The following is a 115,343-nucleotide window of genomic DNA, read 5'->3' as shown; positions in this document are numbered from 1 at the left end:
TGTGTTGGGCGCAGTCTAAGAGGGCTGGATTGTGGTGATGAATGTACTAGGGCAATTTACTTTGCATTCAGTGTCGGCTGAAAGATCGACAAATTCAGCATGACCCACCTATCCCTGTGGCGAGGGAGCTTGCTCCCGCTGGGCTGCGCAGCAGACCCAAATCCATTCAACCAGATGTATCTGAAGACAGTTAACTGTTTTTACGACTGCTTCGCAGCCGAGCGGGAGCAAGCTCCCTCGCCACAAAAGCACATGCAACTTCGGAGAAAGCCCACTGCTTGCCTATCAAAAATCATGAATCTGCGGATACTGGTTGAAGATCTCGCGCATGCCGATCAGCGCATGGCGCATTTCTTCATCGCTGCATTCGGCGCCGACACACACTCGCACCGCGCGCGGCCGGGGAGTGCCGCGTACGGTGAACGGGTCGGGGGAAGTGACGGCGATGTGCTTGTGGCGCAGCGCCCGCACCAGGCTGTCCACTTCCCAGTGGGGCGGGATGCCGATCCAGGCGTTCAAGGCATGAGGATGCTGGGCCAACACATGCTCGCCCATGTATTCGGTGACCATCGCCTGGCGCCCGGCCAACAGTTGGCGCTGCAACTGCACCAGCGACTCGGCGCGGCCATCGCGAATCCAGCGGGTGGCGATCTCCGAGACCATCGGCGTGGCCATCCAGCTGTTGACCCGCAGGATGCTCTCGGTACGCAACGCCAGGCGCTTGGGCACCACCAGGTAACCGATGCGCAACCCCGTGAGCACCGACTTGGTCATGCTCGTGCAGTAGAACGACAACTCCGGCAGATAATGACTGATGGGCGGCGCGCGGCGTTCGTCCAGCAGCGGACCGTATACATCATCCTCGATAATGTGCACACCGAAGCGCCGGGCGATCTCGGCGATTTCCCGGCGCCGGGCGTCGGGCATCAGGCTGGTGGTGGGGTTGTTCAGGTTCGGCGTGCACACCAGCGCGGTGATGCGCTCGTTGCTGCACATGTCTTCGAAATGTTCGGGGTCGATGCCATAGCGGTCCATCTCCAGGCCCTTGAGGGTGAAGCCCAACACCTGGGAATTGCCGATCACGCCGTGGTCGGTCAAGCCTTCGCAAAGCACCACATCGTCGGGGCCCGCCAGGGAAGCGAGCGCCAGGAAGATCCCATGGGCCGCGCCGTTGGTGATCAGCACATCGTTACGGTCGACTTTCAGCCCTTGCCGGCCAATCCACTGCACCGCCGCTTCGCGATGGGATTCGAAACCGGCGATGGGCCGAAACGCGTGAATCCACGGCTGATCCTCTTCAGTGCTCAGCGCCGCGCAGGTATCCCGCCAGGCCTGGTCATGCTCGCGAGTGTGGAGGATGCGAGTGATGGAAAAATCCACCAGCGCCCGCTCGGGGCTGTCGAGTATGTAGGTGGCGACCCGGTCGCTCATGCGCCGCGAAACAAAACTGCCGCGCCCTACTTCGCAACGGACCAGCCCTTGGCGTTCCAGCTCCTTGTAAGCATTGGTGACGGTCTGCACGCTGATGCCCATGGCGTCGGCCACCTGCCGCTGCGGCGGCAGGCGCTGGTCGTTGGCCAAGGCGCCCTGTTCGATATCGTCGGCAATGGCCTGCACCAGGATCTTGTATTTGGATTCACCGCTGCGGGCGAGGTCCAAGGCTGATTTCCACTTATCCATAACGGCTGCAACCGGCGTGAGAACGGGTGCGCACAGCATTGCGCGGCCATGGCGGCAAAGCAATTGTCCTAGTGCAATACAATCCGCGTCGGGGCTTTTGTATGCTCGGTCCAAGGTCGTCCTCCAGGCGGGTTCATTGCCCCGATAAAAAGCCGGATCGACCTGTACCGGCGCCGTTACCGCTTCCAGGCCCCGCCCGGATCCGCCGCTGTACGCTTTGCTCTTGTCACACTGCCTCCTAACACAGAACCGTCCGCTGACGGATCCACAAGAAACAGGAGATTTTATCGATGAGCAATTTTCTTCCCCGCACTTGCACACCCTTGCGCCGACTCTTGTTGACTTGTGCCGCACTGGGCCTGGCCGGCAGCGTCCAGGCGGCCACCTTGGATACCGTCAAAAGCAACAGCAGCATCCGGATCGGCTACGCCAACGAAACCCCATTCGCCTTCACCGAAACCGACGGCACCGTCACTGGTGAGTCGCCGGAGATCGCCAAGATCATTTTCGCCAGGATGGGCATCAAGCAGGTCAATGGCGTGCTCACCGAATGGGGCTCGCTAATCCCTGGCCTGCGCGCAGGTCGCTTCGATGTGATTGCCGCCGGCATGTACATCACCCCGGCGCGCTGCAAGCAAGTGTTGTTCACCGATCCGCAGTATCAATTGCCCGACGCCTTGCTCGTGGCCAAGGGCAACCCGAAAAAACTCCACAGCTATGAAGACATCGCCAAGCAACCGGACGTGAAGCTGGCCATCATGGCCGGCACGGTGAACCTGGCCTATGCCCGCGACTCCGGGGTCAAGGACGATCAGATCCTCCAGGTCCCCGACACCACCGCGCAATTGCAAGCCGTGCGCGCCGGTCGCGCCGACGCGGCCGTCGGCACCCAACTGACCATGAAGGGCCTGGCCAGCAAGGGTGGCGATAAAGTAGAGGCGATGACCGAATTCAAGGACGACCCGTCCCACATCGGCTACGGCGCCTTGGCCTTCCGCCCCGAGGACAAAGACCTGCGCGACGCGGTCAATGCCGAGCTGAAGAAGTGGCTGGGCTCCGAAGAGCATCTCAAGACGGTTGCACCGTTCGGCTTCGACAAATCCAACGTCACCAGCAAGACCGCGGCCGAGCTTTGCGCTCAGCCCTAATGGCACGCCGAAACGGGCATGACGCGCAGGCGTGATGCTCGTTCCCTGCTTCATCGGATATCGGGTTGAACCATGGGCGAATTACTTCCGTTATTGATTCAAGGGGCCTGGGTTACGCTCCAGGTAACGTTCTTCGGCTCGCTGCTGGCGATTGTCGCGGCGGTACTCGCGGCCCTCGGACGGCTGTCGCCGTGGCGCGCGTTGCGCTGGTTTTCCATCACCTACATCGAAGTGTTTCGTGGCACTTCGTTGCTGGTGCAATTGTTCTGGCTGTTCTTCGTGCTGCCGCTGCCGCCCTTCAATGTGGAGCTGAGCCCCTACGCCGTGGCCATCGTCGGCCTGGGCCTGCACATCGGCGCCTACGGGGCCGAGGTGATGCGCGGCGCCATCAGCTCGGTTGCCAAGGGCCAATACGAAGCCTGCACGGCGTTGAATTTCAGCGCCTTCACCCGCTTCAAGCGAATCATCCTGCCCCAGGCATTGTTGGCGGCGATTCCACCGGGCACCAACTTGTTGATCGAGCTGCTGAAGAACACCTCGCTGGTATCGCTGATCACCTTGTCCGACCTGAGCTTCCGGGCGCGCCAGTTGGATCAGGCGACGTTCCAGACCCTGGAGGTCTTCAGCCTGGCGCTGGTGCTGTATTTCATTCTCGCCCAAGCCATCAACTTCGGCATGCGCAACGTCGAGCGACGGCTGAGCCGGGGCCGGATGCGTGGAGGTCTGTCATGACGCTGTTCGACTGGTCCTACGCCGCACTGATCCTCCCGGACCTGCTGCGCGCCTCCCTCAACACCGTGGGCATTACCCTGATCGGTTTCCTGATCGCAATCGTGCTGGGGCTGTTCCTGGCGATTGGCCGGCGCAGTCGCAAGTTCTGGCTGTCGTGGCCGGCCACGGCGGTGATCGAGTTCATCCGCAGCACGCCGCTGCTGATCCAGGTGTATTTCCTCTACTACGTGCTGCCCAACTACGGCTTGAGCCTGACGGCCATGCAAGTCGGCATCCTCGGCATCGGCCTGCACTATGCCTGCTACATCGCCGAGGTCTATCGCAGTGGCCTCGACGCGGTGCCACGGGCGCAGTGGGAAGCGGTGACGGCGTTGAACATCGCGCCGTACGACGCCTACCGCAACATCATCCTGCCCCAGGCGCTGCGACCGATCGTGCCGCCCCTGGGCAACTACCTGGTGGCGATGCTCAAGGACACGCCGGTGCTGTCGGTGATCACCGTGGTGGAAATCATGCAGCAGGCCAAGAACATCGGTTCCGAGCATTTCCGTTACCTGGAGCCCATCACCCTGGTCGGCCTGTTCTTCCTCGCCCTGAGCCTCGCCTTGGCTTATCTGGTACGGCGCCTTGAAACGCGCATGGAGCTACGCTAATGACTTTACCCCTGTCCACGCCCACCGATTTGTCCCGGCGCAGCACGCTGGCGTCACAGCAGGAGGCCCCGGCCATGCAAATTCCGACACCGTCCCGGCCGATTGTGAGTTTCCAGGACGTGACCAAAAGCTACGGCAGCTTCACGGTACTCGACCATCTGAACCTGGATGTCGCGCCCGGTGAAAAAGTCGCGATCATCGGCCCCAGCGGCTCGGGCAAGTCCACGCTGCTGCGGGTGCTGATGACCCTGGAAGGCATCGACCAGGGCCAGATCCGCGTCGAGGACGACTCGCTGACCCACATGCCCAACCGCAACGGCGTACTGGTGCCGGCCAACGACCGGCACATCCGCCGGGTGCGTGGCAAGATCGGCATGGTGTTCCAGAGCTTCAACCTGTTCCCCCACATGACCGCGCTGCAGAACGTGATCGAGGCGCCAGTGCAGGTGCTGGGCATGAACCCGAAGGAAGCCCGGGAGCGCGCCGCCGACCTGCTGGAACTGGTGGGGCTGGGCAACAAGCTCGACCATTACCCGTCGCAGTTGTCCGGCGGCCAGCAACAGCGGGTGGCAATTGCCCGGGCGCTGGCGATGCGGCCCAAGGTGATGTTGTTTGACGAGGTGACTTCGGCGCTGGATCCGGAGTTGTGCGGCGAGGTGCTGAATGTGATCCGCAAATTGGGGGCCGAACACAACCTGACGATGCTGATGGTGACCCACCAGATGGGGTTTGCGCGGGAGTTCGCTGATCGGGTCTGTTTTTTCTACAAGGGCCAGATTCATGAGCAGGGCACACCGGCGCAGATCTTCGAAAACCCGCAGCAGGAGCGTACGTGTGCGTTCTTGAGTGCGGTGAAAGAGGCGAACTAAACCTACCCACTGGCGTGAACACTGTTGTGGCGAGGGGATTTAGCGAAACGTCGCACCGCCCCGCTGGGCTGCAAAGCAGCCCTAAAAGCCAGACACCCTGTGTGTCTGGTTGATTGAATGGGTTTGGGGAATTCCGGACATGTGCGTCTCGAGTCAGGTCTTGACGATTAGTCTCCACAATCGTGGTCTGTCCCTGAGGTATACGGCTCGCTCGTGACCAGCGGTAAGCCGTCGGTCGGGTTCTTCACCGCCTGAACGTCAGGGTACGTTCGTTTGAATTTACCGGGCCACTGCTGTGGTAGAGGGAGGCAGCGTAAAATCTACAGAAACCTTCATCCCTTATGACTGTGGGTCTAGACCATACGCCGGTTATTGGATCGGCTCTCGCCACCCCCTGGAAAACCGGAGGGGTTTTACCGCTGTCGTATAACTCGACCAGACAGCCCTTACTTGCCTGCCCCGACAATGTCATTGCTCCGTAACGGGTGGCTCCGCCATTCGGAATCTCCTGTCCATACATATCCTTGACATTGTCAAGGCGCGGAGTCATTCGTTTGACCGTATAAGTGCGTGAAGGGAAGACTGTGGCCTGGCTCTCTTGGGTGCTTTGACCGAAAGCAACCTTGAACTCCAGCGTCAGCGTGCTGCCACCCCCCAGCTCCTGCAGATAATCGTAGGAATCTGAAACCAATTTGTTGTAAAACTCGTCCTCAAGCCAGCGTTCGTTGACCTTGGCGCTCGGCGCTGCCCATATGTCGAGGTTGTGCTCCGCTCCATCAGCCTTGCTGCCTTTCAAACGCAACCATAGGTACTGGCCTACGGCAATATGCGGCCATATGCCTGTTCGTACAGTGATATCACCCGACACGCTGTCCATGTCGAGTTCGTCACCGCTGCCGCTATCCGCAGCCTGAAGAATACGCGGCCGACCCGGTTCCAAATCACTCTGCGACAAAACGTCCACGGCCAGCGCCAAGGCAGCGGACGGCGGCTTGGTACCGCTATTGCGAGTGACAGTGTAGGAAACCGTCACCGACGTGCCCAAATTGAAGGCAATCACCGACACCGGCATTTCGATCTCCCGGTTGCTGGGCAGCGCTTGCACATCAGTAGTATGGGATCCGCCCTCGGCGGTCCCGGCCGCCCCCGTCCACGTCACGCTGACCTGATCGCCAGGTTGGATACCGTAGTCCGGAATCACCACCGTCAGATTGTCCTTAGCCTCCATCGGATTCAGTTGCTGGGTGGGCACATTGCCTCTGGCCTGCTTGACGCTAGGCGCGGACGCGTTAAAGGCTGCGCGAATGGTGTAGGTGCGTAAAGGGAAGGCTATGGATTGGGTCTCTTCGATGCTCTGACCGAAAGCAACCTTGAACTCCAACGTCAGCGTGCTGCCGTCGCCCAGTTCCCTCAAGTAGTTGGAGATTGCTGTACTCAGCCTATAATAACCCTGCGTCAGCCAGATCTCGCTGACCTTTGGGCCCGGCGGTGTCCAGATATTCTGGTTGTGCTCAGTCCCATCGGCCTTATAGCCTTTCAAACGCATCCATAGATGCTGACCGACAGCGATATGTGGCCAGATGTCTATCTGTATCGAGACACTATCCGGCAGGTTGCCCACATCCAGTTCGGCACCATCCTCCTGCGCAACATGGCGAATATACGGCCTGCTCGGCGCCAGCGCGCTCTCAGCCAACGAGCCCACAACCAGCGTCAAGGGAGCGGACGGCGGTTTCACTCCAGTGTCGCGAGTAACGGTATAGGTGACCGTTACCGTTTGACCGAGGTTATAGGCGATCACCGACACCGGAACTTCAATCTTCCGGGTGGTGGGCAGCGGTTGCGGACCAACCGTTACGATTCCCCCCCCAGCCGTCCCGGTCCACGTCACACTGACCTGATCGCCGGATTGGGTACCGTAGTCCGGAATCACCACTGTCAAACTATCCTGTGCGTCCAAGGGTTCCAGTCGCTGGTTGGGCGCAGTGTCCGTGGCCTGTTCGACGCTGGGGGCACCCGCGTCAAATGCTGCGCGAATGGTGTAGGTGCGCAGCGGGAAGAGAGTGGCGTGAGCTTCATCGGTGCTTTGACCGAAAGCGACCTTGAACTCCACCGTCAGCACGCTGCCGTCGCCCAGTTCCCTCAAGTAGTTGGAGATTGCTGTACCCAGCCTATAATAACCCTGCGTCAGCCAGATCCCGCTGACGGATGGGCCCGGCGGTGTCCAGATATTGTTGTTGTGCTCAGTCCCATCGGCCTTATGGCCTTTCAAACGCATCCATAGATGCTGACCGACAGCGATATGTGGCCAGATGTCTATCTGTATCGAGACACTATCCGGCAGGTTGCCCACATCCAGTTCGACACCATCCTCCTGCGCAACATGGCGAATATACGGCCTGCTCGGCGCCAGCGCGCTCTCAGCCAACGAGCCCACAACCAGCGTCAAGGGAGCGGACGGCGGTTTCACTCCAGTGTCGCGAGTAACGGTATAGGTGACCGTTACCGTTTGACCGAGGTTATAGGCGATCACCGACACCGGAACTTCAATCTTCCGGGTGGTGGGCAGCGGTTGCGGACCAACCGTTACGGTTCCCCCCCCAGCCGTCCCGGTCCACGTCACACTGACCTGATCGCCGGATTGGGTACCGTAGTCCGGAATCACCACTGTCAAACTATCCTGTGCGTCCAAGGGTTCCAGTCGCTGGTTGGGCGCAGTGTCCGTGGCCTGTTCGACGCTGGGGGCACCCGCGTCAAATGCTGCGCGAATGGTGTAGGTGCGCAGCGGGAAGAGAGTGGCGTGAGCTTCATCGGTGCTTTGACCGAAAGCGACCTTGAACTCCACCGTCAGCACGCTGCCGTCGCCCAGTTCCCTCAAGTAGTTGGAGATTGCTGTACCCAGCCTATAATAACCCTGCGTCAGCCAGATCCCGCTGACGGATGGGCCCGGCGGTGTCCAGATATTGTTGTTGTGCTCAGTCCCATCGGCCTTATGGCCTTTCAAACGCATCCATAGATGCTGACCGACAGCGATATGCGGCCAGATGTCTACCTGCATCATGATATTGTCCGGCAGGTTGCCCACATCCAGTTCGACACCATCCTCCTGCGCAACATAGCGAAAATACGGCCTGCTCGGCTCCAGCGCGCTTTCAGGCAGAGGGATCACATTCAACGTAAGCGTATCCGGCGCCGGCAGCGACGTGCTACCACGCGTCACCGTATAGGTAACCGTCACCGGCTTGCCCAGAGCATAGGCGATCAACCCCACCGGCAGCTCGATCGACTTCGCCCCGACGGCTCCCACCTCAACCGGTGTCGTGCTGTGTGATCCCTCCTGCGGGCTGCCCGTCTCACCGGTCCAGGTAACGCTGATCTTGTCAGTGCCCCGCATGTCATCGTATTGCGGCACTACCGCCGTCAGAGTGGCTACCGCCGCAAGCGGATCGAGCTGATTGCCGTCCGCCTCGGCGATTGTCAAGGCAGGCAAACGGTTGGTGGTTCCCGTCCATGTCGGCGACTGTTTGAAGCGAATGCAGCCGAGGCTCAGGGTAAAGTCACCAATATCCACGCTTGACGTCGTAACGGTCCAAGTGAGGCCACCCTCGACCAGCGTTCGAGCCTCCGTCGGCTCAACTTGCAGCCTTGGCTCATCGACGGTGAGCGTCAGGTCCTCACCGATCATCACACTGCCGGACCGTGGCTTGAGCGTCACTTCGTAGGATTGACCGGGCAGTATCCGCCAAGGATCGCCAGGAGAAATATCCTCTGCGTCGACACTCAGTTCGAACTGTGTCCATTTACCGGTCGGGATGGTCTTGATGTCGAAGGCTTGCGCATGCGTATCAGACTCGGCCTTGTAAGGACTGTCGATGGTCGCGACCAATTGGGTATCGCCGGTTGGTGTGTAGCGATAGGCAGACCAACCATCATCCCGAGTGGGAATGGTGGTCAGTAGATCGCCATCATGACGCCATTGCACGTCGATACCAGGCTCAATCTTATCGGAAACGGTGTAACGAACTTTGACATGAAGGTCGATGGTTTCTCCTTCCTCCACGCTTGGCCAGAATTCCGGCAGGATGTGCCTGGTAATATCAAGCTTGTAGGGCCCGACAATGCAGGCCAACGTCTCATGGTTCGGGGCATGATAGACACTTTCGAAGCGCAGCGTGGCAGTCTTGCCGTCCACGCTGTCATCGCTCGCATCGGCATCGTTGCGAATGTCCCAGACCTTGGCGATATGCTGCGCCTCGTCATCCGCATCAGGTTCGGTCGGCGTCACTTGCAGCCTGGCCTGCCCGGCCTCGTCCTGATTGGTGAAGGATGCGTAGGCGCTGGTGCCTTTATAAATCCCGCCGCCGGCCCAGCCGCAGGCTTCGGTTACCGGCAAGTCAAGGTGATGCGACCCTCCTCCCCGGCAGATCGGCATATAGGTATGGCCGCCTTTTTCCACCCAATAGCGGGCGACGACGCCATCCAATTCGGGCATGGGTTGATCGGTGGCCAGTTGCAACGGTTTAAGGTGCAGGAATAACGACACACCGAATGCCACTTCGGGAGCGACATCCGATCCCTGGGCCTTGCCGGAAAAATGCAACTCACCACGACCACCCGGCCAACCAGGCTCTTGGGCGATAGGCTGGTCGTTTTCTGGCCCGCTCGTGATATCGACATCAGGGCTGGATGGATCGAACAGTCCGGATTGAAAGGCCAGGACAGCTTTTGGCTGGGTGTTCTCGTCGATCAGAGCGATCGTTTCGTCGCAGGTCAACCAGTCTCGTGGCTGCTCCACGCCCTCTCTCACGTTGCTCGTGTGCAACTCGTATTCCCAGTAGTGCGCCCTGGCGTTGAAGTACGCCCGCACTTTAGGATTTTCGCTCGACCGTTGTGTCGGTTGATAAAGAAACCTGACTTGATACCCGGCCTCTGCCGTCAGGTTAAGGTCGACTGGCAGATCGAATTCGATCGAGGCCTCCACCGCGCCATAGAGATAGACATAACGGCGTTCGATGTCGGGGCTCGTCACATAGACGAGATCGGCACCGCCGTCGTCCCCGTCTGCGCGCCTCGTCCATTGCGAAGGCCAAGTAGGCGTGAGCAAATCGCCTGCTTCTCCCAGCAAGTTGCGCTCGACTTTCTTCTGCACGCTCATGTCCACGCTCCCTGACAGGTTGTGTTACGTCAGTTCGGTGACTACAGGCCAAGCTTGAACGAGGTTTATGGACGCCTCGTCCTACTGGCGAAACACCGTCTCTTTTAAAAGCTCTGTGATGATCTCGGCAAAGTCGTTGCCGCCATCGTGGGCGGTGTATTCCACTTCGACGATGATGTCGGTCAACGACTCAAGAATTTCTGTTTGCTTGTCTGAGTCGGGCCGTGGAAAGGCGATTTGCCACGAAGCAATCGCGCCGGTTCGTTCGAAGGACGCATAACGGTCTTCGTCGAAAGCGAAGCGTGAGCCGATGCCGTCATCGTCCAGCCCGTCGGAAACGGCGATTTGCGGCTGGGCGCGCAGGTTATAACGCACATAAGTGGTATCGGCGTCGGCATGCGCCGGATCATAGAGATGCCGGGCGCCACCAGGATCGGGTTTGATCAGCAGCTTGCTGGAGAGTTGCGTGAGCGTCATGCACGCCGTCTCGTAGGGACCGAACAGCGCCGGCAGGGTGATCGACACGCGACGAATCTGGCGCAAATAATGGCCGGGATAATCGCTGTCGTAGCAGCGGCTATCGAGGGTGAAATCCAGTTTCCCGCTGGTTTTGAGCGTCTCGAATGTCTCTGGCCACGCATCCCCGAAATAGTCGCGTAGCGACACCAACTTCCTGATCGTCAAGCGCCGTTCATAGCGATGTAAAAAAGCTGACTCCATGCGCAGCAGGCCCAGCGTCAGCGTCTCGCCAGCGGTGAAGCCGTGATGGCTGTCGACCCATGCGCCGGGTAGGATGAAGTGGCTTTCATAATCGCCAATCTCGTATTGCCAACAGGCCTGCACCGACAAACACAGGGCGGTCACCGCATCGTAGGTCTGGAAATACAACGTGGCCATTTTGCTCTGCATCCAACGATAGAGCGATGCCCGGGATGTGCGGGTCTGGGTGAGAAAGGTGTACATCTCCTTGGCCTGTTCGATGGCCCGAACTTGCTGATTGACCGAGACCGTCGATGCCTGGATCTGGATCTGCTGGGCTTGTACTTGTTTTTCCAATGCCTCGAGTTCGGCATTCGCCGCCTTGTACTGGAAACTCCACTCTTCACGCAGGCGCTGTTGCGAGCCGTAGCGCTCATGGAGGTTGGACCAGAACGATTCACTTTGACTGTAAGCGCTCGTCGCTGCGGCAGCAGCGTGTGCCGGGGCACTCCACTTGATGCCGCCGGCCGCCAACCCAACAATGTTGACGGCAAAATCCAATGCGTGTCCGAAGCTGGTGGTGGACCCCGTAGCCACGGCGCCTTTTCTTGCATGCTTTAGATTTTCGGCCGCCTCGATTTCCTCCTTATTCAAATCCTTCTCGACCAATCCATGAAAATAGTTTTTGCGCTCACCCACCATCAGTTGGGAAGCCTTGAGAGCGTCAAGCGTGACTTCGGCGTGGCGCAACAATTCGGTTTGCAGCTCACGACTGAAATGGCTCATCTCGATGAGGTGTTCTTGTTGCAGGGTTTCCTGGTCGCAGCGATCCGCCTGCTCCATATATTGCCGAAGCTGGTCACCAAACCGGCACAGGGTCTGCACCGCTTGCTGCGCGCGGGGCAAGATGGCCATGAAGCGATAAGGCGGTACGATCGGTGGCGTCAGGATGTCCCGCAGGTTGAAGCCACCACCGCCAGCCTGGGCCCGCATCAGGTCCTTGGGATTGATGGGCGTGTCGTAAAGCGGCAAGTCGATGGGCTTGCCGTCGAGGGTCAGGTAATGCCGCAGGTTGTGCAATCGTGCCTTCAGGACGTCCCAGACATCCAGCAGGTCGCGATTGATTTCCGCGCGAAAATCCGGGTGATCCACCAGGGGCGCCAACAGACCATGGTCGGACGTCGGCGGCAGATTGATCAGGGTATCGACCGACAGCGATTGAATGAGCGCGTCGAAACACTCGAGGTTGCGTGCACCTTCCAGTTCACCGAGGGACTTTGGTGTCCAATTCGATGCCCCGCGCACATCAGGCGCCGGTCCCATCATGCGCGCGGCCTTCAGATAGAGCATTTTGGCTTCGGTCAAACTGTCGCGTGTCAGTTGCCTGTAGAGCCAATCGCCCCATTCGATCAGGGTCTCGACATAATCGCGAAAAATCCGTTTGCGGTAATGAATCGGATTGCTGTAGGCGATGGCATCCGGATCGGCGGGCGATGCCACTTCGAAGCTGGGATCGCCCTCCATCAGCAACGGCCGCGAGCGCCAATAGGGGGTGGTTTCTGTACGTCCCGGATTGATCTTGGCGGACGGATCGAAGAGATAGTGCAACCATCCCAGCGCATCCTCGAAGCTCATTTCGCGGCGCAACTGTACGGCTACCAGATGCGGGAGATGGAAGAATATTTCCCAGAAATAACGCCCGTTCGCGCCATGGAAATCTAAAAACTCTGGTTCATTGGAGCCCGGGCGCGGCGGCTCTTCGGTGTGCTGGCTGTCCCAGGAGAGCAAATTGCCAATGGAAAGCCCCGCCCGCTCCACCAGCTCGCGACCGAACGTGGTGTTCAAGCGGATGGATTGGACGGCGTTACCCACTCCGAATTCAGCACCAAAATCGAGAAACTGACTGGCCTGGCCCTGACCAGTCTCGGGGCCTAAGACAATTTGTGGCCCTGTGGGTGGCGGGGCCTTGAGTGTAATTTCGTACTCTTGATAGCCTTCGCTCCAAGTATCCTCTTTATATTCCCCCAACCCGACGGCAACGATTTGCTGATTGCTATTCAACGGGAGCCGTTTCAAGTGCAGCGCAGCCCCATTGAATGTAAACGACCGAAGATCCCCTGCGGGCTCTTTGCCCTCGCCTACCCAGATGGGCAGAGAGAGAGGACCTACTGATCCAGTTCCACGGTTTGAAAACTGGCCATTGATTACAAAATCCGAACCGTTGCTGGTGATTTTCAACCAGGTTCCATGACGGGCATATTCGGCATCTGGCAGGTTTGCCATGTGCCGAAAAATACTCCTATAAGTGCCATCGTTATTTAGAACCGGAATAGCCAAGGAGATTACAGCGCTACCTCCCTCAAACGTCACGGTTGCCCCCGGCACACCCTGCTCGTCTATGAACTCGACCTGTGCAGGCGCCGTGAAGTTACCCGAGGAGAAGTCCATGACTATTTTGTAATATTGGTTATACCGAGCATCGCCGAAAGACTCATTGTAGGTATAAATATGAATGTCAAAAAAAGAATGCGTTACTAAAATATTTTTATGAACGCGCGTGCGGGAATGGGATAGCCGCTTCGCAGAAGCGCTATGAAAGCTACCGACTGTTATCCCGAGAAATCCAGCGACGTTTATTGCCCGTAGGTAGAGATAATTCGTATATCCCGGCTCGTCCTCGGGGTTCTTGACTTGAATGGATTCTACTCCCCACCCTTTGTAGTCTCTTTCGCCACCCAGCTGCGGCAGGCGTCGTTGGAGATAAGACGTCCCCGCCCCCTCCGAAAAATATTGCTCGAACAGCTCATCGATGTGCGCCTGCTCGGCTTGCGCGAGGTCGATGCGGTTCAGCAATTCATCCCATGCGTAATAGCATGTGGTGCACTCACCATCGGCGGTTGACAGCACCACGCCAAGCACCATCTGCGCCGCTTCTTTGGTAATCCCGCTTTCACTCGTGATTGCCAGAAGCTTATTGTTTCCTTCTGTCGTACGTGCGCGCCGATGGCGCCGATCGGGCTGCGGGCTTTCGCGCTTGAGCATGACCGTGTCAACGACAAACGGCGGGCTCCAGCCGCCGCTCAGGTTGCGATAAGAAAAACGAATATCAAACTGGTCCCAATGGAGCCCTTCAACCTCGCCAATATCATTCAAGGATGATCTGCTCACCCAGAAGACATAAAGCCGGCTGCCAAAAGAAGTCAGGCGCGCACTCACGGCATCGCCTATCGCGGCCTCAATGGGTTCCCACTCACTCCAGGCGCTGGGCGGAATCCGTGTCTGCCCCTCACCGCGAACGATGCCAACCTTGCGCCAGTAATATTTGTTATCGACGGGCTTGCGCCCGAGGAAATAATAGTCCGCTTGATAAACAGTTGAATCGGACAGCACAAAAGGCCCATCAATGTACCCGCTGAGCACCTGGATATCGGCGATGTCTTCGAATTGCTCGAGATAATTGAGCACGGACGATTGTGCACGCTCGGTATTGAGACGTCCTTGCGCAAGGCCCCCTTCCAACTCTTCATAAAAGCGCGTTTTGACAATGCGCAATTGCGGATCGATATAGTTTTCCGGATAACTTTGCAGTTTCTCCGCGCCCGCCCAAATCGCATAACGGCTTTCCCACTGACGCCAGGTTTCCACTTCCCGCTCATCGAAGTGCTGCCCGAAACCCGGTTCGTCGCCGGAATAAATACCGTGGATATAGCGCTGCAAGCTGGCGATCATCTCGCCCACGGCGGATGTTTTCGGCGCCGTGTCGACATGGTGGTCAAACAGGTGATAGGCATCGAGGTCATCGGCCGCGGCCAGCACATGGGTATCGCCGTCCCGGGCCGCCACGGCGCCCAAGTAACATTCAAGGAGTGCCTCCTGGCGCTGCTTGTTCAAGGCTTCAAGTTTCGTCGTAAGATCCTTCATGACCGCGCCTCTGGGATTTCATACCTGATGGCTGATTCGCTGCTCCGATCCTGGGATCACCGCAGGGAGCGTCGATGTGGGTGTGAATGGGTAAGGGCCCGTTCAGGATCCCGGTCGGCGGGATGACTGGCCATCCCATTGGATTTTCGTGCGCAGGATCCGGCTATAACGGGTGCCTTGCAGCGCCGCGCCGATCGAAAAGACCGCCCTGGGATCGGGCAGTTGTCGGCAGTCGATTTGCCAGCTCAAGAGTCCGTTCCCAGGAAGCTCGCGCATCTGCAAAAAGCTCGGGTTCGCCACCAACCCCTGGCCGACCGGATTGACCCCACTCCAGGTCAGGGCGATCTTGCGATCTGTCCTATCGCTGGCGTCGGACGTATCCACCAGGGTCAGGGTGTAGCGCTGGCCGACGACGAAGGTCAGCGAATCCGACTCGGCTTCGGTCGCCTTCTGATCAACCCGCGTCAAGGTGAATTGCCAATTCGGCTCGGCAAGGACTTTTATCGTGAAGCTGACCACCTGCCCATCAAGCGCATCGAGTGTTGCCGTGAGCGCATATTCGCCGGCCAGATCGATCGGCACGGCAAAAACCGCCATGCCTTCGGAATCGGTCCGCGTCTCTTTCGGTCCATCGGCATCATCCATCATCCATTGCACGGGATACTCGCCAACCCCCTCAAACCCCGCCGGCTCGACCTCGGCTTCCACCCGCACCCGCATATGCACCACCTCACCCGCCTGGGCAATCACGAGCACATGGGCAGGGGACGCCGCGGCAAGCCTGGGCACGGGGAGAATGACCATGGTTTGTTCGAACGTGTCCTCTCTGTCGGCCTGTCTGCTTGGAGGCAAGAGGCTTGCGCGAACGGTCATGGCGCCTTCCTTGAGCTCCGACGCGGGCAGCTCGAAAACTGCGTATCCATCAGAGTCTGAAACAGCCACTGCCGACGGTGTGTACTCTGTCCCATCGGCGAATTGCACGTGCCAGTCGATTTGTGCTTCCGACTTGCCCGCTCCGCTCAGCGAGAGAACGCGGCAGGCGATTGTTACGTCCTGGCCGAGCACATTCGGCCCCCTGAAGCGCAACCTGTAGAGGTTCTTATCGATATAAGGCGCATCGATGAAGCGAAACGTGGCAAAACCTTGAAGGGTCCGCTCCGCACCGAGGGTGGCCTGGACCTTCGTTATCCCCTCCTCGTTGCTGAACAGCTGGGCGCGGGCGACACCGCTTGCATCGGCAATCGTCGTATCCTTCTTGAACTGACCGGCGCCTTCGACAACGCTCCAACGTACACGCCGATTACGTCCCCGGTTGCCAAAATCGTCGTACACCGTGGCGGACAATTCAAAGGATTCACGGCGACCGGCGAGTTTGGGCGCGCCGTCCTCTTCGGGCCTGGGCTGACGCAAGCCTAGCGTTTCCTCGTCGCAGTCGATTGTCACCGTAGGCATTGCAATACGCTGGTCGAGTCCGATGATCGCAAAAACCGTTGCAATGCCCATCTGCGAAGCTGACGTCAATGTGACATTCACTACCCCATCGAAATCGGTGTGGGATATATCCGAGTCCAAGACGCCTGGGCCTGTCAGGGCCCAACGCACCCGAATATTGACCAGCGGCTTTCCGCTCAGGTCCCGCACCAGCAGGCGATACCTCGCCTGTGCTTTTACCGGATCTAACTCCAGCGCGTTGGCCACCAGGCGCGTCCGGTCGACCGACGTCTCGCTCGTTGTCGCCTGGCCAACCTCGGGGGCGTTGCCGGAACCGCCCAATTGAAGCCGACCGGCGTAGAGACTACCGAGCGCGTATTGCACGGCGTTGCGATAATCTTCGGTATTGGCGGACACCGGCAGTCCGCCCAGTTCATGCAGGGCCAGAATGCTTAGCTCGCTCGTGCGAGCCATCTCCAGCATGCGGATCAAACCATTGAATTGACTCAGCTGTGTAAGCACTCCCGACGGTGCGATGAAACGTACCGCTTCAAGCACCTCGCGCGCGCTGAGGCCCAGCATCTCCGCGACCTTGACGGCGGCCGCATCCTGCATCAGCCGCGCGTAATCCTCACTCTCGATGAACAGATCAGGGTCAAACGCCTGTGGATCGTTGACCAAGGACAAGTAATCCATCAGTGCCGAAGGGGACGCCTGCATACGAGATGCGACATCACGGTAGGTTTGAAGGTGGTACAGCGTGGCGAGCGTGATCGCCCCGCTGTCATCCAAGCCTGGCCGAAATCCAAATAAATCGGGCGCGTCAGTCCAACCTTCCACCTGCCGCTTGTTTGCCGCATGACGACTCAGGAACTCGCCATCCAGCTCGAACTGACGGGCGATATCAGCCAAACGACGCAAGCTCCCCAGCTTCTGGAGCATAACGTCAACATTGCTCCAGTTTTCCAGGTCGTCTTCCTCGCCCATGAAGGCGGCGTCCTTGGGCAAGACGGCGGCGCGCAAACGTCGTGCAACCGGATCGGAGCGGCTCAACCGCTGCAAAGCCATCGCGAGCAAGGACGCCGCGGGGGTTACCACGCCATCCGTCTCCCACACCCAGCGCAAAATGTCGTAAACGCTCTGGTCGGCCCAATCCATAAGAGGCAGCACGAGATCGGACGATATCGCCAGGTAAGTGGCTAGATGCTCTTCGACCAGAGCGCGCTGGGAAGCCCGCATCCGCAGGATGACCGCCGTCACGGACTCCACCACCATATTTTTCAGGGTGTCCGCCTCCCCCCGGTCCTCCCGGATCAAATCCTCGTTTGAGGCGAGCCTTTCCACCACATCGGCCACAATGTTGCGAATGCTGAGCGCATAATCCGTATCCGAACCCGAGACGCCGTCAAGCACAATGCCCTGTGCATCGACAACGTCTGTAAGTGCTGAAACCCAGTCGATGCCAACCTTGGTGTCCATGTTATCCAGCGTTGTGGGAACACCGGCTTGCCTCAGGACCTCATTGGTAATACGCAGGCCTTCCAAGCTCGTATGCAAGCTGAAGACCAGTTGTCGCTCGCTATCACTGGCCACGGGGACGGTCGTATTTGAGCGCAGCGCTTGCACAAGCCAGGCCAGATCGATGCCTTTGTCCCGGCACCAACGCACACATTCGACAACAGCCATCAACGCGGCGGTAAAGTCCGTCGCGCCCAGCGAAGGCAGTGCATCGATCGATGGTACGCCAGCAATCTGCTTCAGAATCGGTCCCGTCTGGCCGAGCGTCTGCACGAGCCCGATCAAGACGGTCGGAGGAACTTGCAGGTACCGAGCGATGCTGGCAATGCGATAAAAGGAAGACAAAATTTCCAGGTTACGGGTGAGTTGTGGCGGGTCGTAGGCACTGGCGACAACCCGAGCCATATAAGTGTACTCGGACGTATCCAAGCCAAGGCTGGCACAAATCGCCTGGACGGTTTCCCGCCCGCGTTCATCCATGTTGTCTTCTACCCGCGCGCTGAACGGCGAATCGTCGAGAATCAAGGGCCTTCCCAAAAGCCCGTGGTTGACAAAGATACGGTCGTACTGGGGAAGCATTTCTCCGGCGCCAAAAATCGATACCTTGTCGAGCCAAGCGGCAAAATCCTCGGCGGTCACGCCATAACGCGTGCGCATCTCACAGAAAATCCCAAGCACCTTCAAGGTATTGCGGGTGATTTGTGGCGTTCCGGTTTTCTTCTCGGCGCGATGGGCCGCGACGATCAGTTGATCCATCTCTCGAAAAGAGGTGCCAAGCCATCGGCTGAGCCGCATCAGCCGGTGGATCCGATCCGCGTGGTCATTCGTCAGGTTCTCAAGCTGAACCGGTGGATTGACTGGGACAGTTTCCATGTCCTCTGGCAGCTCTCGCAGATGGACGCGCCGCGTTTCATCCGTTGCCCGCAGTTCAATGGCAGGGGGCGTTGCACCATTGATGTAGACCGCTCCAAAATCCTGTGGACCAGGCTCCTGCTGGGAAACGGTCGATGGCGACACATGCGGGGACAACGTCGGCGCCTGTTCCCCCACCGCGAACAATCCTGGCAGTGCTTCGCGCGTCGCCCCAGTACGCGTGCAAAATTCCGCACTGTCTTCCAAGGATGACTTGGAATAAACCCGATAGGTCGTCCAGTAAAAGTCCGCTATTTGCGCTTCGTTTGTTGGTTGGGCGCCGTTGAATCGCGCCTCCAGGAGAAGTTCCCGGCGCGCCGGGCCGATCGGCAGGCTCAGGAGAAACGTATCGTCGCCGCGGTCGGTCTGCATGCCGGGCAAGGCAAAGTAATGAAAATCCGGATCGGTGGCACGCGCCAGTTCACCAAAAGCTGAAACCGACTGGTCAAAAAGCGACAAAATTACTTCAAGCTGCTCGACCCAATGCTCGTAGGGCATGCTAAGCGGATAACGTGCGCTCGCCAGTAGCTTATCCGCCTCAACGGCATCGGGATCCGATGATCGCCCAGCACTGAGCAGCGATGCTTCCAAGATCTTCGTCGACAGCGACAGCACCGAGCATTCCCGTGTCATCGCCGCCGAATCAAGCAGCTGGGCGGCGATATCCGGTCGCCGAACCTCTAGACGGTACCGTTTATCCTCGCCTCCCGCTTGTTCCAGCGAGAGCACTTTTTTGTACAGACTGACCAGATAAGCGACTGGCGAGGTTCGTGCTTCGATGGCGTTCGGGCGGGCCATGTTTGACCAGTCCTCATCGAACTCCATGTCATAGCGCGCCCCATCCGTGAGCGAAGCAAAACCCCGATGCACATCGTAAGTCAGGCTATCGGCTCCACGAAGTTCGCGCTCGCGATATTGGCGCACAATCCATATTGCCGCGCTCATCGCACGTTCGTGAAGCTCCTGCGCCGGACCGCTGCGCAGCCCCTGGGCAAGCCACCGCTCAGGGCGCCCGCGCGCAAGTTCAAGAATAGAACCTGCCTGCGCGACAATGGCATTGATTGTTTCGCTTCCTGACGGATTCAATAGCCCAGCCATGGTTGTCGTCAGCGGCGCCCGGGACGCTGAGGGGTCAGGATTCGAAGGCAAGAGGCGGTCGGATGGCATCAATTTCTCCAAGGATTTTGGAGCGCCCCTACGGGCATCGCTTCCAATAAATCCGGGGCACGTATCATTTCGGTATGCGGGGTAATCAAACTCCAGACTTTGGGGAACGGCTACTGTCAGGACTTACAGGTCGCCGTGGGTTTTAGATAAGCGGTTGAAGTGGATCTGTTCATCGCCAGGCCTGCCAGTTCCTGACTGGGGCCGGCTTGGAATTGCTGGAGAGCCTCGTTCGTCAGCGGCAGGCTGCTCAGGTTCATTCGAACCAAAACGTCGCCACCATTATCAAGTACGTCATTGACGCTCCGTCGGTTGACGAAACCACGATCAGCGATCAAAACATGACCTTCCTGCACAGAGCACAGAGTCAACGACTCGCCGGTTTTGGACGGTGTTATTTACACCAGCCTGGTGCCTACCTACGCTTCGCCCTATGCAAAACGAAATAAACCTGCGCCGCGTTTTCTTATTCCATTAACAACTAGGCAACTGTCAATCCTGACAGTAGATAGGCGCGCCGGTTCGCGCCAAATTGGGCACCTGCACACCCGTTCGGAGCCCGGCGATGGACCAGCAGGAACGCTTGAGCGTTACACTACCTTCCCTGCCCAAGGGCGGCGGCGCCATCCAGAGCGTCGGCAAAGGCTGGGGTGGCGTCGGAGCCACCGGCAAGGCGTCCTTCGACCTGCCCTTGCCAATTTCTCCTGGGCGCGGCTACGCCCCCACCCTGCAACTCAGTTACGGCAGCAGCGTCGGTAACAGCCTGTTCGGGATCGGTTGGGCGCTGTCCCTGGGCTGCGTGGCACGACGGACCAGCAAGGGGGTTCCGGATTACACCGACGACGATGTCATATTGGGCCCCGATGGCACCGTCTGGATGCCGGAGCGCAACAGCGCCGGGGAAATCATTCGCACGACAGTGAGCACCTATCGAGACCTGGCCTTGGGCATCGATTATCAGGTCGCACGTTATTTTCCGCGTATCGAGGGCGCGTTCGAGCGTATCGAACATTGGCGCTCAGCGGATGACTACCCAGGGTTCTGGCTGATCCACGGAGCCGACGGCAGCTTGCAGCTGTACGGTTTCAACCCATCGTCACGCAGCACGGACGTGGAAGACGCCCTACGCGTTGGCGAATGGCTGCTGGAAGAAACCATGAACGCCCGCGGCGAACATATCCTCTACGAGTATGCCGGCGAAGATCATGCCGGCATGCCCACCGATACGCCACGCGACTTCCGCGCCCAGTGCTATTTGAGCCGGGTGCGCTATGGCAATGCGCAGGCAAATGCCCACCTCTTTCATTGGGTGCCAGAGCAGTTGGCACAGGCGCAATGGCACTTCGACCTGATTTTCGATTACGGCGAGCGCGACACCGGGCTGGAGCAAATCCCCACCTACGATCCAGTCGGTACGTGGCCGGTGCGCAGCGATCCTTTCGCGACCTACGGCTATGGCTTCCTGCTGGGTAACCTGCGGCTGTGTCGGCAAGTGCTGATGTTCCACAATTTTGCGGAACTGGGCAGCGATCCGCTGTTGGTGCAACGCCTGCTCTTCGAATATCAGACCACCGACCTGGGCTACAACTTGCTATCCGCCGCGCACCAACAAGGCTATGACGAACAAGGGCAAATCGAATCGCGACCGCCAGTGGCGTTCGACTATTCGCCGTTCAAGACCGACGACGCCCAGTATCAACAGTTCGAGGCCATGCCCGGCCTCAACGACGGCCAGCAATACCAGTTGGTCGACCTGTATGGCGAGGGTGTTCCAGGCGTGCTTTATCGCAGTGACAAGGCCTGGTACTACCGCGAGCCGCTCCGCGCTCAACCGACGCGAACGGCCGATGAGGTGGTCTACGACGAGTGGCAACGACTGGATGCGATTCCCGTGATGGACAGCCGCAAACCGGTTCGCCAGTCACTGATGGACCTCACCGGCGATGGCCGTCTGGATTGGGTCATGGCGCAACCCGGTGCGAGCGGCTTTTTTACCCTCAACCCGGATCGCAGCTGGTCGAATTTCGTTACCTCTGCGGCCTTCCCCCGGGAGTTCTTTCATCCTCAAAGCCAACTGGCCGACCTGGTGGGCGGCGGCCTGTCCGACCTGGCGCTGATCGGGCCACGCAGCGTGCGCTTGTATGCCAATCGCCGCGAAGGCCGTTTCGCCAAGGGCCTGGATGTGCCGCATCGCATCGAAGCCGCACCTAAGGATCGCCTGCCTTTATTGAGCCAGGCACAGACCGAACTGGTGGCGTTCAGCGATGTATTGGGCACAGGTCAGCAGCATCTGGTGCGCATTCGCCACAACGAAATCATGTGCTGGCCCAACCGGGGCCATGGCCATTTCGACCCGGGTTTTCTTCTGGGAACCCTGGACTATACCTACAAGTCCTTCGACGCCTCGCGGATTCTGCTCGCCGACCTGGACGGTTCCGGCGCCGCTGACCTGATCTACCTCACCAGCGAACATGCCGAGATCTACATGAACCGCACCGGCATGGGTTTTGAAACCAACCCGCGGATTTTGCCCTGGCCGACGGGCGTGCGTTACGACCGGTTATGCCAAGTGAGCGCCGCGGATTTGCAAGGGCTGGGTTGTTCGAGCCTCGTGCTGACCGTACCGCACATGAAGCCCCGGCACTGGCGCTGCGACTTTGTCGAGGCCAAGCCGTATCTGCTGCACCGGACAAACAACAATATGGGGGCGGTTGGGGAAGTGTTTTACCGCAGCTCGGTCCATGAGTGGCTGGATGAGAAAAAGGAACGACGGGCGGCGGACGCGGAAGTTGCCAGCTATGTACCGTTTCCGATGCCGCTGGTGTCACGGCAAACCCAACAGGATGAAATCACCGGCAACCTGTTGACCCAACATTTCGAGTATCGCCAAGGCTTTTATGACGGCCAGGAGCGCGAGTTCCGTGGCTTTGGCCTGGTGATGCAAAATGACAGCGAAACCGCCGGTGACGAACAGCGACAGGCCGGTTTTACCGCGCCGGTGCTGCGCAAGAGTTGGTTCCATACCGGTCGTACCCCCGATCTACCGGGCCTGGATTACGACCAATCAGACCGCGTGGCCAAGCCCCTCGGCCCGGCGCTGCTGTTGGCACCGCAAGACGGCGAGCCGGACGAAATTATCAGCAACGCTGACGAAGACACCTGGCATGACATGGCCTATGCGATGGCCGGCATGCCGCTGCGGGTCGAAGTGTTCGCCCCGTTGCAACCCCTTCCCTATTCGGTGCAGCAGTCACGCCTTGCCGTACGTTTGTGGCAAACACGGGGTGACGACCAACCCTATTGCAGGACGCAACCGCTGGAACTGGAGTCGATTGCCTATACCTACGAGCGCCTGCCGGACGACCCGCTGTGCCACCACCGTATCAGTCTGGCCTGGGATCGTTACGGCGGACTGATCCATGAGGTAACCGTCGCCTATGCCCGGCGCAAGGACATCGATGATGACCCTCCGTTCGATAAAGACCACGAACAAACCTGGTGGTGCGCTTCCCACGATGACGCGCAGAGTTTTTACTACCTGAGCGAAAACCGCGCTCAGTTCATTCATCTGGACAACGATCCGCAAGCCTGGCGTCTGGGCCTGCCCTATCTATCCCGAGGCAATGCGCTGGTGTTGTCAAAGGCCGTGTTGGGGCCGGAGGATATTTCCCATGAGGCGATGTTCGATCGCCTCAATGCACCGCCCGGCGAACCTTTCCAGCGGGAACTGGCCCACCTGTCCGAGCAACGGTACCAAGAGGAAGGCCAAACCCTGCCAGCGGGAGAAGCCAGCTTCGAGGCCTTGGCCGACTACCTTGAGTCTGCCGAATTGGATGAAACTGCGTTGCAGGCCTATGCGTCGGTGCTCAGTCCCGAGGAACTGGATGCCCGGCTGCCCGAACTCGGCTATCACCCCATGCCCGCCCAGCTGCCGACGGAACCGGACAAAGTGTTGTGGTCGATCCGCAAGGGCTTCATGACCTATGCCGGACTGGAAGGCTTCTATCGCGTCATCAGCAGCCGAGCCACCCAAAGCCAGGGGCCAACGGACATCGGCTTCGATCCTTATTATTGCCTGCCCCTCAGTGTCACCACCGCCGACGGCTGCAGCACCCGCGTGGTCAATACGGATTACCGGTTCCTGTTGCCCCGTCGCATCATCGACCCAAACCAGAACATCCAAGAGGCCCGCTATGACGGCTTTGGCGAACTGTCAGTCAGCAGTTTCCACGGGACCGAGCGCGGCGAAAACGTAGGTTCCGACCCACTGGACGAGCACCAACCCTTCACCCGCTCTCCCACTGAAGCCATTGCCGATCCGGAGGCCGCCTTGCAAGGCGCCGCCAGCGCCTGCTTTCGCGACCCTTTCAGTTGGATGCGCGACGGGGAACCGGTCCACGCGGTGACTCTGCAAGCCGACCGCTACCCGCAGCTCCCGGACAACCCCGAGCGCAAGATCCGCATCGCCGTTCAGTGCTGGGACGGCTTTGGCCGCGTCCTGCAAAGCAAGCAAAAGGTCGAGCCGGGAAACGCCTACCAAATCGCCGACGACGGCACCCTCGTGCTGGACGGCGACCAGCCCGTCACCGCCCCGGCCATCGAGCGCTGGCGAGTCAGTGAACGGGTCGAGTACAACAATAAGGGCCTGGCGGTGCGGGTTTATCGACCTTACTTCGCCGATGGCCATCGCTACATCAAGGACGAATCGTTCCGCCGTTTCGGGCATTGCGACCAGCAATTCTACGATCCGCTCGGGCGGCCTACGTTGACCGTGACGGCCATGGGGTATTGGCGGCGTCAGCGGTATCTGGGGTGGTATGGGATTTCGGAGGATGAGAACGATACGTTGGAAGAGTCTTCATTGGGGAATCCGCCGAGTCTATTAGCTTCCTAGTTGAAGGTTAAAAGAGGTTTGAGCATGTCGAGGTTTACCGCCAGCATTCACGTCCACACACCAACCCTAATGGTGGTGGACCCACGCGGGCTCGATGTGCGTTCAGTCGCTTATTGCCGCGCCATCGAAGCAGCAGAACCCGAAGAACGAGTCAACCGCAGCGCTCACGACGCCATCGGGCGCCTGGTCAAACAGTGGGATCCCAGGCTAGGGACTCTCAGTTCTGAAGATGCGCCCGCTAATTTATCCAACCACTATTCGTTGTCCGGCAAAGTGCTGGGTTCGCTCAGCGTCGATGCGGGTGAGCGGATCAGCCTGTTCGGCGATGGCGATCAGCTTGTTCACACCTGGGACAGCCGGTACACCGAACGGCGGCTGGAGTACGACAATCTGCTCCGTCCTTTGGCCATCCTCGAACAGGGCAAAGGCGAAGAGGCTCGCTGCACCGAACGCTACGAGTATGCCAACGCCGATGATGATTTCGCCGCCCACAACCAATGCGCCCAATTGATCCGACACGACGATCCGGCAGGCACCCAGACCTTGGAGGAATACGCACTGACGGGTGGCGTCCTCGAGCAAACCCAGCGATTCCTGCAAGCGCTGGCCGCACCGGATTGGCCGCTGCTTGTGCCCGATCGCGATGCCCTCTTGGAACCCATGGCCCAAGCGGCCACCAGCGCAACACGCTTCAACCCGCTGGGCGATGTGCTGGAGCAGACCGATGCCAAGGGCAATCGGCAACTGTTCGACTACACCGTCGATGGGCAGTTGTTCGCCAGCCATCTGCAACTGAGCAGTCGAACCACGCCTCAGACGCTGGTCAGTGATATTGCCTACAACGCCTACGGCCAGGTTGAGCAGGAAACCGCCGGTAACGGTGTGGTCAGCACACTGACTTACCGGGCCGAGGACGGACGCCTTCTTCAGTTGCGCGCCGCGCGCGGTGCCGGCGAACCGCTGCAGGATCTGCACTACGACTACGATCCTGTGGGCAATGTCCTGAGCATTAGAGACGATGCCCTGCCGATCCGCTACTTCGCCAACCAGCGGGTTGAACCGATCAACCGTTATAGCTACGACAGCCTTGATCAACTGATCAAGGCCACCGGCTGGGAGGCTGGAGCAGCCAGTCGCGGACCAGGGTTCAACCGTTTCGACGATCCGGGCGCCGTCGCCAACTATCAGCAAACCTACCACTACGACGCCGGTGGCAACTTGCTGGAACTGGTCCATGTCGGCCCGCAAGGCCACAGCCGCAAACTGAGGGCGGCGCGTTATAGCAACCGCTGCCTGCCTGAGCGCAACGGCCAGCCACCGACCGAAGCGGAAATCGCCGCCGCGTTTGATGGCAATGGAAACTTGCTGGAGTTGCAACCAGGACAAACGATGGCTTGGGACCTGCGTAATCAACTGCGCGAGGTGAGACCGGTCGAGCGTGAAAGTGCTGATGATGATCGCGAACTGTACCTCTACGGTGGTGACGGGATGAGACGGCGCAAGGTCCGCTCGACCCAAACCAACGCCCGTTCACTGATTTCGGAAGTTCGTTATTTACCGAGTCTGGAAATCCGTACCCACGCGGGCACGGGTGAAGTGTTGCAGGTGATCTGCGTGCAGGCCGGACGCAGTGCCATGCAGGTGCTGCACTGGGAAACGCCACCGCCCTCCGGTATTTCCAACGACCAATACCGCTACAACTTGACCGACCATTTGGGCTCCAGCAGTTTGGAACTCGATAGCGATGCCCAAGTGATCAGCCGCGAAACGTATCATCCGTATGGCGGTACGGCCTGGTTTGCCGGGCGCGATGACGTGGAGGCGAGTTACAAAACCGTGCGTTATTCAGGGAAAGAGCGGGATGCGACGGGGCTTTATTATTATGGGTTCAGGTATTACGCGACGTGGTTGCAACGGTGGGTTAATCCGGATCCCAGCGGAACCTTGGATGGCTTGAATTTGTATCTCATGGTCAAGAACTGCCCTATTGTATTGCGCGATATCGCAGGCTTGGCACCTGTCTTGGCGGACGGCTCAGAGCTCAAGTCGCCGATTGCGAACGAAACGCTTGCATTGCGCATCGAGAATAACAAACCGACCTCTCTCATTTCGTATGAGGTCGATGATCTGGGCAGTCGTTTAGCCAAGGTGGATAAAGAATCGCAAGGCAGGGCGGAACGTATCGCCGAACAGTTCAATCATAAAATCGTCCTAGGGTTCATTGCCAAAACGACCCCAAAAGTGACCGACCTGCAGGAACCGAGCAAATACTTCAATGTGTTCAATAAGCATGAATGGGAGTTCAAGCAAAACTTTAAATACGCCGACTCCGGCAAAATTTTCGCGAATGATGTGGCTCGACACCAATATCGGCTTGTTGCTGAAAAAAATAATTTTTTTGGCCATTTACCCAGTACGATCAGACGATCGAAAGTGATAAATGCCGAAACGCTAAACAAAACAAAGTCGCTGGAGAGCGGCTCTGCTGAGTTATTCAATGCCTTTTGGAGTACACCAAATGGCAAAACAACACAGAGAGTCATGGAAGATTTTGGTTTGAAAGCCTTGGCGGTCAGGAAAGAGACGAACGGAAAGTACACCGACTTTATCGTGGATGTCGAACCGATTGGAGCCTACCGCAAAGTTGAGTCCTGCACCGCCGTTCCAATCGCCAACGCAAATCTTGAAGCCCCCGCTGCCGCAAGACCGATATCACCAGGATTCTTGGCACGCTTTCGAGCTCGAACAATGGCGGCGTGAGGGCATTAGAAACCTTCCGCTCCCAGCCGAGCCGGAGCAAGCTCTCATGGAACAAATTACAACCTACTGATTTTTAACAAGTAGATTTTTCCGCTAAAAACAGTTTGGCCATTTGCCTCAGTTGATCGCCCCCCCATTGTGGCGAGGGGATTTATCCCATAAGCGCTAACCAAATTCCAAAATAGTAAACTGATCGTCAATGAAAGAGCTGCAAGGAAAGCAAGCGTGACACCAGGACTAGATGAAGTGTCTAGTCCTGAAATAGGTCTACACCTTTTTCACCTACAGCCCAGCGATCAAGGATACTGCTGGTAAGTCTGGTCCTGCTGCTGCGGCGCCTGGTACTGCTGCCCAGGAATAGCCTTGAGATTGACCTCGACCCGACGGTTCTGCGCACGGCCATTGACGTCGCCGTTGCTCGCCACCGGGTTGTCCGGGCCGGCGCCACGGGCCGACAGGTTGGCACCGCTCACGCCCTGGGACGTCAGGTAGGTCGCCACGCTCTGGGCGCGTCGCTGGGACAGGTCCATGTTGTGCTGGCGGCTGCCGGTGCTATCGGTGTAACCGACGATTTCTATCTGGTTCTGGTTGAACTCCTTGAGGGAGTTGGCCAGGTTGTTCAGCGGCTGGTAGAAGCTGGACGCGATGTTCGCCGAGTCGGTGGCGAAGGTGATGTTGCCCGGCATGATCAGCTTGATCTGGTCGCCCTGGCGCTGCACTTCAACACCGGTATTGGCCATGCTGGCGCGCAGTTTCTTTTCCTGCTGGTCGGCGTAGTAGCCGTAGCCGGCCGCGGAGGCCCCCACCACCGCCGCGCCGATCAAGGCGCCCTTGCCACGGTTATCGTGACCGATGGCCGCACCGGCCAACGCCCCCGCCAGTGCACCGAGGCCGCCGTACTTGGCGGTTTTGCTCATGCCCGACGATTCGGTAGAGGCCTGGCCCTGGTTGTCATAGGGGTTAGGCGACGCACAGCCGGACAACAAGGCCACGGCAGTAGCGACAACGATCAAGCGACGCGAGGTGAACATGAAGATGCTCCTGAGATTTTCAGTCTGGTTGCCAAAGTGTAGGCAATCGACTCTGGCAGGCGTTGGAACGCGACAACCGTTAAAAATTCCGTCCCGCTGCGTCGCGCTTCGCCCGGCTGCCGGACAAAAATCCGTCGTCCGGGCGAAGTACCCTCAACCCTGCGCCAGACAGCGGCTCACGCCCCTGACAATCATCTCCACTTCGCGCCCATCGATCGTCAGCGGCGGCAGCAGGCGGATGGTCTGGCCCCGGGTGACATTGATCAGCAGGCCATGGTCCTGGGCGGCGCGAAGGGTCAGGTCGCGGACCGGTTGCTTGAGTTCGATGCCGATCATCAAGCCCTGGCCGCGAATCGCCAACACATTCGGATTGTCCGCCAGCTCGGTCCGCAGCCGGCCCAGCAACTGTTCGCCCTGATGCCTGGCGTTCTCCACCAGCGCTTGTTCCTCGATGATGTCCAGCACCGTGCAACCGACCCGACAGGCCAACGGATTGCCACCGAACGTGCTGCCATGGCTGCCGGGGGTAAACAGCTCGGCAGCCTTGCCCCGCGCCAGGCAGGCCCCGATGGGCACGCCGTTGCCCAGGCCTTTGGCGAGAGTCATGACGTCCGGCACGATGCCCTCGTGCTGGAACGCGAACCACTGGCCGGTGCGACCGATGCCGGTCTGGATCTCGTCGAGCATCAGCAGCCAGGCGCGCCGGCTGCACAGCTGCCGCAAGGCCTTGAGGTAACCCGGCGGGGCGAGTTGCACGCCGCTTTCACCCTGGATCGGCTCCACCAGCACCGCGACGATGCGCTCGGCGTGAACCTGCTGGATTTGTTCCAGCGCCGCGAGATCGCCGAACGGCACCTTGATGAAGTCCCCCGGCAAGCGGTTGTAGCCCAGCCGCACGGACGGACCGTCACTGGCGGACATAGTGCCCAAGGTGCGCCCATGGAACGCGTTGTCCATGACCACCACCAACGGCTGCTCGATGCCCTTGTGCCAGCCATAGAGGCGCGCCAGTTTCAGCGCGGTTTCGTTGGCCTCGGCGCCCGAGTTGTTGAAAAACGCTCGCTCCAGGCCGGACAGCCGGGTGAGTTTTTGCGCCAGGCGCTGCTGCCAGTCGATGCTGTACAGGTTGGACGTATGCAACAGCAGGCCGGCCTGCTCGCTGATGGCAGCCACCAGCCGCGGGTGGGAGTGGCCGACATTGGTCACCGCCACGCCCGCCACCGCATCGAGGTATTCGCGGCCGTCCTGGTCCCACAGGCGCGTCCCCAAGCCATGGGTGAAATTCAACGCCAGGGGTTGGTAAGTGGTCATCAGGCAGGCAGCGGTCATGGCATCAAGCTCCATCGGGTGGTTTTTTCCAGTATGGTTAGCCACCCTCGATGGATAAATGCCACTTTACTTCAATCATCTATAAGCTGAGCTTGATAATGGACCTGTTCCAGGCAATGACCGTTTACGTGAAAGTGGTGGAGACCGGCAGCCTGACAGCGGCGGCCCATGCCTGCGAAATGTCCACCACCATGGTGGGCAATCATCTTCGCGCGCTGGAGCAACGTCTCGGCGTGCGCCTGATCAATCGTACGACGCGGCGCCAACGCCTGACGGAATTCGGCTCGGCCTACTACCAGCGCTGCCTGGAAGTGCTGGGGCTGGTGGCCGATTCCGAACGCCTGGCCGAACAGACCCAAGGCGAGCCCACCGGCACCCTGCGCATCACCGCGCCGCTGACCTTCGGCACCGAACGCCTCGCGCCGGCCCTGGCCGAATTCAGCCAGCGCTTCGCTCAGGTCAAACTCGACGTGGTACTGACCAACCAGCGCTTGGACCTGCTTGACCATGGTTTCGACGTCGCCATCCGCCTCGGCCTTCCCGACCCGAAATTGATCGTGCGTCCGCTGGTGGACTACACCCTGACCATTTGTGCCGCCCCTGCTTACCTGGCGCGCAAAGGCACGCCGCAAAAGCCCGATGATCTGCAACACCACGATTGCCTGTCGTTTGCCTATTCCGCTGGTGACGAATGGCGCTTCGCCCAGGAACACTGGCCGATCAACGGTCCGGAAGGGGAAATCAAAGTCCCAGTGACCGGGCCGATGCTGATCAATAGCTCCTCGGGCCTGCACCGTGCCGCGTTGGCCGGCATGGGTGTGGTGATGCTGCCCGACGCGCTGGTGGCAAAGGATCTACAGCAAGGGGATCTGGTGGCGCTGCTGCAGGATTATCAACTGCCCCATCGGCCGATGAGCCTGATGTACGCCCAGGATCGCTACCGTTTGCCGAAGCTGCGCAGTTTTGTCGAGTTTGCGCTGGAGAAATGGGGCAAACCCTGATGGGCGTGCTCGATAAGTGTTGGATAAATCCCGTGGCGAGGGAGCTCGCTCCCGCTGGGGCGCGAAGCAGCCCTGCTTTGGGGCTGCTACGCCCGAAGCGTCGGACCGGCCCAGCGGGAGCAAGCTCCCTCGCCACAGTTCAGGCGTTCACCCGAAGCGCTGCCCGCTAGTGACGCCGAGCCCCATCGGCTACTCTTCTCCCCTGAAGAGCATTTTGATATCAGGGCTGATTGAGGGAACAACGATGGACGACGCCTCGAAGATCGATTTGCTGCGGTTCGATTTGTCCGATCTGGACGAAAGCGTGCTGCACACCATCATGGAGCTGGTCAGCGACGGCATCTGGGACTGGAACGCCAATACCGGGTTCGTCTATCGCAACCCCGGCTGGTACACCATGCTCGGCTATACGCCCCATTCCCTGAGCAATACCGTGTTGACCTGGGAGAGCGTGATCCATCCAGAGGATTATCCCCAGGTGATGGCCCTGTTCGACGATTACCTGGAACAACGGTCGCCGAAATACCAAGCCGAATACCGCTGCCGGGCCCATGACGGCTCCTATATCTGGATCGAAGACCGCGGTTACGTGATTGCTCGCAACCCCGACGGCAGCGTCGCTCGAATGATCGGTGCCCATCGCAGCATCGACGACAAGAAGCGCCTGTTCGAGCAACTCGAACGGCGTAACAAATCCCTGGAAGCGATCATCGAAGAGCGCACTCGCGAGTTGTCTCGAGTCAACCATCAACTGCAGATCCAACTCGACGAAAACCGCAGGCTCGCCGAAACCGACGCCTTGACCCTGGTCGCCAACCGCTATCGCCTGGAGCAGGCGCTGCCACTGGCCTGTGAGCGTGCCCAGCGCTTTCGCGAACCGTTGTCGCTGATCGCCATGGACGTCGACGACTTCAAGGACATCAATGACCGCTACGGCCACGCCTTTGGAGACGCAGCGCTGGTGCAGGTGGTGCAGGCGGTCAAACGCTGCGAGCGCGACGGTGACCTGTTGGTGCGCTGGGGCGGCGATGAATTCATCATGATCTTGCCAAACACGTCGTTGGCCGATGCGGTCCTGATGGCTGAAACCATTCGCCGAGGCCTGTCCGACCTGCTCCCGGTGGGCGACTTCCCGATCACCATGAGCTTTGGTGTGGTGCAGCGGCTCGACGACGAGACGCAAGAGGTCCTGATGGATCGGGCGGACCAGGCGTTGTATCGCTCCAAGATGGCCGGCAAAAACGTGATCTGCCACTGAAGCCGCAATTGCCAGGAATGAACCCATGAGGCGTTTGTCGCGGTCATAGCTTTATCCCCCCCGCGATAGGTCTCCCACGTTGCCGACTCGACTCCCCCGCTCTCCTAACCTTTTCCTGGGCTGTGCCGGCTGGTCGTTGCCCAGGGCACATTGGCCGGCGTTTCCCGATGAAGGCAGCCATTTGCAGCGCTACAGCGCACGCTTCCCGGCGGTGGAGATCAATAGTTCGTTCTATCGCCCACATCGTCCCGCCACTTACGCCAAGTGGGCGGACAGCGTGGGGCCGGACTTTCGCTTCTCGGTCAAGGTGCCAAAGCAGATCACTCACGATCGACGACTGCACGATTGCGAGGGGCTTGTGGATGAGTTCCTTGGGCAGTGTTCACAGTTGGGCGAAAAACTGGGTTGCCTGTTGATCCAATTGCCGCCATCACTGGCCTTCGACAACAGCCAAGCCGAGCGCTTCTTCGAGGCTTTGCGGGATCGGTATCAGGGCCCCGCGGTTCTCGAACCCCGACACCCGAGCTGGCTCGCGCCGCAGGCCATGGCGATGCTGGAGAACGAGCGGATCGGTCGTGTTGCTGCCGATCCGTCCCCCTTATCGGGGGGCGATCTACCGGCAGGCTGGCCTGGCATTCGTTATTACCGTTTGCATGGCTCGCCGCGAATCTACTATTCCCCTTATGACGAGACCTGGCTGAAGCAGCTCGCGCAACAGTTGAAGAGCGCTGCGGATACGCCGACCTGGTGCATCTTCGACAACACCGCCAGCGGCGCCGCAACGCCGGACGCATTGCGGCTGATGGAACTGATGCGCGAATGAAATACGTACCGGCCACCGCTCCGACCGTGACAACACCGCCCGCGTCCAATAGATTAGGCGGCCGGAAAAAAGCTCAATGCCTTTCTCGCCTCATCCCGCTAACAGAAGTAGTGAAATTTCAATGTCCGATTCCAACACCGCTGAATCCGTAGTCACCCTGTCGTCCAAAGCGGAATACGAAAACTCCATCAATCTTTCACAGCATCTGCCCCAGGCCAAGACCATCAGCGAAATGGTCCTCGATGCGTTCCAGTCGAACCGCGAAAGCGACCAGATCCGCGAACTGCGCAACGCCATTCGCCAGGCCCACGATGCGTTCGATGACGACAAGGCCTACGAGTTGATGGGTCAGCTCAAGCAGCTCAAGGACGCTGAGGCTGCGGATTTTGCAGCCTTGGAAGACCTGGGCAGCCGCTTCCCGATCAGCCGCATTCTTTCCAGCTACAAAGACGACCCGTCGTTCCAGGAGCTGGTCTACGGCCTGGCCCTGAAAGTGCTGAACCAGACTCACCAGGCCATCAGCAACCCGAGCGGCAGCAAGGGCAAGGCCTCGCGGCCCAAGAAGGAAGCCGAAGTGTTTGTTATCAGCAAGGACGGCATCAGCGTCACCCTGCCCCTGCGCACGCCGCGCTCCAAGCCGAACGTCGACCGTGAAGCCTTCGAGTTCCTCGGCTTCAACTTCGTCGGCGAAGGCGAAGAAGCCGAGCTGGAAAGCGAAACCTTCCTGGACAACGACGGCACTGAACAACCGGTCACCCGCAAGAGCATCGTCACCGCGCTGCAACAGCAGAAAGCGTTCGACGGCTACAGCATCGCCCAGCAATAAGCCCAGGTTGAGTTTCCCCTGTGGGAGCGGGCTTGCTCGCGAATGCGTCCGGTCAGCCAACTTCAACTTAACTGACCCACCGCTTTCGCGAGCAAGCCCGCTCCCACAGGAACATCGTCAGCGGAAATAACACCCAAGAAAAAGCCCCGCACTTCTCTCGAAGGCGGGGCTTTTCCATGGCTATGAGCGGATCAAACAGCACCAAGCCGCTCGACCATATCCAGAAACTTCTCGACCAATTTGATCAACAAAGCCGCCTGGGCATTAGGCTTGGACTTTTCCTGCTACCAGTTTCCAAGGGTGCCCGGGCTGGTCCTGATGCTCTTGGCGAAAACGGCTTAAGCGTGATCTTGCCCTCGCGGTGAGCGGCCATCTCCTCGACGCCTTGCATCATCTCGGCAAACAGATCGCGCTTTTTCATAAGGTACCTCGTACTTTCAACTCAGCTGCTATGGCGCGCCGGACATCTTCCCTTGATCGCAGATCGGGTTCCCCAACTCTCCCTTAGCGAACATCCAGAGCAGACCAGCATTCATAAAGCAATAATGGATACGCAGCAATCCTTGTGGGAGCGGGCTTGCTCGCGAAGGCGCCGTGTCAGTCAACATCAGCTCCACTGACCCACCGCATTCGCGAGCAGGCTCGCTCCCACAAAAGTCAGAAGTAACACCCAAGAAAAAGCCCCGCGCTTCTCTCGAAGGCGGGGCTTTTTTTGCAGCTCTGGCGCTTAAGGCGCGTAAGTCAGCAACAACTCACTCGGCACCTTGAAATCCAGGGACATCATGACGCTCAGGGCGGTGATGGTGAAGATCGAGAACACGAACAGCTTGCGTGCCCAGACCGTATCGTCCACCGCCTTGTAGCCGGTCCAGGCCATGTACAGCCAGTACATGCCCATGGCAGCGGCGACGGCGAGGTAGCTCATGCCGGCGTAGCCGCTGAAGGTCAGCATCAAGGTCGCCACCAGGAAGGCCAGGATGTAGAGCAGGATGTGCTTCTTGGCCACGCGGATGCCGCGCTTGACCGGCAACACCGGAATCGAGGCCGCCAGGTAGTCGTTGAAGCGGAAGATCGCGATGGCGTAGGAATGCGGCATCTGCCACAAGCTGAACATCACCAGCAACGTCAGCGCCGCCATGTCGAAGCTGTTGCTCACGGCCACGTAGCCGATCACTGGCGGCATCGCCCCCGACAGGCTGCCCACCAGCGTGCCGTGGACCGACTTGCGCTTGAGGTACAGGCTGTAGAGGCCGACGTAGATGACAAAACCGATCACCGCGAACAACGCCGCCAGCGGATTGGCCACCCAGTACAGCAGCGCCACGCCGGCCACGCCCAGCACCGTGGCGAAGGCCAGGGCCAGTTGCACCGGAATCAGGCCTTGGACCAGCGCCCGGTTCTTGGTGCGTTCCATCTTGATGTCGATGTCGCGGTCGATGCAGTTGTTGAACACGCAACCGGACGCCACCACCAGGGAAGTGCCGATCATCGCCGCCAGGAAGATGGCCAGATCGACATGCCCTTTCGAGGCCAGGAAAAACCCGCCCGCCACAGAAAGCACGTTACCGAAAATGATCCCCGGCTTGGTGATTTGGATAAAGTGCTTCAGTGACATCCGGACTTTCCTCAGTGCGCCATCATGTTGGTGTGGATGCTGAACATGATCCACAACGACAGGCCGACCAGCAGGACAATCACGATCGCGGCAAACACAAACGCGACCACGTTGTTACGTTGGGCAGCGGAGCGGTCCAGGTGCAGGAAGTACACCAGGTGCACCAGTACCTGGACCACGGCGAAGATCAGGATGATCCACAGGGTCAGGGTCTTGGGCAGCGACGGGTACATCACCAGGCCGAACGGAATGACGGTCAGGATCACCGACAGGATGAAACCGATGGCGTAGGACTTGACGCTGCCGTGGCCGGCGTCATGGCCATCATGGGAATGTGCGTTAGCCATTTACAGGGTCCCCATCAGATAAACAACGGTGAATACGCAGATCCACACCACGTCCAGGAAGTGCCAGAACAGGCTCAGGCAGCTCAGGCGCGTCTTGTTGGTGGCGGTCAGGCCGTTTTTCTGGACCTGGTACATCATGATCGCCATCCAGATCAGGCCGCTGGTCACGTGCAGGCCGTGGGTGCCGACCAGGGTGAAGAACCCGGACAGGAAGCCGCTGCGGCTAGGGCCGTAGCCTTCGGCGATCAGGATATGGAACTCGTTGATCTCCATGGCGATAAAGCCGGCGCCCAGCAGGAACGTCATGGCCAACCAGCCCAGGACCTGGGTTTTCTTGCCCTTGAACAACGCCAGCATGGCGAAGCCGTAGGTGATCGAACTGAACAGCAGCAGCGCGGTTTCGCCCAGTACATAAGGCAGTTCGAAGATTTCGTGGCCCGACGGGCCACCGGCGACGTTGTTAACCAGCACCGCGTACACCGCGAAGATCGACGCAAACAGAATGCAGTCGGTCATCAGGTAGAGCCAGAAACCGAATACGGTCATCTCGCCCGAGTCGTGGTGATGGTCATCGTGCCCATGGTCATGACCATGGGCGTGTCCAACATTGGTCACTAAGTTCGACATGGTTTAAGCCTGTTCCAACGAGGTTTCAACACGGGTGGCGGTGGCGGGGACTTTCCCGGCCGCGACCAGGCGCTTGTGCTGCTCGGCTTCGATGCGTTCGATGACATCCACCGGCACCATGTAGCCCTGATCGTCACGGGCGGCATGGATCACGAAATACGCCACGGTGCCGACCAGGCTGACGATGGCCAGCCACCAGATGTGCCAGATCATCGCGAAACCGAACACGGTCAACAGTGCGCCCATGACCACACCGGTGGCGGTGTTGTTGGGCATGTGGATCGGCTCGTACTTGGCCGGAACCTGGTACGCGGTACCGGCTTCCTTGGCTTCGGTGAACGGGTCGATGGTTTCCGCTTTCGGCAGCACGGCAAAGTTGTAGAACGGTGGTGGCGACGAAGTCGACCATTCCAGGGTATGGGCATTCCACGGGTCACCGTGTTCGCACATGTTTTCCGGTTTCTTGCGATCACGCACGCTGACGTACAGCTGGATCAACTGGCAGGCGATACCGACCGCGATCATCACCGCGCCGAACATGGCGACGTACAGGTACGGCACCCACTCAGGGTTGGTGGTGGCGTTCAGGCGACGGGTCATGCCCATGAAGCCCAGTGCATAGAGCGGCATGAACGCGACGAAGAAGCCCGAGATCCAGAACCAGAACGCTGCCTTGCCCCAACCTTCGTGCAGCTTGAAGCCGAACGCTTTCGGGAAGTAGAACGCAAAGCCTGCGATGTAGCCGAACACGGCGCCGCCGATGATCACGTTATGGAAGTGCGCGATCACGAACAGGCTGTTGTGCAACACGAAGTCGGCACCCGGGATGGCCAGCAGGACGCCGGTCATGCCGCCGATGGCGAAGGTCACCATGAAGCCCAGGGTCCACAGCACGTGGCTGGTGAAACGCAGGCGGCCCTGGTAGATGGTGAACAGCCAGTTGAACAGCTTCACACCCGTCGGGATCGAGATCAGCATCGTCGCCAGGCCGAAGAAGGCGTTGACGCTGGCCCCCGAGCCCATGGTGAAGAAGTGGTGCAGCCAGACCATGAAGCCCAGTACCGAGATCGCGCCGGAAGCGTAGATCATCGAGTGGTGGCCAAACAGCTTCTTGCCGGAGAAGGTCGAGATGACTTCGGAGAAAATACCGAACGCCGGCAGGATCAGGATGTACACCTCGGGGTGACCCCAGGCCCAGAACAGGTTGACGTACATCATCGGATTTCCACCCAGTTCATTGGTGAAAATGTGGAAATCCATGTAGCGGTCAAGCGTCAGCAGCGCCAGGGTAGCGGTGAGGATCGGGAACGAAGCGACGATCAGCACGTTGGCCCAGGTGCAGGTCCAGGTGAAGATCGGCATGTCCATCAACTTCATGCCAGGGGTACGCATCTTCAGCACGGTGGCCAGGAAGTTGACCCCCGTCAGCGTTGTCCCCAACCCGGATAGCTGTAGCGCCCAGATGTAGTAATCCACCCCCACGCCCGGACTGTATTGCAGCCCCGACAACGGCGGATAGGCAACCCAGCCGGTCTTGGCGAATTCGCCGACACCCAGGGACACGTTGATCAGCACCACGCCGGACACCAACAGCCAGAAGCTGAGGGAGTTCAGGAACGGATAGGCAACGTCGCGCGCGCCGATCTGCAGCGGCACTGCAAGGTTCATCAGGCCGGTGAAGAATGGCATCGCCATGAAGATGATCATGATCACACCGTGGGCGGTGAAGATCTGGTCATAGTGTTCAGGCGGCAGGTAGCCAGGCGAACCCTCGGTGGCCATGGCCAACTGGGTACGCATCATGATGGCGTCGGCAAAACCGCGCAGCAGCATGACCATGGCGACGATGATGTACATCACGCCGATTTTCTTGTGATCGACCGAGGTCAGCCACTCTGTCCACAGGTAGGTCCACTTCTTGAAATAAGTGATACCGGCGAACAATGCCAGACCACCGAGCGCGATGATGGCGAGGGTCACCATGACAATCGGCTCGTGGAACGGGATCGCTTCCCAACTTAATTTACCTAACATCGTTTACTCCTCTGCCCCGGCAGCTGAATGCGAGCTCATGTCCATCCCTTCCATGTTGTGAGCCACTTCCTTGTCTTTCTTCTCGTGGTGCATCGGCTTGCCCGGATTCATCCCTTCATACTTGTCGATGATGGTCTGGAACAGGTTCGGCGTAACCGACGAGTAGAGTTCGACTGGGTTGTTCTGGCTCGGCTTGGAAAGGGCTTCGTATTCAGCTTTTTCAAGCTGTTTAGGTGCCTTCTTCACTTCGTTGACCCAGGCGTCGAATTCTTCCTGGGTGGTGGCGGTCGCTTTGAACTTCATGCCGGTGAAACCCGCGCCGCTGTAGTTGGCGGAGATACCTTCAAGTTCGGTGTTCTGGTTGGCGATCAGGTGCAGCTTGGTCTGCATGCCGGCCATCGCATAGATCTGGCCGCCCAGGCCCGGGATGAAGAACGAGTTCATCACGGTGTCGGAGGTGACCTTGAAGTTGATCGGCGTGTGGGCCGGGAACACGATCTTGTTGACCGTGGCGATGCCTTGTTCCGGATAGATGAACAGCCACTTCCAGTCCATCGAGACCACTTCGATGGTGATCGGCTTGACGTCGGATTCAAGCGGACGATAAGGGTCCAGGGCGTGGGTCGACTTGTAGGTGACATAACCCAGGGCAATGATGATCAGCACCGGAATGGTCCACACCGCCACTTCGATCTTGGTCGAATGCGACCACTTCGGCGTGTAGGTGGCCTGGGTGTTGGTTGCGCGGTACTTCCAGGCGAACAGGAAGGTCATGACGATAACCGGCACAACGACCAGCAACATCAGCAGCGTGGCGGTGATGATCAGGTTTCGTTCATCCAGGCCGACCTGGCCCTTGGGATCGAGCAAGGTCATGTTGCAGCCTCCCAGCAGCAACGTGCCGAGCAGCGGCAACAAGCCTAGTAATCGGGGGTACCTGTTTTTACTCATCTCACGACCTCTAAAGCAGCTTGCGCAATGCAGTTGGGTTTTGATCGCCAACACTTCACCCTGCCAAGGGTTGGCATTTTCTTGGATTGAATAAGGGCTGCCCGTCGAACGTCAGCGGCTGTTCGACACATCCTGGGCCAGCAGTGAGTTCTTATTCGTTGGTCAAAAGGCCTAGTTCAAGCCCAATTCCATTTGGTGCGGATAGTTGGAGGCACCGACACCTGGGGTCGCATGGGGCGCTGGCGCCCTTCGACCACTCTCGTGCTCAAGCTTGAGCCGGGTCGGAAAATCGGTGCGGGCGATTGTAGTGAGGTGACGCGCTGTAGACCATGTCTCATCCCGAAATAATTTTTATCCGATCCGGCAACAATCTCTTGCTGATATTGCAACGGGCCAGCATCTTATCGAAATTCATTCTCAACAAGAACCCCAAAAAACGTAGGTCTACTACGCCCGATTTAGACAGCTCGAGCCGATTCTCAAGAGCTTTTTTGTCCGGCAAGCGCCCATTTTCAGGGGCCTGCGCCGCCTGACGCCGCGCTGTTAAAAATGCCTGCTGCAAGCGAGACGCTGGCTGCGAAACCAGACGTTTTTTTGTTACAGGAATGAGCGTTTAACCGCCGTCGGAAAGGCTGAGCGTCGCAAGATATGTGACAACGTGTCGCACGTTGTCGCAGGTCATTCTTGCCTCGGATCAAGGACGCTCCGGCTCAGGGGTGAAACAGAAAACGCCCCGGCTCTCCAAGGGAGAAACCGGGGCGTTTCATTGAGGCGTTTCAGCGAAGCGTTTTGCGGTTACGCGACACCAGCAATGGCACCAGCACCACCGTCAACACGAAGGCCACCAGTGCCCATTGCGCCAGGGACAGGCCCAGGATCGGTGGGTAGGGCGTGGAGCAAAAACCGTCGACCTGGAACCCCAGCGGAAAGATCTTCGCCAGCGGCAGGTCATCGACAATCGGTTGCAAGACATCGATACCGCAACTGACCGCGGGGAAGAACTGGGTGTACACGTGATGCCCGGCTACACCGGCCCCGGCCAGGGCGCAGAGCACCACCAGGCCTTCGAAGATCGTCAGGCTGCGGCGGGTGCGCATGGCGGCGCCGATGAAGGCGAAAATCGCGATCAGCAACAACGCATAGCGTTGCAGGATACACAGCGGGCACGGCGCCTCGCCGAGGGCCACCTGCATGTACAGCGCACCACCGATCAGTGCCAGGCAGATCAGCCCCAGCAGCACCAGATAGCGCCGCTCGCGGCCCAGCCGCATCATTTCCTCACTCATTGCGTTTCCCTTTGTCTGTATGGATCGACGCGCAGCCTCGCAACACCCGGCGCGCGATCGGACGTACCGAAGTCTACACGCTGACCATGACAGTGAACGAGCAGCGGGCGTCGACAATTGAAGGGAATAGAGCGCAAGAAGGTTAAGCGGGGATTAATGCGGGTCAGTTGGACAGGGGTGGAGCTGCGGCCGCCATCGCGAGCAAGCTCGGCTCCCACATGGGTTTGCGGGTTGCTCACAGATATCGTACTCATCACAAATCCCTGTGGGAGCTGAGCTTGCTCGCGATGGCGGTGGGTCAGTCAGTGAATAAGCTGGCTGTACTACCGCCTTCGCGAGCAGGCTCGCTCCCACAGTTTTTTGTGGTGCTCACAGGAATTGTGTCCACCGCAATTCCCCTGTGGGAGCGGGCTTGCTCGCGAAAGCGGTAGATCCGCCTGCATTGATGTCGGATGTGCCGACGTCTTCGCGAGCAGGCTCGCTCCCACCCTGGATCTGTGCTGGCCGTCAGACCTGTGCAAATCCCTTGTGGGAGCGAGCCTGCTCGCGATGAAGGCAACCCGGTCTCCCGGCTTGCCGCGACCTTATTCCAGCGCCGCCGCCGGGCCGAAGAACTCGTAGCGGCTCTGCCGGTCGGGCACGCCCAGGGCCTTGAGGTGGCGCTTGACGGCGCCCATGAAGCCCTTCGGCCCTAGGAAATAGGCGTCCAGGTCACGCTGCTCCGGTAGCCACTGCGCCAGTTGCTCCTGGCTCAACAGCCCCACCTTGTCCGCCGCCGGGCTTACCCCGTCGTCTTCGTCGTAGCAGTAGAAGCGCTTGAGTTGCGGATGCCGCTTGGCCAGATCGTCGATCCAGTCACGGAAGGCATGGACGCGGCCGTTACGTGCGCAGTGAATGAAATGCACCGGCCGCTCGGTTTGCAGTGCTGCCTGCAACATGGACAGGGTCGGGGTAATACCAACGCCGCCGCTGATCAGCACCAACGGTTTTTCGCTGGCAGTCAGGTAGAAGTCCCCGGACGGCGGGAACAACTGGATGCGACTGCCGACCTCAAAATGATGATGCAGGAAGTTCGACACCCGCCCGCCCGGCTCGCGCTTGACGCTGATCCGGTACTGGCCATTGTCCGCCAGGGCCGACAGCGAATAGTTGCGGCGCACTTCCTCGCCATCGAGCACGAGCTTCATGCCGATGTACTGGCCCGGCTCGGCCATCAGGATCGGGCCCTTGTCCGCCGGCTCGAAGTAGAACGAGGTGATTTCCGCGCTTTCCTGGACCTTGGCCGCCAGGATGAACTCGCGCTCGCCACGCCAGCCGCCCAGCGCCTCGGCCTTCTTGTCGTACATGTCGGCTTCGGCGCCGATCAGGATATCCGCTAGCTGGTTGTAGGCAGCGCCCCATGCCGCGATCACTTCGGGGGTGGCGATTTCTTCGCCCAGCACCTCAGCAATCGCCCGCAGCAGGCACGCACCGACAATCGGGTAATGTTGCGGCAGGATCTGCAGGGCAACGTGCTTGTTGACGATTTTCGCCACCAGGTCGCCCAATTGGTCAAGCTGGTCGATGTGCCGCGCATACATCAATACACCGTTGGCCAAGGCACGTGGTTGGTCGCCGCTGGCCTGGTGAGCCTGGTTGAACAGCGGGCGGACCTGAGGGTACTCGGACAGCATCATGCGATAGAAGTGAGTGATCAGCGCCTCCCCACCGCTTTCCAGCAAGGGCACGGTGGAGCGAATGATGGCGCGTTCTTCTCGACTGAGCATAGGGTGACTCCTGGCGTATGATCGATAACAGTTGCTTATGTCATATCAGTTTCCGTGCCATATTTTTTTATCTTTAATATCAACAAGTTAAAAACAATGTAGTCATATCGACACGGCTCACCTTATAGTCGTTTCGACTACACGGAGTCATTATGACCGCAACCGCCCTGCTGACCTCCCTGCTGCCGCTGGTGGCCGACCTGTCCCGTGAACTGCCTGAAGGTGAACGTTATCGGCGCCTGCTCGGCACCCTGCGCGCCCTGCTGCCCTGCGATGCGGCGGCGTTGTTGCGCCTGGACGGAGATTGCCTGGTGCCGCTCGCCGTGGATGGCTTGAGTACCGATACACTGGGCCGGCGATTCCGGGTCAGCGAACACCCGCGCTTCGAAGCGCTGCTGGCCAACCCGCACCCCACCCGCTTCGCCGCTGACAGTGACCTGCCCGATCCCTACGACGGGCTGGTCGAGGGGCTGGCCAAGCATCTGGAAGTTCATGACTGCATGGGTTGCCCACTGTTCATCGACGAGCGCCCCTGGGGCCTGCTGACCTTGGATTCGCTGGACCCGGAGCGCTTCGAACCCATCGACCTCAGTGCCCTGCAAGCCTTCGCCAGCCTCGCCGCCGCCACGGTCAGCGCCGCCGAGCGCATCGAGCGCCTGGCCTTGAAAGCCGAGGACGAACATCGCCGCGCCGAGGTCTATCGCCAGGCCAGCGGCCAGCAACACCGCGACATGGTCGGCCAGAGCAAGGCCCACAAGCGCCTGGTGGAAGAGATCACGCTGGTGGGCGGCAGCGACCTGACGGTATTGATCACCGGCGAAACCGGTGTGGGCAAGGAACTGGTCGCCCAGGCCATCCACGCCGCGTCGAAACGCGCCGGCCAGCCACTGGTCAGCCTCAACTGCGCCGCCCTGCCGGATACGCTGGTGGAAAGCGAACTCTTCGGCCATGTCCGGGGCGCCTTCACTGGGGCCACGAACGACCGCCGCGGCAAGTTTGAACTGGCCGACGGCGGCACCTTGTTCCTCGACGAGGTGGGTGAGCTGTCCCTGACTGTCCAGGCCAAGTTGCTGCGGGTGTTGCAAAGCGGCCAACTGCAGCGCCTGGGTTCGGACAAGGAGCACCGGGTCGATGTTCGCCTGATCGCCGCCACCAATCGCGACCTCGCCGAAGAAGTGCGCAACGGCCGTTACCGGGCCGACTTCTATCATCGCTTGAGCGTGTATCCCTTGCAGGTGCCGGCGCTGCGTGAGCGTGGGCGGGACGTGCTGCTGCTCAGCGGCTTCTTCCTCGAACAGAATCGTTCGCGCATGGGCCTGGGCAGCCTGCGCCTGACCAGCGACGCCCAGGCCGCATTGCTGGCCTACGACTGGCCGGGCAACGTGCGCGAACTGGAACACCTGATCGGCCGTAGCGCCCTGAAGGCCTTGGGTCGCTACCCGGCGCGCCCGAAAATCCTCAGCCTCAGCGCCCAGGACCTGGATTTGCCCCACGCCCCTGTGGATAACGCCGAACCGTCATCCCCCAACCCGGCACCGGTCGCACCAGGCGTGACGGGGGATTTGCGCGAAGCGGTGGACGCGTTCCAACGCAATCTGATCGCCGCCTGCCTGGAGCGTCACCAGCACAACTGGGCCAGCGCCGCCCGGGAGCTGGGGCTGGACCGAGCGAACCTGGGGCGGATGGCCAAACGGCTTGGCCTGAAATAGTGGTTGGAGGTGCTTTTGTGGCGAGGGAGCTTGCTCCCGCTGGGCTGCGAAGCAGGCCCATCAACCGCAGCGCGGTTTCGAATCTTACGACCGCTGCGCGGCCGAGCGGGAGCAAGCTCCCTCGCCACAAAAGCTATCCCGCACAAGGATCTTGTTACAACGATCCATGCGATCGACAGGCTTTCACCCTAAAGCCTGCCCCCGACAAGTCGATAACCCAATATCACAAGCTGTTCTGGCGACCTTCATGCTCGCCCCACCTTTTTCCACAGAAGGTTTTTATGTCTTCCAACAAAGCCCGCGCAGATTCACTTTCGCTTCTGCTGTTTACCTTGCGCAGCGGCAAGCTGATGGCTATCAACCTGCTCAAGGTCAGTGAAATCATTCCCTGCCCACCGTTGACCAAGCTGCCGGAGTCCCATCCCCACGTCAAAGGCATCGCCACCCTGCGCGGGACCTCGCTGTCGGTGATCGACCTGAGCCGCGCCATTGGCGAGCGGCCGCTGGAAGACCCGGACGGCGGCTGCCTGATCGTCACCGACGTCAGCCGTTCCAAGCAGGGCCTGCATGTGCAGGCGGTCAGCAAGATCGTGCATTGCCTGACCACCGACATCAAACCGCCGCCCTACGGCTCCGGCGGCGTGCGCGCATTCATCACTGGCGTGACCTCGGTGGACGGCACGCTGGTACAAGTATTGGATATCGAAAAGGTCATCCACGGCATCGCGCCGGCGCAGATCGAAACCGCGCCGACCGAATTGAGCATGGAAGACGCCGAAGTCCTGGGCAACGCCCGGATCCTGGTGGTCGATGACAGTCAGGTCGCCTTGCAGCAATCGGTGCACACCCTGCGCAACCTGGGCCTGCAATGCCATACCGCCCGCAGCGCCAAGGAAGCCATCGATTGTCTGCTGGAGTTGCAGGGCACGGCGCAGGAGATCAACCTGATCGTCTCCGATATTGAAATGTCGGAAATGGACGGCTACGCCCTCACCCGGACCCTGCGCGAGACGCCGGATTTCGCCCACCTCTACGTGTTGCTGCACACCTCGCTGGACAGCGCCATGAACAGTGAGAAAGCGCGATTGGCCGGCGCAAACGGGGTGCTTACCAAATTTTCGTCGCCCGAATTGACCAAGTGCCTGATCACCGCGGCCAAGGCCGTCGCCGAACAAGGTCGCTGAGCCCCCCGCGTCGATGCGGGCCAAGTTCAAGGAGGCTGCGATCGTCGCGGCCTCTGACCCCTGCCCCGACCTCATGCATACTCCTGTCCTCGTTCCCCCGAACAAGGACATTGTCGATGAAACCCCCTGCACTGATGCTCCTCGGCCTCACTGCCGCCATCGCCTTTCAGGCTCAGGCTTCCAGCCCCGACGCGTGGGTCGCCTACGACAAAAAAGTGCTCGCCAGTTGCCTCAAGGCCAGCGGTCTGAAAGATCCCGAACCTGTCGGTACCGCCGCGCAATTTGATGACCGGGTAGGCTATACGGCGCTGTTACTGCAAGGCCAATACCCACAGAAGCACATGAACGGCGCGACGGGCACCGAGCTGTGCCTCTATCGCAAAAAAACCAAGACCGCCTTCGTCACCGAGTGGGACTCGATCCGCCCGGCCGAAGCCCCTCAATGAATGGCGCATAACTTGCTTCGCACGGCTTATCGCGGCGTTTTTCTGTCGCCGCTTTCAGCCTATTGCCTTCGGTCGATCAATGAACACAACGTTTTCCTGCGTAGGGTGCGGTAAATGCTGCACCGGTCATCACGTTCCCCTGACGCTCGACGAAGCCAGGATGTGGGCGAATGACGGCGGCCAGGTGATTGTACTGGTCGAGGCCTTCCTGCCCAATGGCCTCGGCCTTCCGGTGGCGCAGCGCGAACATGCCGAACGCCGTTCGGCAGTGGTCCGCAGCGGCACGAGCGAGGTGCTCGTGGCAATTACCTTCGCCGCTTATAACCCAGGCCCTTGCCATAATCTGGACGCCGACAACCTGTGCCGCATCTATGAGCGCAGGCCTTTGGTTTGCCGCATCTACCCCATGGAAATCAACCCGCACATCCCGCTCAATACCGCCGCCAAGGACTGCCCGCCAGAATCGTGGGAAACGGGGCCGCAGTTGATCATCGGCGGTGAGTTGGTGGACCAGGAGCTGGCTCGGTTGATCGAACGTTCACGCCAGGCCGATCGTGAAGAGATCGCGATCAAGGCGCGCATCTGCGTGTCCCTGGGCATCCACACAACGGCGTTGAAGGGCGACGGATTCACGGCCTACCTGCCGAACATGGCCGCGTTCGCCATCGCGATTGATCAGGCCCGCTCGCAGCCGTTGGACCCCGAAGCGGGTGAATGGCAGTTCCACCTGTCCGGCGAGGACGTTGCCAGCCAAGTGACGGCCAGTGGCGCAAGCGTGGTCACCGAGGCACCGGTCAACTACGCCTTCATTTCCCTGCGGGCTGCCTAGGATTATCAGAAGTTACAAAATCACAGCCCACCACAGATCAAATGTGGGAGCGGGCTTGCTCGCGAAAGCGGTCTGGCATTCAACATCAATGCAAACTGACCCGACGCCTTCGCGAGCAAGCCCGCTCCCACAGGTGGAGTTTGCGATATCCCAATCAAACTCCCCTCTCGCCTAACCCGCGCCAGGAATGTTAGCGTGCTTGGTATTCCCTGCAGATGAGCCTTGCACGATGAAAAAAACCGTACTTGCCTTCAGCCGTATCACACCTCCCATGATCGAGCGCCTGCGCCAGGACTTCGAGGTGATCGTCCCCAATCCGTCGAACGGCGACATCAACGCGCAGTTCAACGACGCCTTGCCCCACGTCCATGGGCTGATTGGTGTCGGTCGCAAGCTCGGCCGCGAGCAATTGCAGAACGCCACGAACCTGCAAGTGGTCTCCAGCGTGTCGGTGGGCTACGACAACTACGACCTGGCCTACTTCAATGAGCGCGGGATCATGCTCACCAACACCCCCGACGTGCTCACCGAAAGCACCGCCGACCTGGCCTTCGCCCTGCTGATGAGCAGCGCCCGGCGCGTGGCCGAACTGGACGCCTGGACCAAGGCCGGGCAATGGCAAGCGACCGTCGGTCCGCAACTGTTCGGCAGCGACGTGCATGGCAAGACCTTGGGCATCGTCGGCATGGGCAACATCGGCGCAGCCATTGCCCGGCGTGGCCGGTTGGGGTTCAACATGCCGATCCTGTACAGCGGCAACAGCCGCAAGACCGAGCTGGAAAACCAATTGGGCGCACAATTTCGCGAACTGGACCAGTTGCTGGCCGAAGCCGATTTCGTCTGCCTCGTGGTGCCATTGAGCGAGAAGACCCGCCATTTGATCGGCCAGCGTGAACTGGGGCTGATGAAGCCAAGCGCCATCCTGGTCAACATTTCCCGTGGCCCGGTGGTGGATGAGCCAGCGCTGATCGAAGCCTTGCAGAACGGTCGCATCCGCGGTGCCGGGCTGGATGTCTACGAGAAAGAACCGCTGGCTGAATCGCCGCTGTTCCAGCTGAAGAACGCCGTGACCCTGCCCCATATCGGCTCCGCCACCCACGAGACCCGTGAGGCCATGGCCAACCTTGCTGTGGATAACTTGCGCAGTGCCTTGCTGGGCGAGCGACCGAAGAACCTGGTCAACCCACAAGTCTGGAAATAAAACACACTGTGGCGAGGGAGCTTGCTCCCGCTGGGCTGCGCAGCAGCCCCTTGCGGTTTATCTGATGCACCGTGGCGGCAGATACACCTTGGGGTCGCTTCGCAACCCAGCGGGAGCAAGCTCCCTCGCCACAGATCTATCGCCAGACGCAATCGCTCAGCGGGCACCCAGCGCGACTTTCACGGCTACTGGCCGGGGCTTGCGAAACACCAGCACGTTCCCCAGCATCACCAGCACCAACCCCACCAATGCCGGCGCCGTCCACTGGTAGCCCTCGACAAACGCCGAGACGTTCAACGCCACCACCGGGAACAGCACGGTGCAATACGCCGCCCGCTCCGGCCCCATGCGCCCCACTAGCGTCAAGTAGGCGGTAAAGCCGATGACCGAACCCGGGATCACCAGATACAGCAGCGAGCCGACGTAACGTGCATTCCATTCCATATCGAACGGAATGCCTTGGAACAGACACCACACCGACAACATCGCCGCCCCGTAAGCCATGCCCCAGGCGTTGGTCGTCAACGGCTTGAGGCCGGCCTTCTGTTGCAGGCTCGAAAGCATGTTGCCCGCTGAAAAACACAACGTCCCCAGCAGCGCCAGCGCCAAGCCGAGCACCGTTTGCGGGCTCGCGCTGTGACCGGCCAGCTCCGGCCAGAACAACAACGCCAGCCCGAACAGCCCCAAGGCGCCGCCCAGCAATACGTTACGGGCAATCCGTTGACCGAAGAAAACCCGGGCATTGAGGGCGTTCCAGAGCGTGGCGGTGGAAAACACCACGGCGACCAAACCACTGGGGATCCACTGGCTGGCGGTCAGGAAGCACATGAAATTGATGCAGAACAGGCACAGGCCCTGGGCAACGCAAATCAAGTGGCCGCGCCGGTTCATCACCTGCAAGCGCCGGCTGAGCAAGAGCATGGCAAACAGGATCAATGCCGCGAGGCCAAAGCGATAAACGATCGACACCGGGATGGCGACGACACCCAACTGCAGTTTCAGGGCGATCCAGGTGGTGCCCCAGATGAGCACGGTGAGCAGGTACAACGAGAGGTTCATGACGGTGACTCCTGGCAATGACCCCCAGTGTCACGCCGATGCTTGCCCGTCGCTTGCGTAATCTTGCGGTTTTTATGAGCGATGGGCTGGCAGGGAACGGTCTACGGAGTAGGATGCAAACGTTGGAGAACCGATCATGTCCACACTGCAGACCCTACAAGTCTTCCAAGCCCTCAACAGCTCGCCCAACGCTCGCCTGGAGCACAGTGCCGAGCTCGGAGACGGCATGGCGGCCGCTTTGTGGACCAATCACCACGACGCCCGGGACTACGAGGCGCCGACGCACCATACGCTGTCGTGCTACATCGCGGGGGGCACCGGCACGTTTCGTCGTGAACGGCCCGATACCACAGGCGCACCGGACAAACTTTGCATCTTGCCGGCCGGGCATGAGTCCGCCTGGGTCATCAATGGCGACATCCGCCTCGCCCACCTATATTTCAGCGCGGAGCAATTCGCCCTTGGCTGCATCACCCTGCTGGACCGCGAACCCCGGCAAGTGCAACTGCACGAGGAAACGTTCCTCGACGACCCGCAACAGGCCCAGCGCTTTCGCCAGTTGATCGCACTGAACTGGGACGAACCCGGCGAACGCCTGCTGACGACCAGCCTGGCCCATGACCTGCTCAACCACCTGTTGCTCAGCCAGGTCGGCCAGCGCCAGGGGCTTCGCCTCAAGGGCGGCCTGGCGGCTCACCAGCGACGGTTGCTGGTGGATTACGTCGACAGCCATCTGGCCGAGGCCATCAGCCTCGGGCAATTGGCGGCGCTGTGTGCGTTGTCCGAATATCACTTTGCGCGGATGTTCCGCGAAAGTTTCGGGCTGCCACCCCATCAATATGTACTGGCCCGGCGGCTGGCCCGCGCGCGGCAATTGTTGCGCAGCACGTCCCAGCCGTTGGGCGACGTGGCGCTGGCCTGCGGGTTTGCCAGCGCCAGTCATTTCACCCACCGTTTTCGCCAGGCCTTGGGCGCAAGCCCCGGAGAGTATCGACAGGCATTCTTGCGCTAAGCACCCGCGTGCCCCGGCCAAATGAAACAACCAGGCACTCGTCCCGATTGCCGTAGCCACCATTGCGCCCCTACAATGCGAACAATTCTTGTTCTCTAGCACAGCTAAGCGCTGTCGGGATGTTCCTCGTTGCCGCCTGCACACACCGTCGAAGTGCTCTACAACGCCCATCACCGTTGGCTCAACGGCTGGTTGCGAAGAAAACTCGGCTGCCCCGACAGTGCCGCCGACCTGGCCCAGGACACGTTCATGCGCGTCCTGACTGCGCGCGATCCGCAGCCGGTCCTGGAACCCCGTGCGTTTCTCACCACCATTGCCAAGCGCGTCTTGTTCAACCATTACCGCCGCCAAGACCTTGAGTGCGCCTACCTCGATGCCCTCGCCCAACTGCCGGAGCACGTGGCACCCTCGGAGGAAGACCGGGCAATCATCCTGCAAACCCTGATGGAACTGGACCAACTGCTCGATGGGTTGCCGCGCGCGGTCAAGCAGGCGTTCCTGCTGGCCCAGGTCGATGGCCTGACCTACAACGAAATCGCCCGTGAATTGGGGATTTCCCTGGCGACGGTCAAGCGTCACCTGAACAAGGCAGCGATGCGCTGCTACTTTGCCTTATGACCCCACCGATCAACGGCGCACCGGGCGTCAGCGCGCAAGTCGCCGAGCAGGCCGTGCACTGGCTGCTGGAAATGCAGCAAGGCCCACTCGATACCCGCCAGCAGCAAGCCTGGGAACACTGGCTCGATGCCCACGGCGAACATCGCCGTGCCTGGGAGCATATCCAGCGGGTCAATCAGCGACTGCGCAGCGTGTCACCTCCGCTGGCCCATGCGGCCCTCAATGCACCGAAGTCCGCGGCGCGACGTCGGGCACTGAAGATGCTGCTGGTGCTTGGCGCCGGCTCGGCGTTGACCTGGGGCCTGCGTGAGCGCCAACTGCTGCCGCCATTGATGGCCGATTTTCGCAGCCCGGTGGGCGAGCGGCGACGCCTGACGCTGGATGACGGCAGTCAGTTGCAGCTCAACACTGGCAGCGCGGTAGACGTTCGCTTCGACGCTCAACGCCGCTTGATCCGCCTGCTGGAAGGGGAACTGTTGCTGACCGTCGCCCGGGACCCGAGGCCCCTGCAAGTCGTGACGGCCTACGGCCTGCTGGAAAGCCGCGACGCCCGGTTCAACGTCCGCGAATATCCGGAACACACCCAGGTGACGGCGTTTGAAGGCCAGGTGGACATTCATAGCCGACACGGTCCGGCCTTGTCACTGGCGACAGCACGACAACTGAGCCTTGGCGTCAACGGTGCCGGGCCCTCCACGGCGCTGGACGCCAACAGCGGCGCTTGGACGGAAGGCATGCTGATAGCCGCGCATATGCGCCTCGTGGACTTCCTCGACGAACTCGGCCGTTACCGACGCGGCCAACTGCACTGCGACGAGGCAGTCGCCAACCTTCTGATCTCCGGAACCTATCCGCTGGACAACAGCGATCGAATCCTCGACCTGCTGGAGGTCAGCCTGCCGGTAAAAGTGCGTCGTTTCACCCGCTATTGGGTCACGGTCGAGGCTCGCGCGTGAACCAATGGCCGCCCTCCCTGAAAAAAAAGTGATGCACCAGTGAGCCGTTTTTCCCGTCTCGGGTGACAGAGAAGGAAAGCACTTCGATACAACCTTCTCGGGATCCTCATCCATGCCGCAGCAATCCACCCGTCTCACCCCGCTCGCCCGTACCCTGCGCCACCTGCTCCTGGGGGCCAGCTTGAGTTTCGTTACTCTGCCTTGCGTGCAGGCTGCCGAGGCCAAGGCCTATCACATCGCGCCGTCATCATTGGAAAATGCCCTCAATCAGTTCGGGCGCGAGGCCGGGGTGTTGATTTCCTTTGGCTCGCAGACAACCGCAGGCCTGCAGAGTCGTGGCCTGGAAGGCAGCTACAGCCCGGAACAAGGGCTGAACGCGCTGCTCGAAGGCACCGGCCTGCAAGCCCGGCCCGAGGGAAACAACGCCTTCAGCCTGCAACCGGCCACCAGCACTGCGCTGGACATCGGCACCACCACCGTGGTCGGTGACTGGCTCGGCGATGCCGCGCAAGCCAACGTTTTCGAACACCCTGGTGCCCGGGATGTCATCCGTCGTGAGGAATTCGAACGCCAGGGCGCGACCCAGGCCAGGGACGTCCTCAATCGCATCCCCGGCGTCAACGCACCGGAAAACAACGGCACCGGCAGCCATGACATGGCGCTGAACTTTGGTATTCGCGGGCTCAATCCGCGCCTGGCCTCACGTTCTACGGTGTTGATGGACGGCATCCCGGTGCCGTTCGCACCTTACGGCCAACCGCAGCTCTCGTTCGCGCCGGTCAGCATGGGCAACATGGACGCGGTGGACGTCGTGCGTGGCGGCGGCGCAGTGCGCTACGGCCCGCAGAACGTCGGCGGCGTGGTCAACTTCGTGACGCGAGCGATTCCCGATGCCCCCACGGTGAAGGGCGGCTTCCAGACCGAGACGAGCCCGTCCTCCAGTCACGACGGCTTCAAGACCTCCTCCAATCTGCTGGCTGGCGGCACCGCCGACAACGGCCTGGGCGGCGCCCTGCTGTATTCCGGCACCCGTGGCGGCGACTGGCGCGAGCACAGCGACACACAAATCGACGATCTGATCCTCAAGGGCAACTACCAGCTGGACGACGCCAACAGCTTCAATGCCATGGCCCAGTATTACGAAGGCGAAGCCGACATGCCCGGCGGCCTGAATGTGGCCGACTACGACGCCGACCCGTACCAGTCCACCCGGCCGAACGACCGTTTCTGGGGTCGTCGCACCCTGGTCAACGTCGGCTACCGCTACCAACAGGACCGCCGGGAATTCACCGCCAGCACGTTCTTCACCAAGACCTTGCGCAGCGGCTACCTGGACCAGGGCAGCTTCCTGTCCCTGTCGCCTCGCGAATATTGGGTGCGCGGCCTGGAAACCCGTTTCGCCCAAGGTTTCGACCTCGGCCCGACCAGCCATGAGGTCGGCGTCGGCTACCGCTACATCAACGAGGCCGGCCATGAACTGCGTTATCGCACGCCCATCGCCAGCAACGAATTGCCAACCACCGCCAGCCGCAACGACCGGGATACGCGTGGCGGCACCGAGGCCAACGCGTTTTTCATCGATGACCGGATCGACATCGGCAAATGGACCATCACCCCTGGCGTTCGCTACGAAATGATCGAATCTCAGCAGACCAACAACCTGACGAATGTGAAATACAAGGGTGACTACAACACGGCCTTGCCGGCACTGAACGTGCTCTATCATCTGACCGATGAGTGGAATCTGTATGCCAATACCGAAGGTTCGTTCGGCAGCGTGCAGTACAGCCAGATGCCCAACCGTGTCAGCAGCGGCGAAGTAAAACCGGAAAAAGCCCGCACCTGGGAACTGGGCACCCGCTATGACAATGGCAACCTGCGGGCAGAGATCGGCGCGTTCCTGATCAACTTCGACAACCAGTATGAAAGCAACCAGACCAACGACTCGGTGATCGCCCGAGGCGAGACCCGCCACCAGGGCATCGAAACCAGCATCAACTACGCCCTCGACGACCTGAGCCCGGCGCTGGCCGGTTTTGATGTATATGCCACGTATGCCTTTGTCGATGCCACCATTCGTGAGGACGGACCAAACAAAGGCAACCGCGTGCCCTTCTCTTCGAAGCACAAAGGTACGCTAGGCGTGGGTTATACGGACGGGCCTTGGAAGTTGAACCTGGACAGCACCTACCAGAGCGCGCAGTTTGCCGATAACGCCAATACCCGTAATGAAAGCGCCGACGGCAGTACCGGCAATATCCCCGGCTACATGCTGTTCAGCAGCCGCGCCGCCTATGATTTCGGCCCGCAACTGTCGGACCTGAACGTGGCGGTAGGCGTGAAGAACATCTTCAATACCCAGTACTTCACCCGTTCGTTCGATGACAACAACCGGGGCAAGTACGTGGGAGAGCCGCGCACGCTGTATGTGCAGACGTCCGTGGCGTTCTGACTCGGGGTCGCGGTGGATAGCTGAAACGAAACGGGCCTGCGATTGCAGGCCCGTTTGTTCGGTGAGTATTTTTAAGTGATCGTGCTTAGCCGTTGAGTGCGGCCCGCTCGTTCTCCAGGAATTCTTCTTCCAGCATGGCATCAGCCAGGGCAATCGAGTCGGTCGGACCTTTGGTGGCGGCGCGCTTGCCGCGCAGTTTGCCGAACAAATGCTCCAGTGCACTTTCAAGTTTGGTGGCTGCACCTTCGATCGCCAGTTCCAGCGAATCGGCCTTGTGGGTCACGGAAATCGGCTGATGGCCCTTTGGCCGTGCTTCAAGCTGGCAACGCAGGTCATGAGGGCCGGGCTTGTCGCCGTTCTCATCGCGCAAATGAACCTCGACCCGTGTCAGGTCTTCTTCGTAACGTTCGAGCGTGCTTTCGATGGTAGTACGTACCCACTCCTCCAGTCGGATGCTGCTTTGAATATGGTTATCGCTGTTGACTTGGATTTGCATAGTTCATCCCTTATTTCAGCTAGCTCGCCGGGGGCCGTCGACGTTAGCGCAGCGGCCCCTTGAATACAGAGTCGGGCTGGCGGAAGAACAATTCAAGCCCTAAAAAAAGATAAATATTCATATGCAAATAAAGCCGGACAACGGGCAAAAGCGCTGTTAATGTCGGGAGTTGCCCCGCCCTGCCTACCCGCTGCAAATCACCTCCACGCCTGCACCGTCAACGAACATCCGCACGTTATTGCCCCGAAACGGGCAGCCGCATTCCAGAGCGTTTGGCGCTTGGGCACCGGGATCATTGTCCGACGTTTTTTCCGGCATGCACCTTGCTAACTCCCTGTAGGAGCTGCCGCAGGCTGCGATCTTTGATTTTGAAGCCTGCCTGGCCCCAGGAACCTTCAGATGAACACGATCATGGAATGGCCGATGGTCCGGTATTGCGAACTAATCCCGATCACGGCCGGTCAACAACTGCACGTTCAATCAGGCGGTGACGCATCATGGACAACCCTTTTCAGCTCATTACCGACGCTTTTGCGCCGCATTATCAAATCAACCTGAGTATCCAGGGACTGGATGGCAGCATCATGCTGACCCTGTCCAAGAGCGGGCGCATCGTCGCCAAACGCATGATCAGCGCCCAGCAGCGCAACGACCCGGAGCGGCTCAAACGCCTGGTGCAAAGCATTCAGTTCGGCATCGCCATCGAGCAGGGCCACAGCGCCGTGGCCATCCTCGAAGCCATGACCGGCGGTGACAACATCAAGCTGCCACCGCCGCATGCACAGGGGCCGGCGCCCTCGGCCGCCGGGATCTAGATTTCGCCTTTCTCCACTTCGGCATGCTCGCTGGAACCCGCGCCAACCTTGCGGTGCGGGTGCTCGATTTTCACCGAGGGGAACTGCGACGAAGCGTAGCGCACCACCAGGATCGAAAACGCCAGCAGCAAGATGCCACCGCACAAATAGATGATCCCCAGGTCGGGCGGGCTGTGGTGGGAAACGTTGGAAATCAGCAGCCGCGTCAGCGCGGTAATCGCCACGTAGATCAGGAATCGCACCGGCATGTGGTTGGTCTTGAAGTAGATCCCGACCATCGCCCCCAATTCCAGGTAGATGAACAGCAGCAGGATGTCATCGATCTTGATGTGCCCCGCCTCGAGCATCTGCAAGAACTCCATCACCGCCGCCCACGCGGTCACCGCACCGATGGCGAACAGCGCCAGGTAGTGGAAGGTCTCGACGAAGAGGTTTCCCAGGGACTCGGCCAGCTGATGGACGTTCTGGCGCAGGTTCTCGGCCCAGTTGATTTTCACGATGTAGTTTCCTTAGGTCGGTTCGACCGGATGATGCGGGTTGGACGTGACGGTTGTTCTGCATGCAGAAAAAAGGCCAGCGAGTGAGGGTGAGATGGCGATAGGCTGGTATGCGGCACTTTGGAAGCTTCATGCGGCCTGATCGCGAGCAAGCTTTGCTCCCACAAGGCTTGCTCCTACCCAAGCTTTGTCCACATCATCTTGGCGCTCACATGCCGAAATCGGTCTACATTAAAAAGCCACTATCCAAAGCAAGAGGATTCGCTTATTCTTTTGCCTGTATATAAATACAGTAGTCGCAAAGACAAACCAATGTGAAGGCATGTGAGGTGGTGAATGGCCGTCGAAGTGGTATACCGCAGCAGCCGAGATCTGGAGCGCTTGTTCATGGATAAAGCCGAAGCTGACCGTCATGACAAAATGCTGGAACTCGCCGAATTGCTGGCCGAAGTGTTGCAAAAAGCCGTTCCATCGCTAAGCGAGCAGCAGGTCGAGGAAGCCGGGATCTACATGGCGAAAAATCGCGATGTGTTCGCCAAGGCATTCAAGAGCCAGCCGGACGCCTTGTCCGAACTGCTCAACCCGTCGGACGAATAACCAAAAAGATCGCAGCCTTCGGCAGCCCTACGTGGAACACCGTGTAGGAGCTGCCGAAGGCTGCGATCTTTTTAGTAATAACGACGCGGATCTGAATCGATCAGGCTGGCCAATTTGGTCAGGGCGAAGCGCAGTTCGTCCTGGCTGGTGGGCGACATCAGCACCAGCCGCACGCACCGGGTGGTGCCTGAACGCTCAGCCTGGAACTGGGTGCCACTGAGCACCAATACGCCGTTGGCCCGGGCGAGCATGGTGAACTCGTCGCTCGTCCACGGCTCGGGCAGCGTCAACCAGACGTGATAGGAATACGGCTGGGTCTTGAGCTCGAAATTGGCGAAGATTTCCCGAGCGATCGCTTGCCGCCCCGCCGCCTCGTTGCGCTGGATGCGGATCAATTTCTTGTCCAGGCCTTCGGTAATCACGTTGCTGGCCAGTTGCGCAGTCAACGGCGACGGCATCCACACACTGCTGCGCACCATCGACGTCAGGCGCGAGAGCAATTTCGGCGGACTGTAGATGTAACCAATGCGCAGCGCCGGCATGACCGATTTCGACAGGCTGGTCAGGTAAACCGAGCGATCCGGCGCAAAGGCCGACAGGGGTTTGATCGACGGATCGGTGGCCAGGAAGCCGTAGATGTCATCGTCCAGGATGATGAAGTCGAATTCCTCGGCCAGCGCGGCAATCTGGGCCCGACGTTTCTGCGACATGATCGCCGCCGTCGGGTTCTGGCAGGTCGCCACGCAGACCAGCATCGCCGGCTTCTCCCGCAGGCACAGCTCGCGCAAGGCTTCGGGAATGATGCCTTCGTCATCCATCGGCACGCCACGCAGGCGACGCTCAAGACCGTGGGCCAGGGAAATGATGCCCGGGTAGCACAGCGCCTCGCAGAGCACCAGGTCGCCAGCGTTGGTCAGGGCGCTCATCGCGACCATCAAGCCATGCTGGGCCCCGGCGGTAATCACCACTTGCTGCCATTGCGCGTCGGGCAATGAATGACGCAACCATTGCGCCCCCGCCTCGCGATGGGCCGGGTGGCCGCCGTCCGGCGCGTAATCGAGCGCGCGGGCGAAATCGGTGCTTTTGGCCATGCCCACCAGCGCGCCGCGCAACCAGTACTCCAGCGTCTCGCTATAGGGCTTGATGATCGAAAGGTCGAGCAGTTCGGACTGCCCCAGGTTCAGCGGCGCGGACGCGCTGTTACTGGCCGGCAGCTCCAGCTGCTTCTGGTTGAGCACATAAGTGCCACGTCCCACTTCCCCCTGCACCAGCCGACGCCGATGGGCTTCGCTGTACGCCCGACTGATGGTACCTGGCGTGACATTCAAGGTGGTGGCCAGCTCTCGCAAGGTCGGCAGGCGATCACCCTCGTTCAGTACGCCGTTGTTGATATCGCGCGCCAACGCATCGGCAATCGACAGATACATCGGCTGGCTGAACTCGCTTAGCTGGGGAACCCACATGAATGATCACTGCCCATCGTAGAAATGATGAATATCCGAGCATATCACATGGAGGTTAGGCAACTAATAATTCGACGCACTCGATCCATTGAGTCGATTGATGCGATTATTGAATTGTTTATCAGCGTGAATTAAAGAAATTTTACAACAAATAATATCTATATAAATCAATCAATTATCTGCAATAAATTGCAAAATAGCCCCGTGATATCAGAAAAATATCTCGTAACAATCCCGCCCCCTATTGAATCAACTCAATCCATTCAAATACACTGATTGCGAATCGAAGCAATCGACTCAATCCCCCACTGCGCGCTCCTGCCGCGCCAAGTCGAGACATCATGGACACATTCAGAAAGGATCTATCCCTGTCAGCGGTCATCGCGGGCTTCATCGCCGTGATCATTTCCTACGCCGGCCCGCTCATCATCGTGTTCCAGGCAGCCAAGGAAGCGCACCTGCCCAACGACGTGGTGTCTTCGTGGATCTGGGCCATTTCCATCGGCAGCGGGATTACCGGCCTCCTCTTGAGCTGGCGCCTGCGTGTCCCGGTCATCACCGCATGGTCCACACCGGGGGCGGCGCTGCTGGTGTCAATGCTGCCCACCGTGACCCTGCCCCAGGCCATCGGTGCCTATGTGGTGGCGTCGGTGATCATCGCCGTGGTCGGTTTGTCCGGGGCGTTCGACAAGTTGATGAGTCGCCTGCCCAAGGCCATTGCCGCCGCCATGCTCGCCGGCATTCTGTTCCGCTTCGGCGCCGAGCTGTTCACGTCGATCAAGCTGCAGCCGGCGATGGTGCTGGCAATGATCGCGGCGTACCTGGTCTTCAAGCGATTCTCGCCACGCTACACCATCCTGTCGGTGCTGATCATCGGCTGCGCGGTGGCCGCCTCGTTCGGTGAACTCAACAGCACCTCGATCACCATCGCCGTGGCTCACCCGGTCTTCATCGCGCCTGAATGGAGCTGGCACGCGATCATCAACATCGGCCTGCCATTGGCGCTGGTGACCTTGACCGGCCAGTACGTGCCCGGCATGGCCGTATTGCGCACCTCGGGCTATAACACGCCGGCGCGCTCGATCATTTCGGTCACCGCGATTGGCTCGGCCCTGATGGCCCCGTTCGGGTCCCACGGTCTTAACCTGGCGGCCATTACCGCCGCGATCTGCACCGGCCGCGAAGCCCACGAGGACCGCGACAAACGCTACATCGCCGGGATTGCCTGCGGGGTGTTCTACATCCTGATGGGCACTTTCGGCGCGACCCTGGCCTCGGTGTTTTCCGCCCTGCCGAAAGAATTGATCGCCTCCCTCGCCGGCCTCGCCCTGTTTGGCGCGATCAGTGCCGGGCTGACCGGCGCCATGGCGGATGAGAAGCAACGGGAAGCCGCGCTGATCACCTTTCTGGTCACCGCTTCGGGCATGAGTTTCCTCGGCTTGGCCGCCGCGTTCTGGGGGCTGATCTTTGGTCTCGTGGCGCATTTCGTGCTGACCTACACCCGGGAAAGCAAAGCCGCCGTTATCGCCGAGGGCAGCCGACCATGACTGCTCGTTACGACTTCATCGCGGTCGGTGGCGGCATCGCCGGCGTCTCAGTCGCTTATGAACTGGCGGCCCATGGCAGCGTCTGCCTGCTCGAACAGGAACAACAACTGGCCTACCACACCACGGGGCGTTCGGCCGCGATCTCGATGGAAAGCTACGGCAACCAGCAGATCCGTTCGCTGACCTGCGCGTCCCGGCGCTTTTTCGAGAATCCGCCCGAAGGTCTGGCCGAGCATCCACTCTGGGCGCCACGGGGCGCATTGATCGTGGCCCAGGCGGCACGGGTGGACAAACTCAAAGCGCGTTTCAGCGCCGTATCGGGCCAAGTGCCTACGGCCGAGTTGCTCGACGACAAGCAAGTACAGGAACTGGTCCCCTACCTCGCCGAAGGCACCTGGAGTGCCGGGATCTACGAGCCCAGCGCCTTCGACCTGGATGTGCACGGCATTCACGGTGCCTACCTCAGCGGGTTGCGTGCCCGCGGTGGCGTGGTCAAGCGCGAGACCGAAGTGCTGCGTGGCGAATATCGCGACGGGCATTGGCGCTTGCACATCCGGGACGGCCAGCAGCTGCAAAGCGCCATCGTGGTCAACGCCGCCGGCGCCAGTGCGCTGGCCCGCAATACCCTGGTCGCCATCGACGCCATCATGGTGATCTGAAACACCTGCTGCCAGCGGAGTGCCCGTCGGTCCGGTGCGCCGGACCGACGTTGGCAAGGAAAGCACCAGCACAGCGTACTTTCAGAGGGTGACCATGAAAAATTCGTACAGAGCGTATGTATTGCAGTGCCTGGCTTGCGATCGAAGCTACCAGCTCCATGAGGTCAGCTACTACTGTCCTCATTGCCAAATCGATGGTGCCCTGGATGCGCTTTACGACTACCCCACACTCAAGCGCGAATGGTCCCGGGACAGCCTGGCCCATGACCACGCCCGTGGCATGTGGCGCTATGACCGCTTGATGCCGTTGAGCTCGACGCAGTTCATTCCACCGTTACTGGTGGGCAATACGCCGCTGTACTCGCGCCCGGAATTGCTCGGCAAGGGTGCCCGGATCAAAGTCTACGTAAAAGACGAATCGCGGCAACCGACCGGGTCATTGAAGGATCGCGCCAGCGCGCTGGCGGTGGCCCACGCCATGCAATCCGGTGCGCGCACCGTGGCGGTGGCCAGCACCGGCAATGCGGCTTCGGCATTGGCCGGGATGAGCGCCAGCCTGGGCTTGCACAACGTCATTTACCTGCCCAAGAGCGCGCCCCGGGAAAAGCTCGCGCAGATGCAGGGCTATGGCGCCGAGATCGTGCTGGTCGACGGGCAATACGACGAAGCCTTCGAACAATGCCTCGACGCCTGCGAAAAACACGGCTGGTACAACCGCACCACCGGGATCAACTCGTACATGAGCGAAGGCAAGAAAACCGTCGCCTTCGAGATGTGCGAACAGCTCAACTGGCAGGTGCCGGACCTGGTGTTCGTGCCCGTCGGCAATGGCTGCATCCTGGGCTCGGTCTACAAAGGCTTTTTCGACCTGCTGCAACTGGGTTGGATCGAACGCATTCCGCGCCTGATCGGCGTTCAGGCCGAGCACAGCAACTTCATGTATCGCGCCTGGCGCTACGACCGCTCGATGCGACAAACCGAACGCCTGCCGCCCACCAGCCTGGCCAGCAGCATCAACGTGGCGCTGCCGCGTGATCGCCTCAAGGCCATGCGCGCGGTAACGGCCAGTGGCGGCGAGTTCATCTGCGTCAGCGACCCAAGCATTGTCGCCGCCGCCTCTCGATTGGCCGCCAGCACCGGCGTGTTTCCGGAAGCCGGCGCCGCCAGTGCCTTCGCCGGCCTGCTCAAGTACGCAGAAACACACCCCGACACCCCGCAAACCGCCGTGATCCTGATCACCGGCAGCGGTTTGAAAGACACCTCCATTTTTCTGTCCGATTCGTCCAAAAGTCAGCCGCGGCTGTTGCCGCACCCCATGACTGCGCCGCTGGCCGAAGCGTTTATCTAAGGAATCACACCATGAGTCTGCAAAATTTCGATCCCGCCGTTGCCCGCCTGATCGACCGCGAGCGCAACCGCCAGGAAACCCACCTGGAACTGATCGCTTCGGAGAACTACGTCAGCGAAGAAGTGCTCCAGGCCCAGGGCTCCGTGCTCACCAACAAGTACGCCGAAGGCTATCCGGGCAAGCGTTACTACGGCGGCTGCAAGGTCGTCGATGAAATCGAGAACCTGGCCATCGAGCGTGCGCGCAAATTGTTCAACTGCGAATACGTCAACGTGCAGCCGCATTCCGGCTCCCAGGCCAACCAGGCGGTTTTCCTGGCGGTGCTGGAACCCGGCGACACGATCCTGGGCATGTCACTGGCCCACGGCGGCCACCTGACCCACGGCGCCTCGGTGAATTTTTCCGGCAAAATCTACCGGGCCTTTTCCTATGGCCTGGACGCGGAAACCGAAACCCTCGACTACGAAGAAATGGAAGCCCTGGCCCGGGAACACCGGCCAAAGATGATCATTGCCGGAGCCTCGGCCTATTCGCGGACCATTGATTTCCAGCGCTTTCGCAAGGTCTGCGATGAAATCGGCGCCTACCTGATGGTGGACATGGCGCACTACGCCGGGTTGATCGCCGCCGGCGTGTACCCCTCGCCGGTGGGCATCGCCGACTTCATCACTTCGACTACCCACAAGACGTTGCGCGGCCCCCGCGGCGGCCTGATCCTGGCCAAGGCGCAATACGCCGCCCTGCTCGACAAGACGATTTTCCCGGTGTACCAGGGCGGCCCGCTGATGCACGTCATCGCCGCCAAGGCCGTGGCTTTCAACGAAGCCCTGGGCGACGGGTTCAAGCATTACCAGCAGCGGGTGGTCGACAACGCCCGGGTCATGGCCGACGTCCTGACCCGGCGTGGCTTGCGGGTGGTGTCCGGCGGTACCGACTGCCACATGTTCCTGCTCGACCTGCGCTCGATGAACATCACCGGCAAAGACGCCGAGGCGCTGCTGGAAAGCGCCCATATCACCCTGAACAAAAACGCGATCCCCAATGACCCGCAGAAACCGGCGATCACCAGCGGCATTCGCATCGGCACCCCTGCCCTGACCACACGCGGTTTTGGTGAAGCGGAATGTGCCGAAGTGGCGAACCTGATAGCCGACCTGCTGGAACAGCCGAACAACGCCGCACGCCTGGATAACACCCGGCGCCGAGTGATGCATTTGTGTGAATGCTTTCCGGTTTACCTGTTGAGGTAATTGCGGAAAAACTGTGGTAAGGAAATTTATCTGTGGGAGCAAAGCTTGCTCGCGATGAAGATGACTCGGTTAGCCTGAACAGTCGCGGCGCCTGCATCGCGAGCAAGCTTTGCTCCCACAGATAGGTTGCTTCACTGCTTCACTGCTACCAATGATTTCCTTTTTGATTTTCAGCGGTACAACAGGCGCTCCGCCAGTTCATCGGCCACCCGGGCCGGTGAGCGCTTTTCCGCCTGGGCATGCGCAAAGACTTCCGTAAGCCTTGCACCGATTTTCGACAGGTGCGCGGTGATCGTCGGCAGCTCTTCACCACGATGCTTGAGGGCGACGTAGATCAGCCCGCCGGAGTTGATCACATAGTCCGGCGCATAGAGAATCCCGCGTCTTTCCAACTGATCGGCCACCTGCAGGTTGCTCAACTGATTGTGGGCTGAGCCGGCAACGGCCGAGCAGCGCAGTTGCGCCACGCTTTGGCTGTTGAGGACCCCGCCCAGGCCGCAAGGGGCGAGGATGTCGCAGGGTGTGCTGAGCAGCGCGTCGTTGGCGATCGGATGGGCGCCCAGTTGCTCCATGGCCAGTTGCACCTTGCCAGGGTCGATGTCGCTGACCAGCAATTCGGCCCCCGCCGCATGCAGCTGTTCGGCCAGGGCATAACCGACATTGCCCAGGCCCTGGATCGCCACCCGCAGGCTTTCGAGGTTATCGCTGCCCAGGCGAGCCATGGCGGTGGCACGGATGCCGGCAAAGACACCCATCGCCGCGTGGGGCGCAGGGTCTCCCGCGGCGGTGGTACTGGTGACATGGCGGGTCTGCTGGGCGATGCAATCCATGTCGGCCACCGACGTGCCGCTGTCGATGGCGGTGATATAGCGCCCGTCCAATTGCTCGATGCAACGACCAAAGGCTTCGAACAGCGCCGCCCGACTCTCCACATGGGCCGGACGCATGATCACCGCCACCCCGCCGCCCACGGGCAAACCAGCCAGAGCCGCCTTGTAGCTCATGCCTTGGGCCAGGCGCACGGCGTCTGCCACGGCACTTTCGTCGTCGGGGTAGGCAAGATAACGACAGCCTCCCAGGGCAGGCCCGGGGCGGCTGCAATGAATGGCAATCACCGCCTTCAACCCGGTCGTCGGGTCTACGCTTAGGTGCAGCGATTCAAGGCGGGAGCTTTGCATGAGAGCAAACATCGTAAGGCTCCCGAATCACTTTTGTTTGTTTCGCCAGTATAGGCGTGCAGTCGAAAATTGCTGGAGCACGCCGGAATAAGTCGCCTGGGTGGTCAGTCTTTTTCGGCATAACCTGTCACAGCATCTTTTGGAGACTGGACGAAAATCCATGGCAGGGCTAAAACGGGAGCATAGCCCGGAGAGTTCGATGAAACCGCGCCAAGCCTTTTTTGATTGCCTGCACCGCTCGCCGCCGGCGTTGTTCGAAGCAGCGTTGTGGATCGCTGCCGAACATGATCGCGACGTCAACGTTCCGGTCTTGCTGAAGGAATTCAAGGAACTGCAACAGCGGGTCAGCCATGACCTGCCGATGCTGCCTGTCAGCGAGCTGGGCCAGCCTCTGCTACGACGGCTCAACGACCTGGGTTTCGCCCAGGACGACTTCACACCGCTGCGGCCGCGAGCGGCGCTGTTGGATAAAGTCCTGGCGCGCAAACGCGGGCAGCCCCTGGCCCTCGGGCTGATTGCCCTGGAGTTGGCCCGCGGCCTGGAAATTCCGATGGTCGGTGTCAATTTCCCCGGGCATTTCCTGTTAAAGGTACCTGGGGCCGACCACCTGCTCGACCCATGCGGTGGCCGCCGGTTGTACCCCAACGACTGCCGGGAACTGCTGCAACGCCAATACGGCGCGAATATGTCGCTCAAGGCCGAGCACTTGGTCAACGCCGAGCCGATGCAGATGCTGCAGCGCCTGTCGCGCAACCTGCGCCAACTGCATCTGGCGAACGACGACTACATCGCGGCCCTGATCGACGCCGAACGGGTGCTGGAACTGGGCAACGCCAGCGCCGCCGACTACCTGGCCCGCGCCAGCCTGTACCAGCGGCTCGATTGCCCCAACGCCGAACGCTTCGACCTGGAGCATGCGCTGATGCTCAGTGACGATCCGATCCAGCGAATCCGGCTGACGGAGCGGCTGGGGCATCTGCCGCCGAATTCGGTGGTGCATTGAGTTGTCGTGAGACTGCACCTCTTTGTCGACCGTTGAATCGTCTTCGCGAGCAAGCCCGCTCCCACATTTGATCGGCGTACACCCGGATCAATGTGGGAGCGAGCTTGCTCGCGATAGCGGCAGACCAGCCAACATCAATATCAAGTGGGTGTATCCGGCTGATTCGCCGGGTGCGCCTGCTGGAACGCCGGATGCCCAGCCGCCAACGCCGCCACGCGCCGGATCCGCGGATACCCTTGCAAGGAAACATTGAACCGCTCGGCGGCGTACAGCTGCGGGATCAGGAACACATCCGCCAACCCCGGCAGCGCGCCGAAGCAATAGCCGTCGTCGCCAATCAACTGCTCCACCGCCGCCAATCCCCGGCTGATCCAATGCCCGATCCACTCCGTCACCTGCGTTTCATCGTGGCCCCGCTGCCGCAGCTGGTTGAGCACGCTGACGTTGTGCAAGGGATGAATGTCGCAACCGATCAGCGCGGCGACGCCACGCTCGTGGGCACGCACAATCAGGTCGGCGCTGAGCAGCGGCACCTGGGGATAACGCTCCTCCAGGTATTCGATGATGGCGGGTGATTGCACCAGCAACGCGCCCTCATCGGTACGCAGCGTCGGCACCCGCCCCTGGGGGTTGATCGCCAGATAGGCCGGCTGGCGATGCTCGCCCCCCGGCGCAGCGATCAGGTTGACGGGCAAGGCCTGGTAATCCAGGCCTTTGAGGGCCAACGCAATGCGCACCCTGTAGGACGAGGTGGAGCGGTAGTAGGTATAGAGTTCCATGGCTACCCTCAACGCGCCGGCAGGATCTTGCCCCGGCATTCGCCGAAGCCGATGGAGGCGAAACCTTCGCGGCGGCAACGGGCGCGCAAGATGATTTCGTCACCGTCCTCGAGGAATCGGCGCACTTCGCCAGACGCCAGTTCGATTGGTTTTTTCCCGCCTTCGGTGATTTCCAGCAGGCTGCCGAATTGATGGTTTTCAGGCCCAGACAAGGTGCCCGAGCCAAACAGGTCGCCGGCCTGCAACTGGCAGCCGTTGACGCTGTGATGCGCGATCATCTGCGCCACGGTCCAGTACATGTATTGGGTGTTGCTCAACGTCAGGCGCTGAGCCGGCAGGTTCTGCTCGACCATAGCCTCGGTCAGCAACAGAACTTCCAATTCGATGTCGAGGGCGCCGCCGGCCTGGTCACGGGTGTCCAGCAGATAAGGCAGCGGTTGCGGATCGCCTTCCGGGCGCGCCGGCTGTGGGCGGCGGAACGGCTCCAAGGCTTCAGCCGTCACCACCCACGGCGAAATGCTGGTCAGGAAACTCTTCGACAGGAACGGCCCCAGGGGCTGGTATTCCCACGCCTGGATGTCCCGGGCCGACCAGTCGTTGAGCAGGCAGAACCCGCCAATGTGCTCGGCGGCATCGCCAATGGGGATCGGTTCGCCCAGGGCATTGCCCTTGCCGATCCAGATGCCCAGCTCCAGCTCATAGTCCAGCCGCGCACACGGGCCGAAGGTCGGTTCGGCCTGGCCGGCCGGCAAGGTCTGGCCCTTGGGGCGACGCACGTCGGTGCCGGACGGGCGAATGGTCGAGGCACGACCGTGGTAGCCGATAGGCACGTATTTGTAGTTGGGCAATAGCGGGTTATCGGGGCGGAACAGTTTGCCGACATTCTGGGCGTGTTCGATACCGACGTAGAAGTCGGTGTAGTCGTTGATCCTGGCGGGCAGGTGCATCTGGCAGTCGGCGGCGACGAGCAGCAGCTTCGCCGTTTCAACTTTGCCACGCAACGGACTGTCTTCGCGCAACAGTTCCAGCAGTCGTTCACGCAGGGCCACCCGGGCGCTGCGGCCCAGGTCGAAAAATTCATTCAATTGGCCGTCGGCCATGGCTTCGACGGCTTGCCGCGCCGCGCCGTCAAACAGGCCCGCGTGCAGCGCCGCCTGCAGATCGAAAATCCGCTCGCCAATCGCCACGCCGCTGCGCAAGGCACCGCCATCGACGCTGAAAATACCCAATGGCAGGTTCTGCAACGGGAAATCGGCGTGGCCGTTGGCGCTGGCGACCCAGCTACGGGCAGGGGAAAGTTGAGTCATGGTTATCTCCGGGTCGGGTCGAACGTGACAGGCAGCGAGGCCCAACAAGCATCGTAGTCGGTTTGCAGTTGCGGGCAGTCCAGGGCGAAACGACTTGGGCGCAGCACTTGGCTGGTCTCGAACATGAACGCCATGGTGTTGTCGATTTTCGCTGGCCGAAGATCAGCGTTGATCGCCTTGGTACAGGTTTCGCCGTCCGGGCCATGGGCGCTCATGCAACTGTGCAGGGACGCACCGCCCGGCAGGAAACCTTCGGCCTTGGCGTCGTAGGCGCCCTGGATCAGGCCCATGAATTCGTTCATCAGGTTGCGGTGGAACCACGGTGGACGGAAGGTGTTTTCCGCCACCATCCAGCGTGGCGGGAAGATCACGAAATCGAGGTTGGCCAGGCCGTGGACACTCGTGGGCGAGGTCAGCACGGTGAAAATCGACGGGTCAGGGTGATCGAAACTGACCGTGCCAATGGTGTTGAATCGGCGCAGGTCATATTTGTACGGCACGTTGTTGCCGTGCCAGGCCACCACATCGAGGGGCGAGTGATCCAGCTCGCACACCCACAACTCACCGAGGAATTTCTGCACCAAGGTTGTCGGTTGCGCGAGGTTCTCGTAATGGGCGACCGGCGTCAGGAAGTCCCGCGGGTTCGCCAGGCCATTGCTGCCGATGGGCCCAAGGTCCGGCAGACGCAACGGCGCACCATGATTTTCGGCGAGGTAGCCACGGGCCTGGGGGTCGAGCAGTTCAACGCGAAACTTCAGGCCCCGGGGCAGCACGGCGATTTCCAGCGGTGCCAGTTCCAGCACGCCCAGCTCCGTAGCGATCCGCAGCCGCCCCAGTTGCGGCACGATCAGCCACTCACCGTCGGCATTGAAAAACACCCGTTCCATGGAGCGGTTGGCCCGGTAGTGATAAAGGCTGACGCCCGCCGGTTTATCCGCGCCGGCATTGGCCGCCATGCGCACCAGCCCGTCGATGAAGTCGGTGGGCTCGTCGGGAATATCCAGCGGGTTCCAGCGCAGGCGATTGGGGGTGACGTCGCCCAATGGGCCTCCCGCCACTTGCCGTTCGAGCTTGGTGAAGGCCGGATGGTTGGCCGACGGTCGGATGCGATACATCCAGGTGCGCCGCGCCTCGCTGCGGGCCATGGTGAACGCCGTGCCAGAAAACAACTCGGCATAGAGACCGTACGGGGCTTTCTGCGGGGAGTTCTGGCCGACGGGCAAGGCGCCGGGCAAGGCTTCGCTGGCAAATTCGTTGCCCAAGCCTGACTGATAAACCAGGTCCGACGCGGTGGAATCGAGGTTCATGGAGCCTCCTGGGGATGCGGCCCGTCACTCAACGGAGGGGTTGAGGCGCACCGGGTTATTTTTATCGTAATTCAATTACGCATAACGTAATTTGCTCAGTAACCACCGTCAAGCTATAAAGACGCCCATTCGCCCCAATGCCGATCAGTTAAGCGAAATAAAACCCGACAGTAACCCTGTGGCGAGGGAGCTTGCTCCCGCTGGGTCGCGAAGCGGCCCTGTTTTTGGGGCTGCTACCCCCGAGGCGTCGGACCGGCCCAGCGGGAGCAAGCGCCCTCGCCACGGTTTATGTGTTTGCCCGTGCTATCCACTTAACTGACAGGCATTAGCCCATTCGCCTCTGGACCCTGCGCCTCCATGGAAATCCCGCTCAGCAACGGTAAACAGAAAGTTCGCTCGGCCGAAGTCGGCACCGACATTCTCAAGGCCCTGGCCGAACTCTCCCCCTCCACGTCGCTGTCGCGCCTGGCCGAACATGTGCAAATGCCGGCGAGCAAGGTCCATCGCTACTTGCAGGCGTTAATCGCCAGCGGGTTTGCCGAGCAGAACGCCGCCACCAACCACTACGGCCTGGGCCGTGAAGCCCTGCGTGTGGGCCTGGCAGCGCTGAATGGCATGGACGTGCTGCAAGTGGCCGCCCTGCCCCTGGCCGAGTTGCGCGACGACTTGAACGAAACCTGCTTCCTCGCCGTGTGGGGCAACCATGGCGCGACCGTGGTGCGCATCGAACCCGCCGTGCGAGCCGTGACCGTGGTGACGCAACTGGGCTCGGTCTTGCCGTTGCTCAGTTCGTCCACCGGGCTGGTGTTCAGTGCTTATCTGCCGGCGCGCGAGACCATCGGCCTGCGCGAGCAGGAAGTGCAAGGCACCGAGCAGCACGCCCTGGCCGACGACCGCGCCTATGCCACCTTGTGCGAGCAGATCCGCAGCCGCGGCCTGCACCATGTGCATGGCTTGCTGATGCCGGGCGTGGACGCCTTGTCCGCCCCGGTCTTCAATGCCGTCGGCGAGGTGAAGGCGGTGATGACCATCGTTGGCCCGACCTCGTTGTTCCACGCCGACGAAAACGGCCCGGCGGCGCAACGATTGTTGGCGGCGACCCGGGCCGTGAGTTGGCGGATGGGGTATGAGGCGGCGCCAGGATCAGTCGAGGAAATCCGGGACAATCCTGATCACTAGATCATTGAGGTGCGTAGTGATCAATTGCGGATGGACATGGCTGTCTTCCCCGCTGAAGCGAACGGTATAGATACCCTGGTGGTTGCCCTCCGAGTGATAAGGAATCACATCATTCTGGAAATGGCCCAGCAGGTACTCGACCAACCCCTCGGAAGACGACACCAGGCGCTGGCCGGTGTCATCCTCAATGAAGTTAGTCACGTATACGCCACCAGCGTTGATACCCGGCGCGTGGACTTTCAATGCGCCATGCACGTCCTCGGCGATCAAGGGCCTGAGGGGACGCAGGGACAGCTCGATTGCCGGCTGTTGAGTCAAACTTGCAACAATGTCTATGACGATTTTTTCAAATGCTATCAAGTCCAATGTCTTGAGCTGGTCTTCAGCGGCAAAGGAATAACGTTTGCTGAATAGATTGCTGGCGCCTTGCGTATAAGTGGGCAGGTGTTGCTTTTCAACGCAGGCCAGGGTTTCGTCGAACAATGTTCGGGAGCTTCCCACTTCAGGACTTGGGAAGTCCTTCAATGTATTCACGTAGGCAGTGAATGGGTTGATGCCCAGTGGCTCCAGGTAATGACCCAACAGCACCTGCACGGCAAAATCCACGCGGGTGTTCTTCAGGGCGATCAGTCTTTCGGAGTGGGAAGAGAACAACGGGGTATTCATATTAGACGTCCTTGTCATTTCATGGCCTCGAACTTCCTGTTCGAGCCGTTATTGATGGTGCGGTTGAATGCAACAGCACGGCATCTCGGTTCAACTGAAGTCGCAACTTATCGCTGAACTTCAGTCACGCCGTTATACACAGGCTAATAGCCGACTGTAAAAAAGTAAGTGTAAGCGTGCGTGAAGTTTCAAGCATTCATCGCCCTAACCCATCACCCCCATGACCTTGGCTTTCGCCACCGCTTGCGTACGCCGTTGTACGCCCAACTTGCTGTGGATTCGTCGCGCATGGGTTTTCACCGTATGCAGTGATATGAACAACTGTTCGGCTATCTGTTGGTTTGAATGACCTTGGGCAATCAGCTCCAGGACCTCCAGTTCGCGATGACTGAGCAAGGTGTCCTCGACGGTGGCAGGCGACTCGACCTGTTCTGCCGATTGGCCCCAGCGCAACAGCTCGGGCTGGCGCAAGCGCAGCTCGCATAAGGCTTGCTGGGCCCGCCAGCAAGTAACTCCCTTGAGACCTTCCTGCAAAAGTGAACGGGCCTGGGCACGATCGCCGGACAACCAGACGACCTCTGTCAGCACCAGGTGCAGTTCGGTTTCCAGGCTGTGCATTTCACCGTGCTGTGCCTGGGCGATCATGGCCTGCAGGCGCACCTGTGGTTCCTGCGCCCGTTGCAAGTAGACCTCGGCGAGCACCAGCAGGTATTCAAGTCGCGCGATCAACTCCAGGGTCGCGGGTGGCGCGTGCTTGGCCTGCGGTCCACGAAAATGCCGCAAGACGCGGGTCAGCGCTTCATGGGCCAGTTCCGCCCGTCCCTGCTGCAACCAGAACTGGCAGCTGGTTTGCAGCAACACGCCGCGGTAAACGGTGTCGGGGATGTGCCGCTGCTGCATGGTCCGCTCGGCATCACGCAAATGCATGAAGGCCTCGCCATAGTCGCCTTGGTTGGCCGCCAGGCAGGCCTTGCCGAGAAAGCCATAGAGCACCTGTTTGTCCTGGCTGAGCAGGCCCGTTTCCAGGCCGGTTTGAAAGTGCTCGGCGGCCAGTTCCTCAAAGCCCATGCGCAGCGCCAGGCGCCCGCGCCGCAAGGCAATACGCCCCAACAACGGAGAAAAATCCTGGCCCGGTTTATCCAGCAGCGCCTGGACGGCGGCCAGCAAATGATCGGCCCGATGCGGTGCGCCGCGTTGCTCCAGAACCTGGGCGTGATCCAGCTCCAGCAAGCCCTCGAAGACCAGCGAACCCTGTGCACGCGCCAGGCACAACGCCTGGCGGTTGATCCATTGCGCCGAGGCCAGATCGCCAGCCAGCAACGCCTGCTGCGTCAGCCCACCCAGGCACAGCACCCGTTGGGACCAGGCCTCCGTGTCCAGGCTGGCCTGGGCCTGGAGAAAATGCTCGCGCGCCGGTTCGCCATCGCCCGAGAGGTGCAGCAACCAGCCCTGCAAGACCTGCCACCTGGCCAGCACCTGTCGCTGCCGACAGGCCGAAGGCTGCGGCATAAATCTGGCCAGTTGTTCGATGCACATTGACGCCTGGTCGAAGCGCCCGGCGAACAACAGCGCAGCGGTGACCAGCCCCACCGATTGCGGCGTACCGAGGGTCAGCGCGTCGCCTTGTTGATCGTGCAAGCTCAGCAACAGCACCACGTTGCGGCGCTGCAAGACGTGCTCGAAGCTCAAATGCTGCAAGAAACTGACGGCGGTCTCGAACTCCTCGGCCAACATCGCTTGCTCGAATGCCATTTGCCAGTCCTGCTCGGCCGCAAACCATTGGCAGGCCCGTCGATGCCAGGAGCGGCCCTGGGACCAGGGTTCTTCACGCACCAACCGGGCCAGGGCCGGGAAGATCTGCAACCAATCCGAGGTCTGCTCCCACGGTTCGATGAAACAACCCAGCTCCAGCAACAACGGCAGGCATTGCGCGCCCACCGTGTCGCCGAACAGGTGCTCGCACAGCCGGGCATTGAAGCGCGGCAGATGCGCCAGCACCCGCCAGGCCTCTGCCAGTTCCGGGGTCAGCGTGCTGAACAGCTCGTACTCCAAGTAGTCGACCAAGGTTCGCGGCCGTCCCGGCGCCACATGACTGCGTGCCCATTCGCAGCGCTCAAGCAAGCTGATGCGCACCCCGGCACACCAGCCGCCACTGCGCTGGATCACCTCGCGGGCCGTGCGGGCAGCCTGGGGACCGGGCAGATGACGAAGCAGGGGCTCGACATCGTCAGGGGTGAAAAACAGCGCCTGCGGGTCAAGCTCATGCAGCTCGTCGTCGAGCAGCAGCCGCGGCCAGTTGCAATGGGGACGACGGCGACCGTTGAGCCAAAGGTGCAACGCCGGACTGCTGGTATTCAACAGACGGTCGAGCAACTGGTCCAGTTCGGGATTCGGTACCCGGCAATAGTCGTCCAGGAACAACCAGGTGGGCGTTTGCAAACGGGCCAGATGAGCCAACAGCCCCGCTTCGTCCAGCATCGGCAACCCGAGGGTCTGTGCCAGGCACTCGCACATTTGCACCGTGCTCAACGCCGCGCCCCCCAGGGGCAACCAATGCAGCCGGCAGTCACTGGGAGCCTGCAAAAAACACTCGGCAAATAACGCACTCTTGCCACTGCCCGCCGGCGCGCAGAGCAGCTTTACCCGCGCTTCGGAAATCAGCAGCGGCTCGCTCAGGGACCGCCGCGGCACATGCGTCGAGGACAGGCGAGGCAGCAATCCTGGACGGTCCGGACACGGGGTCATGGCGGTCATGTGGGCGATCCTGTTTATTGTTATCTCACCACCCTAGACCTGTGTCGCCGACCTTTGGAGAAGTATTCAGCGCGCTGATTGGCGCCCATAAAAAAACGACCGGCAGGGGCGCTGCCGGTCGTCATGTCTGGATCAAATCAGACTCGGTTCCGTGGCGAGGGAGCTTGCTCCCGCTAGGCTGCGCAGCAGCCTCAAAAAGGACCACTCGATGCACCTGATACATCGAGCCGCCTGGTTTCCAGGGCCGCTGCGCGCCCCAGCGGGAGCAAGCTCCCTCGCCACGAGCCCTCATCACTCAGGAAAGGACTTACCGAACCCCGGTCGAACGCAACGCCGCCGGCGTGTAGTCGGCCGCCCTGGCCTCGAAGCCGTACTCGTAACTGTGCTTCTCTTCGTTCTTCATCCCCAGCGCGATGTAGCGGCCGGCGATGATGTCGTAGAGCGCTTCAAGGGTGTAGCCCGGGTTCTGATGGTCGTAATAGAACTGGGCATGACCTTCGGCCACCCGCCACAGTTGGCCGCGACCGTCATAGTGATCCACCAGCGCCGCCTGCCAGCTGTCCTCGTCGATGTACATGTGGCGCTTGGCATAAATGTGCCGCTCGCTGGGCTTGACCGTCCCCACCACTTCCCAGACCCGGTGCAGCTCGTAGCGGGTCAGGTCTTGGTTGATGTGACCGGCCTTGACCACATCGTCGTACTTGAGGCTCGGCGAATCGAGTTTGTAGCTGTTGTATGGAATGTACATTTCCTTCTTGCCGATCAGCTTCCAGTCGTAGCGGTCCGGCGCCCCGGAAAACAGGTCGAAGTTGTCGGAGGTACGCAACCCGTCGGCGGCGGTACCCGGGCCGTCGTAGGCCACTTGCGGGGCGCGACGCACACGGCGCTGGCCGGCGTTGTAGATCCATGCCAGGCGCGGCTCCTTCACTTGGTCGAGGGTCTCATGCACCAGCAACACGTTACCGGCCAGGCGCGCCGGAGCGGTGACCGATTGCTTGAAATAGGTCAGCACGTTGCTGGCCTTTTCCGGGTCGGCGTCCTTGATCAGGAACGGCACGGCGATTTCTTCTTCGAAGCGGATCGGCGTGAAGCTGCCATTGGTCTGCGGCGTGACCTGGGTGATGACCCGGCGCAGGTTGCCACCGTGATAACGGGTAACGTGGTTCCACAGCACTTCCACGCCGTTCTTGGGAATCGGGAAGGCGTAGTAGCGGTTGCCGGTAAAATTCGACAAGCCGTTACCGTCGTTGATGGACGTTACATTGAGGGCGCTGCGCTTGGCCGACTCGTAGATTTCCGGCGGCAGGCCGACACTGCGATGGGTCGGGTAGACCGGGATCTTGTAAGTCTCCGGGTAGCGCTTGAACATCGCGACCTGCCCTTCGGAGAGTTTGTCCTTGTACTTGTCCACGGTCGCGGCGGTGATGGTGAACAGTGGTTTTTCATTGGCGAACGGGTCGGCCAGAAAGCCCTTGCTGTCCACCGCCCCGGCGTTTTTCGGGATGCCGCCAGTCCAGGCCGGAATCGAGCCATCGGCATTGCCGGCTTTTTCCGCGCCCAACGGCGTAAGGCTGGTGCCCAGTTTGTTCGCTTCCTCCGGCGACACCGCCGCCATCACGTTCACGGCCAGCAGGCTCAAGGCCAGGGCACCGCATTGCAGGATCATCTTGCGCATTGGGTTTTCCTTGTCAGCCAGATCAGAAGTTCACGCCGAAGCTCAGCGCGAGGAAATCGCGGTCTTCGAGAACGTTGTAATCGCCGCCAAAAAAGTCGGTGTAGCTCAAGCTGGCGGTGTAGGTGTTGCGGTAATCGGCATCGACACCAACACTGATGGCCTTGGCGCCTTCGTTGAACAAACCATTGGGGCCATAGCCCGCCACGTCGTGGGACCAGGACAGGTTGGGCTTGAAGTTCACCCCGCCGATCACGTTGGAGTAATCGAGAATCGCCCGGGCGCGATAACCCCAGGACGTCGAAGTGACGAAACCGTCGGTGTCGCCCTGGAAGCCGTATTGGCCATAGACCGAATCCCGGCCATAACGCAGCGTGTCCTTGGACTCCAGGCCACCGACATGCACCACCGCCGCTTCGCCGACCAAGGTCAGGCGGTCAGCGCCCAATACCTGATCGAAGAAATGCGTCAGGGTGCTCTGGACCTGGGTGATTTCCTTGCGGCGGTAACCGGTGTTGTCGGCGCCAGGCGAGGTGGCGATGGGCGATGCGGCGCCACCGGCAATCGGGTTGACCAGGGCCAGGGTCAGGTCGTTGGTATTGACCTGCACCGGCGCGTTGGGACGGTAGCTGACTTCCCCGGTCCAAGCGGTGCCGGTGGGCAGCGTCGTGGAGAAACTGGCGCCGTAGAGGCGGATGTCTTCCGGGTATTCAAGATAGTACCCACCGCGCCCCAGCATCACGCTCTGCGCCAGGCCCGCGCCGCTGCCGGGGGCCAGCCCGTTGGCAATCGCGACCATGCCCGGCAACGCCGCCAGCGTCGAGAGCCCCGCCGTGGTGGTCCCGACAGTAGGCGTACGGCTGTGGTAATTCATGAAGTACAGGCCGTACTCGGTGTCATCGCCAAGCCAGCGCAACGCCGTGCCCCACTGGCCGGAGTCGCGGGCGTCACGATCGCCGCCACGGGGAATGATCACCCCTTCGCTGGACACCTGGATCTCCTCGCCGAATGCCTGGGTCAAGGGCACGAACGGCGCAATCGCCGGGCTGCCTACGGTGTAGCCACTGGTGCAACCGTCAGCCACCACGTCGTTGCCGAAGAACGTACCGCAGTTATCCACCACGGTCTGGTCCCACTCCAACTGGTAGAACCCTTCGATGGTGAGCTTGTCGGTCAGGCCTTGGGAGGCGAACAGCATGTTCACCGGAATCAGGCCTTCCTTGATCTCCGCACCGGGGCGACGGAACGCGGACACGTCCACCGGGTTGATGCTGTTGATGGAGTTGCCGATGAAAGTACTTTCCCCCCAACTGACCACCTGCTTGCCGGCGCGAACAGTGCCTGGCAAATCGGCGATGGAATAGTTGTGGTAGACGAAGGCATCAAGAATCTGCGCCCCCGAGGACTTGGCGCCCTCCTTGCGATTGCTGTCGCTGATGTCCTTGAACTCGCGGCCTTCATCCTTGAGCTCGAAGTCGTACCAGTACTTGCCGCGCACGAACACACCGGTATCGCCGTACTTGAGCTCGAGGTCGTGCAGGCCCTTGAAGATTTTGGAGAAGGTCTCGCCCTTCTTGAAATTCAGCCGTCCATCATCGCCGGTGGAGGATTGGCCCGTACCACCATTGACCGTACCGACCAGGTCCTTGTCGGCATCGCGCATGCCCCAGCTCGCGCCCACGGACAGCGACGAATCGAACTGACCCTCGATCTCGCCAATGTTGAATGAAACGGCCTGCGCCTGGGCACAGCAACCCAAGGCCACCGCGACGGCCAGCGCCTGCGGCTTGAAGATGGCGCGCATTGTTATTGTTGTCATGCGTCTTCCCCGGTGAGTGACAGAGCCTTCACCCTACTGCCGGATGCCCTGGGCGATAAGCGCACCAAGGAGGTATTCACGCTGTACCTCCAAAGGATGACAGCCCTTGCACATCGGGCCTTTGAGGCGTGCATGGATGGATTGGATGATGGGTTATCAGCGCCGCGGATACCCCTGCCTCGCCGACGACTGTTACGCGCCCTGCAACGGTGCATGTCCGGATCCGGGCTGTTTCCCACCGGGCTCGATCCCTATGCTGGCCGGGCTTGCAGGGCAACGGGCCTGCAAACGCAAGTCGCCACGGCACCCCTCACGCCTGGCGCACCGTCATTCGGATGGATTGGCGCATCGGTCCATCATCCCGTGCTTATCGACGTTGGTTTGTAGCTCCTTTGCAACGTCACGCTTAGGCCGCTGTTTTTACAGCGGCCTTTTTTATGTGCGGCTATTTCCGAGTTAAAACTTCTTTTTTCCTACAGTGTTGTCGGAAAGGCTCACCTGCCTGCATGTGGAGTTCGAATTTATAGTTTCCTTGGTCGCGCAGGATGGGCGACCAAGGAAATAGCCATGAACGACTGCACGTATTGAGTCACGGCATGGCTATTCAGATTCGATTCGAAAGGAACTCGATATGCAGCAAGAAAAAAATATCCTTGTGAATAGAGGCATACCCCGCACGCCTTCGTCATCTAATGGTTATGGATTTAGCGCAAGAGGCGTATCAGGCCCAGACCACTCCGATCGTGCATACGATGCCGTTGATTATGCCATTGATTGGCTGGATGAAAGTAACACATCCACCGAAGAGCTCTTCAAAGAAAATATCAAAAATATCACCCATATAACCAACGCCGAACTCGCAAAAACAAGAGCAGCCGTTGCTGCGGTGGTCCCGCGTGGAACCGATGCGGCCGAAATTGAATTACGAACACTCAAGCTACAACTGTTCAAAGCGAGAAAAGATCATCAAGAACATATAGCGATAGCCAATCTTTATTATGGTCATGATCCACTGACTCACAAGTTTAAAGACGCTCGTCGTAAGGGGTTCGAGCTCGTTGGCCGTCGCGGAGGACAAAGGGCTTACTACAAAGCAATTTCCAAGTGGAATGTCTCTTATGCTGCGGCGTACGAGGCAAAATTCCTGGCTGAGCAGATCAAGCTATTGGATGCTCGCTTAACCGCACACAACAAAGCCATTGCCCAGGCAAACGCAAAAAAAGCCGCTGAGGCTCGGGCAAAGGCTCAAGTTGAAGCCAAACGCGTGGCTCAGGAACAGGCGCGCAAGGCCGCCGAAGCCGAGGCTAAACGCGCTGCTGAAGAACGAGCACGGATTGCGCGGATTGCCGCAACAGTAGCTGCTAAACAAGCCCACGATGCCGCCATGGCCTTATGGGAGGCCGAAAGGTGGGCCGCTGCTGAGGAACTTGAGGCGGAGGAAGCGAGGCGTCAGGCAGAAGTTCAAAAGGCACGTCAACCAGCCCGGGCTACCCGTACATTTCCTGTATCGGGCGCCGCGGCAGCCGCCGGCCCAGTATTTACAATCGCAGGCGGGACCTTCGCTCCCAACCGGGTGACCGCCTCGGGCATCACGGATGAGTTGCGCACCGCGGTTTCGGCGACCCTAAAAACAGTTACCGCAATGGCATCACCCACTGTTGCATGGTTCGCGTCACTGATTGACCCGTCGGAGCTGGGCAACGAAGAACGCTACGCCCTGAGTGTTCCGCTGTCAGAACTAGCTCCAGCCAACACCGATGATTTGCTGGCAGTCGCAACATCGAAAGGAGAGGTCAATCTCCCGGTGGTGCTGGGTTCCATGACCGCCGACGACGAAATGATGTTCGTCGTCGCGAGTGCCGACGGAACATCGGTGCCCTCCAGCGTGCCGGTCAGGCTTGCAACACTCGACCCTCACAGCAACGTCTACAAATCCTACAGCCCAGATGGCTCATCCACCTTGATGACCTGGACGCCTATCGTAAAAGAGACGGATGCATCCACGACACTGCCATCGATCGTGCCGAAGATCGACCTTTATGAGGGCGGGACCCCCTGGGCCATAACCGGAGGGGTCGAGAAGAATCCGGATCTGGAGGATTACGATTTTGGTAGTGGGTTCGTCACGGTGTTCCCGGTTGAGTCGGGTATTCCGCCCATCTATACCGTCTTTAACAATTCTTCTGAATGGGCTTCCGCGGAAGAGGCACGCCAGGCAGCCGAAGCCGAGATCCTACGCGTAGCCCAGGCACAAGTACTGGAACAAGTCCTGGCGGGACGCGCCTATCCGATACCTGGCGCGGCAGCCGCAGCCGGTCCGGTGTTCACGCTTGTCGGCAGTAGCCTGGCCATAAGTTCGGAAGCGACCTTGGCAATCCAGGCCGCGCTACGAGCCGCAGTCGCCATGGCTATCGAGTCGCTCACCGCAGTGGCTGTGCCGACCTTGGCGGGTTTTGCGGCGCTGCTCTATTCACCCAAGCTGGCGAACGGTGAATTACCCGAGCGATATGCGTTCAGCACGCCACTCTCAGAACTCGCACCGATCCAACACCACGACTTTCATGCAATCGCAGCGGCCGACGGATTCGTTGACTTACCGGTACGCCTCACTTCTCAAGCGACCGTGGATGGTCAATCCGAAATCCTCGTGATCAACACTGACGGCATAACCCATTCGTCGAAAGTCAAAGTGGTTCCGGTTACCTATAGCGCTCAACAAAATCTCTACACCGCTACAACTGAAGAAACCCCACCCAGAACCTTGACGTGGACGCCGGTCGTTCAACCCGGCAACAGTTCCACGACCCTTCCCGCCGAGCCGCCCGCCCCGCCTGTTTATACAGGCGCATCGGTAACGCCCATAGAGGGAAGGATCGATCCATTCCCCGAAATAACCGCAGACAGCTTCGATGATTATGTTTTCGTTTTCCCAATCGACTCAGGCCTGCCGCCTCTGTACGTCATGTTCAGGGATCGACGGGAAGACCCTGGGGTTGCGCTGGGGACGGGAGCTCCGGTTTCAGGTGGGTGGATGGACGCAGCATCGCAAGGTGAAGGATCACCCATTCCGTCGCAGATTGCGGATCAGTTGAGGGGGAAGGAATTTAGGAATTTCAGGAAGTTTCGGGAGGCTTTTTGGAAGGCCGTCGCTGGCGATCCTATACTCTCGCAACAATTTAATTCACGTAATTTAGTAGAAATGAAAAAAGGTCGTTCTGCCTATACCAAGGAGACTGAACAGATTGGCGCACGAACCAAATATGAGCTTCACCACAAACAATACATCTCTTTAAATGGTGGAGTTTACGACATTGACAATATCACTCTCGCCACCCCTAAAAGACATATTGAAATTCATAGAGAGCACAAGCAATGAAGAAATCGATAATCGAAATAACTGAAGAAGAATTTCTCGCCTTCGTACTAAAAATTTCAGAAGGTGACTTTCCTTCTGAAAAAGCACATAACAACGCCGTCTTGGATTTCAAGCGTATCTCAGAGCACCCCGCAGGATCAGATCTACTATTTTATCCAGAGCCTGGCAAGGAAAGCTCTGAGGCGATAGTCGACGAGATAAAAAACTGGCGTGCAGCCAACGGTAAACCAGGCTTCAAGCAACCCTGACCCTGTATAAATTAACGCCCTTTTGCTGCCGCTAGTCCGCAGCAAAAGGGCTTTTTGTCGCCATTAAAAAATCCTTAGCCTCTAAGCGCCCGTTCCTACAACAAAGCCAGAATCCAACTACGCGCACATAAAAAAACCACTGTTACGCTGAAAGTAATCGCAGCATTTCGCTCCGATTTATTTCCCAGTGAGTAATCGACAATGCAAATAAACAACACCAGCTATCGTTCAACAAAAGGCTATAACAGCCGCGTTCGTTTTTTAGTTTTCCATTACACCGCCGGCAACTTCGCATCGTCCGTCAATGCATTGACCGGCCCTTCCGTCAGCGCCCATTATCTGATTCCCGACTTCACCGACCCCACCTATTTGAAAGCAGGTTTCAAGGAACCGCAGATTTTCAACCTGGTGGAGGAGAACCAGCGGGCCTGGCATGCAGGTGTGAGCAGCTGGGGAAATCGCAGCAACCTGAACGACAGCTCGATCGGCGTGGAAATTGTCAACCTGGCCACCGATAACCAAGGCCAATTAACTTTTCCGCCCTACAAGGCCCAGCAGATCGAGGCCATCAAATACCTGGCACTGGACATTCTCAAGCGCTACCCGGACATCAGCCCGGTCAATGTGGTGGCGCATTCGGATATCGCCGCCGGGCGAAAGAGTGATCCGGGGCCGATGTTCCCCTGGCATGCGTTGTATCTCAAGGGCATCGGTGCCTGGTTCGATGACACCACCCAAAAGACTTTCTTGCAGGCTTACCAAGCCAACGGAGTCCCCCCTCGCGAACAGTTGCTCGGCCTATTCAAGAAATATGGCTATGACACTTCGGCGGCCACGACGGGTGCAGGTTTCCAGCGCCTGGTAAGAGCATTTCAGTTGCACTTTCGCCCGGCCAAGTATGACGGTGTGATGGACGTCGAGACCGCCGCGAACCTGGCGGCCCTGGTGAAGAAGTATTTTCCCTGAACCGGTTACTGTGCTGACAGCAACCGGCGCGGGCTATAACTGTTAAATGGCGTGCCGTTGCAGATTCGCCATCATTTCCTTCAAGGCTTCCAGGTTGTCATTCGGGTGTACCGCATCCTGGAAATCGCAGATCTGCTGCCAATGGGCGGCGACGTCTTCAGGGGAAAAGCCTTTGCGTGGATCGAAGCCAGCGCCCAGGCTGCGTTCCCAGCGCACCTTGCCCATCCAGCCGCCGCCCACTTCGAACAGGCCGGAGGTTTCCTGGCAAGTCTCGCTGGCCAGGTAAACCACCAGCGGGCTGACGAGTTCAGGCTTGAGTTGCTCGAACACCTGCGGCGGGATCAGGCCTTCGGTCATGCGGGTGCCGCCGGTGGGGGCGATGGCATTGACCAGGATGTTGTTCTTGCGGCCTTCGATGGCCAGGGTTCGGGTCAAGCCATAGAGGCCAAGCTTGGCCATGCCGTAGTTGGATTGGCCGAAGTTGCCGTAGATGCCGGAGGTGGATGCGGTGAAGATCACCCGCCCGTAGTTTTGCTCACGCAGGTGCGGCCAAGCGGCCCGGGTCACCTTGTAGGCGCCCTCGACGTGGACGCGGTAGACCAGGTCCCAGTCGGCGTCGTCCATTTTGTGAAACGTCTTGTCCCGCAGGATCCCGGCATTGTTGACCACTACATCGACACGACCGAACGCGTCGAGCGCATTTTGGACCAGCTTGTCGCCGTCGGTTACCGAGTCATGGTTGGCCTCGGCGATGCCGCCCGCGTCACGAATTTCGGCAACCACCCGGTCCGCTGCCGAGGCATTGGCCCCTTCCCCTTGAGCCGAGCCGCCCAGGTCGTTGACCAGCACTTTCGCGCCTTGTCTGGCGAATAGCAGCGCGTGGGCGCGTCCCAGGCCACCGCCGGCTCCCGTGACGATCACGACTTTATCTTCGAAGCGCACAGACTCACTCATGGCAGAACTCCAGCAGGCGAATAGGACAATGGGCACGAGTGTCGGGCACCTGTCGACCGGTCACAATCAACACGGTTGCCAGTGAATGGTGGCCGATAAGGCGGGGGGATGATGCGGGCCCAAGCCCTGTGGGAGCGAGCCTGCTCGCGAAAGCGGTGTTTCAGTCAGGACAGATGTTGGATGTGCTGACGCCTTCGCGAGCAGGCTCGCTCCCACAGGGGACTTTTGTCGCTCACAAATTCTGTATGCAACCTCGATCGACTGTGGGAGCGGGCTTGCTCGCGATAGCGGTCTTTCAGTCGGGAAGATGTTGGATGTGCTGACGCCTTCGCGAGCAGGCTCGCTCCCACACGGGACTTTTGTCGCCCACAAATTCTGTATGCAACCTCGATCGACTGTGGGAGCGGGCTTGCTCGCGAAAGCGGTTTTCCAGTCAGAATGGATGTTGAATGTGCTGACGCCTTCGCGAGCAAGCCCGCTCCCACACGGGACTTTTGTCGCCCACAAATTCTGTATTCAACCTCGATCTACTGTGGGAGCGGGCTTGCTCCTACAATGTCAAGTCGTCAGGAACAGGCCATTTGCCTGTGCGGCACGGCGATGGCTTCGCGAAACGCCAGGTAATGCTTGAGCACCTGCACCGGGGCCTCGGTGTGCGGATAGTGGCCGATGTCGGGCAGCAACACCGTGTCCGGGTTGGGGATCAGGGCCTCGTAGCGCGCCACCATGTGCTCACCGGAAATCGGATCAACCGCGCCATCGATCACCCGCAACGGCACTTCGCCGCGTTGCATCGCCTGCACCCAGCGATCACGCTGCACACGGCGCTCGGGAATATAGGCGATGAGTTTGTGCATGATCCGCGGACCGCGATGGGCCTCCACCAGGCTCCAGAAGTCATCCAGTTCGCTTTCGGTAGGGCCGGTCGAGGGCCCGAAAATCTGCCGAAAGCTGCTGGCCAGGCTTTCCCGGCAGAACATTCGCCCCAAGAGCCAGCCCAGGGGACTTAGCAGAACTTTCTGGGCCCATACCGGACGGTGGGTTTCAGGGAACAGACCGCCATTGAGAAAGACACAACTGGCGAGGTGGATGCGCGCGTCGTAGTGCCGCGCGAGCAACTCCTGGGCCACGCTGTCGCCGTAATCGTGGGCCAGCAGATGCACCGCGCCCTTCACACTCAGGTGCGCCAGCAAGGCCTGTTGCAGATCGGCCTGCTCCAGCAGGCTATAGACGTGATCCGTCGGCTTGGCCGAGTCGCCGAAACCGAGCATGTCACATGCGATCACCCGGTAGCGTTGCGCCAAGGGTTGCCACAGGTAATGCCAATCCCAACTGGCGGTGGGAAAACCGTGGATCAACAGCAGCGGCTCGCCCTGCCCCGCCACCCAATAACGGATGGCATGGCCACGGAACAGGAAGATCTGGCTGCGCTGGCGCCAGATACGCAGGGGGATCTGGGCCAGGGGCATCAGCTTCTATACCCGGTATCGTGTTGATCGAGCTTGCGCAGCAACGCCGGCCAGGCCAACGCACCGCCCATGCCCTGGGCGCTTTTGGTCACGCCGGCGATCATCGCTCGGGCGCCGGCCAGAATCTGCGGCTCGATGGCGATCAATTCGGCCCCGCCGTTCTGGGCCAGGACCTGGATGTCACAGGCCCGTTGAAAGGTGAACATCATCAGGAAGGTATCGGCGATGGTGCCGCCGCATGTCAGCAAGCCATGGTTGTGCAGCATCAGGAAATTGCTTTCGCCCAGGTCGGCCTGCAGGCGCGCCTTTTCTTCGTGATTCAAGGCCACCCCTTCGTAGGCGTGATAGGCCAGGCTCGACAGCACGAACAGCGCTTGCTGGCTGATCGGCAACACTCCTTGCTTCTGGGCCGATACCGCAACGCCGGCGGCGGTGTGGGTGTGCAACACACAGGCGACATCATGGCGCACCTCATGCACCGCGCTGTGGATGGTGTAGCCGGCCGGGTTGATGTCGTAGGGGCTGTCCATCAACTTGTTGCCAGCCTGGTCGACCTTGACCAGGCTCGAAGCGGTGACTTCATGGAACATCAACCCGAAGGGGTTGATCAGGAAATCCTCGGTGCCGGGGACCTTCGCGGAGATATGGGTGAAGATCAGGTCATCCCAGCCATGCAGCGCGACAAGCCGATAACAGGCGGCAAGGTCCACCCGGGTCTGCCATTCGGCGGCACTGACCTGTTCCTTGATACTGAGTGTCGTTTGGACGGGCGCTACGCTCACGGCTCTGACCTCTGGTTTCTAGTTATAGGCGTCTCGTCATCAAAACGTCTTACGCAAGAAAATCAGTCTAGTCAGGTCTTTCAGAGGCGGTAGTTGCATTGGCAGCCAGCTTACTGGCCAAACGAGTCACCGGATTCGCTTCAGGGGCGCAACTTTTCGATCAATTCGGCAAGCCACGGCTCGGCATCAGTTTCCGGGGTGACGCTTTCGCTGGCATCCAGGCGCAGCATCGGCAACACCTCGCGCACGCCCAGTTCGGCGAACAACTCGCCCATCTGCTCGCCGCCGGCGCAGAAGGTGTCCCCATAGCTGGCGTCACCCAGGCCGATCACCGCGCCAGGCAAGCCGCGAAAGGACCCTGGCAATTGGTCGCGGATGATCGAATACAACGGCATCAAACTGTCTGGCAACTCACCCATGCCGGTCGTGGACGTCACCGCCAGCAAGGCCTCTGGCGCGAACGCCTGCACATCCGTCAACGTCGCGCGAGGGTCGTGCCAGGCGTCGAAGCCCGCGTCGCGAAGCAGTTTGGCGGCGTGCCGGGCGACTTCTTCGGCGGTGCCATACACTGAGCCGGAAAGAATGGCGACTTTCATCGATCTGATCCTGAACCTGAAAAAAGAGCCGGGATAGTAACAGCTGCACCTGCCGGGCTGCGAATGGCTCTCAACGGCATTGATGGCCAGTGGACAGCCTGTCGATTTCTTTTAAAATGTTGCATCAAGGAATGTTCAAAGGGCGCTTTCCAATGATCAACGCTCAACTGATGCAACTGGTCATCGATGCTTCGAACGACGGGATTGTCATCGCTGAAAAAGAAGGCGAAGACAACATCCTGATCTACGTGAACCCAGCCTTCGAACGATTGACCGGCTATCACCGCGACGAAATCCTCTATCAGGATTGCCGCTTCCTGCAGTCGGGTGATCGGGACCAACCTTCCCTGGAGCCCATTCGCAAGGCCTTGAGAGAGGGAGGTACCTGTCGCGAGGTGTTGCGCAACTACCGCAAGGACGGCACGCCGTTCTGGAATGAATTGTCACTGTCCACGGTGAAAAATTCGGCTGACGGGCACACCTATTTCATTGGTGTGCAAAAAAACGTCACGACTGAGGTCAAGGCTCAACAACGCGTCATCCAGCTGGAAAAGGAGCTGGCCGAAGCCCGGGAAACGATTGCACGGCTAGAAGCGACGAACGGTGCAAACAAAACCCCGAATTAATGGTCAGTCACTACAATCACCAGTGAATATGTAAATTATCATTTCGAGCCGACCATGCAGCGCGATGCCCTTCTCACGCAGGATGAACTGGATTTCATCCGGACCATGCAACACAACCCGCAGTTGAATGAGCGGGATGTCACGTCGAGCTTGCTGGTCAACGGTGGGTCGCAGATCCGTGACTTGCTGACGCGCCTGGCAGCGAATGAGCAGGTGACGCTGCAAGCCAATTTCGAAAACCAGCAAATGACCTTTCCGCTGCACCTGGTGGAAGATGAATTCCATGCGATGCACCTGCGCCTGGGTGTGCCAAGCATCTACGAGGACGGACCGAAGATCCGCCCGTGGCGCCTGGTGCTCGACGAGCCGGTGGCGCTGGAGAATATCAAGGGCCAGTCGGGACCGCTCTGGGTCCATGAAGTGTCCTGCAAGGGCGTATTGCTGGAAAACCGCAGCCGCACCAAGCCACCCAAGCAATTTGCCTTGTGGTTCAGCCCGTCAGGCTACGAGAGGATTTCATTGCGTGGTTCCTTCGAACGGGAAACCGATCGAGGTTTGTTGGCCTATCACTTGAACCAGAACGACCAGGACGAGACCGAACGCCTGCGCCAGTACATCCTGCAGCAACATCGCCTCACCCATCCCACCATGCATCTCTAGTCACTCAGGTGTCGAGGTTGCCTGCCAGAAATTGACGCAGGCGCTGGCGCATCACCGTTCCTTCGTTACCCAGGCAAGCGACTGACGAGCCCGCCAGGCTTTCCTGCGCCAGGTCGGATGCATCACCGGCCAACATCAACGGACAATCCAGGCTCATCGCCAATTTTTCCAGGCGCTTGGGCAATTCCGGGACCGGCGCATGATTGGAAACCAGCACCAATGCCAGCGGCTTGACCTTCTGGCACACCAAGGTCAGCTCGTTGAATGGCAAGCCGATCGACAGCACCCTGACGCCCACGTCCGCCTTGGACAGGAATAGCGCCGTGACCAGCAACTCCAGTTCACGGCATTGGCCGGCGATGGCACAGACCAAGACACGTGGCACTCCACTTTCGCGCTTGAGCAAAAGCCGCTGGATGATGCGCGAACGCAGGAACCCATCGAAAAATACCCACTCACTGATTTGCCCGAACTCCGGCTGGCGACACAGCATTTGTCGCCAAAGCGGCATCAGGATGTCCTGGAAGATGACCGGCACGCTGTAGGTGGAAAAAATTTGCCCATAAACGTGGTCGAGTTCCACATCGTCAAAGTTGGCGACCGCAGCCATCACCTGTTGCTGCCACTGGGCGTAATCGGCCTTGACCAGATCCGATGAAATAAGCGTGGAGACCGGTTGCACCGACTCGGTCTTCGCCAGAATCTTTCCCACTTTGCTTACGGCTACCCCGCGGTCTATCCACGCCAGGATGCCGCGCACCTTTTCGATATCACTCAAAGAGTACAGGCGATGCCCGCTTTCGGTGCGAGTGGGTTGGATTAAACCGTAGCGCCGCTCCCATGCGCGCAGGGTAACGGGATTCACGCCGGTCATGCGCGCAACTTCGCGAATGGGAAACAGCTCTTCCCGCCTCAAGGCACCCGATGCCTGGAAGACAAAGCTATCTTCGGTGATCACGCTCATGTTGGCAGGCAATCCGACTGGCAATTTGGATCCCAGTTTACTCCTCCCGAGACGGTCGATGACAAGAACAAAACGCACTTTATGTGCGATTTTGTTGTTTTGTGCGCAATTTGGAATAATCCTTGCGTGTTTTATGGCGACCAGACGCTACCCACCATCCCGGGGCGTCTCCCGCGAATCTCCTACCCGGAGTACTGCGCCTGTCTTACGGAGATACATAATGTCTACCTCACCCGTCACCCTGATGGTGGCCCGCCGCGTCGCCAACGGGCGCTATGAAGATTTGATTGCCTGGTTGCGCGAAGGCGAACAACTGGCCACCGACTTTCCCGGCTACCTGGGTTCCGGCGTGCTCGCGCCACCGCCCCAGGACGATGAATTCCAGATCATCTTCCGGTTTGCCGACGAACAGACCCTGCATGCCTGGGAACACTCCGCCTCACGCACGACCTGGCTGGGACGGGGCAGTGATCTGTTCGCCCATCCATCCGAACACCGTGTGCGTGGCATCGATGGCTGGTTCGGCGCGGTCGGCCAGCGTCCGCCTCGCTGGAAACAGGCCGTGGCCATCTGGCTCGCGTTCTTTCCCGTATCGCTGTTGTTCAACTTCCTGTTGGGGCCGCTGCTGGGCGAACTGGGATTGCTGAACCGCGTGCTGATCAGCACACTCATCCTGACACCGCTGATGGTTTACCTGTTTATCCCGATGTCGACCCATTTGCTGGCGAACTGGCTCAACGGCGCGCCGCAGCGGGCATTGCCGACCAAGCCTTTCACACAGAATCAGTGACTTCAGTGGTTTAACCGGATACCGCCTTCGCGAGCAAGCCCGCTCCCACAGTAGATTGTGTCATACACAGCATTTGTGCTCGACGGTGGTCCTCTGTGGGAGCGGGCTTGCTCGCGAAGGCGGTGTATCTGTTAACGCTGATGTCCGCTGACACCCCCTCTTCGCAAACTCATCGGCTCGCCACTGCCACAGATTCGCCTGCCGCAATCTTGCGTCGCTGTTATAGTTTTGCTCCTACCGTGAACCGAGCCGTCCCATGTCCAGCGCCACCGCTCCTATCCTGATCACTGGTGCAGCCCAGCGCGTCGGCCTGCACTGCGCCCGACGCTTGCTGGAGGACGGGCACCCGGTGATCGCGACCTATCGCACCGAACGCCCCGGCGTGCAGGCGTTGCGCGACTTGGGTGCGATCGTGCTGTTCGCCGACTTCGCCAGCGAAACGGGGATTCTTGCCTTTATCGAACAACTCAAGCAGCACACCGACCAACTGCGGGCCATCGTGCACAACGCCTCGGCCTGGATGACCGAGGCGCCTGGCAACGAAGCGACGGCCTTCAGCGCCATGTTCGGCGTGCACATGCTCGCGCCTTACCTGATCAACCTGCATGGCGCCGAACTGCTGCGGCGTTCAACGCCCGCGGATATCGTGCACATCAGCGATGACGTGACTCGCAAGGGCAGCGCCCGGCATATCGCCTATTGCGCCACCAAGGCCGGCCTGGAAAGCCTGACCCTGTCGTTCGCGGCGAAGTTCGCCCCCGCGGTCAAGGTCAACGGCATCGCCCCAGCCCTGCTACTGTTCAACCCCGAAGACGACGCGGCTTACCGCGCCAAGGCCCTGGCCAAGTCCGCGCTGGGTATCGAACCTGGCAGCGAAGTGATCTACCAGAGCCTGCGTTATCTGCTGGACAACCCCTATGTCACCGGCACGACCCTGACCGTCAACGGCGGGCGGCACGTCAAATAGCCTTGTTTCGAGGATGCACCATGACGCTATCCCTGCCCCAGCACTACCGCGAGATCCTCATCGGCCTGGGGGAGAACCCCGAGCGCGAGGGTTTGCTCGATACCCCGGTGCGTGCCGCCAAGGCCATGCAGTACCTTTGCCATGGCTATGAACAAAGCGTCGAGCAAATCGTCAACGGCGCGCTGTTCGCCTCTGACAGCGATGAAATGGTGATCGTCGCCGACATCGAACTCTATTCACTCTGCGAACATCACCTGTTGCCCTTCATCGGCAAGGCCCATGTGGCTTATATTCCTACCGGCAAGGTCTTGGGGCTGTCAAAGATCGCCCGGTTGGTGGACATGTTCGCCCGCCGCCTGCAAATCCAGGAGAACCTGACCCGGCAAATCGCCGACGCGGTGCAGCAGGTCACCCAGGCCGCCGGCGTGGCGGTGGTGATCGAGGCCCAGCACATGTGCATGATGATGCGCGGTGTCGAAAAACAGAACTCGACCATGAACACCTCGGTGATGCTCGGCGCCTTTCGCGATTCCAGCACCACGCGCCAGGAGTTCCTGCAATTGATTCGACGGAGCAAGTAAATGCCACAACTTCAGCCAGCCATGGCACGTATCAAGGTCAAGGACCTGCGCCTGCGCACCTTCATCGGCATCAACGAGGATGAAATCCTCAACAAGCAGGATGTGTTGATCAACCTGACCATCCTCTACGCAGCCCAAGAGGCGGTGCGCGACAACGACATCGACCACGCGCTGAACTACCGCACCATCACCAAGGCGATCATCGCCCACGTGGAAGGCAACCGCTTCGCCCTGCTCGAACGCCTCACCCAGGAACTGCTCGATCTGGTCATGGCCAATGAGTCGGTGCTGTACGCCGAAGTCGAAGTGGACAAGCCGCACGCCTTGCGCTTCGCCGAGTCCGTATCGATTACGCTCGCGGCAAGTCGGGCTACTTCGTAGCAGCTGCAAGCCTCAAGCTGTAAGCTTCAAGCCTGACCACCGCAAATCCACTCTTGCAGCTTGAAGCTTGCCCCTTGAAGCTGCCTCGCAGAGACCCCCATGAACGACCAACAACGCCTCGAACTCGAAGCCGCCGCTTTCCGTCGGCTGGTTGCCCATCTGGACAGCCGCAAGGATGTGCAGAACATCGACCTGATGAACCTCGCCGGCTTCTGCCGCAACTGCCTGTCCAAGTGGTACAAGGCCGCCGCCGATGAGCGCCAGGTCGAGGTCAGCCTCGACGACGCCCGCGAAGTGGTCTACGGCATGCCGTACGCCGAGTGGAAAGCCCTCTACCAGAAAGAAGCCAGCGCCGAACAACAGGCGGCGTTCGCCAAAGGAAAACCCGATGCTTGATCTTGCGACCCTGCGTGCCCACCTCAAGAGCGGCGAACATGCCTTCGCCGACACCCTGGCCTTTATCGCCGCCGGCTACGACTACCAGCCCCAGGCTTTCAACAACGGCGGCGTGCAAAACGCCGCCGGGCAGAACGAAGGTTCGTGCAAGACCCTGGGCCTGGCGCTGCTCGAAGGCTTGAGCGATGAAGAAGCGCTGCTGGCGTTTGGCGAACATTACCGTTCGGTGCTGTCCACGCCCGAAGGCAGCGATCACGGCAATATCCGCGCGTTGATAGCCCATGGCCTGGCGGGTGTGCAATTCGAGGCACCACCGCTGCAGCGGCGCTGATCCACAATCGACCTCTATGTCGAAACCCGCTTTTGTGGCGAGGGAGCTTGCTCCCGCTTGACCGGGCTGGCGCTCCAGTGCGCAGCACTCACAAAAGTAGCTGCGCCGCGATCCAAGGCCAGCGCTTCGCACTGGAGCGGGAGCAAGCTCCCTCGCCACAAAAGCTTCGTCGCCACGCAAACAGTGCTCGCAAGATCGCATCTGCTCACATCCCAACTTTTAAGATTGATCCGGCAACTTTATTTCGTTTGCCGGGCCCCTCTGCTCGCGGCTTAGATAACGGAAATTTCTCCTTCGTCCGGGCCGTCCTCCATGAGCAGCGAAACCATCAGCCAATCGATCTCTATCGTGCATCCCGTCAGCCTCAGCCACGGCAAGAATGCCGAGGTCTGGGACACCGACGGCAGACGCTACATCGATTTCGTCGGCGGCATCGGTGTATTGAACCTGGGCCATTGCCATCCGCGCATCGTCGAGGCGATCCGCGAACAGGCCACCCGACTGACTCACTACGCCTTCAACGCCGCGCCTCACGCGCCCTACATTGAGTTGATGGAACGTCTGGCGGCGTTCATCCCGCTGGGCTATCCCGTCAGCGGCATGCTCACCAACAGCGGCGCCGAAGCGGCGGAGAATGCCTTGAAGATCGTGCGCGGTGCCACGGGCCGCACCGCCGTAATCGCGTTCGACGGCGCCTTTCACGGCCGCACCCTGGCGACCCTCAACCTCAACGGCAAGGTCGCGCCCTACAAACAGAAAGTTGGCGTACTGCCCGGGCCGGTGTATCACCTGCCGTACCCCAGCCAGGACAACGGCATTACCTGCGATGAGGCTTTGAAGGCCATGGAGCGGCTGTTCAGCGTCGAGATCGACGTGAACGACGTGGCCTGTTTCATTGTCGAGCCGGTGCAGGGCGAGGCCGGCTTCCTCGCGATGGACGTGCCCTTCGCCCAGGCGCTGCGGCGGTTCTGCGACGACAAGGGCATTGTGCTGATCGTCGATGAGATCCAGTCTGGCTTCGGCCGCACCGGCCAGCGCTTTGCCTTCCCCCGGTTGGGCATCGAGCCAGACCTGGTGCTGCTGGGCAAAAGCATTGCCGGTGGCGTGCCCCTGGGAGCAGTGGTGGGACGCAAGGCGCTGCTGGACAACCTGCCCAAGGGTGGCTTGGGCGGCACCTACTCGGGCAACCCCATTGCCTGCGCCGCCGCACTGGCGACCCTGGACGAAATGACCGACGCCAACCTGAACGCCTGGGGTGCACAACAGGAAGAGGCGATCGTCAGCCGCTACGAATCCTGGCGCCGTCGCGGGCTGACGCCCTATCTCGGCCGCCTGACCGGCGTCGGCGCAATGCGCGGCATCGAACTGGCCCACGCCGACGGCACTCCGGCCTCGGCGCAACTGACGCAACTGCTGGCCCTGGCGCGGGAAGCGGGCCTGCTGCTGATGCCCAGCGGCAAATCGCGGCACATCATCCGGCTGCTGGCGCCGTTGACGACCGAACCGGCGGTGCTGGAAGAGGGTTTGGATATTTTGGAGGCGTGCCTGGCGCAGTTGGCCTGAAAATCAAAACGTTGAGATTTGAAGCGATGGCTAATTAAGAAATTTCGCCGCGAGTAGGCGAATTTATAATTTTTCAGTAATTGCCGTAACCTTCGAAACTTATTTCATAGATCGCAAATGGTCGCATGTATGCAGGCTCTTGTGTCTCTTATGAAGGCCCACCGAGGCATTTAAAATTTGAGCCCTGTAGGAAAAATCTGATACCTTAATAGCCTTTCGTACAGCTGATTCGGAGGTCCTGTTGACTGGCTCACTTGATAGCTTTGTTGTTCCAGACAAGCATCGCTACAAGACCGCAATGTCTTACGTGGTAGACGTGCTGCGACAGGGCATCTTAACGGGTGCTATCGCCGAAGGTACCCCGTTACGGCAGGACGATCTGGCAGCTAAATTTGGCCTCAGCCGGATGCCGATACGAGATGCAATTCGGCAGTTGGAAGCTGAAGGACTAGTCGTCTATGAGCCCCACAAGGGGGCTACCGTTGCAACGATGACCATTGATGACATCATCGAAATTTACGACATGCGCATTATGGCCGAATGCACCGCGCTGAAGCTCGCATTTGGGAGTATTAAAGAAGAGCGAATTGCCGAGCTTAACAGTATTATCCAAGACATGGAGTCGGCTGATCTTGATCAGCTCAGGGCTTTGAACCAACAATTTTTTGCTGTGCTATTTCAGCCAGTTCAACGTCCACGGCTCCAATCCTTAATAAAATCCCTCCAGGATTCGGTTGAGCGTTATTTACAATTTATCTTAATAGACCTTGATCATCAGACACAGTCTGTACGGGAATATAAAATGCTCACTGAAGCCTGCGCGGTAGGTGATCAGATCGGGGCTGTAAAAAGTCTAAAGAGCCATATTTCCAACTCCCAAAAGACAGTCGTATCTTTTTTAAAGTCGCGTCAAAAACCCTGACCATAATGAAAAACAGAGCGGGCGGGCCCTACTGCGCCGTCCAAGATCTTCTCTATTAAACCAGTTAGGGAATAGCCGGAGTGGCCAAACATCTGCGGATACATACTTACATCCGTAAATCCAGGAAGACTATTAGCTTCATTGAGAATGATCTCCTCATCTTCGGTTAAAAAAAAGTCGATTCTTGCGAAAGAGCTGAGACCGAGACACTTGAAAGCACGTTTCGAGAGCGCCTGGATACTCATCTTAGTTTTCTCACTTAACACAGCGGGTATACACAATCGCGCCCCATTTTTATCTGCATATTTGGCGACGTAATCATAATAGATGTGTGGACCGAGGGGAATTATTTCGCCTGGTTCCGAAGCAATCAACTTGCCATCAACTTGAAGAATACCGCATTCGATCTCTCGACCGCGTATCTCAGTTTCCAAAAGAACTTTATCATCAAGACTTGCCGCTTCTGCGAAGGCAAGTTCATATTTATCTGCATTGATAATACGTTGGACTCCGATGGACGACCCCTGCGATGCAGGCTTGACATATATGCTACCGCCTAATTTGGCAACAACCTCATCCCATGGCGGCATCCGCTGCACACATGCAATGTAAGGAGTAATGGCGATACCCTCGGCTCTCAATAACCGCTTGGTAATATCTTTGTCCATCGCGATAGCAGATCCCAACGTAGACGATCCAACACACCGCAAATTCGACATAGCAGCCAAGCCCTGTATCGTTCCATCCTCACCCCACGGGCCGTGCAAGGCGGGAAATAACAAATCGAGCTTGACCTCGCACACCTCACCCGAGCGCGTGTCCTCGTAAAATATTATGGGATACCCAAGCCTAATTGAAACGACAGGTGCCGAACCGTCCACAGCCCTCGGAAAAGAATCAGAGACGTTGTGATAACGCCAGATTCCCGACCTGTCTATGCCGATGCAATGCACCTCGCAACCAAGCTCCAATAACGCCCCATAGATCCTCTTCGCGGATAACAACGATACGTCATGCTCAGGGCTTCTGCCCCCAAACACCAGTCCTAGAGCCATTGCAGCCATAACAGATCCTCCTTGGTTTATTGGCCATTGTATCCAATATCCATTTCATGACAACATCCCCTGATTGGTTCCGAGGCTATGAGGGCCTTGGAAGGCTTTGGGGAACGCAATGGAACAGCGACCTGTAAAAGAAGACCTACAATTCAGCCGACGGCCTCCGCCGTCTTCCACAGTCCTTGATCCACAGCCCCGGATTCGAGCGCTTGCAGTTTCCGCTCCTGATTGGATCAGCGGGACCAAATCCGAACATGCGCTCAATAGCACCGATCCCGCCAGCCTATTCAATGCTTGCCGCTACGCCGCAAATTTGGCACAGAAAAAAACTGGATCTTGGGCGGACAGTAACTGGGCGGTTTCTCGGAAAGAAATTAGAAAGTATTTCCTTCTCATGTACTCTCTCGATGACATGGACCGATTCGAGACGCTTATCTTATCAACACGGCCCAATCTTCTGTTGCTCGGAACTATGACCCTCTGTATGCCAGGAGCGATCGAGTGCGCCAAATTAGCCAAGAGACTATTAGGAGACGATATATTAATTATACTTGGCGGCCGACATATCACAGAAACAATATACTTAGAGAACGAACGCACACGTGTTCCTTCGGCGGTTCGTCATCACAGCGCCTCCCCTGGAAGACTAATGAGAGAGGGTCGGATCCCTCCCATCTTCGACATAATTATCGTTTAGCGCCGGTAAGCACGTTAGCGCCTATTAGTTATATAGAAATAGTTTCGGCAAATGGATTCGGCATCATATTTTTTGCACACATTCCAGATCCTCTGCAAATTCTTGGAATGGTCATTATAGCCGCCTCAGGACTTATACTTTTATGGACCGACTGACCGGCGTCGGCGCAATGCGCGGCATCGAACTGGCCCACGCCGACGGCACTCCGGCCTCGGCGCAACTGACGCAACTGCTGGCCCTGGCGCGGGAAGCGGGCCTGCTGCTGATGCCCAGCGGCAAATCGCGGCACATCATCCGGCTGCTGGCGCCGTTGACGACCGAACCGGCGGTGCTGAAAGAGGGTTTGGATATTTTGGAGGCGTGCCTGGCGCAGTTGGCCTGACAATCGATCTTCTGACCAAACAGAGGACTTGTGGGAGCGGGCTTGCTCGCGAAGGCGGTGTGTCAGTTAGCATCGATGTCGACTGGAACACCGCCTTCGCGAGCAAGCCCGCTCCCACAGGGTCCACCGGCAGATATCCAGGCACAAAAAAACCGGCCGAAGCCGGTTTTTTTGTACCCGATGAATCAGAACGAAGCGTTCTGCAGGCCATCCAGATAACGCTCGGTGTCCAGGGCTGCCATGCAACCGGCACCGGCCGAGGTGATCGCCTGGCGGTAGACGTGGTCGGCCACGTCGCCGGCCGCGAAGATGCCTTCGACACTGGTGGCGGTGGCGTTGCCGTCGCGGCCGCCCTTGACTACCAGGTAGCCGTCCTTGAGTTCCAGTTGGCCTTCGAACAACGAGGTGTTCGGGGTGTGGCCGATGGCGATGAAAACGCCGTCCACTGTGATCTCGTCAAAGCTGCCGTCATTGTTCTTCAGGCGGGCACCGGTCACGCCCATGTTGTCGCCCAGCACTTCGTCCAGGGTCGCGTTGAGCTTGAGGATGATCTTGCCTTCGGCGACGCGGGCGTTGAGCTTGTCGATCAGGATCTTCTCGGCGCGGAAGGTTTCGCGACGGTGGATCAAGGTGACCGTGCTGGCGATGTTGGCCAGGTACAGGGCTTCCTCGACGGCGGTATTGCCACCACCGACCACAGCCACTGGCTTGTTGCGGTAGAAGAAGCCGTCGCAGGTGGCGCAGGCCGAAACACCTTTGCCCATGAACGTTTCTTCCGACGGCAGGCCCAGGTAACGAGCGCTGGCGCCGGTGGCGATGATCAGGGCATCACATGTGTAGGTCGCGCTGTCGCCGGTCAAGGTGTACGGCTTGGCGGCGAAATCCACGGCATTGATGTGATCGAAGACGATCTCGGTCTCGAAGCGCTCGGCGTGTTCCTTCATGCGCTCCATCAGGGCCGGGCCGGTCAGGCCGTGGACGTCGCCCGGCCAGTTGTCGACTTCGGTGGTGGTGGTCAATTGACCGCCGGCCTGCATGCCGGTGATCAGCAGCGGCTTGAGGTTGGCACGGGCGGCATAGACCGCAGCGCTGTAACCGGCAGGGCCGGAACCAAGGATAATCACTCGCGAATGACGCACTTCAGACATGACCTGCTCCTGTTGACCGGACCTTGCGGGCCGGAACGCCGGGTGAGCGGCGCGAATAAAAAAGGACCGTTGACGCACTTGGGGAAGGCTTCGGTTCGACAGTCCTGGAAAAGAATGGGTGCAGCGTATCGAGGGAGCGAAGATTAAGGAAATACGGTTTAACAATCCAGCTCATAGGTGAGCTCTATCCCCGGCGGTCCTTTTAATAGGCGCCTTCGCCTCAAGAAACGTTGTTACACGCCATGTCGCCGCTTTCCCGGGCGGGGCAAAGCCGGTAAGGTCGGCGCGTTCATCTTCGCTCGGAGCCACCTATGCCCGCCCCCGTCCTGTCCGGCCCGCAATATCTGCGAGAAGGCCTCAAGCTGGTCTTGAGCCCGGGCCTGCGCCTGTTCGTCCTCTTGCCCCTGGCGATCAACCTGGTGCTGTTCGTCGGATTGATCTACCTGGCCGGCCATCAGTTCAGCCTGTGGGTCGATACGCTGATGCCGTCGCTGCCGGAATGGTTGAGTTTCCTCAGCTATGTTCTCTGGCCATTGTTCGTGGTGCTCGTCGTGCTGATGGTGTTCTTCACCTTCACCATGCTCGCCAACATCATCGCGGCGCCGTTCAACGGTTTTCTCGCGGAAAAGGTCGAGGTGGTCATCCGTGGCACCGACGATTTCCCGGCCTTCAGCTGGGCCGAGTTGATCGCCATGATCCCTCGGACGCTCGGCCGGGAAGCCCGCAAGCTGGGCTATTTTTTGCCCCGCGCCCTGGGGTTGTTCGTGCTGTCGTTCATCCCCGTGGTCAATCTGGTGGCGGCGCCACTGTGGCTGCTGTTCGGCGTGTGGATGATGGCGATCCAGTACATCGACTACCCGGCAGACAACCACAAGCTGGGCTGGAACGAAATGCTCGCCTGGCTGCGGGAAAAACGCTGGCAGAGCCTGGGCTTTGGCGGCAGCGTCTATCTGGTGCTGCTGATCCCGGTGGTGAACATCCTGATGATGCCGGCGGCGGTGGCCGGGGCGACGTTGTTCTGGGTGCGCGAGCAAGGCGCCGAGACCGCGTTGGCCCGGCAAGGCTGAGCCGGTCACAAATCCATCATCCAGGCGTCACAATGGCGAAATGGCTCCGGTCGACACTGGGGTCATGACCACACCCCTGCACATTACCCTGATCACCGAAACCTTCCCGCCGGAAATCAACGGCGTGGCCAATACCTTGGGCCGCCTGTACGACGGCTTGCGCGCCCGCGGGCATCAGGTCGAGCTGATACGACCTCGCCAGGCCGACGACCCGCGCCAAGCCAGTGACGACCAACTGCTGCTGTGCCGGGGCTGGCCGCTGCCGGGTTATCCAGGTTTGCAATGGGGCCAGGTGTCGATGCACAAACTGCTCCGGCGCTGGAAACGCCATCGTCCGGACGTGCTGTACATCGCCACGGAAGGGCCGCTGGGTTTGTCGGCGCTGCGGGCGGCGCGTCGCCTGGGCATCTCGGTGGTCAGTGGTTTCCACACCAATTTCCAGCAATACACCCAACAGTACGGCCTCGGGCTGTTGAGTCGCGGGCTCACCCATTACCTGCGCTGGTTTCACAACCGCTCCAGCCTGACCCTGGTGCCCAGTCTCAGCCAACGCCTGGAATTGGAGCGACGCCATTTCGAGCGGGTGGCGTTGTTGTCCCGCGGCGTCGACAGCCAACTGTTCCATCCAATCAAGCGCTCGGCGAGCCTGCGCGAAGCGTGGGGCCTGGGCGATGACGACATCGCCGTGATCCATGTCGGACGCCTGGCGCCGGAGAAAAACCTCGGGCTGCTCAAGCGCAGTTTCGACACACTGTGCAGCGCTTTCCCGGGGCGCCGGATGAAACTGGTGGTGGTCGGCGACGGCCCGCAGCGGTCCGCGTTGGAGCAGGCATTGCCCGAGGCGATCTTTTGCGGCTCGCAACGCGGCGAGGCGCTGGCCAGCCACTATGCGTCCGGGGATGTGTTTGTCTTTCCGAGCCTGACCGAAACCTTCGGCAATGTGGTGCTGGAGGCGCTGGCGTCCGGGCTGGGGGTGGTGGCCTACGACCAGGCCGCCGCGGCGCAACATATTCGCCACGGCTACAACGGCGTGCTGGCGATGCCGGGGGATGAAGAGGCGTTCTGCGATGCCGCCCGTTGGCTGCTGGAAGAGCGCGAGACCTTGCGTTGCGTGCGACTCAATGCGCGCCAGCATGCCAGTCGCCAGGGATGGGCGTCGGTGATCGAGCAATTCGAGGCGCAGTTGCGCGGGGTTTGTGTCGGGGAGCAGGTGATGCCTGCTGCGCCGACGGTGCGCTGATTGTTCGGTGATACTGAAATCGTCATCGCGAGCAGGCTCGCTCCCACATTTTGATCTTCAGCGCGCACAAAGTTTGCGTTCAGCCGAGATCCATTGTGGGAGCGAGCCTGCTCGCGATGGCGCCGGATCAGACACGCTTAAACCAAGGTCATCAACGCCTCGCGACTGAACGGCAAGATCTCCTGCTCCCGCCCTTCACGGACTTTTTGCGCCCAGTCCGGATCCACCAACAGCGCACGTCCCACCGCCACCAGGTCGAACTCATCGTTGTTCAAGCGCTCCAGCAGCTTTTCCAGGCTGGCCGGTTGCGCGACTTTGTCGGTGTTGACCATGAACTGCAGGAACTCGCCATCCAGGCCGACGCTGCCGACGGTGATGGTGGGCTTGCCGGTGAGCTTGCGGGTCCAGCCGGCCAGGTTCAGCTCGGAGCCTTCGAATTCCGGCTCCCAGAAACGTCGCGTCGAACAGTGGAAAATATCCACGCCCGCTTCGGACAAGGGCTTGAGGAATTCGCCCAAGGCTTCAGGCGTCTGCACCAGGCGCGCGGTGTAATCCTGCTGTTTCCATTGGGAGAAGCGGAAAATGATCGGGAAGCCCTCGCCCACCGCCGCGCGCACGGCACGGATCAGTTCGATCGCAAAGCGCGAACGGTTGGCCAGGCTGCCGCCGTAGCCGTCGGTGCGCTGGTTGCTGCCTTCCCAGAAGAACTGGTCCACCAGGTAACCGTGGGCACCGTGGATTTCCACCCCGTCCATGCCGATGCCCTGGGCGTCCTTTGCCGCTTGGGCGAAGGCTGCGATGACATCGTCGATGTCCGCCTGGGTCATGCCGTGGACCACCACCTGGCCGTCCTTGAGCTTTTCGGTCGGACCGTAACCCGGCACGCTGGCGTCCGGCTCGGTGCCGATGCGGCGCACGCTGCCCACGTGCCACAACTGTGGAACGATCTTGCCGCCTTCGGCATGCACCGCATCGACCACCTGCTTCCAGCCGGCCAACGCTGCATCGCCGTAGAAATGCGGCACGTTCGGGTAGCCGTTGGAGGCCTTGTGCCCGACCGTCGTGCCCTCGGTGATGATCAGGCCGACCCCGGCCGCCGCGCGACGTCGGTAGTACTCGATCACCTTGGTGTTTGGTACGCCGCCCGGCGAAAAGGAACGGGTCATCGGCGCCATCACCACCCGGGTCGGCAACTCGAACGCGCCGAGGTGGAAGGGTTTGAACAGGGCTTTTACAGGCATGGGGCACTCCACGGGACGAAGTCACAGGTCGGATATGACGACGATAATATGGAGCATGGGGAGTGCTGGACAGCACTATTGATTTGAATGATCAAGGATCAAAAGGGAGCGCTGAGTACCACAGCCTCAAGCACATCCCCTGTGGCGAGGGAGCTTGCTCCCGCTCGGTTGCGCAGCGACCGCAAAAAAGCCAGGGCCGCTTCGCAGCCCAGCGGGAGCAAGCTCCCTCGCCACAAAGGGACCGCCATACATTATTGGGATCAAGCCAGCGCTTTTTCGATCGCCTGGATCACGGAAGGATCATCCGGCGCCGTGCGCGGTGAGAAACGCGCCAGTACCCTGCCGTCCTTGCCGAGCAGGAATTTTTCGAAGTTCCAGGTGATGTCCCCGGGAAACTCGGCCCCTTCGCCCGCCAGCAGGCGGTACAACTGATGACGATCATGACCATTCACGTCCAGCTTGCTGGACAGCGGGAACGTCACGCCATAGTTGAGGCTGCAGAACTCCTGGATTTCCTGCTCGGTCCCCGGCTCTTGCCCGGCGAACTGATTGCAGGGCAGGCCCAGCACGCTGAAGCCCTTGTCCTTGTATTGCTGATAGAGATTTTCCAGCGCCGCGTACTGAGGCGTAAGGCCACATTTGGAGGCGACGTTGACCACCAGCACGACTTGCCCCTTGAAAGGCGCCAGAGGAAGCTCCTGACCATCCAGGGCTTTCAATTTAAGGTCGTGGAAAGCACTCATGACGAACTCCAGGTTTGCGGATCTTTGCGAAACAGCCATGGGTGATGCTAACAGCAGCGACTAAAAAGGCGCCATAGGGCGCCTCTCCAGTCAACTTGAGCGTAGCGCAGAAATCAATGGTGATGGCCGCCTTCACCATGGACGTGACCATGGGCGATTTCTTCCTGGCTGGCGTCACGGATGTCAACGATCTTGACTTGGAAGTTCAAGCGCTGACCGGCCAACGGGTGGTTGCCGTCAACGGTGACGTCGTCGCCTTCCAGATCGCGGATGGTGACGATCTGCATCTGGCCATCGGGCGCCGAAGCATGGAACTGCATGCCCACTTCCAGCTCATCCACGCCTTCGAACATGCTACGGCTCAAGGTGCTGACCAGTTCAGCGGAATATTCGCCATAGGCGTCTTCCGGCTCAACGGCCACTTTCAGTTCGTCACCGACGGCTTTGCCTTCCAGGGCCTTTTCCAGGCCTGGAATGATATTACCCGCGCCTTGCAGGTAGACCAGCGGAGCGCCGCCGGCAGAGCTGTCGATGACCTCACCAGCGTCGTTGGTCAGGGTATAGTCGATGGAGACAGCCTTATTGGCGGCGATCAGCATGGGGCGAGACCTTTTGCATAAGAATGAAGAACGGACAAGTCTAAACAAGGATTTGCCCGAAAGCGAACGGAACCCGGACAAACGGGCTAGCTCGAACAGACCGACGGTCACCGGTTTCCATCAGGACGATGATGGACACTGGGTGGCCGAGCTGTCCTGTGGCCACACCCAGCACCTGCGTCACCAACCGCCGTGGCAGTCTCGGGCCTGGGTGCTGGACCCTGCGCAACGTATTGGAAAAATAGGCCAGCCCTTTGATTGCGGCTGGTGCGCTCAAGGCCCGGTTAGCGATAACCTTGGCGACTGAATCGTGGGTAGACGACCAGTCATAGGTCGCGCCATTCCCCCTTAGAGAATTCGCATGCAAACTTTTTTTATCGCGCCCACCGATTTTGGTGTGGGTCTGACCTCCATCAGCCTCGGGCTGGTGCGTACCCTTGAACGGGCCGGGCTGAAAGTCGGCTTTTTCAAACCTATTGCCCAGCCGCATCCCGGCGACACCGGGCCGGAGCGCTCCACCGAGCTGGTGGCCCGCACCCATGGTCTCAAGCCTCCGCAACCCCTGGGCCTGGCTCATGTGGAGCGCATGCTCGGCGATGGCCAGCTCGATGAGCTGCTGGAAGAAATCATCACCCTTTACCAGCAAGCAGCCATTGGCAAGGACGTGCTGGTCGTCGAGGGCATGGTCCCGACCCGCAACGCCAGCTACGCCGCCCGGGTCAACCTGCACCTGGCCAAGAGCCTCGACGCCGAGGTCATCCTGGTGTCGGCACCGGAAAACGAAGTGCTGACCGAGCTTTCCGGGCGGGTGGAGTTGCAAGCGCAGTTGTTCGGCGGGCCGAAGGACCCGAAAGTCCTCGGGGTGATCCTGAACAAGGTCCGCACCGACGAAAGCATGGAAGCGTTTTCCGCACGGCTCAAGGAGCACTCGCCCCTGTTGCGCAGCGGCGATTTCCGCCTGCTCGGGTGCCTGCCGTTTCGCCCCGAACTCAATGCCCCGCGCACCCGCGACGTGGCCGACCTGATGGGCGCGCAGGTGCTCAATGCCGGCGACTACGAAACCCGGCGCATGAGCAACATCATCATTTGCGCCCGCACCATGCGCAACACCGTGGAACTGCTCAAGCCCGGCGTGCTGGTGGTGACGCCTGGCGATCGCGACGACATCATCCTTGCCGTGAGCCTGGCGGCGATCAACGGCGTGCCGCTGGCCGGCCTGCTGCTGACCAGCGACACCCTGCCCGACCCGCGCATCATGGACTTGTGTCGCGGTGCCTTGCAGGCGGGGTTGCCGGTGTTGTCGGTGAGCACCGGCTCCTACGACACCGCCAACCTGCTCAACGGCCTGAACAAGGAAATTCCCATCGATGACCGCGAACGTGCGGAGATCATCACCGACTTTGTCGCCAGCCACCTGGACGCCAAATGGTTGCACCAGCGCTGCGGCACGCCGCGGGAAATGCGCCTGTCGCCGGCGGTGTTCCGCTATCAGTTGATCCAGCGCGCCCAGGCCGCCAACAAACGCATCGTATTGCCCGAAGGCAGCGAACCGCTGACCGTCCAGGCCGCCGCCATCTGCCAGGCCCGGGGCATCGCCCGGTGCGTGTTGCTGGCCAAGCCGGCCGACGTCGAGGCGGTGGCCCGCGCCCAAGGCATCGAACTGCCGCCAGGGCTGGAGATTCTCGATCCGGACTCGATCCGCGAGCGCTACGTCGAGCCGATGGTGCGGTTGCGCAAGAGCAAGAGCCTGAACGCACCGATGGCCGAGCAGCAACTGGAAGACACCGTGGTCATCGGCACCATGATGCTGGCCTTGGATGAAGTCGACGGACTGGTCTCCGGGGTCATCCACTCCACCGCCAACACCATCCGCCCAGCCTTGCAGCTGATCAAGACCGCGCCAGGCTGCTCGCTGGTGTCCTCGGTGTTTTTCATGCTGTTCCCCGAAGAAGTGCTGGTCTACGGCGACTGCGTGATGAACCCGCACCCCAGCGCTTCGGAGCTGGCGGAAATCGCCCTGCAAAGCGCCGACTCGGCCGCCGCGTTCGGCATCACCCCACGGGTGGCGATGCTCAGCTATTCCAGCGGCGAGTCGGCCAGTGGCGAAGAAGTGGAAAAAGTCCGCGAAGCCACCCTGCTGGCCCACGAAGCCCAGCACGGCCTGCTGATCGACGGTCCGCTGCAATACGACGCCGCCGCCAACGAAACCGTGGCCCGGCAACTGGCGCCCAACAGCCAAGTGGCCGGCCGGGCGACGGTGTTCATCTTCCCGGACCTCAACACCGGCAACACCACCCACAAAGCCGTGCAGCGCAGCGCCGATTGCGTCAGCCTCGGGCCGATGCTGCAAGGCTTGCGCAAACCGGTGAATGACTTGCCCCGTGGCGCCCAGGTCGACGACATCGTGTACACCATCGCCCTGACTGCGATCCAAGCCGCCAACCGACCTTTGGATATTTAAATGCTGGACTTCCTGCCTGCCCCTTTGCGCGGTGTCATTGCTTCGCTGCTGTTGGCCCTGAACACCATCGCCTGCTGCACACCGCTGTTCATCGTGGCGATCTTCAAGCTGGTGCAGCCCTTCCCAGCCGCCCAGCGCTTCACCGACTGGCTGATGAGCCACATCCATGAAGCCTGGATCAGCAACAACAAGGCCTGGATGAACCTGGTGCGGCGTACCCGCTGGCACTTCAGCGGCTTGGAGGGCCTGGATTACCAGCACTCGTACCTGATCACCAGCAACCACCAGAGCTGGGTCGACATCATGGTGTTGCAGTACGTGCTGAACCGGCGCATCCGGCCGTTGAAGTTTTTCCTCAAGCAAGAGCTGATCTGGGTGCCGGTGATCGGCCTGGCCTGGTGGGCCCTGGGTTTCCCCTTCATGAAGCGCTACTCCAAGGCTTACCTGGAAAAGCATCCGGAAAAGAAAGGCAAGGACCTGGAAACCACCCGCAAGACCTGCGCGAAGTTTCGCGACAACCCCGTGGGCATCTTCAACTTCGTCGAAGGCACGCGCTTTACCGAAGGCAAGCACGCCCAGCAGCAGTCACCGTTTCGCTACCTGCTCAAGCCCAAGGCCGGTGGCATCGCGTTTGTGCTCGATGCCATGGGCGAACAATTGGAGTCGATCATCAACGTGACCATCCATTACCCGGGCGGACGTCCTGGGTATTGGGATTTGCTCTGCGGCAACGTTGGCGAGGTCGTGGTGCATTGCCAGGAGCTGGCGATCCCGCCGCAGTTCATTGGTAAAAGCTACGACCAGGACGGTGCCTATCGCCTGGAGTTCCAGGGCTGGATCAACCAGTTGTGGCAGGACAAGGATGCGTTGCTTGCGCAGATGCATCGCGAATACCCCAACCAGCACTGATCTTCCCTTGTGGGAGCGGGCTTGCTCGCGAAAGCGGTATATCAGCTCATGAAGATGTTGGATGTTCCGCCGCCTTCGCGAGCAAGCCCGCTCCCACAGTTGACCGAGTTGTCTCTGGAAATAAAAAAGCCCGCAGATGATCACTCACCTGCGGGCTTTTCATTTACAGCGCCGATCGTCAGATCGCCCCACGCTTGCGCAGCAGATCCAGCACCTGCTTGACGCTTTCTTCCAGGGTCAGCGCCTGGGTGTCGATCACCAGGTCGGCATCCAGCGGCACGTCATACGGGAAGGACTCGCCCGGGATGTTGTCACCGGCCGCGGCATAGAGCCCTTGCGGATCGCGCTGGGCACACACCGTTGGCGAGGCCTGGACGTAGACGGTCAGCAGACGCTCACGGCCGATCAGGTCCTTGGCCTGCTCGCGCCCTTCGGCACTCGGGGCAACGAACGCGGCCAAGGTCAGCAGGCCCGCTTCGTTGAACTGACGAGCGACATGCGCCGCACGGCGCCAGTTCTCGGTCCGCCCGGCACGATCCTGCGGCAAGCCCTTGTTCAGGTCATGACGCAGGTTCTGGCCATCGAGGACAAAGACCGCACGGCCCGAGTCGAACAACTTGCGCTCGACCGCATAGGCCAGCGTGCTCTTGCCAGCGCCCGACAGGCCACTGAACAAGACCGTCGCCGGCTGCTGGCCGAAGCGCTGGGTGCGTTCTTCCACCGACACATGGGCCAGTTTGCCATGGTGCGTGCTGCTGCCATGGGTCAGCGGCTGGGCGACGATCATGCCGGCGCCGACCGTGCCGTTGGTCAGGCGATCGATGACGATGAACGCGCCAGTGGTGCGGTTGCTCTCGTAACCGTCCAGGGCAATCGGCGCATCCAGGGCGATCCTCACCTTGCCGATTTCATTGAGCTGCAACGCGCTGGCCGGACCTTCTTCCAAGGTGTTCACATCGACCTTGTTGACGATGCTGGCTATCGAGCCCGGCACGTAGCTGGTGGCACGCTTGATGTCATATTTCTTGCCCGGCAGCATCGGCTCTTCGGCCATCCACACCAGCATCGCTTCGAAGCTGTCGGTGACCGGCGGCACGTTGTCGGCATGCACCAGCAGGTCGCCACGGGAGATGTCGATCTCGTCTTCCATGGTCAGCGTCACCGCCTGGCCTGGACCGGCGTGTTCCAGCTCGCCTTCGAAGGTGACGATGGATTTCACGCGGCTGCTCTTGCCCGACGGCAGCACCACCACTTCGTCGCCCTTGTGCACGATGCCGCTGGCGAGGGTGCCGGCGAAACCGCGGAAGTTCAGGTTCGGACGGTTGACGTACTGCACCGGGAAACGCAGGTCGGTGAAGTTGCGGTCGCCCGCCACTTCCACGGTCTCGAGGATTTCCATCAGCGATTGGCCGGTGTACCACGGCGAACGCTCGGATTTGTTCACCACGTTGTCGCCCTTGAGGGCGGACATCGGCACGAAGTGCATGCTGGTGGGCTTCATCTTCAAGCCTTCGGCGAACTTCAGGTAGTCGGCCTTGATCGACTCGAACACGCCCTGGTCGAAGTCCTTGAGGTCCATCTTGTTGATGGCCACGACGATGTGCTTGATGCCCAGCAACGAGGCGATGAAGCTGTGGCGACGGGTCTGGGTCTGCACGCCGTAGCGGGCGTCGACCAGGATGATCGCCAGGTCACAGGTGGAAGCACCGGTGGCCATGTTGCGGGTGTACTGCTCATGGCCGGGGGTATCGGCGATGATGAATTTGCGCTTGGCGGTGGAAAAATAGCGGTACGCGACATCGATGGTGATGCCTTGTTCGCGCTCGGCCTGCAGGCCGTCGACCAGCAACGCCAGGTCGATATCGTCACCGGTAGTGCCAACTTTCTTCGAATCGCGGGTGATGGCTTCCAGGTGATCTTCGTAGATCATCTTGGAGTCGTGCAGCAGGCGCCCGATCAGGGTGCTCTTGCCGTCGTCGACGTTACCGCAGGTCAAAAAGCGCAGCAGCTCTTTACGCTCGTGCTGGCCCAGGTAGGCGAGGATGTCCTCGCTGATCAAATCAGATTGATGCGACATGACAGCCCCTTAGAAATAACCTTGACGTTTTTTATCTTCCATCGAGCCTGCGCCATCGTGGTCGATGACCCGGCCCTGGCGCTCGGAAGTTCGCGTCAGGAGCATTTCCTGGATGATGTCCGTCAGGCTTTCGGCCTCGGACTCCACCGCGCCCGTCAACGGGTAGCAGCCAAGGGTACGGAAACGCACTTTCTTCTTGACGATACGGGCTTTGTCTTCGTCGGACAGGTGCTCGAGGATGCGCTCGTCGTCGATCATGATCAGCGTGCCGTTCTTCTCGATCACTTCACGCTCGGCGGCGAAGTACAGCGGCACGATCGGGATGCCTTCGAGGTAGATGTACTGCCAGATGTCCAGTTCGGTCCAGTTCGACAGCGGGAAGACGCGGATCGACTCGCCCTTGTTGACCTTGCCGTTGTAGACGTTCCACAGCTCCGGGCGCTGGTTCTTCGGGTCCCAGCGGTGCTTGCTGTCACGGAACGAGTACACGCGCTCCTTGGCGCGGGATTTCTCTTCATCGCGACGGGCACCGCCGAACGCAGCATCGAAACCATACTTGTCCAAGGCCTGCTTGAGGCCTTCGGTCTTCATGATGTCGGTGTGCTTGGCACTGCCGTGGGTGAACGGGTTGATGCCCTGCGCCACGCCGTCCGGGTTCACATGAGTGATCAGGTCCAGGCCCAATTCCTCGACCATGCGGTCGCGGAACTTGTACATTTCCTGGAATTTCCAGCGGGTGTCGACGTGCATCACCGGAAACGGCAGCTTGCCGGGGAAGAACGCCTTGCGTGCCAGGTGCAGCATCACGGCGGAGTCTTTACCGATGGAGTACAGCATCACCGGGTTATCGAACTCGGCGGCCACCTCGCGGATGATGTGGATGCTTTCCGCCTCCAGCTGTTTCAGATGCGTCAGTTTGTCGACCATGGCTACTCACGAAAACTTTCTTATGAACGGCCAGCGGGCCGTGTTCGAGCGGGGAATCCTAGCACAGCGACCTCTTCTAATCAGGGCGCCAACTAGATCGAAACAGCATATGGATATGCCTGCCGGTTCGGGAGCTGTGGGCTTTTTGTGGGAGCGGGCTTGCTCGCGAAGGCGCTGTGCCAGTCAACACTTTAGGCAACTGACCCACCGCCTTCGCGAGCAAGCCCGCTCCCACACAAGCTCGCTCCCACAGGGGTTATAAACAGTCAGATCGGATTCGGGCAATCGATGAAGATGTGTTCCAGGGCAAAGCGTCGCGCCAGGTAGTCACCCAGCGCCTGGACGCCGTATCGCTCAGTGGCATGATGCCCGGCGGCAATGAAGCTGATGCCGTTCTCCCGGGCGCTGTGGAACGTCTGCTCCGAGGCCTCGCCGCTGAGGTAAAGGTCGACACCTGCCAGCACCGCCTGATCGATATACCCCTGGCCGCCACCGGTGCACCAGCCGACCCGACGGATCATCTGCTCGCCTTCGATCAGCAAGGGCTCGCGGCCCAAGGCTTCCTGGACCTTGCGCGCGAAATCCCGCGCCGTCATCGGTTCGGACAGAGAGCCGACCAGGCCGACAATCTTGGGATTATCCGGATCCAGCGGTCCCTCGACGGTGATGTCCAACTGGCGGGCCAGTTGCACGTTATTGCCCACTTCGGGGTGCAGGTCCAGGGGCAAGTGGTAAGCCAGCAGGCTGATGTCATGCTTGAGCAACGTCTTGAGACGACGCTGTTTCATGCCGGTGATACAAGGGTTCTCGCCCTTCCAGAAATAACCGTGATGCACCAGCACCAGGTCGGCCCCGGCCTCGACAGCCGCATCGAGCAAGGCCTGGCTGGCGGTGACGCCGCTGACGATGCGCATCACCTGGGGCGCGCCTTCGACCTGCAGGCCGTTGGGGCAATAATCGGCAATCCGGCTGCTGGCCAGGTAACGGTCCGCTTCTTCTACCAGGGTGTTCAGGGCGACGGCCATGAAAAGACTCCTAAATATCCCGTTCAGAGGCGCGCGCGGCCTCGTATAATGCGCGACATTATGGGCGGTCTCATACCGCCTGCAACCTTTGTAGGACGTGCTTAATGCTCAAGGCGCTGCGTTTTTCCGGCTGGCCGCTATTGGCCGGTGTGCTTGTCGCTCTACTGATTATCCAGCGCTACCCGGAATGGGTTGGCCTGCCGAGCCTCGACGTCAACCTGCAGCAGGCGCCGCAAACCAAGGCGGTGCTGCAGGGGCCGGTGTCCTATGCCGACGCCGTGACCACCGCCGCGCCGGCCGTGGTGAACCTGTACACCACCAAGGTCATCAACAAACCCAGCCATCCGCTGTTTGAAGACCCGCAATTCCGGCGCTTTTTCGGCGACAACTCGCCCAAGCAGAAGCGCATGGAGTCGAGCCTGGGGTCGGGCGTGATCATGAGCCCGGAAGGCTACATCCTGACCAACAACCACGTCACCAGCGGTGCCGACCAGATCGTGGTGGCCCTCAAGGATGGCCGTGAAACCCTGGCCCGGGTGATCGGCAGCGATCCGGAAACCGACCTGGCGGTACTGAAGATCGATCTCAAGAACCTGCCGGCCATCACCATCGGCCGCTCCGACAGCATCCGCATCGGCGACGTGACCCTGGCCATCGGCAACCCGTTCGGCGTTGGTCAGACCGTGACCATGGGCATCATCAGTGCCACCGGGCGTAATCAGTTGGGCCTGAACAACTACGAGGATTTCATCCAGACCGACGCCGCGATCAATCCCGGCAATTCCGGTGGCGCGCTGGTGGATGCCAACGGCAACCTCACCGGGATCAACACGGCGATCTTCTCCAAGTCCGGCGGCAGCCAGGGCATCGGTTTCGCCATTCCGGTGAAACTGGCGATGGAGGTGATGAAATCCATCATCGAACACGGCCAGGTCATCCGCGGTTGGCTGGGGATCGAAGTCCAGCCGCTGACCCAGGAACTGGCGGAATCCTTCGGCTTGTCCGGGCGGCCCGGCATCGTGGTGGCGGGGATCTTCCGCGACGGTCCGGCGCAGAAGGCCGGCCTGCAACTGGGCGATGTAATCCTGAGCATCGATGGCGAACCGGCCGGCGATGGCCGCCGCTCGATGAACCAGGTCGCGCGGATCAAGCCCACCGACAAGGTGACGATCCAGGTCATGCGCAACGGCAAGGAGCTCAAGCTCAGCGCCGAAATCGGCCTGCGCCCACCGCCGGCGCCGGTGGTGCCTAAAGAAGAACAGTAAGCCGCACCATAACCATAAAAGGGGCCTTGCAACCGAGCAAGCCCTCCTCAAATCCTGTGGCGAGGGAGCTTGCTCCCGCTGGGCTGCGAAGCAGACCCAACAGGATTGAATGCAATCGGTCTGGTGTTTTGAGGTGGCAGGTTTAGGGCTGCTTCGCAGCCCAGCGGGAGCAAGCTCCCTCGCCACAAAAACACCGCCCGTATTTAGCAAATCAGGAATAGCATAAATTCTCATTAGTAGTGTTATATTGTTTCAATACTAAAAATTGGAACAACATAACATGTCATCCCTGAAACGGATTTCCGCTGCCAGCCTCGCCCTGGGCCTGCTCGGCGATCCCGCCTACGCCGAAGAAGTCCAGCCGCTGGAGCTGGACGCCATCACCGTAACGTCCGACTACGAATCCGCCACCGGGCCTGTCACGGGCTATCGCGCCACCCGCTCCGCCAGTGCAACCAAGACCGACACGGCCCTGCGCGACATCCCGCAATCGATCAGCGTGATTCCCGCCAGCGTGCTCAAGGACCTGGGCAGCACCAGTGTTGAACGGGCATTAGAGTATGCTGGCGGCGTGTCGAAGCAGAACAATTTCGGTGGCCTGACGCTTTACGAATACAGCGTGCGCGGTTTCACCACCTCGGAGTTCTACAAGGACGGTTTCAGCGCCAACCGCGGCTATCCGAGCACCCCGGACGCCGCGAACATCGAACGCATCGAAGTGCTCAAGGGCCCGGCGGCCAGCCTGTATGGCCGAGGCGACCCTGGCGGCACGGTGAACATTGTCACCAAGAAACCGCAACCGGAAGCCTTCACCACGCTGCAAACCAGCGCCGGAAGCTGGGATCGTTACCGAACCGCGCTGGACGTCAACACGCCACTGGATGCCGAAGGCAACGTGCTGTCGCGGGTCAATCTGGCGGTCGAGGACAACAATAGCTTCCGCGACCATGTCGGCAGCAAGCGTGTTTTCGTTGCGCCTTCCATCAGTTGGCAACTGAACCCTGATACGCGGTTGCTGGTGGAAAGCGAAATCGTGCGCCACAGCTCGACGTTCGACCGTGGCATCGTCGCTCCGAACAATCGCTGGAGCGGCGTTTCCCGCTCGACTTTCCTGGGCGAGCCCAACGACGGCGACATCGACAACCACAACAACATGCTCCAGGCCGCCCTCGAACATCAGCTCAACGACGCCTGGCAACTGCGCCTGGCCAGCCACTACAAGCAGGGTGAACTCTGGGGTTTCGCTTCCGAAGCGCGTCCGCTGAACGCCGACGGCCACACGGTGGACCGCCGCTATCGCGAGCGCGACAACAATTGGCACGACAGCATCACCCAACTTGAATTGCGTGGAATCTTCGACCTCGGCCCCTGGCAGCACGAACTGTTGATCGGCACGGAATACGAGGACTACCGCAAGAACGAGCGCGTGACCACCATCAACGGCAGCGCTTATCCCATCGACATTTATCAACCGATTTACGGCCAGCCAAAACCTGATGGCAAACGCATCGGCCCCGATTTTTTCGAACATGTACAAAGCCGCGCGCTGAACCTGCAAGACCAGATCGTCTTCACCGACAAGCTGCGGGGCATGCTTGGCGTGCGCTACGAGCATTTCGAGCAGAGCATCGAAGACCACAACACCCATCTCACCAGCCGCCAACGCCACGACGCCCTGACCCAGCGGGCCGGCCTGCTATATCAATTGACGCCCGAGGTCGGCCTGTTCGCCAACGCCTCCACCTCGTTCAAGCCCAACAACGGCCTGGATGCCGGCGGCAAGACTTTCGATCCCGAGGAAGGGGTCGGCTATGAAGTGGGGATCAAGAGCGAGTTGTTCGACGATCGCCTGAGCACCACCCTGGCGGCGTTCCATATCGAGAAGGAAAACGTCCTGAGCCCGGTCGCCGGCACCGACTTCAGCCGCGCCATCGGCAAGGCCCGCAGCCAGGGCATCGACTTGCAACTGACCGGGCAGGTGACCGACGCCGTGCGGGTGATCGGCGCCTATGCCTACATCGATGCCGAAGTGACCAAGGGTGACCCGGGAAATCCCACCGGCAGCCGGATCCTCGGCGTCGCCAAACACAGCGGCAGCCTGCTGGGGGTCTACGAATTCCAGAATGGGCACCTGCGCGGCTCGGATGTTGGCGCGGCGTTCACTTACGTCGGCGATCGCTCGGGCGAAGCCGGCAAGGATTTCGAACTGCCGGCCTACCACACCGTGGACCTGCTGGCCCATTACAAGGCCAGCGATGACGTCACCGTGGGCCTGAACCTGAATAACGTCTTCGACGAAAAATACTACGAACGCTCCTACAGCAATTACTGGGTCACGCCCGGCGATCCGCGCAACTTCACTGTCAGCCTCACCCTCGATCTATAAGGAAGTCAGCATGAAATACCCCAAGACCTTCGCCCTGCTTGGCCTGTTCCTGGCCGCGCAGGCCTCGGCCCATGGCCTGTGGACCGAACAGCGTCGCGGCAACATCGAAGTGATCTACGGCCACGGTGCCGAAGACAATGCCTTCAAGGCGCAGAAAATCAGCGGTGCCTGGGCCTATGACCTGGGCGGCAAGATGATTCCGGTCACCGTAGAACGCCTGCCGGACCACGCCCGCCTGCAACCGCTCAAACCGCCAGCCGTACTGGCGGTGGCGCTGGACAACGGCATGTGGTCCCAGACGGCGGACAAGAAGTGGATCAACGAAGGCCGCAGCAAAGTGCCCGGGGCGGTCGAAGCGACCCAGACGTTCAAGTACAGCCTGGCGATTTATGAGCCTGGGGCGAAACTGCCGACGCTTGCACCGATCAAGTTCGTGATCCTGCCGGAAGTCGACCCGCTGACCGTAGGCCCGGGCCAGTCATTACCGGTCCGGGTGCTGCTGGACGGCAAACCGGCGGCCGGGGTGAAACTGGTGGGCGACTACCGCAGCGCGCCGAACACCGTCTCGACGGAAACCGACGCAGAGGGCCGGGCCAAGGTACTGGTGCGCAACGAAGGCCTGAATGTGATCGCGGCGCACATGGAAATCAAGCTCAAGGACAACAAGGACGTGGACACCCGTGGCGTGTTCACTTCGCTGACGTTCCTGGGTGAGCCGCATCACGAGTAACCCACAAATCTTATTGTGGGAGCGAGCCTGCTCGCGATGACAGTATGTCAGCCACATTAATGTCGACTGATCCGCCGCTATCGCGAGCAGGCTCGCTCCCACAGGGGACAGGCGGTGCACACATTTTTTGTGAACACCCACAAGCTATTGTGGGCTTGCTCGCGAAAGCGGTGGGTCAGCTTGCATGAATGTTGGGTGTCATGCCCCTTTCGCGAGCAAGCCCGCTCCCACATTAGGGGATGGTCGGTGTACGGGAAATTTGAATACACCTGTAATTCACTGTGGGAGCGAGCCTGCTCCGGGCGGCGATCCGACGATGGGGCCAATACAAGCGCCGCGACACTCAAGCCGGCGTCAAGCACTCCGGCCCATTTAGCTTCGGATCATTGACCATATTGGCCAACACCCGCTCGCGCAGTGGCGCCGGCTCGCTGGCCAACAGCCCTTGCAAGGCATGCAGCGGGGTCTCGGGGTCGAGCCACAGGCGCTGGCCTGCTTCGTCCAGGATCAACGGCCGGCGTTGACCCGCCGCCGGTTGGGTGATCACCGCCGTGCTCAACCACACCTGTTCCTGCACCGGATACGCTTCCCAGATCGCGGCAAAAAACAACGACGAGCCCTCCCCCGGCGTCAGCCAGTACGGACGCTTGCGCGTGCCGCCGCGCCACTCGTAGAAGCCGTTGGCCGGCAGCAGGCAGCGGCGCAGGCGCAAGGCCTCGCGGAACATCGGTTGCTCGGCCACGGTTTCGGCCCGGGCATGGGCCGGGGTGCGGGACAGGTCGGTCAGCCACGGCGGCGTCAGGCCCCAGCGAGCCCGGGCCAGCTCGCGCTGCCCCTCGGCGCCGGCCCGCAGTATCAGCACCGAATCGTTGGGCGAAATATTCCATTGGGCCTTCTGATCGGCGGGAAAACCGGGCAGGGCCGCGAAGGTGGGGTTCCAGCGAAACAGGGCATAACGTCCACACATGGGGCAACACGACTCTTGATCGAACGAACGACCGCCAGCCTAACAGACCAGCGTGCCGGGGTAGCTGTCCGGTTCATCGCCGGGCAGCGGCAGCGCCGCATTGTACGCGGCGATCAACTCCCGGGCGTATTGCGCCTGGTCGTCTTCCACCGCCAGCCCGAGCAATCCATGCATCGGCAACTCCCCCACACCGCCGACCAGGTCGCGCCCCACCAGATGCGCCGTGACACCCTCACTGGCGAGCATGCCTTGCAGCAACTCGCCTTCCATCAAGTTGTCCAGCTCGTAGATTCGCTGCATGGGCGCCCCCTTCACTCGTTTTCGCTGAAGACTTCGAGATGCCACTCTTCTTCATGGACCTGCAGTACAAAGGTGACCGGCCGACAGCACACCTGACAGTCCTCGATGTAGGTCTGATCACCGCCGGACAAGTCCACGGTTGTCTCTACTTCCTCCCCACAATAGGGACAATCATAACTAGCCTGTTCCAGCATCGCGGTCTCCCAAGTGACTTGTGCGTATAATCGCCGGTCTATTTGCAGGGCTATTTTCGTCTGGCTTATCTTCCAGGCCGTGCCCCGTCGTTTTTTCGATCGAACCTTTACTTACCCTAGCCGTTTCCAACAAGAGAGCATGATGGGCGAATTCGATGCCATCCGACCTTACGACGACAGCGAAGTCCCAGCGGTGCTGGCACGGCTGCTCGGCGACAAGGCGTTTCTAGATATCCTCACCCACTTCCGCTTCCCACGCCTGGCCGGCGCCTTCGGCTGGATGCTCAAACCTCTTATAGCGCAAAGATTGCGCCGTGAGTTCGCCGGTGTGACGTCGGTCGCTACGTTGCAGGACAAGGTGGAGTTCTACGTCGACCACACCATTGAGCGCGCCACCGATGGCGTGACCTACACCGGGGTGGAGCAATTCAAGTCCGGCAGTGCCTATCTGTTCATCGCCAACCACCGCGATATCGTGATGGACCCGGCCTTCGTCAACTATGCCGTGTACCACGCCGGCCTGCCGACGCCGCGCATCGCCATTGGCGACAACCTGCTGCAAAAGCCCTTTGTCAGCGACCTGATGCGCCTGAACAAGAGCTTTATCGTGCACCGTTCCATCACCGGGCGGCGGGAAAAAATGGCGGCGTACCAGTTGCTGTCGGCGTATATCAACCATTCGATCCGCAACGACTGCGCCTCGATCTGGATCGCCCAGGCCGAAGGGCGGGCCAAGGACGGTGACGACCGGACCGAATCGGCGATCCTCAAGATGTTCCACATGAGCCGCAAGGACGAGCCGTTCGGTGAGGTGATCCAATCACTGAACCTCACGCCGGTGTCGATCAGCTACGAATACGACCCGTGCGACCAGGCCAAGGCCCGCGAGTTGTGCATCCGCGCCACCACCGGCACCTACACCAAGGCCCCGGGCGAAGACGACGTGAGCATTGCCAAGGGCATCACCGGCTACAAGGGCCGGGTCCATGTGAACTTCGCCGCGCCCATCACCGAGCTGTTCGAGGACACCAAGCAATTGGCCCTGGAAATGGACCGGCAGATTCTCGGCGGCTACCGGCTGTTCCCGGTGCATTACCTGGCCTACGCCCAATGGGCCGACGCC

Annotated in this window: 91 protein-coding genes and 3 pseudogenes (1 of these 94 cut by a window edge); 50 read left to right on the top strand and 44 right to left on the bottom strand. The window is 60.0% G+C overall.

Annotated features, from left to right (window positions below):
- Positions 1-285: 285 nt before the first annotated feature.
- Positions 286-1,680: a MocR-like ectoine utilization transcription factor EhuR gene (gene ehuR / locus HU715_RS17825; protein WP_186705107.1), complete on the bottom strand. Its 1,395-nt coding sequence runs from the start codon at positions 1,678-1,680 to the stop codon at positions 286-288.
- A 290-nt stretch (positions 1,681-1,970) separates the two neighbouring features.
- Between ehuR and ehuB the strand changes: the two genes are divergently transcribed.
- From ehuB to ehuA, 4 genes are all read left to right on the top strand, one after another.
- Positions 1,971-2,828 (top strand): ectoine/hydroxyectoine ABC transporter substrate-binding protein EhuB, encoded by an 858-nt coding sequence (gene ehuB, locus HU715_RS17820; protein WP_186705106.1) that lies wholly within the window; start codon positions 1,971-1,973, stop codon positions 2,826-2,828.
- Positions 2,829-2,900: 72 nt separating this feature from the next.
- Positions 2,901-3,560: an ectoine/hydroxyectoine ABC transporter permease subunit EhuC gene (gene ehuC, locus HU715_RS17815; protein ID WP_186705105.1), complete on the top strand. Its 660-nt coding sequence runs from the start codon at positions 2,901-2,903 to the stop codon at positions 3,558-3,560.
- Positions 3,557-4,213 (top strand): ectoine/hydroxyectoine ABC transporter permease subunit EhuD, encoded by a 657-nt coding sequence (gene ehuD / locus HU715_RS17810; protein ID WP_186705104.1) that lies wholly within the window; start codon positions 3,557-3,559, stop codon positions 4,211-4,213. The genes ehuC and ehuD overlap by 4 nt, the downstream gene beginning before the upstream one ends.
- Entirely contained in the window at positions 4,213-5,082 is an 870-nt protein-coding gene (gene ehuA, locus HU715_RS17805) for an ectoine/hydroxyectoine ABC transporter ATP-binding protein EhuA (protein ID WP_408003292.1), read from the top strand. The genes ehuD and ehuA overlap by 1 nt, the downstream gene beginning before the upstream one ends.
- Before the next feature lie 244 nt (positions 5,083-5,326).
- On the opposite strand, the gene HU715_RS17800 is transcribed toward ehuA, so the two are convergent.
- From HU715_RS17800 to HU715_RS17785, 4 genes are all read right to left on the bottom strand, one after another.
- Positions 5,327-10,237: a hypothetical protein gene (locus tag HU715_RS17800; protein ID WP_217884332.1), complete on the bottom strand. Its 4,911-nt coding sequence runs from the start codon at positions 10,235-10,237 to the stop codon at positions 5,327-5,329.
- 81 nt (positions 10,238-10,318) lie between these two features.
- Entirely contained in the window at positions 10,319-14,857 is a 4,539-nt protein-coding gene (locus HU715_RS17795) for a Tc toxin subunit A-related protein (RefSeq protein ID WP_186705102.1), read from the bottom strand.
- Positions 14,858-14,959: 102 nt separating this feature from the next.
- Entirely contained in the window at positions 14,960-19,885 is a 4,926-nt protein-coding gene (locus HU715_RS17790; protein WP_186705101.1) for a Tc toxin subunit A, read from the bottom strand.
- A gap of 116 nt (positions 19,886-20,001) precedes the next feature.
- Positions 20,002-20,220, bottom strand: coding sequence for a hypothetical protein (locus tag HU715_RS17785; RefSeq protein WP_186705100.1), 219 nt, complete (start codon positions 20,218-20,220; stop codon positions 20,002-20,004).
- Between the two features lie 227 nt (positions 20,221-20,447).
- Here HU715_RS17785 and HU715_RS17780 point away from each other — a divergent pair, with 227 nt between their 5' ends.
- Entirely contained in the window at positions 20,448-24,776 is a 4,329-nt protein-coding gene (locus HU715_RS17780; protein ID WP_186705099.1) for a SpvB/TcaC N-terminal domain-containing protein, read from the top strand.
- A gap of 24 nt (positions 24,777-24,800) precedes the next feature.
- Positions 24,801-27,536 (top strand): RHS repeat domain-containing protein, encoded by a 2,736-nt coding sequence (locus HU715_RS17775; protein ID WP_225917653.1) that lies wholly within the window; start codon positions 24,801-24,803, stop codon positions 27,534-27,536.
- A 296-nt stretch (positions 27,537-27,832) separates the two neighbouring features.
- Here HU715_RS17775 and HU715_RS17770 read toward each other — a convergent pair whose 3' ends face one another.
- Positions 27,833-28,567, bottom strand: coding sequence for a YiaD family glycine zipper/OmpA-like lipoprotein (locus tag HU715_RS17770; protein ID WP_186705098.1), 735 nt, complete (start codon positions 28,565-28,567; stop codon positions 27,833-27,835).
- A gap of 153 nt (positions 28,568-28,720) precedes the next feature.
- Positions 28,721-29,896 (bottom strand): aspartate aminotransferase family protein, encoded by a 1,176-nt coding sequence (locus HU715_RS17765; protein ID WP_186705097.1) that lies wholly within the window; start codon positions 29,894-29,896, stop codon positions 28,721-28,723.
- 98 nt (positions 29,897-29,994) lie between these two features.
- Here HU715_RS17765 and HU715_RS17760 point away from each other — a divergent pair, with 98 nt between their 5' ends.
- The 4 genes from HU715_RS17760 (at position 29,995) to HU715_RS17745 (ending at position 33,804) form a co-directional block, all read left to right on the top strand.
- The gene (locus HU715_RS17760; RefSeq protein WP_186705096.1) at positions 29,995-30,897 is read left to right on the top strand and encodes a LysR family transcriptional regulator; all 903 of its coding nucleotides are present in this window, start codon (positions 29,995-29,997) and stop codon (positions 30,895-30,897) included.
- Between the two features lie 244 nt (positions 30,898-31,141).
- The gene (locus HU715_RS17755; protein ID WP_186705095.1) at positions 31,142-32,155 is read left to right on the top strand and encodes a sensor domain-containing diguanylate cyclase; all 1,014 of its coding nucleotides are present in this window, start codon (positions 31,142-31,144) and stop codon (positions 32,153-32,155) included.
- 79 nt (positions 32,156-32,234) lie between these two features.
- Positions 32,235-32,978 (top strand): DUF72 domain-containing protein, encoded by a 744-nt coding sequence (locus tag HU715_RS17750; protein ID WP_186705094.1) that lies wholly within the window; start codon positions 32,235-32,237, stop codon positions 32,976-32,978.
- 121 nt (positions 32,979-33,099) lie between these two features.
- Positions 33,100-33,804 carry a hypothetical protein gene (locus HU715_RS17745; RefSeq protein WP_186705093.1) on the top strand — a complete coding sequence of 235 codons (705 nt, stop codon included), beginning with the start codon at positions 33,100-33,102 and terminating at the stop codon, positions 33,802-33,804.
- 191 nt (positions 33,805-33,995) lie between these two features.
- On the opposite strand, the pseudogene HU715_RS27350 reads toward HU715_RS17745, so the two are convergent.
- The 9 genes and pseudogenes from HU715_RS27350 to hmpA form a co-directional block, all read right to left on the bottom strand.
- Positions 33,996-34,225, bottom strand: a pseudogene (locus HU715_RS27350) (helix-turn-helix domain-containing protein).
- A 306-nt stretch (positions 34,226-34,531) separates the two neighbouring features.
- Entirely contained in the window at positions 34,532-35,419 is an 888-nt protein-coding gene (gene cyoE, locus HU715_RS17740; RefSeq protein ID WP_003178131.1) for a heme o synthase, read from the bottom strand.
- 11 nt (positions 35,420-35,430) lie between these two features.
- Positions 35,431-35,766: a cytochrome o ubiquinol oxidase subunit IV gene (gene cyoD / locus HU715_RS17735; RefSeq protein WP_186705092.1), complete on the bottom strand. Its 336-nt coding sequence runs from the start codon at positions 35,764-35,766 to the stop codon at positions 35,431-35,433.
- The gene (locus tag HU715_RS17730) at positions 35,767-36,393 is read right to left on the bottom strand and encodes a cytochrome o ubiquinol oxidase subunit III (protein ID WP_186705091.1); all 627 of its coding nucleotides are present in this window, start codon (positions 36,391-36,393) and stop codon (positions 35,767-35,769) included.
- Positions 36,394-36,396: 3 nt separating this feature from the next.
- Positions 36,397-38,427: a cytochrome o ubiquinol oxidase subunit I gene (gene cyoB / locus HU715_RS17725; protein ID WP_186705090.1), complete on the bottom strand. Its 2,031-nt coding sequence runs from the start codon at positions 38,425-38,427 to the stop codon at positions 36,397-36,399.
- 3 nt (positions 38,428-38,430) lie between these two features.
- Complete coding sequence (gene cyoA, locus HU715_RS17720) at positions 38,431-39,378, bottom strand: ubiquinol oxidase subunit II (RefSeq protein ID WP_186705089.1); 948 nt, start codon at positions 39,376-39,378, stop codon at positions 38,431-38,433.
- Between the two features lie 334 nt (positions 39,379-39,712).
- The gene (locus HU715_RS17715; protein ID WP_186705088.1) at positions 39,713-39,940 is read right to left on the bottom strand and encodes a hypothetical protein; all 228 of its coding nucleotides are present in this window, start codon (positions 39,938-39,940) and stop codon (positions 39,713-39,715) included.
- Between the two features lie 214 nt (positions 39,941-40,154).
- On the bottom strand, positions 40,155-40,664 hold the full coding sequence (locus HU715_RS17710; RefSeq protein WP_186705087.1) for a disulfide bond formation protein B: 510 nt from the start codon (positions 40,662-40,664) through the stop codon (positions 40,155-40,157).
- A gap of 584 nt (positions 40,665-41,248) precedes the next feature.
- Positions 41,249-42,430, bottom strand: a complete 1,182-nt coding sequence (gene hmpA, locus HU715_RS17705) for an NO-inducible flavohemoprotein (RefSeq protein WP_186705086.1) — start codon at positions 42,428-42,430, stop codon at positions 41,249-41,251.
- A 152-nt stretch (positions 42,431-42,582) separates the two neighbouring features.
- On the opposite strand from hmpA, the gene norR reads away from it, so the two are divergent.
- The 5 genes from norR to HU715_RS17680 all read left to right on the top strand — a co-directional run bounded on the left by norR (position 42,583) and on the right by HU715_RS17680 (position 47,799).
- Positions 42,583-44,139 (top strand): nitric oxide reductase transcriptional regulator NorR, encoded by a 1,557-nt coding sequence (norR, locus tag HU715_RS17700; RefSeq protein WP_186705085.1) that lies wholly within the window; start codon positions 42,583-42,585, stop codon positions 44,137-44,139.
- 281 nt (positions 44,140-44,420) lie between these two features.
- Positions 44,421-45,323 carry a chemotaxis protein CheV gene (locus HU715_RS17695; RefSeq protein WP_030139917.1) on the top strand — a complete coding sequence of 301 codons (903 nt, stop codon included), beginning with the start codon at positions 44,421-44,423 and terminating at the stop codon, positions 45,321-45,323.
- A gap of 116 nt (positions 45,324-45,439) precedes the next feature.
- Complete coding sequence (locus HU715_RS17690; protein ID WP_186705084.1) at positions 45,440-45,769, top strand: hypothetical protein; 330 nt, start codon at positions 45,440-45,442, stop codon at positions 45,767-45,769.
- A 79-nt stretch (positions 45,770-45,848) separates the two neighbouring features.
- A complete protein-coding gene (locus HU715_RS17685; RefSeq protein ID WP_186705083.1) occupies positions 45,849-46,598 on the top strand; it encodes a YkgJ family cysteine cluster protein in 750 nt (249 codons plus the stop codon).
- 229 nt (positions 46,599-46,827) lie between these two features.
- Positions 46,828-47,799: a 2-hydroxyacid dehydrogenase gene (locus HU715_RS17680; protein WP_186705082.1), complete on the top strand. Its 972-nt coding sequence runs from the start codon at positions 46,828-46,830 to the stop codon at positions 47,797-47,799.
- A 156-nt stretch (positions 47,800-47,955) separates the two neighbouring features.
- Here the strand turns inward: HU715_RS17680 and HU715_RS17675 are convergent, their stop codons facing one another.
- Positions 47,956-48,858 (bottom strand): DMT family transporter, encoded by a 903-nt coding sequence (locus HU715_RS17675; RefSeq protein ID WP_186705081.1) that lies wholly within the window; start codon positions 48,856-48,858, stop codon positions 47,956-47,958.
- A gap of 136 nt (positions 48,859-48,994) precedes the next feature.
- On the opposite strand from HU715_RS17675, the gene HU715_RS17670 reads away from it, so the two are divergent.
- The 4 genes from HU715_RS17670 (at position 48,995) to fecA (ending at position 53,896) form a co-directional block, all read left to right on the top strand.
- A complete protein-coding gene (locus tag HU715_RS17670) occupies positions 48,995-49,870 on the top strand; it encodes a helix-turn-helix domain-containing protein (protein ID WP_186705080.1) in 876 nt (291 codons plus the stop codon).
- Positions 49,871-49,999: 129 nt separating this feature from the next.
- On the top strand, positions 50,000-50,488 hold the full coding sequence (locus tag HU715_RS17665; protein ID WP_186705079.1) for a sigma-70 family RNA polymerase sigma factor: 489 nt from the start codon (positions 50,000-50,002) through the stop codon (positions 50,486-50,488).
- The gene (locus tag HU715_RS17660) at positions 50,485-51,444 is read left to right on the top strand and encodes a FecR domain-containing protein (protein WP_186705078.1); all 960 of its coding nucleotides are present in this window, start codon (positions 50,485-50,487) and stop codon (positions 51,442-51,444) included. The genes HU715_RS17665 and HU715_RS17660 overlap by 4 nt, the downstream gene beginning before the upstream one ends.
- 112 nt (positions 51,445-51,556) lie before the next feature.
- Positions 51,557-53,896, top strand: coding sequence for a TonB-dependent Fe(3+) dicitrate receptor FecA (gene fecA / locus HU715_RS17655; RefSeq protein WP_186705077.1), 2,340 nt, complete (start codon positions 51,557-51,559; stop codon positions 53,894-53,896).
- A gap of 85 nt (positions 53,897-53,981) precedes the next feature.
- On the opposite strand, the gene HU715_RS17650 is transcribed toward fecA, so the two are convergent.
- Positions 53,982-54,392: an HPF/RaiA family ribosome-associated protein gene (locus tag HU715_RS17650; RefSeq protein ID WP_053125063.1), complete on the bottom strand. Its 411-nt coding sequence runs from the start codon at positions 54,390-54,392 to the stop codon at positions 53,982-53,984.
- Positions 54,393-54,889: 497 nt separating this feature from the next.
- Here HU715_RS17650 and HU715_RS17645 point away from each other — a divergent pair, with 497 nt between their 5' ends.
- Positions 54,890-55,207, top strand: coding sequence for a DUF3509 domain-containing protein (locus HU715_RS17645; protein ID WP_186705076.1), 318 nt, complete (start codon positions 54,890-54,892; stop codon positions 55,205-55,207).
- Here the strand turns inward: HU715_RS17645 and HU715_RS17640 are convergent.
- Positions 55,204-55,704, bottom strand: coding sequence for a phosphate-starvation-inducible protein PsiE (locus HU715_RS17640; RefSeq protein WP_053125067.1), 501 nt, complete (start codon positions 55,702-55,704; stop codon positions 55,204-55,206). The two genes, HU715_RS17645 and HU715_RS17640, sit on opposite strands and share 4 nt — an antisense overlap.
- 336 nt (positions 55,705-56,040) lie before the next feature.
- Here HU715_RS17640 and HU715_RS17635 point away from each other — a divergent pair, with 336 nt between their 5' ends.
- Positions 56,041-56,301: a YebG family protein gene (locus HU715_RS17635; protein ID WP_003205410.1), complete on the top strand. Its 261-nt coding sequence runs from the start codon at positions 56,041-56,043 to the stop codon at positions 56,299-56,301.
- Between the two features lie 71 nt (positions 56,302-56,372).
- Here the strand turns inward: HU715_RS17635 and HU715_RS17630 are convergent, their stop codons facing one another.
- Entirely contained in the window at positions 56,373-57,764 is a 1,392-nt protein-coding gene (locus HU715_RS17630; protein WP_186705075.1) for an aminotransferase-like domain-containing protein, read from the bottom strand.
- A gap of 341 nt (positions 57,765-58,105) precedes the next feature.
- On the opposite strand from HU715_RS17630, the gene HU715_RS17625 reads away from it, so the two are divergent.
- The 4 genes and pseudogenes from HU715_RS17625 to glyA all read left to right on the top strand — a co-directional run bounded on the left by HU715_RS17625 (position 58,106) and on the right by glyA (position 62,568).
- Positions 58,106-59,311: a benzoate/H(+) symporter BenE family transporter gene (locus HU715_RS17625; RefSeq protein ID WP_186705074.1), complete on the top strand. Its 1,206-nt coding sequence runs from the start codon at positions 58,106-58,108 to the stop codon at positions 59,309-59,311.
- A pseudogene (locus HU715_RS17620) lies at positions 59,308-59,922 on the top strand (NAD(P)/FAD-dependent oxidoreductase); the annotation flags it as partial. The gene HU715_RS17625 and the pseudogene HU715_RS17620, both read left to right, overlap by 4 nt.
- 142 nt (positions 59,923-60,064) lie before the next feature.
- Positions 60,065-61,318, top strand: coding sequence for a threonine synthase (thrC, locus tag HU715_RS17615; protein ID WP_186705072.1), 1,254 nt, complete (start codon positions 60,065-60,067; stop codon positions 61,316-61,318).
- Positions 61,319-61,329: 11 nt separating this feature from the next.
- Positions 61,330-62,568 carry a serine hydroxymethyltransferase gene (glyA, locus tag HU715_RS17610; RefSeq protein ID WP_186705071.1) on the top strand — a complete coding sequence of 413 codons (1,239 nt, stop codon included), beginning with the start codon at positions 61,330-61,332 and terminating at the stop codon, positions 62,566-62,568.
- Between the two features lie 170 nt (positions 62,569-62,738).
- Here the strand turns inward: glyA and HU715_RS17605 are convergent, their stop codons facing one another.
- Positions 62,739-63,758, bottom strand: coding sequence for a Glu/Leu/Phe/Val dehydrogenase family protein (locus tag HU715_RS17605; protein ID WP_186705070.1), 1,020 nt, complete (start codon positions 63,756-63,758; stop codon positions 62,739-62,741).
- A 187-nt stretch (positions 63,759-63,945) separates the two neighbouring features.
- Between HU715_RS17605 and HU715_RS17600 the strand changes: the two genes are divergently transcribed.
- Entirely contained in the window at positions 63,946-64,749 is an 804-nt protein-coding gene (locus HU715_RS17600; protein ID WP_186705069.1) for a SirB1 family protein, read from the top strand.
- Between the two features lie 140 nt (positions 64,750-64,889).
- Here the strand turns inward: HU715_RS17600 and maiA are convergent, their stop codons facing one another.
- From maiA to hmgA, 3 genes are read right to left on the bottom strand one after another with little or no spacing between them, the layout of a single operon-like run.
- Positions 64,890-65,528 carry a maleylacetoacetate isomerase gene (gene maiA / locus HU715_RS17595; RefSeq protein WP_186705068.1) on the bottom strand — a complete coding sequence of 213 codons (639 nt, stop codon included), beginning with the start codon at positions 65,526-65,528 and terminating at the stop codon, positions 64,890-64,892.
- 8 nt (positions 65,529-65,536) lie between these two features.
- Positions 65,537-66,835, bottom strand: coding sequence for a fumarylacetoacetase (gene fahA, locus HU715_RS17590; RefSeq protein WP_186705067.1), 1,299 nt, complete (start codon positions 66,833-66,835; stop codon positions 65,537-65,539).
- Positions 66,836-66,837: 2 nt separating this feature from the next.
- The gene (gene hmgA / locus HU715_RS17585) at positions 66,838-68,142 is read right to left on the bottom strand and encodes a homogentisate 1,2-dioxygenase (protein WP_186705066.1); all 1,305 of its coding nucleotides are present in this window, start codon (positions 68,140-68,142) and stop codon (positions 66,838-66,840) included.
- 357 nt (positions 68,143-68,499) lie between these two features.
- Between hmgA and HU715_RS17580 the strand changes: the two genes are divergently transcribed.
- Positions 68,500-69,321, top strand: coding sequence for an IclR family transcriptional regulator (locus HU715_RS17580; protein WP_186705065.1), 822 nt, complete (start codon positions 68,500-68,502; stop codon positions 69,319-69,321).
- On the opposite strand, the gene HU715_RS17575 is transcribed toward HU715_RS17580, so the two are convergent.
- The 4 genes from HU715_RS17575 to HU715_RS17560 form a co-directional block, all read right to left on the bottom strand.
- A complete protein-coding gene (locus tag HU715_RS17575; protein ID WP_186705064.1) occupies positions 69,286-69,987 on the bottom strand; it encodes a hypothetical protein in 702 nt (233 codons plus the stop codon). The two genes, HU715_RS17580 and HU715_RS17575, sit on opposite strands and share 36 nt — an antisense overlap.
- Before the next feature lie 204 nt (positions 69,988-70,191).
- Positions 70,192-72,741 (bottom strand): helix-turn-helix transcriptional regulator, encoded by a 2,550-nt coding sequence (locus tag HU715_RS17570; RefSeq protein WP_186705063.1) that lies wholly within the window; start codon positions 72,739-72,741, stop codon positions 70,192-70,194.
- Between the two features lie 307 nt (positions 72,742-73,048).
- Entirely contained in the window at positions 73,049-74,416 is a 1,368-nt protein-coding gene (locus HU715_RS17565; protein ID WP_186705062.1) for a DUF1329 domain-containing protein, read from the bottom strand.
- A gap of 22 nt (positions 74,417-74,438) precedes the next feature.
- Positions 74,439-76,232, bottom strand: a complete 1,794-nt coding sequence (locus HU715_RS17560; protein WP_186705061.1) for a DUF1302 domain-containing protein — start codon at positions 76,230-76,232, stop codon at positions 74,439-74,441.
- 631 nt (positions 76,233-76,863) lie between these two features.
- Here HU715_RS17560 and HU715_RS17555 point away from each other — a divergent pair.
- The 3 genes from HU715_RS17555 (at position 76,864) to HU715_RS17545 (ending at position 80,822) form a co-directional block, all read left to right on the top strand.
- On the top strand, positions 76,864-79,608 hold the full coding sequence (locus HU715_RS17555; RefSeq protein WP_186705060.1) for an S-type pyocin domain-containing protein: 2,745 nt from the start codon (positions 76,864-76,866) through the stop codon (positions 79,606-79,608).
- Positions 79,605-79,856, top strand: coding sequence for a bacteriocin immunity protein (locus tag HU715_RS17550; protein ID WP_186705059.1), 252 nt, complete (start codon positions 79,605-79,607; stop codon positions 79,854-79,856). Before HU715_RS17555 ends, HU715_RS17550 begins: the two co-directional genes overlap by 4 nt.
- Before the next feature lie 201 nt (positions 79,857-80,057).
- Complete coding sequence (locus HU715_RS17545) at positions 80,058-80,822, top strand: N-acetylmuramoyl-L-alanine amidase (RefSeq protein ID WP_186705058.1); 765 nt, start codon at positions 80,058-80,060, stop codon at positions 80,820-80,822.
- Positions 80,823-80,864: 42 nt separating this feature from the next.
- Here the strand turns inward: HU715_RS17545 and HU715_RS17540 are convergent, their stop codons facing one another.
- The 4 genes from HU715_RS17540 to HU715_RS17525 all read right to left on the bottom strand — a co-directional run bounded on the left by HU715_RS17540 (position 80,865) and on the right by HU715_RS17525 (position 84,623).
- On the bottom strand, positions 80,865-81,776 hold the full coding sequence (locus HU715_RS17540) for an SDR family oxidoreductase (RefSeq protein WP_186705057.1): 912 nt from the start codon (positions 81,774-81,776) through the stop codon (positions 80,865-80,867).
- A gap of 566 nt (positions 81,777-82,342) precedes the next feature.
- On the bottom strand, positions 82,343-83,245 hold the full coding sequence (locus HU715_RS17535; RefSeq protein ID WP_186705056.1) for an alpha/beta fold hydrolase: 903 nt from the start codon (positions 83,243-83,245) through the stop codon (positions 82,343-82,345).
- Positions 83,245-84,027, bottom strand: coding sequence for a class II aldolase/adducin family protein (locus HU715_RS17530; protein ID WP_186705055.1), 783 nt, complete (start codon positions 84,025-84,027; stop codon positions 83,245-83,247). Before HU715_RS17530 ends, HU715_RS17535 begins: the two co-directional genes overlap by 1 nt.
- A gap of 140 nt (positions 84,028-84,167) precedes the next feature.
- Positions 84,168-84,623, bottom strand: coding sequence for a flavodoxin (locus tag HU715_RS17525; protein WP_186705054.1), 456 nt, complete (start codon positions 84,621-84,623; stop codon positions 84,168-84,170).
- Positions 84,624-84,775: 152 nt separating this feature from the next.
- On the opposite strand from HU715_RS17525, the gene HU715_RS17520 reads away from it, so the two are divergent.
- Together HU715_RS17520 and HU715_RS17515 are read left to right on the top strand one after the other, a co-directional pair.
- The gene (locus HU715_RS17520) at positions 84,776-85,249 is read left to right on the top strand and encodes a PAS domain-containing protein (protein ID WP_186705194.1); all 474 of its coding nucleotides are present in this window, start codon (positions 84,776-84,778) and stop codon (positions 85,247-85,249) included.
- A gap of 54 nt (positions 85,250-85,303) precedes the next feature.
- Positions 85,304-85,909: a hypothetical protein gene (locus tag HU715_RS17515; protein WP_186705053.1), complete on the top strand. Its 606-nt coding sequence runs from the start codon at positions 85,304-85,306 to the stop codon at positions 85,907-85,909.
- A gap of 4 nt (positions 85,910-85,913) precedes the next feature.
- On the opposite strand, the gene HU715_RS17510 is transcribed toward HU715_RS17515, so the two are convergent.
- Positions 85,914-86,873, bottom strand: coding sequence for a MerR family transcriptional regulator (locus HU715_RS17510; protein WP_186705052.1), 960 nt, complete (start codon positions 86,871-86,873; stop codon positions 85,914-85,916).
- Positions 86,874-87,093: 220 nt separating this feature from the next.
- Between HU715_RS17510 and HU715_RS17505 the strand changes: the two genes are divergently transcribed.
- The 8 genes from HU715_RS17505 to HU715_RS17470 all read left to right on the top strand — a co-directional run bounded on the left by HU715_RS17505 (position 87,094) and on the right by HU715_RS17470 (position 92,804).
- A complete protein-coding gene (locus tag HU715_RS17505) occupies positions 87,094-87,663 on the top strand; it encodes an antibiotic biosynthesis monooxygenase (protein WP_186705051.1) in 570 nt (189 codons plus the stop codon).
- A 256-nt stretch (positions 87,664-87,919) separates the two neighbouring features.
- Positions 87,920-88,630, top strand: coding sequence for a dihydromonapterin reductase (gene folM, locus HU715_RS17500; RefSeq protein WP_186705050.1), 711 nt, complete (start codon positions 87,920-87,922; stop codon positions 88,628-88,630).
- A 20-nt stretch (positions 88,631-88,650) separates the two neighbouring features.
- Complete coding sequence (gene folE / locus HU715_RS17495; RefSeq protein WP_186705049.1) at positions 88,651-89,211, top strand: GTP cyclohydrolase I FolE; 561 nt, start codon at positions 88,651-88,653, stop codon at positions 89,209-89,211.
- Positions 89,212-89,592 carry a dihydroneopterin triphosphate 2'-epimerase gene (gene folX / locus HU715_RS17490; RefSeq protein ID WP_025211888.1) on the top strand — a complete coding sequence of 127 codons (381 nt, stop codon included), beginning with the start codon at positions 89,212-89,214 and terminating at the stop codon, positions 89,590-89,592.
- A 99-nt stretch (positions 89,593-89,691) separates the two neighbouring features.
- Positions 89,692-89,988, top strand: a complete 297-nt coding sequence (locus HU715_RS17485; protein WP_186705048.1) for a DUF1244 domain-containing protein — start codon at positions 89,692-89,694, stop codon at positions 89,986-89,988.
- Positions 89,981-90,319, top strand: a complete 339-nt coding sequence (locus HU715_RS17480; protein WP_186705047.1) for a HopJ type III effector protein — start codon at positions 89,981-89,983, stop codon at positions 90,317-90,319. The genes HU715_RS17485 and HU715_RS17480 overlap by 8 nt, the downstream gene beginning before the upstream one ends.
- Positions 90,320-90,631: 312 nt before the next feature.
- Entirely contained in the window at positions 90,632-91,882 is a 1,251-nt protein-coding gene (locus tag HU715_RS17475; RefSeq protein ID WP_186705046.1) for a 2-aminoadipate transaminase, read from the top strand.
- Between the two features lie 241 nt (positions 91,883-92,123).
- Entirely contained in the window at positions 92,124-92,804 is a 681-nt protein-coding gene (locus HU715_RS17470) for a GntR family transcriptional regulator (protein ID WP_225917652.1), read from the top strand.
- Here the strand turns inward: HU715_RS17470 and HU715_RS17465 are convergent.
- Positions 92,792-93,868: a D-alanine--D-alanine ligase family protein gene (locus HU715_RS17465; RefSeq protein WP_186705045.1), complete on the bottom strand. Its 1,077-nt coding sequence runs from the start codon at positions 93,866-93,868 to the stop codon at positions 92,792-92,794. The genes HU715_RS17470 and HU715_RS17465 overlap by 13 nt on opposite strands.
- Positions 93,869-94,698: 830 nt before the next feature.
- On the opposite strand from HU715_RS17465, the pseudogene HU715_RS17460 reads away from it, so the two are divergent.
- Positions 94,699-94,941, top strand: a pseudogene (locus HU715_RS17460) (aspartate aminotransferase family protein); the annotation flags it as partial.
- Positions 94,942-95,126: 185 nt separating this feature from the next.
- Here the strand turns inward: HU715_RS17460 and trxB are convergent.
- The gene (gene trxB / locus HU715_RS17455) at positions 95,127-96,089 is read right to left on the bottom strand and encodes a thioredoxin-disulfide reductase (protein ID WP_186705044.1); all 963 of its coding nucleotides are present in this window, start codon (positions 96,087-96,089) and stop codon (positions 95,127-95,129) included.
- Positions 96,090-96,400: 311 nt separating this feature from the next.
- Here trxB and cysZ point away from each other — a divergent pair, with 311 nt between their 5' ends.
- Together cysZ and HU715_RS17445 are read left to right on the top strand one after the other, a co-directional pair.
- A complete protein-coding gene (cysZ, locus tag HU715_RS17450; protein ID WP_053125122.1) occupies positions 96,401-97,156 on the top strand; it encodes a sulfate transporter CysZ in 756 nt (251 codons plus the stop codon).
- 40 nt (positions 97,157-97,196) lie between these two features.
- The gene (locus HU715_RS17445; RefSeq protein ID WP_186705043.1) at positions 97,197-98,396 is read left to right on the top strand and encodes a glycosyltransferase family 4 protein; all 1,200 of its coding nucleotides are present in this window, start codon (positions 97,197-97,199) and stop codon (positions 98,394-98,396) included.
- Between the two features lie 137 nt (positions 98,397-98,533).
- Here the strand turns inward: HU715_RS17445 and HU715_RS17440 are convergent, their stop codons facing one another.
- The 3 genes from HU715_RS17440 to HU715_RS17430 all read right to left on the bottom strand — a co-directional run bounded on the left by HU715_RS17440 (position 98,534) and on the right by HU715_RS17430 (position 100,979).
- Entirely contained in the window at positions 98,534-99,637 is a 1,104-nt protein-coding gene (locus HU715_RS17440) for an NADH:flavin oxidoreductase (protein ID WP_186705042.1), read from the bottom strand.
- A gap of 260 nt (positions 99,638-99,897) precedes the next feature.
- A complete protein-coding gene (locus HU715_RS17435) occupies positions 99,898-100,380 on the bottom strand; it encodes a glutathione peroxidase (protein ID WP_186705041.1) in 483 nt (160 codons plus the stop codon).
- 113 nt (positions 100,381-100,493) lie between these two features.
- Positions 100,494-100,979 (bottom strand): FKBP-type peptidyl-prolyl cis-trans isomerase, encoded by a 486-nt coding sequence (locus HU715_RS17430; protein WP_018612607.1) that lies wholly within the window; start codon positions 100,977-100,979, stop codon positions 100,494-100,496.
- On the opposite strand from HU715_RS17430, the gene HU715_RS17425 reads away from it, so the two are divergent.
- From HU715_RS17425 to yihG, 3 genes are read left to right on the top strand one after another with little or no spacing between them, the layout of a single operon-like run.
- Positions 100,948-101,286, top strand: a complete 339-nt coding sequence (locus HU715_RS17425; protein WP_186705040.1) for a DUF3565 domain-containing protein — start codon at positions 100,948-100,950, stop codon at positions 101,284-101,286. The two genes, HU715_RS17430 and HU715_RS17425, sit on opposite strands and share 32 nt — an antisense overlap.
- Before the next feature lie 54 nt (positions 101,287-101,340).
- The gene (gene pta, locus HU715_RS17420; RefSeq protein WP_186705039.1) at positions 101,341-103,440 is read left to right on the top strand and encodes a phosphate acetyltransferase; all 2,100 of its coding nucleotides are present in this window, start codon (positions 101,341-101,343) and stop codon (positions 103,438-103,440) included.
- A complete protein-coding gene (yihG, locus tag HU715_RS17415; protein ID WP_186705038.1) occupies positions 103,441-104,349 on the top strand; it encodes a 1-acylglycerol-3-phosphate O-acyltransferase, YihG family in 909 nt (302 codons plus the stop codon). It begins immediately after the preceding gene.
- 178 nt (positions 104,350-104,527) lie between these two features.
- Here the strand turns inward: yihG and cysN are convergent, their stop codons facing one another.
- The 3 genes from cysN to HU715_RS17400 all read right to left on the bottom strand — a co-directional run bounded on the left by cysN (position 104,528) and on the right by HU715_RS17400 (position 108,378).
- Entirely contained in the window at positions 104,528-106,426 is a 1,899-nt protein-coding gene (cysN, locus tag HU715_RS17410; RefSeq protein WP_186705037.1) for a sulfate adenylyltransferase subunit CysN, read from the bottom strand.
- 9 nt (positions 106,427-106,435) lie between these two features.
- Positions 106,436-107,353 carry a sulfate adenylyltransferase subunit CysD gene (gene cysD, locus HU715_RS17405; protein WP_003178041.1) on the bottom strand — a complete coding sequence of 306 codons (918 nt, stop codon included), beginning with the start codon at positions 107,351-107,353 and terminating at the stop codon, positions 106,436-106,438.
- A gap of 266 nt (positions 107,354-107,619) precedes the next feature.
- A complete protein-coding gene (locus tag HU715_RS17400) occupies positions 107,620-108,378 on the bottom strand; it encodes a Nif3-like dinuclear metal center hexameric protein (RefSeq protein ID WP_186705036.1) in 759 nt (252 codons plus the stop codon).
- 104 nt (positions 108,379-108,482) lie between these two features.
- Between HU715_RS17400 and algW the strand changes: the two genes are divergently transcribed.
- From algW to HU715_RS17385, 3 genes are all read left to right on the top strand, one after another.
- Positions 108,483-109,643: a Do family serine endopeptidase AlgW gene (gene algW, locus HU715_RS17395; RefSeq protein ID WP_186705035.1), complete on the top strand. Its 1,161-nt coding sequence runs from the start codon at positions 108,483-108,485 to the stop codon at positions 109,641-109,643.
- Between the two features lie 280 nt (positions 109,644-109,923).
- On the top strand, positions 109,924-112,029 hold the full coding sequence (locus HU715_RS17390; RefSeq protein WP_186705034.1) for a TonB-dependent siderophore receptor: 2,106 nt from the start codon (positions 109,924-109,926) through the stop codon (positions 112,027-112,029).
- A 10-nt stretch (positions 112,030-112,039) separates the two neighbouring features.
- Positions 112,040-112,759: a DUF4198 domain-containing protein gene (locus HU715_RS17385; RefSeq protein ID WP_186705033.1), complete on the top strand. Its 720-nt coding sequence runs from the start codon at positions 112,040-112,042 to the stop codon at positions 112,757-112,759.
- Positions 112,760-113,102: 343 nt separating this feature from the next.
- Here the strand turns inward: HU715_RS17385 and HU715_RS17380 are convergent, their stop codons facing one another.
- From HU715_RS17380 to HU715_RS17370, 3 genes are read right to left on the bottom strand one after another with little or no spacing between them, the layout of a single operon-like run.
- The gene (locus HU715_RS17380; RefSeq protein WP_186705032.1) at positions 113,103-113,726 is read right to left on the bottom strand and encodes an SOS response-associated peptidase; all 624 of its coding nucleotides are present in this window, start codon (positions 113,724-113,726) and stop codon (positions 113,103-113,105) included.
- Positions 113,727-113,765: 39 nt separating this feature from the next.
- Positions 113,766-114,026, bottom strand: coding sequence for a putative signal transducing protein (locus tag HU715_RS17375; RefSeq protein ID WP_186705031.1), 261 nt, complete (start codon positions 114,024-114,026; stop codon positions 113,766-113,768).
- An 11-nt stretch (positions 114,027-114,037) separates the two neighbouring features.
- Complete coding sequence (locus HU715_RS17370; protein ID WP_186705030.1) at positions 114,038-114,220, bottom strand: CPXCG motif-containing cysteine-rich protein; 183 nt, start codon at positions 114,218-114,220, stop codon at positions 114,038-114,040.
- Between the two features lie 139 nt (positions 114,221-114,359).
- Here HU715_RS17370 and HU715_RS17365 point away from each other — a divergent pair, with 139 nt between their 5' ends.
- Positions 114,360-115,343, top strand: partial view of a 1-acyl-sn-glycerol-3-phosphate acyltransferase gene (locus tag HU715_RS17365; RefSeq protein WP_186705029.1) — the 5' portion only. It continues 183 nt past the right edge of the window; the window shows 984 of its 1,167 coding nt (coding positions 1-984); it begins with the start codon at positions 114,360-114,362; the stop codon falls past the right edge of the window.

Source organism: Pseudomonas zanjanensis, assembly GCF_014268745.2.
Lineage (GTDB): Bacteria > Pseudomonadota > Gammaproteobacteria > Pseudomonadales > Pseudomonadaceae > Aquipseudomonas > Aquipseudomonas zanjanensis.
The sequence above is the reverse complement of the archived record's forward strand: the minus strand, read 5'-3'. Positions and strand labels throughout refer to the sequence as shown.

Bases quoted from the DNA above. Each gene is read 5' to 3' on its own strand.
- ehuR (WP_186705107.1), bottom strand. From the start codon at position 1,680: ATGGATAAGTGGAAATCAGCCTTGGACCTCGCCCGCAGCGGTGAATCC.
- ehuB (WP_186705106.1), top strand. From the start codon at position 1,971: ATGAGCAATTTTCTTCCCCGCACTTGCACACCCTTGCGCCGACTCTTG.
- ehuC (WP_186705105.1), top strand. From the start codon at position 2,901: ATGGGCGAATTACTTCCGTTATTGATTCAAGGGGCCTGGGTTACGCTC.
- ehuD (WP_186705104.1), top strand. From the start codon at position 3,557: ATGACGCTGTTCGACTGGTCCTACGCCGCACTGATCCTCCCGGACCTG.
- ehuA (WP_408003292.1), top strand. From the start codon at position 4,213: ATGACTTTACCCCTGTCCACGCCCACCGATTTGTCCCGGCGCAGCACG.
- HU715_RS17800 (WP_217884332.1), bottom strand. From the start codon at position 10,237: ATGAGCGTGCAGAAGAAAGTCGAGCGCAACTTGCTGGGAGAAGCAGGC.
- HU715_RS17795 (WP_186705102.1), bottom strand. From the start codon at position 14,857: ATGAAGGATCTTACGACGAAACTTGAAGCCTTGAACAAGCAGCGCCAG.
- HU715_RS17790 (WP_186705101.1), bottom strand. From the start codon at position 19,885: ATGCCATCCGACCGCCTCTTGCCTTCGAATCCTGACCCCTCAGCGTCC.
- HU715_RS17780 (WP_186705099.1), top strand. From the start codon at position 20,448: ATGGACCAGCAGGAACGCTTGAGCGTTACACTACCTTCCCTGCCCAAG.
- HU715_RS17775 (WP_225917653.1), top strand. From the start codon at position 24,801: ATGTCGAGGTTTACCGCCAGCATTCACGTCCACACACCAACCCTAATG.
- HU715_RS17770 (WP_186705098.1), bottom strand. From the start codon at position 28,567: ATGTTCACCTCGCGTCGCTTGATCGTTGTCGCTACTGCCGTGGCCTTG.
- HU715_RS17765 (WP_186705097.1), bottom strand. From the start codon at position 29,896: ATGACCGCTGCCTGCCTGATGACCACTTACCAACCCCTGGCGTTGAAT.
- HU715_RS17760 (WP_186705096.1), top strand. From the start codon at position 29,995: ATGGACCTGTTCCAGGCAATGACCGTTTACGTGAAAGTGGTGGAGACC.
- HU715_RS17755 (WP_186705095.1), top strand. From the start codon at position 31,142: ATGGACGACGCCTCGAAGATCGATTTGCTGCGGTTCGATTTGTCCGAT.
- HU715_RS17745 (WP_186705093.1), top strand. From the start codon at position 33,100: ATGTCCGATTCCAACACCGCTGAATCCGTAGTCACCCTGTCGTCCAAA.
- cyoE (WP_003178131.1), bottom strand. From the start codon at position 35,419: ATGTCACTGAAGCACTTTATCCAAATCACCAAGCCGGGGATCATTTTC.
- cyoD (WP_186705092.1), bottom strand. From the start codon at position 35,766: ATGGCTAACGCACATTCCCATGATGGCCATGACGCCGGCCACGGCAGC.
- HU715_RS17730 (WP_186705091.1), bottom strand. From the start codon at position 36,393: ATGTCGAACTTAGTGACCAATGTTGGACACGCCCATGGTCATGACCAT.
- cyoB (WP_186705090.1), bottom strand. From the start codon at position 38,427: ATGTTAGGTAAATTAAGTTGGGAAGCGATCCCGTTCCACGAGCCGATT.
- cyoA (WP_186705089.1), bottom strand. From the start codon at position 39,378: ATGAGTAAAAACAGGTACCCCCGATTACTAGGCTTGTTGCCGCTGCTC.
- HU715_RS17710 (WP_186705087.1), bottom strand. From the start codon at position 40,664: ATGAGTGAGGAAATGATGCGGCTGGGCCGCGAGCGGCGCTATCTGGTG.
- hmpA (WP_186705086.1), bottom strand. From the start codon at position 42,430: ATGCTCAGTCGAGAAGAACGCGCCATCATTCGCTCCACCGTGCCCTTG.
- norR (WP_186705085.1), top strand. From the start codon at position 42,583: ATGACCGCAACCGCCCTGCTGACCTCCCTGCTGCCGCTGGTGGCCGAC.
- HU715_RS17695 (WP_030139917.1), top strand. From the start codon at position 44,421: ATGTCTTCCAACAAAGCCCGCGCAGATTCACTTTCGCTTCTGCTGTTT.
- HU715_RS17690 (WP_186705084.1), top strand. From the start codon at position 45,440: ATGAAACCCCCTGCACTGATGCTCCTCGGCCTCACTGCCGCCATCGCC.
- HU715_RS17685 (WP_186705083.1), top strand. From the start codon at position 45,849: ATGAACACAACGTTTTCCTGCGTAGGGTGCGGTAAATGCTGCACCGGT.
- HU715_RS17680 (WP_186705082.1), top strand. From the start codon at position 46,828: ATGAAAAAAACCGTACTTGCCTTCAGCCGTATCACACCTCCCATGATC.
- HU715_RS17675 (WP_186705081.1), bottom strand. From the start codon at position 48,858: ATGAACCTCTCGTTGTACCTGCTCACCGTGCTCATCTGGGGCACCACC.
- HU715_RS17670 (WP_186705080.1), top strand. From the start codon at position 48,995: ATGTCCACACTGCAGACCCTACAAGTCTTCCAAGCCCTCAACAGCTCG.
- HU715_RS17660 (WP_186705078.1), top strand. From the start codon at position 50,485: ATGACCCCACCGATCAACGGCGCACCGGGCGTCAGCGCGCAAGTCGCC.
- fecA (WP_186705077.1), top strand. From the start codon at position 51,557: ATGCCGCAGCAATCCACCCGTCTCACCCCGCTCGCCCGTACCCTGCGC.
- HU715_RS17650 (WP_053125063.1), bottom strand. From the start codon at position 54,392: ATGCAAATCCAAGTCAACAGCGATAACCATATTCAAAGCAGCATCCGA.
- HU715_RS17645 (WP_186705076.1), top strand. From the start codon at position 54,890: ATGGACAACCCTTTTCAGCTCATTACCGACGCTTTTGCGCCGCATTAT.
- HU715_RS17635 (WP_003205410.1), top strand. From the start codon at position 56,041: ATGGCCGTCGAAGTGGTATACCGCAGCAGCCGAGATCTGGAGCGCTTG.
- HU715_RS17630 (WP_186705075.1), bottom strand. From the start codon at position 57,764: ATGTGGGTTCCCCAGCTAAGCGAGTTCAGCCAGCCGATGTATCTGTCG.
- HU715_RS17625 (WP_186705074.1), top strand. From the start codon at position 58,106: ATGGACACATTCAGAAAGGATCTATCCCTGTCAGCGGTCATCGCGGGC.
- thrC (WP_186705072.1), top strand. From the start codon at position 60,065: ATGAAAAATTCGTACAGAGCGTATGTATTGCAGTGCCTGGCTTGCGAT.
- glyA (WP_186705071.1), top strand. From the start codon at position 61,330: ATGAGTCTGCAAAATTTCGATCCCGCCGTTGCCCGCCTGATCGACCGC.
- HU715_RS17605 (WP_186705070.1), bottom strand. From the start codon at position 63,758: ATGTTTGCTCTCATGCAAAGCTCCCGCCTTGAATCGCTGCACCTAAGC.
- HU715_RS17600 (WP_186705069.1), top strand. From the start codon at position 63,946: ATGAAACCGCGCCAAGCCTTTTTTGATTGCCTGCACCGCTCGCCGCCG.
- maiA (WP_186705068.1), bottom strand. From the start codon at position 65,528: ATGGAACTCTATACCTACTACCGCTCCACCTCGTCCTACAGGGTGCGC.
- fahA (WP_186705067.1), bottom strand. From the start codon at position 66,835: ATGACTCAACTTTCCCCTGCCCGTAGCTGGGTCGCCAGCGCCAACGGC.
- hmgA (WP_186705066.1), bottom strand. From the start codon at position 68,142: ATGAACCTCGATTCCACCGCGTCGGACCTGGTTTATCAGTCAGGCTTG.
- HU715_RS17580 (WP_186705065.1), top strand. From the start codon at position 68,500: ATGGAAATCCCGCTCAGCAACGGTAAACAGAAAGTTCGCTCGGCCGAA.
- HU715_RS17575 (WP_186705064.1), bottom strand. From the start codon at position 69,987: ATGAATACCCCGTTGTTCTCTTCCCACTCCGAAAGACTGATCGCCCTG.
- HU715_RS17570 (WP_186705063.1), bottom strand. From the start codon at position 72,741: ATGACCGCCATGACCCCGTGTCCGGACCGTCCAGGATTGCTGCCTCGC.
- HU715_RS17565 (WP_186705062.1), bottom strand. From the start codon at position 74,416: ATGCGCAAGATGATCCTGCAATGCGGTGCCCTGGCCTTGAGCCTGCTG.
- HU715_RS17560 (WP_186705061.1), bottom strand. From the start codon at position 76,232: ATGACAACAATAACAATGCGCGCCATCTTCAAGCCGCAGGCGCTGGCC.
- HU715_RS17555 (WP_186705060.1), top strand. From the start codon at position 76,864: ATGCAGCAAGAAAAAAATATCCTTGTGAATAGAGGCATACCCCGCACG.
- HU715_RS17550 (WP_186705059.1), top strand. From the start codon at position 79,605: ATGAAGAAATCGATAATCGAAATAACTGAAGAAGAATTTCTCGCCTTC.
- HU715_RS17545 (WP_186705058.1), top strand. From the start codon at position 80,058: ATGCAAATAAACAACACCAGCTATCGTTCAACAAAAGGCTATAACAGC.
- HU715_RS17540 (WP_186705057.1), bottom strand. From the start codon at position 81,776: ATGAGTGAGTCTGTGCGCTTCGAAGATAAAGTCGTGATCGTCACGGGA.
- HU715_RS17535 (WP_186705056.1), bottom strand. From the start codon at position 83,245: ATGCCCCTGGCCCAGATCCCCCTGCGTATCTGGCGCCAGCGCAGCCAG.
- HU715_RS17525 (WP_186705054.1), bottom strand. From the start codon at position 84,623: ATGAAAGTCGCCATTCTTTCCGGCTCAGTGTATGGCACCGCCGAAGAA.
- HU715_RS17520 (WP_186705194.1), top strand. From the start codon at position 84,776: ATGATCAACGCTCAACTGATGCAACTGGTCATCGATGCTTCGAACGAC.
- HU715_RS17515 (WP_186705053.1), top strand. From the start codon at position 85,304: ATGCAGCGCGATGCCCTTCTCACGCAGGATGAACTGGATTTCATCCGG.
- HU715_RS17510 (WP_186705052.1), bottom strand. From the start codon at position 86,873: ATGAGCGTGATCACCGAAGATAGCTTTGTCTTCCAGGCATCGGGTGCC.
- HU715_RS17505 (WP_186705051.1), top strand. From the start codon at position 87,094: ATGTCTACCTCACCCGTCACCCTGATGGTGGCCCGCCGCGTCGCCAAC.
- folM (WP_186705050.1), top strand. From the start codon at position 87,920: ATGTCCAGCGCCACCGCTCCTATCCTGATCACTGGTGCAGCCCAGCGC.
- folE (WP_186705049.1), top strand. From the start codon at position 88,651: ATGACGCTATCCCTGCCCCAGCACTACCGCGAGATCCTCATCGGCCTG.
- folX (WP_025211888.1), top strand. From the start codon at position 89,212: ATGCCACAACTTCAGCCAGCCATGGCACGTATCAAGGTCAAGGACCTG.
- HU715_RS17485 (WP_186705048.1), top strand. From the start codon at position 89,692: ATGAACGACCAACAACGCCTCGAACTCGAAGCCGCCGCTTTCCGTCGG.
- HU715_RS17480 (WP_186705047.1), top strand. From the start codon at position 89,981: ATGCTTGATCTTGCGACCCTGCGTGCCCACCTCAAGAGCGGCGAACAT.
- HU715_RS17475 (WP_186705046.1), top strand. From the start codon at position 90,632: ATGAGCAGCGAAACCATCAGCCAATCGATCTCTATCGTGCATCCCGTC.
- HU715_RS17465 (WP_186705045.1), bottom strand. From the start codon at position 93,868: ATGGCTGCAATGGCTCTAGGACTGGTGTTTGGGGGCAGAAGCCCTGAG.
- trxB (WP_186705044.1), bottom strand. From the start codon at position 96,089: ATGTCTGAAGTGCGTCATTCGCGAGTGATTATCCTTGGTTCCGGCCCT.
- cysZ (WP_053125122.1), top strand. From the start codon at position 96,401: ATGCCCGCCCCCGTCCTGTCCGGCCCGCAATATCTGCGAGAAGGCCTC.
- HU715_RS17445 (WP_186705043.1), top strand. From the start codon at position 97,197: ATGGCTCCGGTCGACACTGGGGTCATGACCACACCCCTGCACATTACC.
- HU715_RS17440 (WP_186705042.1), bottom strand. From the start codon at position 99,637: ATGCCTGTAAAAGCCCTGTTCAAACCCTTCCACCTCGGCGCGTTCGAG.
- HU715_RS17435 (WP_186705041.1), bottom strand. From the start codon at position 100,380: ATGAGTGCTTTCCACGACCTTAAATTGAAAGCCCTGGATGGTCAGGAG.
- HU715_RS17425 (WP_186705040.1), top strand. From the start codon at position 100,948: ATGGAGACAGCCTTATTGGCGGCGATCAGCATGGGGCGAGACCTTTTG.
- HU715_RS17430 (WP_018612607.1), bottom strand. From the start codon at position 100,979: ATGCTGATCGCCGCCAATAAGGCTGTCTCCATCGACTATACCCTGACC.
- pta (WP_186705039.1), top strand. From the start codon at position 101,341: ATGCAAACTTTTTTTATCGCGCCCACCGATTTTGGTGTGGGTCTGACC.
- yihG (WP_186705038.1), top strand. From the start codon at position 103,441: ATGCTGGACTTCCTGCCTGCCCCTTTGCGCGGTGTCATTGCTTCGCTG.
- cysN (WP_186705037.1), bottom strand. From the start codon at position 106,426: ATGTCGCATCAATCTGATTTGATCAGCGAGGACATCCTCGCCTACCTG.
- cysD (WP_003178041.1), bottom strand. From the start codon at position 107,353: ATGGTCGACAAACTGACGCATCTGAAACAGCTGGAGGCGGAAAGCATC.
- HU715_RS17400 (WP_186705036.1), bottom strand. From the start codon at position 108,378: ATGGCCGTCGCCCTGAACACCCTGGTAGAAGAAGCGGACCGTTACCTG.
- algW (WP_186705035.1), top strand. From the start codon at position 108,483: ATGCTCAAGGCGCTGCGTTTTTCCGGCTGGCCGCTATTGGCCGGTGTG.
- HU715_RS17390 (WP_186705034.1), top strand. From the start codon at position 109,924: ATGTCATCCCTGAAACGGATTTCCGCTGCCAGCCTCGCCCTGGGCCTG.
- HU715_RS17385 (WP_186705033.1), top strand. From the start codon at position 112,040: ATGAAATACCCCAAGACCTTCGCCCTGCTTGGCCTGTTCCTGGCCGCG.
- HU715_RS17380 (WP_186705032.1), bottom strand. From the start codon at position 113,726: ATGTGTGGACGTTATGCCCTGTTTCGCTGGAACCCCACCTTCGCGGCC.
- HU715_RS17375 (WP_186705031.1), bottom strand. From the start codon at position 114,026: ATGCAGCGAATCTACGAGCTGGACAACTTGATGGAAGGCGAGTTGCTG.
- HU715_RS17370 (WP_186705030.1), bottom strand. From the start codon at position 114,220: ATGCTGGAACAGGCTAGTTATGATTGTCCCTATTGTGGGGAGGAAGTA.